General features: G+C 43.9%; 105 protein-coding genes, 1 other RNA gene and 1 pseudogene (2 of these 107 only partly in view). 69 read left to right on the forward strand and 38 right to left on the reverse strand.

Features of this window, described 5'->3' with window-relative positions:
- The 5 genes from DFP75_RS03010 to DFP75_RS03030 all read left to right on the forward strand — a co-directional run.
- A protein-coding gene (locus DFP75_RS03010) for a TonB-dependent siderophore receptor (RefSeq protein WP_110572086.1) crosses the window boundary here: on the forward strand, positions 1-1,888 show its 3' portion. It extends 218 nt beyond the left edge of the window; 1,888 of the gene's 2,106 nt are visible here — the last part of the coding sequence; the start codon falls outside the window, past its left edge; its stop codon occupies positions 1,886-1,888.
- A gap of 95 nt (positions 1,889-1,983) precedes the next feature.
- Positions 1,984-2,829: an ABC transporter ATP-binding protein gene (locus tag DFP75_RS03015; protein ID WP_110572088.1), complete on the forward strand. Its 846-nt coding sequence runs from the start codon at positions 1,984-1,986 to the stop codon at positions 2,827-2,829.
- Positions 2,826-3,866, forward strand: coding sequence for a FecCD family ABC transporter permease (locus tag DFP75_RS03020; RefSeq protein WP_110572090.1), 1,041 nt, complete (start codon positions 2,826-2,828; stop codon positions 3,864-3,866). Before DFP75_RS03015 ends, DFP75_RS03020 begins: the two co-directional genes overlap by 4 nt.
- Position 3,867: 1 nt before the next feature.
- Positions 3,868-4,935 (forward strand): FecCD family ABC transporter permease, encoded by a 1,068-nt coding sequence (locus DFP75_RS03025; RefSeq protein WP_110572092.1) that lies wholly within the window; start codon positions 3,868-3,870, stop codon positions 4,933-4,935.
- Positions 4,936-4,975: 40 nt separating this feature from the next.
- Positions 4,976-5,959, forward strand: coding sequence for an iron-siderophore ABC transporter substrate-binding protein (locus DFP75_RS03030; protein ID WP_181416991.1), 984 nt, complete (start codon positions 4,976-4,978; stop codon positions 5,957-5,959).
- Positions 5,960-6,028: 69 nt separating this feature from the next.
- Here the strand turns inward: DFP75_RS03030 and DFP75_RS03035 are convergent, their stop codons facing one another.
- A complete protein-coding gene (locus DFP75_RS03035) occupies positions 6,029-6,877 on the reverse strand; it encodes an endonuclease I family protein (protein ID WP_110572096.1) in 849 nt (282 codons plus the stop codon).
- 295 nt (positions 6,878-7,172) lie between these two features.
- Here DFP75_RS03035 and DFP75_RS03040 point away from each other — a divergent pair, with 295 nt between their 5' ends.
- A complete protein-coding gene (locus DFP75_RS03040; RefSeq protein WP_110572098.1) occupies positions 7,173-7,808 on the forward strand; it encodes an SDR family oxidoreductase in 636 nt (211 codons plus the stop codon).
- Between the two features lie 273 nt (positions 7,809-8,081).
- Here DFP75_RS03040 and DFP75_RS03045 read toward each other — a convergent pair whose 3' ends face one another.
- Positions 8,082-8,849 (reverse strand): SDR family NAD(P)-dependent oxidoreductase, encoded by a 768-nt coding sequence (locus tag DFP75_RS03045; protein WP_110572100.1) that lies wholly within the window; start codon positions 8,847-8,849, stop codon positions 8,082-8,084.
- A gap of 654 nt (positions 8,850-9,503) precedes the next feature.
- On the opposite strand from DFP75_RS03045, the gene proV reads away from it, so the two are divergent.
- The 3 genes from proV to proX are packed head-to-tail and all read left to right on the forward strand — an operon-like array spanning position 9,504 to position 12,792.
- Entirely contained in the window at positions 9,504-10,700 is a 1,197-nt protein-coding gene (gene proV, locus DFP75_RS03050; protein WP_110572102.1) for a glycine betaine/L-proline ABC transporter ATP-binding protein ProV, read from the forward strand.
- Positions 10,697-11,761, forward strand: coding sequence for a glycine betaine/L-proline ABC transporter permease ProW (gene proW / locus DFP75_RS03055; protein WP_110572104.1), 1,065 nt, complete (start codon positions 10,697-10,699; stop codon positions 11,759-11,761). The genes proV and proW overlap by 4 nt, the downstream gene beginning before the upstream one ends.
- A gap of 44 nt (positions 11,762-11,805) precedes the next feature.
- Positions 11,806-12,792 carry a glycine betaine/L-proline ABC transporter substrate-binding protein ProX gene (gene proX / locus DFP75_RS03060; RefSeq protein WP_110572106.1) on the forward strand — a complete coding sequence of 329 codons (987 nt, stop codon included), beginning with the start codon at positions 11,806-11,808 and terminating at the stop codon, positions 12,790-12,792.
- 269 nt (positions 12,793-13,061) lie between these two features.
- Here the strand turns inward: proX and DFP75_RS03065 are convergent, their stop codons facing one another.
- Positions 13,062-13,277 (reverse strand): DUF1127 domain-containing protein, encoded by a 216-nt coding sequence (locus DFP75_RS03065; protein WP_110572108.1) that lies wholly within the window; start codon positions 13,275-13,277, stop codon positions 13,062-13,064.
- A 446-nt stretch (positions 13,278-13,723) separates the two neighbouring features.
- On the opposite strand from DFP75_RS03065, the gene DFP75_RS03070 reads away from it, so the two are divergent.
- Complete coding sequence (locus DFP75_RS03070) at positions 13,724-14,278, forward strand: YaeQ family protein (protein WP_110572110.1); 555 nt, start codon at positions 13,724-13,726, stop codon at positions 14,276-14,278.
- 37 nt (positions 14,279-14,315) lie between these two features.
- Here the strand turns inward: DFP75_RS03070 and DFP75_RS03075 are convergent, their stop codons facing one another.
- Positions 14,316-15,059, reverse strand: coding sequence for a dienelactone hydrolase family protein (locus DFP75_RS03075; RefSeq protein WP_110572112.1), 744 nt, complete (start codon positions 15,057-15,059; stop codon positions 14,316-14,318).
- A 121-nt stretch (positions 15,060-15,180) separates the two neighbouring features.
- Here DFP75_RS03075 and DFP75_RS03080 point away from each other — a divergent pair, with 121 nt between their 5' ends.
- The 4 genes from DFP75_RS03080 to DFP75_RS03095 all read left to right on the forward strand — a co-directional run bounded on the left by DFP75_RS03080 (position 15,181) and on the right by DFP75_RS03095 (position 19,319).
- Positions 15,181-16,305: a tRNA-queuosine alpha-mannosyltransferase domain-containing protein gene (locus DFP75_RS03080; RefSeq protein ID WP_110572114.1), complete on the forward strand. Its 1,125-nt coding sequence runs from the start codon at positions 15,181-15,183 to the stop codon at positions 16,303-16,305.
- Positions 16,306-16,586: 281 nt separating this feature from the next.
- A complete protein-coding gene (locus DFP75_RS03085; protein ID WP_245926940.1) occupies positions 16,587-17,906 on the forward strand; it encodes a YjiH family protein in 1,320 nt (439 codons plus the stop codon).
- Between the two features lie 156 nt (positions 17,907-18,062).
- Positions 18,063-18,518, forward strand: coding sequence for a carboxymuconolactone decarboxylase family protein (locus DFP75_RS03090; RefSeq protein WP_110572119.1), 456 nt, complete (start codon positions 18,063-18,065; stop codon positions 18,516-18,518).
- A gap of 27 nt (positions 18,519-18,545) precedes the next feature.
- The gene (locus DFP75_RS03095; protein WP_110572121.1) at positions 18,546-19,319 is read left to right on the forward strand and encodes a helix-turn-helix domain-containing protein; all 774 of its coding nucleotides are present in this window, start codon (positions 18,546-18,548) and stop codon (positions 19,317-19,319) included.
- Between the two features lie 140 nt (positions 19,320-19,459).
- On the opposite strand, the gene DFP75_RS03100 is transcribed toward DFP75_RS03095, so the two are convergent.
- The 3 genes from DFP75_RS03100 to DFP75_RS03110 all read right to left on the reverse strand — a co-directional run bounded on the left by DFP75_RS03100 (position 19,460) and on the right by DFP75_RS03110 (position 22,372).
- Positions 19,460-19,993: a glutathione peroxidase gene (locus DFP75_RS03100; protein WP_110572123.1), complete on the reverse strand. Its 534-nt coding sequence runs from the start codon at positions 19,991-19,993 to the stop codon at positions 19,460-19,462.
- Positions 19,994-20,090: 97 nt separating this feature from the next.
- Positions 20,091-21,422 carry an alpha/beta fold hydrolase gene (locus tag DFP75_RS03105; RefSeq protein WP_110572125.1) on the reverse strand — a complete coding sequence of 444 codons (1,332 nt, stop codon included), beginning with the start codon at positions 21,420-21,422 and terminating at the stop codon, positions 20,091-20,093.
- 146 nt (positions 21,423-21,568) lie between these two features.
- Entirely contained in the window at positions 21,569-22,372 is an 804-nt protein-coding gene (locus tag DFP75_RS03110; RefSeq protein WP_110572127.1) for a hypothetical protein, read from the reverse strand.
- A gap of 248 nt (positions 22,373-22,620) precedes the next feature.
- On the opposite strand from DFP75_RS03110, the gene DFP75_RS03115 reads away from it, so the two are divergent.
- Positions 22,621-23,178: a CBS domain-containing protein gene (locus DFP75_RS03115; RefSeq protein WP_110572129.1), complete on the forward strand. Its 558-nt coding sequence runs from the start codon at positions 22,621-22,623 to the stop codon at positions 23,176-23,178.
- Positions 23,179-23,287: 109 nt separating this feature from the next.
- Here DFP75_RS03115 and DFP75_RS03120 read toward each other — a convergent pair whose 3' ends face one another.
- Positions 23,288-24,184, reverse strand: coding sequence for a LysR family transcriptional regulator (locus tag DFP75_RS03120; RefSeq protein WP_110572131.1), 897 nt, complete (start codon positions 24,182-24,184; stop codon positions 23,288-23,290).
- Between the two features lie 82 nt (positions 24,185-24,266).
- Here DFP75_RS03120 and DFP75_RS03125 point away from each other — a divergent pair, with 82 nt between their 5' ends.
- Positions 24,267-25,103, forward strand: a complete 837-nt coding sequence (locus tag DFP75_RS03125) for a phytanoyl-CoA dioxygenase family protein (protein WP_110572133.1) — start codon at positions 24,267-24,269, stop codon at positions 25,101-25,103.
- Between the two features lie 70 nt (positions 25,104-25,173).
- Positions 25,174-26,190, forward strand: coding sequence for a TRAP transporter substrate-binding protein (locus DFP75_RS03130; protein ID WP_110572135.1), 1,017 nt, complete (start codon positions 25,174-25,176; stop codon positions 26,188-26,190).
- Positions 26,191-26,267: 77 nt separating this feature from the next.
- Here DFP75_RS03130 and DFP75_RS03135 read toward each other — a convergent pair whose 3' ends face one another.
- From DFP75_RS03135 to DFP75_RS18765, 7 genes and pseudogenes are all read right to left on the reverse strand, one after another.
- Positions 26,268-27,659 (reverse strand): NAD-dependent succinate-semialdehyde dehydrogenase, encoded by a 1,392-nt coding sequence (locus tag DFP75_RS03135; protein WP_110572137.1) that lies wholly within the window; start codon positions 27,657-27,659, stop codon positions 26,268-26,270.
- Positions 27,660-27,672: 13 nt separating this feature from the next.
- The gene (doeA, locus tag DFP75_RS03140; RefSeq protein ID WP_110572139.1) at positions 27,673-28,956 is read right to left on the reverse strand and encodes an ectoine hydrolase; all 1,284 of its coding nucleotides are present in this window, start codon (positions 28,954-28,956) and stop codon (positions 27,673-27,675) included.
- Complete coding sequence (locus tag DFP75_RS03145) at positions 28,953-30,212, reverse strand: aspartate aminotransferase family protein (RefSeq protein ID WP_110572141.1); 1,260 nt, start codon at positions 30,210-30,212, stop codon at positions 28,953-28,955. The genes doeA and DFP75_RS03145 overlap by 4 nt, the downstream gene beginning before the upstream one ends.
- Before the next feature lie 58 nt (positions 30,213-30,270).
- A complete protein-coding gene (gene doeB2 / locus DFP75_RS03150) occupies positions 30,271-31,440 on the reverse strand; it encodes a N(2)-acetyl-L-2,4-diaminobutanoate deacetylase DoeB2 (protein WP_110572143.1) in 1,170 nt (389 codons plus the stop codon).
- 762 nt (positions 31,441-32,202) lie between these two features.
- Positions 32,203-32,553 (reverse strand): hypothetical protein, encoded by a 351-nt coding sequence (locus tag DFP75_RS03155; RefSeq protein WP_110572145.1) that lies wholly within the window; start codon positions 32,551-32,553, stop codon positions 32,203-32,205.
- 43 nt (positions 32,554-32,596) lie between these two features.
- Entirely contained in the window at positions 32,597-33,067 is a 471-nt protein-coding gene (locus tag DFP75_RS03160) for a DUF2867 domain-containing protein (RefSeq protein ID WP_110572147.1), read from the reverse strand.
- 32 nt (positions 33,068-33,099) lie between these two features.
- Positions 33,100-33,513: pseudogene (locus tag DFP75_RS18765) on the reverse strand (MOSC domain-containing protein); the annotation flags it as partial.
- 51 nt (positions 33,514-33,564) lie between these two features.
- On the opposite strand from DFP75_RS18765, the gene DFP75_RS03170 reads away from it, so the two are divergent.
- Positions 33,565-33,816, forward strand: coding sequence for a helix-turn-helix domain-containing protein (locus DFP75_RS03170; protein WP_281270036.1), 252 nt, complete (start codon positions 33,565-33,567; stop codon positions 33,814-33,816).
- On the opposite strand, the gene DFP75_RS03175 is transcribed toward DFP75_RS03170, so the two are convergent.
- The 5 genes from DFP75_RS03175 to DFP75_RS03195 form a co-directional block, all read right to left on the reverse strand.
- A complete protein-coding gene (locus tag DFP75_RS03175; protein ID WP_110572151.1) occupies positions 33,813-34,316 on the reverse strand; it encodes a hypothetical protein in 504 nt (167 codons plus the stop codon). The genes DFP75_RS03170 and DFP75_RS03175 overlap by 4 nt on opposite strands.
- The gene (locus DFP75_RS03180; RefSeq protein WP_220032610.1) at positions 34,316-35,203 is read right to left on the reverse strand and encodes a hypothetical protein; all 888 of its coding nucleotides are present in this window, start codon (positions 35,201-35,203) and stop codon (positions 34,316-34,318) included. The genes DFP75_RS03175 and DFP75_RS03180 overlap by 1 nt, the downstream gene beginning before the upstream one ends.
- A gap of 109 nt (positions 35,204-35,312) precedes the next feature.
- The gene (locus DFP75_RS03185) at positions 35,313-35,960 is read right to left on the reverse strand and encodes an ATP-binding cassette domain-containing protein (protein WP_110572154.1); all 648 of its coding nucleotides are present in this window, start codon (positions 35,958-35,960) and stop codon (positions 35,313-35,315) included.
- Positions 35,948-37,690 carry an ABC transporter permease gene (locus DFP75_RS03190; RefSeq protein WP_110572156.1) on the reverse strand — a complete coding sequence of 581 codons (1,743 nt, stop codon included), beginning with the start codon at positions 37,688-37,690 and terminating at the stop codon, positions 35,948-35,950. The genes DFP75_RS03185 and DFP75_RS03190 overlap by 13 nt, the downstream gene beginning before the upstream one ends.
- A 232-nt stretch (positions 37,691-37,922) precedes the next feature.
- Positions 37,923-39,137, reverse strand: a complete 1,215-nt coding sequence (locus DFP75_RS03195) for an ABC transporter substrate-binding protein (RefSeq protein ID WP_110572158.1) — start codon at positions 39,135-39,137, stop codon at positions 37,923-37,925.
- Between the two features lie 302 nt (positions 39,138-39,439).
- Here DFP75_RS03195 and DFP75_RS03200 point away from each other — a divergent pair, with 302 nt between their 5' ends.
- Genes DFP75_RS03200 through DFP75_RS03210 form a run of 3 tightly spaced genes read left to right on the forward strand, consistent with a single transcriptional unit; the run spans position 39,440 to position 43,886 of the window.
- On the forward strand, positions 39,440-40,582 hold the full coding sequence (locus tag DFP75_RS03200) for a succinylglutamate desuccinylase/aspartoacylase family protein (protein WP_110572823.1): 1,143 nt from the start codon (positions 39,440-39,442) through the stop codon (positions 40,580-40,582).
- A gap of 30 nt (positions 40,583-40,612) precedes the next feature.
- Positions 40,613-42,919 carry an ATP-dependent helicase gene (locus tag DFP75_RS03205; RefSeq protein WP_245926942.1) on the forward strand — a complete coding sequence of 769 codons (2,307 nt, stop codon included), beginning with the start codon at positions 40,613-40,615 and terminating at the stop codon, positions 42,917-42,919.
- Between the two features lie 10 nt (positions 42,920-42,929).
- Positions 42,930-43,886, forward strand: a complete 957-nt coding sequence (locus DFP75_RS03210) for an isopenicillin N synthase family dioxygenase (protein WP_110572160.1) — start codon at positions 42,930-42,932, stop codon at positions 43,884-43,886.
- A 60-nt stretch (positions 43,887-43,946) separates the two neighbouring features.
- Here the strand turns inward: DFP75_RS03210 and DFP75_RS03215 are convergent, their stop codons facing one another.
- The 4 genes from DFP75_RS03215 to DFP75_RS03230 form a co-directional block, all read right to left on the reverse strand.
- Complete coding sequence (locus DFP75_RS03215) at positions 43,947-44,732, reverse strand: class II glutamine amidotransferase (RefSeq protein ID WP_110572161.1); 786 nt, start codon at positions 44,730-44,732, stop codon at positions 43,947-43,949.
- Positions 44,733-44,810: 78 nt separating this feature from the next.
- Complete coding sequence (locus DFP75_RS03220) at positions 44,811-46,478, reverse strand: methyl-accepting chemotaxis protein (RefSeq protein WP_110572163.1); 1,668 nt, start codon at positions 46,476-46,478, stop codon at positions 44,811-44,813.
- A 326-nt stretch (positions 46,479-46,804) separates the two neighbouring features.
- Positions 46,805-47,209 (reverse strand): phosphoribosyl-AMP cyclohydrolase, encoded by a 405-nt coding sequence (hisI, locus tag DFP75_RS03225; protein ID WP_110572165.1) that lies wholly within the window; start codon positions 47,207-47,209, stop codon positions 46,805-46,807.
- On the reverse strand, positions 47,206-48,087 hold the full coding sequence (locus DFP75_RS03230; RefSeq protein ID WP_110572167.1) for a 6-carboxytetrahydropterin synthase: 882 nt from the start codon (positions 48,085-48,087) through the stop codon (positions 47,206-47,208). Before DFP75_RS03230 ends, hisI begins: the two co-directional genes overlap by 4 nt.
- 222 nt (positions 48,088-48,309) lie before the next feature.
- On the opposite strand from DFP75_RS03230, the gene ffs reads away from it, so the two are divergent.
- Positions 48,310-48,406, forward strand: an RNA gene (gene ffs / locus DFP75_RS03235) — signal recognition particle sRNA small type.
- 429 nt (positions 48,407-48,835) lie between these two features.
- Here ffs and DFP75_RS03245 read toward each other — a convergent pair.
- The 4 genes from DFP75_RS03245 to DFP75_RS18360 all read right to left on the reverse strand — a co-directional run bounded on the left by DFP75_RS03245 (position 48,836) and on the right by DFP75_RS18360 (position 52,004).
- Positions 48,836-49,570: a hypothetical protein gene (locus DFP75_RS03245; RefSeq protein WP_110572171.1), complete on the reverse strand. Its 735-nt coding sequence runs from the start codon at positions 49,568-49,570 to the stop codon at positions 48,836-48,838.
- A gap of 32 nt (positions 49,571-49,602) precedes the next feature.
- Complete coding sequence (locus tag DFP75_RS03250; protein ID WP_220032611.1) at positions 49,603-50,625, reverse strand: GTP pyrophosphokinase; 1,023 nt, start codon at positions 50,623-50,625, stop codon at positions 49,603-49,605.
- Positions 50,580-51,677, reverse strand: coding sequence for a nucleoid-associated protein (locus DFP75_RS03255; RefSeq protein WP_110572173.1), 1,098 nt, complete (start codon positions 51,675-51,677; stop codon positions 50,580-50,582). Before DFP75_RS03255 ends, DFP75_RS03250 begins: the two co-directional genes overlap by 46 nt.
- Positions 51,678-51,860: 183 nt before the next feature.
- Complete coding sequence (locus DFP75_RS18360; protein ID WP_181416992.1) at positions 51,861-52,004, reverse strand: hypothetical protein; 144 nt, start codon at positions 52,002-52,004, stop codon at positions 51,861-51,863.
- A gap of 200 nt (positions 52,005-52,204) precedes the next feature.
- Between DFP75_RS18360 and DFP75_RS03260 the strand changes: the two genes are divergently transcribed.
- Genes DFP75_RS03260 through DFP75_RS03270 form a run of 3 tightly spaced genes read left to right on the forward strand, consistent with a single transcriptional unit; the run spans position 52,205 to position 53,509 of the window.
- On the forward strand, positions 52,205-52,669 hold the full coding sequence (locus tag DFP75_RS03260) for a helix-turn-helix domain-containing protein (protein ID WP_110572175.1): 465 nt from the start codon (positions 52,205-52,207) through the stop codon (positions 52,667-52,669).
- Positions 52,670-52,678: 9 nt separating this feature from the next.
- Positions 52,679-53,233, forward strand: a complete 555-nt coding sequence (locus tag DFP75_RS03265) for a PIN domain-containing protein (protein ID WP_110572176.1) — start codon at positions 52,679-52,681, stop codon at positions 53,231-53,233.
- Positions 53,234-53,281: 48 nt separating this feature from the next.
- Complete coding sequence (locus DFP75_RS03270; RefSeq protein ID WP_245926946.1) at positions 53,282-53,509, forward strand: hypothetical protein; 228 nt, start codon at positions 53,282-53,284, stop codon at positions 53,507-53,509.
- 190 nt (positions 53,510-53,699) lie between these two features.
- Here DFP75_RS03270 and DFP75_RS03275 read toward each other — a convergent pair whose 3' ends face one another.
- Complete coding sequence (locus DFP75_RS03275) at positions 53,700-54,251, reverse strand: stationary phase growth adaptation protein (protein ID WP_110572178.1); 552 nt, start codon at positions 54,249-54,251, stop codon at positions 53,700-53,702.
- A gap of 207 nt (positions 54,252-54,458) precedes the next feature.
- On the opposite strand from DFP75_RS03275, the gene umuD reads away from it, so the two are divergent.
- Together umuD and umuC are read left to right on the forward strand one after the other, a co-directional pair.
- Positions 54,459-54,905 (forward strand): translesion error-prone DNA polymerase V autoproteolytic subunit, encoded by a 447-nt coding sequence (gene umuD, locus DFP75_RS03280; protein ID WP_110572180.1) that lies wholly within the window; start codon positions 54,459-54,461, stop codon positions 54,903-54,905.
- The gene (gene umuC / locus DFP75_RS03285; protein ID WP_110572182.1) at positions 54,906-56,177 is read left to right on the forward strand and encodes a translesion error-prone DNA polymerase V subunit UmuC; all 1,272 of its coding nucleotides are present in this window, start codon (positions 54,906-54,908) and stop codon (positions 56,175-56,177) included.
- 69 nt (positions 56,178-56,246) lie between these two features.
- Here the strand turns inward: umuC and DFP75_RS03290 are convergent, their stop codons facing one another.
- Entirely contained in the window at positions 56,247-56,615 is a 369-nt protein-coding gene (locus tag DFP75_RS03290) for a methionine-R-sulfoxide reductase (RefSeq protein WP_110572184.1), read from the reverse strand.
- 223 nt (positions 56,616-56,838) lie between these two features.
- On the opposite strand from DFP75_RS03290, the gene DFP75_RS03295 reads away from it, so the two are divergent.
- From DFP75_RS03295 to DFP75_RS03310, 4 genes are all read left to right on the forward strand, one after another.
- A complete protein-coding gene (locus DFP75_RS03295; protein ID WP_110572186.1) occupies positions 56,839-57,549 on the forward strand; it encodes a dienelactone hydrolase family protein in 711 nt (236 codons plus the stop codon).
- Between the two features lie 368 nt (positions 57,550-57,917).
- Positions 57,918-59,060 carry an HlyD/EmrA/EmrK family protein gene (locus DFP75_RS03300; protein ID WP_110572188.1) on the forward strand — a complete coding sequence of 381 codons (1,143 nt, stop codon included), beginning with the start codon at positions 57,918-57,920 and terminating at the stop codon, positions 59,058-59,060.
- Positions 59,061-59,063: 3 nt separating this feature from the next.
- On the forward strand, positions 59,064-60,629 hold the full coding sequence (locus tag DFP75_RS03305; RefSeq protein ID WP_245926979.1) for an MFS transporter: 1,566 nt from the start codon (positions 59,064-59,066) through the stop codon (positions 60,627-60,629).
- A 49-nt stretch (positions 60,630-60,678) separates the two neighbouring features.
- Positions 60,679-61,599: a LysR family transcriptional regulator gene (locus DFP75_RS03310; protein WP_110572191.1), complete on the forward strand. Its 921-nt coding sequence runs from the start codon at positions 60,679-60,681 to the stop codon at positions 61,597-61,599.
- A gap of 96 nt (positions 61,600-61,695) precedes the next feature.
- Here the strand turns inward: DFP75_RS03310 and DFP75_RS03315 are convergent, their stop codons facing one another.
- Together DFP75_RS03315 and DFP75_RS03320 are read right to left on the reverse strand one after the other, a co-directional pair.
- Entirely contained in the window at positions 61,696-62,799 is a 1,104-nt protein-coding gene (locus DFP75_RS03315) for an ABC transporter ATP-binding protein (protein ID WP_110572193.1), read from the reverse strand.
- A gap of 18 nt (positions 62,800-62,817) precedes the next feature.
- Complete coding sequence (locus tag DFP75_RS03320) at positions 62,818-63,600, reverse strand: IclR family transcriptional regulator (protein WP_110572195.1); 783 nt, start codon at positions 63,598-63,600, stop codon at positions 62,818-62,820.
- 340 nt (positions 63,601-63,940) lie between these two features.
- Between DFP75_RS03320 and DFP75_RS03325 the strand changes: the two genes are divergently transcribed.
- The 17 genes from DFP75_RS03325 to DFP75_RS03405 all read left to right on the forward strand — a co-directional run bounded on the left by DFP75_RS03325 (position 63,941) and on the right by DFP75_RS03405 (position 86,649).
- Positions 63,941-64,816 carry a carbohydrate ABC transporter permease gene (locus tag DFP75_RS03325; protein WP_110572197.1) on the forward strand — a complete coding sequence of 292 codons (876 nt, stop codon included), beginning with the start codon at positions 63,941-63,943 and terminating at the stop codon, positions 64,814-64,816.
- Entirely contained in the window at positions 64,816-65,667 is an 852-nt protein-coding gene (locus DFP75_RS03330) for a carbohydrate ABC transporter permease (RefSeq protein WP_110572199.1), read from the forward strand. The genes DFP75_RS03325 and DFP75_RS03330 overlap by 1 nt, the downstream gene beginning before the upstream one ends.
- A gap of 6 nt (positions 65,668-65,673) precedes the next feature.
- The gene (locus DFP75_RS03335) at positions 65,674-67,818 is read left to right on the forward strand and encodes an alpha-galactosidase (protein ID WP_110572201.1); all 2,145 of its coding nucleotides are present in this window, start codon (positions 65,674-65,676) and stop codon (positions 67,816-67,818) included.
- Positions 67,819-69,555, forward strand: a complete 1,737-nt coding sequence (locus DFP75_RS03340) for an IlvD/Edd family dehydratase (RefSeq protein WP_110572203.1) — start codon at positions 67,819-67,821, stop codon at positions 69,553-69,555.
- The gene (locus DFP75_RS03345; RefSeq protein ID WP_110572205.1) at positions 69,555-70,328 is read left to right on the forward strand and encodes an SDR family NAD(P)-dependent oxidoreductase; all 774 of its coding nucleotides are present in this window, start codon (positions 69,555-69,557) and stop codon (positions 70,326-70,328) included. Before DFP75_RS03340 ends, DFP75_RS03345 begins: the two co-directional genes overlap by 1 nt.
- On the forward strand, positions 70,328-71,329 hold the full coding sequence (locus tag DFP75_RS03350) for a 2-dehydro-3-deoxygalactonokinase (protein WP_110572207.1): 1,002 nt from the start codon (positions 70,328-70,330) through the stop codon (positions 71,327-71,329). The genes DFP75_RS03345 and DFP75_RS03350 overlap by 1 nt, the downstream gene beginning before the upstream one ends.
- 4 nt (positions 71,330-71,333) lie before the next feature.
- Entirely contained in the window at positions 71,334-71,969 is a 636-nt protein-coding gene (locus tag DFP75_RS03355) for a 2-dehydro-3-deoxy-6-phosphogalactonate aldolase (RefSeq protein WP_110572209.1), read from the forward strand.
- 40 nt (positions 71,970-72,009) lie between these two features.
- Positions 72,010-72,888: an SMP-30/gluconolactonase/LRE family protein gene (locus DFP75_RS03360; protein WP_110572211.1), complete on the forward strand. Its 879-nt coding sequence runs from the start codon at positions 72,010-72,012 to the stop codon at positions 72,886-72,888.
- 3 nt (positions 72,889-72,891) lie between these two features.
- A complete protein-coding gene (locus tag DFP75_RS03365; RefSeq protein ID WP_110572213.1) occupies positions 72,892-74,862 on the forward strand; it encodes a beta-galactosidase in 1,971 nt (656 codons plus the stop codon).
- A 116-nt stretch (positions 74,863-74,978) separates the two neighbouring features.
- Positions 74,979-76,202, forward strand: a complete 1,224-nt coding sequence (locus DFP75_RS03370) for an ABC transporter substrate-binding protein (RefSeq protein ID WP_110572215.1) — start codon at positions 74,979-74,981, stop codon at positions 76,200-76,202.
- A 233-nt stretch (positions 76,203-76,435) separates the two neighbouring features.
- Positions 76,436-77,992 carry an ABC transporter substrate-binding protein gene (locus tag DFP75_RS03375; RefSeq protein WP_245926948.1) on the forward strand — a complete coding sequence of 519 codons (1,557 nt, stop codon included), beginning with the start codon at positions 76,436-76,438 and terminating at the stop codon, positions 77,990-77,992.
- Entirely contained in the window at positions 77,989-78,921 is a 933-nt protein-coding gene (locus tag DFP75_RS03380) for an ABC transporter permease (RefSeq protein WP_110572219.1), read from the forward strand. Before DFP75_RS03375 ends, DFP75_RS03380 begins: the two co-directional genes overlap by 4 nt.
- Positions 78,918-79,703 carry an ABC transporter permease gene (locus tag DFP75_RS03385; RefSeq protein WP_245926949.1) on the forward strand — a complete coding sequence of 262 codons (786 nt, stop codon included), beginning with the start codon at positions 78,918-78,920 and terminating at the stop codon, positions 79,701-79,703. Before DFP75_RS03380 ends, DFP75_RS03385 begins: the two co-directional genes overlap by 4 nt.
- Positions 79,700-81,088 (forward strand): ABC transporter ATP-binding protein, encoded by a 1,389-nt coding sequence (locus DFP75_RS03390; protein ID WP_110572221.1) that lies wholly within the window; start codon positions 79,700-79,702, stop codon positions 81,086-81,088. The genes DFP75_RS03385 and DFP75_RS03390 overlap by 4 nt, the downstream gene beginning before the upstream one ends.
- A 184-nt stretch (positions 81,089-81,272) precedes the next feature.
- On the forward strand, positions 81,273-81,524 hold the full coding sequence (locus DFP75_RS03395) for a hypothetical protein (RefSeq protein ID WP_110572223.1): 252 nt from the start codon (positions 81,273-81,275) through the stop codon (positions 81,522-81,524).
- 107 nt (positions 81,525-81,631) lie between these two features.
- Positions 81,632-85,732, forward strand: a complete 4,101-nt coding sequence (locus tag DFP75_RS03400; RefSeq protein WP_110572225.1) for a response regulator — start codon at positions 81,632-81,634, stop codon at positions 85,730-85,732.
- On the forward strand, positions 85,723-86,649 hold the full coding sequence (locus DFP75_RS03405) for a GGDEF domain-containing response regulator (protein ID WP_110572227.1): 927 nt from the start codon (positions 85,723-85,725) through the stop codon (positions 86,647-86,649). The genes DFP75_RS03400 and DFP75_RS03405 overlap by 10 nt, the downstream gene beginning before the upstream one ends.
- A gap of 88 nt (positions 86,650-86,737) precedes the next feature.
- Here the strand turns inward: DFP75_RS03405 and leuA are convergent, their stop codons facing one another.
- The gene (gene leuA, locus DFP75_RS03410) at positions 86,738-88,411 is read right to left on the reverse strand and encodes a 2-isopropylmalate synthase (RefSeq protein ID WP_110572229.1); all 1,674 of its coding nucleotides are present in this window, start codon (positions 88,409-88,411) and stop codon (positions 86,738-86,740) included.
- Positions 88,412-88,624: 213 nt separating this feature from the next.
- On the opposite strand from leuA, the gene DFP75_RS03415 reads away from it, so the two are divergent.
- Together DFP75_RS03415 and ribA are read left to right on the forward strand one after the other, a co-directional pair.
- Entirely contained in the window at positions 88,625-89,098 is a 474-nt protein-coding gene (locus DFP75_RS03415) for an Lrp/AsnC family transcriptional regulator (protein ID WP_110572231.1), read from the forward strand.
- A 109-nt stretch (positions 89,099-89,207) separates the two neighbouring features.
- Positions 89,208-89,816 (forward strand): GTP cyclohydrolase II, encoded by a 609-nt coding sequence (gene ribA / locus DFP75_RS03420; RefSeq protein WP_110572233.1) that lies wholly within the window; start codon positions 89,208-89,210, stop codon positions 89,814-89,816.
- 87 nt (positions 89,817-89,903) lie between these two features.
- On the opposite strand, the gene DFP75_RS03425 is transcribed toward ribA, so the two are convergent.
- Entirely contained in the window at positions 89,904-91,109 is a 1,206-nt protein-coding gene (locus DFP75_RS03425) for a DEAD/DEAH box helicase (RefSeq protein WP_110572235.1), read from the reverse strand.
- 211 nt (positions 91,110-91,320) lie between these two features.
- Between DFP75_RS03425 and DFP75_RS03430 the strand changes: the two genes are divergently transcribed.
- On the forward strand, positions 91,321-91,881 hold the full coding sequence (locus tag DFP75_RS03430; protein ID WP_110572237.1) for a DUF1415 domain-containing protein: 561 nt from the start codon (positions 91,321-91,323) through the stop codon (positions 91,879-91,881).
- 81 nt (positions 91,882-91,962) lie between these two features.
- Positions 91,963-92,796, forward strand: a complete 834-nt coding sequence (locus tag DFP75_RS03435; RefSeq protein ID WP_110572831.1) for a CvfB family protein — start codon at positions 91,963-91,965, stop codon at positions 92,794-92,796.
- 26 nt (positions 92,797-92,822) lie between these two features.
- On the opposite strand, the gene DFP75_RS03440 is transcribed toward DFP75_RS03435, so the two are convergent.
- Entirely contained in the window at positions 92,823-93,770 is a 948-nt protein-coding gene (locus DFP75_RS03440; protein WP_110572239.1) for a ketopantoate reductase family protein, read from the reverse strand.
- Between the two features lie 83 nt (positions 93,771-93,853).
- Here DFP75_RS03440 and DFP75_RS03445 point away from each other — a divergent pair, with 83 nt between their 5' ends.
- A complete protein-coding gene (locus DFP75_RS03445; protein WP_110572241.1) occupies positions 93,854-94,339 on the forward strand; it encodes a YajQ family cyclic di-GMP-binding protein in 486 nt (161 codons plus the stop codon).
- Between the two features lie 47 nt (positions 94,340-94,386).
- Here the strand turns inward: DFP75_RS03445 and DFP75_RS03450 are convergent, their stop codons facing one another.
- Positions 94,387-94,698, reverse strand: a complete 312-nt coding sequence (locus DFP75_RS03450) for an MGMT family protein (protein WP_245926950.1) — start codon at positions 94,696-94,698, stop codon at positions 94,387-94,389.
- Positions 94,699-94,758: 60 nt separating this feature from the next.
- Between DFP75_RS03450 and DFP75_RS03455 the strand changes: the two genes are divergently transcribed.
- From DFP75_RS03455 to DFP75_RS03525, 15 genes are all read left to right on the forward strand, one after another.
- Positions 94,759-95,229 (forward strand): FxsA family protein, encoded by a 471-nt coding sequence (locus tag DFP75_RS03455; RefSeq protein WP_110572245.1) that lies wholly within the window; start codon positions 94,759-94,761, stop codon positions 95,227-95,229.
- A 126-nt stretch (positions 95,230-95,355) separates the two neighbouring features.
- Positions 95,356-95,646 carry a co-chaperone GroES gene (locus DFP75_RS03460; RefSeq protein WP_024022707.1) on the forward strand — a complete coding sequence of 97 codons (291 nt, stop codon included), beginning with the start codon at positions 95,356-95,358 and terminating at the stop codon, positions 95,644-95,646.
- Positions 95,647-95,708: 62 nt separating this feature from the next.
- Entirely contained in the window at positions 95,709-97,355 is a 1,647-nt protein-coding gene (gene groL / locus DFP75_RS03465; RefSeq protein ID WP_110572247.1) for a chaperonin GroEL, read from the forward strand.
- 112 nt (positions 97,356-97,467) lie between these two features.
- Positions 97,468-98,190: an EAL domain-containing protein gene (locus DFP75_RS03470; protein WP_110572249.1), complete on the forward strand. Its 723-nt coding sequence runs from the start codon at positions 97,468-97,470 to the stop codon at positions 98,188-98,190.
- A 146-nt stretch (positions 98,191-98,336) separates the two neighbouring features.
- Positions 98,337-100,592, forward strand: a complete 2,256-nt coding sequence (locus DFP75_RS03475; protein ID WP_110572251.1) for a motility hub landmark protein FimV — start codon at positions 98,337-98,339, stop codon at positions 100,590-100,592.
- Entirely contained in the window at positions 100,585-101,409 is an 825-nt protein-coding gene (gene truA, locus DFP75_RS03480) for a tRNA pseudouridine(38-40) synthase TruA (protein WP_110572253.1), read from the forward strand. The genes DFP75_RS03475 and truA overlap by 8 nt, the downstream gene beginning before the upstream one ends.
- On the forward strand, positions 101,393-102,010 hold the full coding sequence (locus DFP75_RS03485; protein ID WP_110572255.1) for a phosphoribosylanthranilate isomerase: 618 nt from the start codon (positions 101,393-101,395) through the stop codon (positions 102,008-102,010). The genes truA and DFP75_RS03485 overlap by 17 nt, the downstream gene beginning before the upstream one ends.
- Positions 102,003-103,214, forward strand: coding sequence for a tryptophan synthase subunit beta (gene trpB, locus DFP75_RS03490; RefSeq protein WP_110572257.1), 1,212 nt, complete (start codon positions 102,003-102,005; stop codon positions 103,212-103,214). The genes DFP75_RS03485 and trpB overlap by 8 nt, the downstream gene beginning before the upstream one ends.
- On the forward strand, positions 103,211-104,017 hold the full coding sequence (trpA, locus tag DFP75_RS03495; RefSeq protein WP_110572259.1) for a tryptophan synthase subunit alpha: 807 nt from the start codon (positions 103,211-103,213) through the stop codon (positions 104,015-104,017). The genes trpB and trpA overlap by 4 nt, the downstream gene beginning before the upstream one ends.
- Positions 104,018-104,048: 31 nt before the next feature.
- Positions 104,049-104,912 (forward strand): acetyl-CoA carboxylase, carboxyltransferase subunit beta, encoded by an 864-nt coding sequence (gene accD, locus DFP75_RS03500; protein WP_110572261.1) that lies wholly within the window; start codon positions 104,049-104,051, stop codon positions 104,910-104,912.
- 4 nt (positions 104,913-104,916) lie between these two features.
- Positions 104,917-106,173, forward strand: coding sequence for a bifunctional tetrahydrofolate synthase/dihydrofolate synthase (gene folC / locus DFP75_RS03505; protein WP_110572263.1), 1,257 nt, complete (start codon positions 104,917-104,919; stop codon positions 106,171-106,173).
- 3 nt (positions 106,174-106,176) lie between these two features.
- Positions 106,177-106,755 (forward strand): SPOR domain-containing protein, encoded by a 579-nt coding sequence (locus DFP75_RS03510; RefSeq protein ID WP_245926952.1) that lies wholly within the window; start codon positions 106,177-106,179, stop codon positions 106,753-106,755.
- Between the two features lie 75 nt (positions 106,756-106,830).
- Positions 106,831-107,364, forward strand: coding sequence for a CvpA family protein (locus DFP75_RS03515; protein ID WP_110572266.1), 534 nt, complete (start codon positions 106,831-106,833; stop codon positions 107,362-107,364).
- 77 nt (positions 107,365-107,441) lie between these two features.
- Positions 107,442-108,950, forward strand: a complete 1,509-nt coding sequence (purF, locus tag DFP75_RS03520) for an amidophosphoribosyltransferase (RefSeq protein WP_110572268.1) — start codon at positions 107,442-107,444, stop codon at positions 108,948-108,950.
- Between the two features lie 88 nt (positions 108,951-109,038).
- Positions 109,039-110,211, forward strand: coding sequence for an O-succinylhomoserine sulfhydrylase (locus DFP75_RS03525; RefSeq protein ID WP_110572270.1), 1,173 nt, complete (start codon positions 109,039-109,041; stop codon positions 110,209-110,211).
- A 128-nt stretch (positions 110,212-110,339) separates the two neighbouring features.
- On the opposite strand, the gene DFP75_RS03530 is transcribed toward DFP75_RS03525, so the two are convergent.
- On the reverse strand, positions 110,340-113,513 hold the full coding sequence (locus tag DFP75_RS03530; RefSeq protein WP_110572272.1) for an efflux RND transporter permease subunit: 3,174 nt from the start codon (positions 113,511-113,513) through the stop codon (positions 110,340-110,342).
- A gap of 11 nt (positions 113,514-113,524) precedes the next feature.
- Positions 113,525-114,619, reverse strand: a complete 1,095-nt coding sequence (locus tag DFP75_RS03535; RefSeq protein WP_110572273.1) for an efflux RND transporter periplasmic adaptor subunit — start codon at positions 114,617-114,619, stop codon at positions 113,525-113,527.
- Between the two features lie 253 nt (positions 114,620-114,872).
- Here DFP75_RS03535 and DFP75_RS03540 point away from each other — a divergent pair, with 253 nt between their 5' ends.
- Positions 114,873-115,343, forward strand: partial view of an ATP-binding cassette domain-containing protein gene (locus DFP75_RS03540; protein WP_110572275.1) — the 5' portion only. It continues 1,461 nt past the right edge of the window; the window shows 471 of its 1,932 coding nt (coding positions 1-471); the start codon lies at positions 114,873-114,875; the stop codon falls past the right edge of the window.

Consider the following 115,343-nt stretch of genomic DNA (forward strand, 5'->3'; position numbering starts at 1 on the left):
ATCTGTGGTGTCTGAAGATCAGATGAATGACTTTGACCTAAAAGAAGTAAATTCAGTTCTGAAATACACACCAGGGGTTACGGTAGAAAAGACGGAAACAGATCGTGTGTATTACACGGCACGTGGCTTTGATATTGTTAATTTTCAGCAAGATGGCGTTGGTGTTCCTTTTGCCTTTGGTTTGAATCGCGGTGCTGACAATGCCGCTATGTATGAAAAAATTGAGGTGGTGAAAGGGGCGAACGGTTTAATTACTGGTTTGGCTAACCCTTCAGCAACGGTTAACTATGTGTTGAAACGACCAACGGATGATCCACAGGCATCGGTATCGGCCGCTGCGGGAAGTTGGAATCAACGACGTTTAGAGGCGGATGTATCGGGTCCATTGTCAGGCGACAAAGTGAAAGGACGCTTGGTGGTAACTAAGCAGCAAGGGGATTCTTACCTGGATCGTTACGAAAAGGATTTGTCTGGTATTTATGGAATTCTAGAAGCGGACTTCACGGATCGAACCCGTGCCAGTGTGGGTTTGAGCATTAATGACAGTAATAATGATGGTGTTCTGTATGGTGCACTTCCTTTGTTTTACAGCAATGGTTCAGTAACCAATTATGATCGTTCAACCAGCACTGCGCCAGATTGGGCTTATATGGATGTTCGCAAGACTCGTACTTTTTTTGAGTTGCAACATGATGTGACAGACAATTGGCAAGCCAATATCCATTACAGCCACAACGTGGAAGATACTGAGTGGGAGTTATTATATTTAGCTGGCTCTCCTGACCCAGAGACTCAGCAGGGTTTAAATGGAACAGCGTCTTATTACGAAAGTAAGGTGAAAGAAGACATTGTTGATTTGTATGTGAATGGTACGTTTGAAGGTTGGGGGCAGGAGCATGAAATTGTGGCTGGTGTTAACGTCTCGGATGTTTCTTTAAAAGGTCATTCTGTTTATGCCTCTTCACTGCGTAATACGGCAGTTGGTGGCGATTGGATGAAGGGTATAGCTCGTCCTGAATTTGACACCTACAACCCATCAACAGATTCAACCGACATTGATAAAAAACAGCGTTCTTATTATGTTTCAACACGTTTAAAAGCATCAGATGACTTAGCTTTTTTATTGGGCGCGAGAGCCATTAAGTTGGATCAGAAAGGTGTCAATTATAGTGTGCGTCAAGAAACGTCTGAAACCGAGACGGTTCCTTATATTGGTGCAACCTATGAGGCTGCGGTAGGAACTATGTTGTATGCCAGCTATAGCAAAGTATTTAACCCTCAGGTGTGGGTCGACTCAGACTTTAAACCATTAGGTGCTGCTAAAGGTGTCAGTCGAGAAGTGGGTATCAAACAAGAGTTGAATGATAGTGGTGCGATATTAACATTGGCAAGGTTTGAGTCAGAGCTTAACAATCTTGGTGAGTACGCATCTTATGACTCTGGAACAAATACCAATATTTATCGTGGTATTGATATAGAAAGTGAGGGGTATGAGGTTGAGCTGTCTGGCGAAGTATCAGAAGGGCTTAATATGAGTGCAGGTTATACCGATCTAAGTATCAAGGATAAAGATGGTAAAGACACGCGCACTCATATTCCAACAAAACAGTTTAAATTGGCGGCTGCCTATCAATTGTCAGGCATCGATGGCTTGCGTGTTGGTGGCGGGCTGAATTGGCAAAATGACATCTACTACAACAACACAAAAGTGCAAGGGGAGTACATGTTAGTTGATGTGTTTGCCAGCTATGAGCCAACCGATCATCTAACGTTGGCATTGAACCTAAACAATATTACTAACGAGAAGTACCGTGAAAGTGTGCAAAACGGTCAGTCTTACTATGGCCCAGGCCGTAATGTAATGGCGTCTGTTACTTGGCGTTACTGATTCATGACGTCTCAACAAAGGGGTTGTTATAGTACTTTGTTGTTAATGATTTTCATTTCTATTATTATGATCGAAATTTTTGTTGGGATGGATTCATGAATAGTTCGACAAGAGTGTCGCTGCCATCTAGGTTGGTAGCGACACAACTTGAGGTCGGTTATGGCGATAGACGCGTTCTAAATCAGGTTGATTTTGCCGTGCCAAACGGTCAGCTAACAATTTTGGTCGGGCCAAATGGGTGTGGCAAATCAACTTTGTTAAAGAGTTTGGCACGCATTTTAACCCCTAGCGGGGGCGTGGTGTGTTTGGATGGTCAGGATATTCATCAAAGCCGTACACGAGATGTGGCGAAAAAGTTGGCGTTGTTGCCACAAGATCCTGTCGCGCCAGAGGGAATGACGGTTCGCGAGGTAGTTGCTCAAGGACGCTTTCCGCATCAAAGAATTCTTCAACAGTGGTCAAGAGAAGACGAGCGTGCTGTAGAAGAGGCTATGAGTGTTGCTCAGGTGAATGATTTCGCCCACCGTTCCATTGGCGAATTGTCGGGAGGGCAAAGGCAGCGTTGTTGGATTGCTATGGTATTGGCGCAAGAAACGGATTTGATTTTGCTGGATGAGCCAACCACGTTTTTGGATCTGAAAATTCAAGTGGATGTGATGAATTTGTTGGCTCGTTTAGCCCACGAAAAGCAGCGAACGTTAGTGGTGGTGTTGCATGAGTTAAATTTGGCGGCCGCCTATGCCGATTATTTGGTGATGATGCGTGATGGCGCCGTGTTACATCAGGGTACGCCGGAGGAGATTTTTAGTCCCGATAATCTTTATCAAGTATTTGGCTTGGATGCACAGGTTATTCGTGATCCCCATTCTGATCGTTTGATTTGTGTCCCTACCTTGCCTGATCTAGCTGTGTCTCGGTCTGCGAAATTGGCGGTTGTATGATACGACGGATTCACTCTGCTCATGTCCAGAATCATTATTCAATCAATGCAGTGCTTCGTCATTTACTGACTTTGGCAACGGTATTGGCTGTACTTATCTTTATGTTTACTTGGCATGTTTCGGTTGGCGCCAAGTCTTTGCCACTGGATGCTGTATTTCAAGCTCTGTTTGATGGGCAAGCTGTCACGATGACCCATGTCATAGTATGGGATCTGAGAATGCCGAGAGCACTGACTGCGGCTTTAGTGGGCGGCGGTTTAGGCGTAGCTGGGGCTATGTTGCAAGGGGTCAGTCGTAACCCTTTAGCAGAACCAAGTTTGCTCGGGTTGATGGCTGGGGCGTCTTTTGCTGTTGTAATGGCGGTAAATACCTTCCATTTTTCAGATGTTTTTTGGTTGCCATGGGTGGCCGCAGTAGGGGCATTGATCGCCGCTGTGGTGGTTTGGTTGATTGCTCAATTGGCCCCCGGTGGACTTAATTCGTTGAATCTCATTCTTGCTGGTTCTGCTGTTACCGCCTTTTTAGCGTCATTAGTATCTGTCGTTCTTATTTTAAATCAGGAAACTTTTGAGCAGTTGCGCGTGTGGTTATCTGGTTCCTTATCGGGTCAAAAAACTAACGAACTTAAAGTGGCTATGCCGTTGATGATGGTTGCTTTTCTGTTTGCGCTTTATCTATCTAGTAAGGTAACGGTCTTGGCGATGGGTGATGAGGTAGCGCTTGGTCTTGGTTTAAAGACGGGATGGCTTAAAGTGCAGGTATTGATTTGTGTTGTCGTTTTAACGGCTTGTTCTGTTGCGCTAGCCGGTCCAATTGGTTTTGTCGGTTTAGTCATTCCACATGTGGTTCGATTGTTTGTTGGTGTGGATTATAGGTGGGTCATTCCTTATTCCGCTTTGGTTGGAGCTTGCTATTTACTATTGGTGGACATTATTGCTCGTCTTGCTTTAAGGCCAGAGGAGGTCTCTACCGGCATAGTGACTGCGCTGTTTGGGGCGCCATTATTTGTTTATCTAGTAAGAGCGAGGGCGCGCTGAAATGTCGAACGGAAACCTACCTAAAACTAATGATTTAGTTATTCGGCTATTTAATGAGCGCTTGTCATTACAGGTCTCAAAAAGTGCCTTATTTGTCTTTTTTATGTTGGTTGTATCCAACGTGATTCTTATGGCTCTTAGTCTCACTCAAGGGGCATACGATATGGCGTTGTCTGATGTATGGGAAATGCTAGTTTCGCCATTCTCATCTAGCCAAATGACAGTTGTTGTGTGGGAGTTTCGTATTCCTCGTATCCTTGTAGCGGCTTTAGTTGGGTCTATGTTGGCGCTCTCGGGTGCTTTACTGCAAGGTGTGACACGTAATGGTTTAGCTGATCCAGCATTAATTGGCATTTCTCAAGGGGCTGGGCTGGCTGTTGTTGTGATTAGTATTCTGTATCCCCAAGAAGCATCTGTTTGGCGTCCTTGGGTTGCATTGCTTGGCGCGATATTGGTAGCTGGGGTCATTCAGTTTTTGAGTTGGGGTGAGAAGAATGGAGGCACTATCCGATTTATTTTAATCGGGATTGGGCTTGCTGCTTTTATCAGTTCCATCACCTCGGTGCTGATGACCTATGGACAGATTGATCGTGCAATGTCTGCATTAACTTGGTTAAGCGGAAGTTTGAACCTGGCAAGTTGGGAGCATGTACGCATCTTACTGTTGGCTGTTGTTGTCTTGCTTCCTATCACCTTGATCCTCAGTCGCTCTTTTTCAACCCTGCAAATGGGAGAGTCTACAGCGATTGGGCTTGGTGTTTCGACAAGCGTTTTACGTACTCTATTGATGATACTTGCTGTCGGTTTTGCTGCGTTAGCAACAGCATCGGTTGGCCCACTTGGTTTTGTCGGGCTTATTGCGCCACATGTGGCTCGTCGGGTGGCACACAGTGGTGTTGGTATGCATTTGTTAATCAGTGCAGCTGTCGGGGCCTTCATAGTTACGCTGGCTGATATGTTGGGGCGAAATGCATTTGCTCCCACTCAAATTTCAGCGGGTTTAGTGACTTCGATAATTGGCGTGCCTTTTTTCGTTATGTTGCTCTTACGCGCTAGAGTGAAAGCCTAATACTAATCTTTAACCATTGTCTAATGGATGAGAAATGATCATGAATAAACTGATTTTAACATGTTGTTCAGTCCTTTTGATGGGAACATTATCACTGACTGTTAATGCGAAAGAAACCAATTATCCTTTGACTGTCCAACACAAGTATGGAATCTCTGTTGTTCCAAATAAACCTAAGCGAATTGTCACCTTAGATTGGGCTGGAGCTGATAACGTATTAGCTTTGGGTTATCAGCCTTTAACTTCGAGATATTGGTTTGGTGATTATAAAGATGGTATTTGGCCTTGGGCTCGGACTTTATTAACTTCTGCACCAGAAGTCATTAATGGGGAAATAAACTATGAGCAAATTGCGGCAACCAATCCTGATGTGATTATGGCAGTACGTTCTGGTATTAGTCGTCAGGATTATCAGCAATTGAGTAAAATAGCGCCCGTGATTGCCACTCCAGTAGGTGAAGGCGATTATACAATGCCTTGGGATAAGCGCGCTCGATTGTTAGCTCAGGTTTTAGATGAAAATACTCAAGCACAAAGGCTGATTACAACGATAGAAGCACAAATGTCGGCTGTTAAAAAAGCGCACCCTGATTGGGCTGGCAAAACGTTCGCGATGGCAACCTATTGGAACGGTAGCGTAGGTGTGTATTCTGGTGATGATATGACGGTCAATTTTATTTCTAAAATGGGTTTGACTCTTTCGCCTGATGTGGCGGATTTGACCAGAAAAGGGGAGTTTTATATGACCTTATCTGAAGAAGAATTAGGGGTAATCGATGCGGATGTACTTTTTTGGTATGTGACTGGGGATAATAAAAAACAAATAGAATCATTAGCCTTGCGTCCTTATATGCGGGCTTTTAAGGAAGGGCGAGAAATTATGTTGTCGCCTGATTCTTTAGTAAATGGCGCTTTGTCTTATAGCTCCTTATTGAGTCTTCCTATTGCTATCAATCAAATTGTGCCTTTGATAGAGCAGGCTATTGATGGTGATGTCAACACGGTTGTTCCTTTAGCGAAATAAAAGAGAGACGTTGATTTCCAATATTTTTTAATCTGGAATCAGGTGTTCATGTCATGCTAACGGAAGCTCTTAACACTTACTCGCCCATATCGCGTCCACAAACTCAGGGTGATCGATAAACGGATTTCGATTGCCTTGTAGCTCTTGTACTCGGTCGTTTCGGCGTTTTTCAAAGTCGCTGACAGGGTATTGGTCATTCCATTCTAGCAATGTACATAGGTCGCCTATAGTCGGCTCTCCGCTTTGCTTCTGGTTGCCTTTTACGATGCGTAGGTCTGGCATGTTTTCAGGTGATGTGTCGTCGCCAATTTCGTAGCGGGCGGCCATGTAGAAGACCATGCGGGCGATTTGGCCTTTGGCACGGTCGGTTGGTTCGAAGGATTCGTTGGCTTTGTCTACATAGGTGCCACTGAAGACTTTGCTGCCATCACTTAAAGTGTCGTAGAAAGGGTCGCCGCCTTTGCCGTAACCGTAGTTGCTGTGCGCGCCGTTTATATTACGGTCGGCAGGGCGCAAGTGGTGCAAGTCTGTATAACCGTCTTGGCTTTGTTTTTTGAAACCGCGAGATTTGGGCCATACGTGCTCACGGTCCCAAGAATCGTTATTGGATTTGCCTCTATTTGCTTGGTCAATCCGTCTTACATCATCAAGGTAGAGCATCTGTACTAAGCCACATTTTGGCGCGTCATTTGGGCACGCTGAGTCTGTGTAAACTAAGGCTTCCCATACATCGATGTTCACACCATCGTACCAATCGGTATTGCCGCTTTGTGTGTATTTAAGCGGCTTCTGACCGTCTATTATGGAATGCAGTTTGGCTTTCAATACATCGCCAGTTAAGCCCTCTGTTCCATCGTAATAACCCGCTGAGGCAAAAGTTGACAAGAAGAGTACAAATACAAAAAGGCAGCGGCGCATGACACATTTCCTGAGGACTAACAAAGGCAGGATTGTAGGGGCGTTTGCTGTCAGTAATGCGTTTGGATTTGCAACGATTTGTGAGTAAGTGTATGAGTTCTATGGGTTTTGTGTGATGCCGTTGTTTTTGGCTGTTGTCTTAGGCTGGTTACTGCGAATGTCCAGTAAATATGCAAGCTGGTTGTTTGGGGTTTTTTCCTAGGCTTACGCCACTATAGTTATTAGTAACATCTTATAAGGTTATGGCTGTTTAAAAGCGAGTTCATTTTCCTTGGAAATTCAAAGGAGGCACATTATGAGTAAGACACTAATAATTGGCGCGAGTGGTCAAATAGGTAAGTTGATTACGAAAACGCTTATAGAGACGCAAGAAGATGCTCGTGCTTTGGTACGAGATAAAAGCAAGCTGGATGATCTTAAAGACAGTGAGCTGGAGATTTTCGAAGCAGACCTTGAGAAAGATTTTAGCCGCGCATTTGATGGCATCGATAACGTGATTTTTGTCGCAGGGTCTGGTGCTTCAACTGGGCCAGATAAAACTTTGCTGATCGATCTCTGGGCAGCTAAAAAATCGGTCGATTATGCTCAAAAAGCCAATATTAAAAAGTTCATTATGGTCAGTTCTATTGGTGCGGACGACCCAGATGCCATAGAGTCTGATATCAAGCCCTACTTGGTCGCCAAACACTTGGCAGATCAATATTTGATGGCATCAGGTGTGCCTTATATTATTGTTCGTCCCGGGCCGCTAACGAACGATGCAGGCGAAGGCAAAATCACGATTAAGCGCCCAAGCAGTCGAGAGGAAATGGCCATTCCACGAGCCGATGTGGCTAAGTCGGTTGTCTTTCTTTTAAGTAAAGAGGATTTAAACGATAAGATATTCGAATTATTTAGCGGCACTTATGATGTCGATAATGTGCTTGTTTAGATAACCGAGTGTAGCCATTTGGCTAAATGAAATAGCCACAAAATTGTTTGAAGCCGATGAAAGCGAGTAAATGCTTTTCATCGGCTTTAAATCCTTTCTCCAGCAAAACCCCCTTCCGTTACTACGCTCATTATGGTGTTTGTGAAAGGGGAGTGTGTGGGTGTTAAATCCGTAAAAATCCACCGAAAGTTGGTTATTCAATATTTTTATAACAATTGAATGCGTCCTTCGGCGGGTTTTCTTGTGTTGTTGCTAGCTGGTTAAGCAACAGGGTTAAACAGAAGTCGCACCGCCGCCGCCATCGATACGATAGTAAGAGCCCGTGATAAAGGACGCATCATCAGAGGCTAGGAAATACATTAAGTTGGCTATTTCATCAGCTGTTGCGTAGCGCTTTAATGGTACGGCTGCTTCGAAGGCTTCTCTCGCTTCTTTTTCATGGCCTTTCGCTGAGTTTGTTTCAATGGAGCGCATCATCGCCGTGTCTACGCCAGAAGGCGCCACGGCATTAACTCGAATATTATAAGGCGCAGCTTCAAGTGCAGCGGTTTTGCTTAAACCGATTAACGCGTGCTTGGATGCGACATAGGCACTCATACCTGGTGCGCCTAATAAGCCACCATTTGATGCAGTATTCACAATGACGCCACTTTTTTGCTCTATCATGGTTTTCATTACATGTTTGAGGCCAAGGAAGGCTCCAATCAAGTTTACGTCCATTACTTTTTTGTAGTTTTCGACGGTCTGATCAACAATGTTCGCGAAATCACCATTAATGCCTGCGTTGTTTACAAATACATCAATCTTGCCAAATTCATCCAATGTTTTTTGTACGTAATTCTCGACGTCTTCTTCGTTAGACACATCTGCGCCTATCAGGAGTACCTTGCCATCGATTTCTGCAGAGACTTTTTCTAAGGCTTCTTTTGATAAGTCAACTAATGCGAGGTGCGCTCCAGAGGCAGCGAACTTTTTTGCTGCTGCAATGCCAATGCCACCTGCGGCACCTGTTATGAGGACGACTTTATTTTCAAAACTCATAAACTTCTCCTATTAAAACTAGAATGTATTTATGTGGAAATAGCTTTTTCTACATGTTTGTAGAAATTAACCATAACGAAATTGTTCTAAAGTTGTGTGGTTTAAATAAGTAAAGAATCTGCAAAAAGCGCTTTTATTGACTTCTCTATAGCAAGTTTTATTGGGTGTCAGGAACAGGTGTTTGGTAATAGGATTTGGGTGGTGTTTTGTGTCGTTATAGGGAAGTCGTGTTGATTTCTACAAGCCACTGTTTAGTAATGTGTAGGGTGAGAGATGTTCTTTTGGCATTTAGATGAAACCATTTTGTCGTGTTGCTCAGTGTTGTCACATTAAGAAAATTGCTTACGACTCTAATTTTTTTGGTTTGCTGGGTCATCTATCTGCAAGATTGGCTCGATGCTTTTATTTATTCAAATATCGCTAAATAGTTCATTAATATAGCAATTTTAGGGTTCATTGAGTAGAAAAAGTGCAATTTTAATAGGTGGTTTGTTGGTGTGTTAGGGAGAGCATAGATCGAGCTGTATTTTTGACATGTTAAACAAAATGTAAACATTTAGACTTGTAAGTAATAATTTTTGTCTTTATGCTAAATAAACGTTAAGTCGTTCTTCAACAACGATTTACGATTGTGTTTAACAACAGAGAGCCATTATGGTCACAAAACTCGAAGTTAAAAACCTATACAAAATTTTTGGAGAGCATCCCAAGAAAGCATTGAAGATGCTTGATAAAGGCATAAACAAGGACGAAATTTTTAAAAAGACGGGTCAAACAGTTGGTGTAAAGAATGCCAGTTTGGCTATTAATGAGGGTGAAATATTCGTTGTAATGGGACTTTCGGGTTCTGGTAAATCTACACTTGTTCGCTTATTAAATCGTCTTATTGAACCTACCCAAGGCCAAGTATTAATTGATGGCCATGATATTACTAAAGTGGATGACAAAGAATTACGCGACATTCGCCGCAGTAAAATTAGTATGGTCTTCCAGTCCTTTGCATTAATGCCTCATATGAACGTGCTCGATAATACGGCTTTTGGTCTAGAGCTGTCTGGTATCGATGTGCAAGAGCGTCATGAAAAAGCCCGCAATGCGTTAGCTCAAGTTGGTTTGGAATCTCACGCCAACAGTTACCCAGATGAACTGTCTGGTGGTATGCAGCAGCGTGTTGGTCTTGCTAGGGCATTAACCAATAACCCTGACATTCTGCTTATGGACGAGGCGTTTTCAGCGCTTGATCCACTTATTCGAACTGAGATGCAGGATGAATTGGTGCGTTTGCAATCCGAACATCAGCGCACCGTGGTGTTCATTTCACATGACCTTGATGAAGCCATGCGTATTGGTGATCGAATTGCCATCATGCAAGGTGGTGAAGTTGTGCAGGTCGGTACGCCAGACGATATTCTGCATAACCCAGCTAATGATTATGTTCGTTCGTTTTTCAAAGGCGTTGATGTTAGTAACGTTTTCCACGCCAAAGACATTGTTTCTAAGTCAAGATTGACGCTCATTAAGAAAGACTCCAGTGAGGGTTTACGCAGTGGCTTACAACTATTAAATGAACATGACCGAGATTATGGTTATGTGATTGATAAAAGTAATCGCTTTTTAGGTGTGGTGTCTGCTAACTCACTGCACGATGTGATTAAGAATAAGCAAACTCTTGCTGAAGCCATCATTGATGATATTCAACCGATTGCTGCAGACACGTCTATCGGCGAGATTATTTCGATTGTGGCTCACTCTCCTTGTGCTGTGCCGGTTGTGGATGATCAGCAGAAGTATGTAGGTGTTATCAGTAAAGCGCGTTTACTAGAAACATTGGATAAGGAGGCTTCTGTATGAGTACTGAATCAAATCCTTGGGCAACCGGGTCAGACGACACGGGAGCAGCGGAATCGACAGCCAGTAATCCATGGGGTGGGGCTGCCTCAACTCAAAATTCAGATGCGATGTCTATGTCTGCCAGCGGCACACCGGTAGAGCAGACGGATTTTAGTTTACTTCATCCTTTCCAAGAAGTTTGGATTCCACTTGATAGTTGGATCGAAACGGGTGTGGATTGGGTCGTGACAAACTTTCGACCTTTCTTTACCGCCGTTAAAGCCCCTGTTGATGCGACCTTGACCGCCATCGATAGCACGTTTAATGCAGCGCCGCCGCTGTTGGTTATTGTGTTGTTTGGTTTGATTGCTTGGCAATTGTCTGGACGACGTTTGGCAATAGGTTCAGTCGTTGGCTTGATTACACTTGGTGCTATCGGTGCTTGGCAAGAATCAATGACAACGCTAGCGCTGGTGGTTACTTCGGTGCTGTTTTGTATCGTGCTGGGGATTCCGACGGGCATTGCCATGGCGCGGAGTGATCGCGCAGCCAAAGTGATTCGACCGATTCTGGATATTATGCAGACAACACCTGCCTTCGTGTATCTGGTTCCAATCGTTATGTTGTTCGGTATTGGTAATGTGCCTGGGGTTATTGTGACCATTATCTTTGCTGTCGCCCCTGTTATTCGTTTAACGAACCTTGGTATTCGACAAGTACCCAGCGATTTAATAGAAGCAGCAAACTCGTTTGGTGCAGATAACAAACAAATGTTGTTCAAAGTTCAGTTGCCACTTGCTATGCCAACTATCATGGCGGGCGTTAACCAAACCTTGATGCTTGGTTTGTCTATGGTGGTAATTGCATCGATGATTTCGGTCGGTGGTTTAGGTTTGATGGTATTACGAGGTATTGGCCGTTTAGATATTGGTCTTGCGACGATCGGTGGTATAGGCATTGTTATTCTTGCTGTTATTTTGGATCGCATGACTCAATCTCTTGGACAAGACGCTCGTCAGCGTGGCACACGTCATTGGTATGAAACCGGTCCAATTGGCTTATTGCTCGCTTTTAAAAAATGAAAATCAAAACGGTTACACTAAACTCATTCAAAGGAGATGTTCCAATGAAAAAGGTAGTTACACTCACTTCATTTGCCGCACTGTTTAGCGGTGCTGTTTTAGCCGACGGTCACTTGCCAGGCGAGGGCGTCACAGTCACAGCAGTACAAAGCCCAATCGCAGAAGAAACTTTTCAGACGATCGTTGTTAACAAAGCGTTAGAAAAATTGGGTTACGACGTACAGCCAATCAAAGAAGTAGATTACAGTGCAGGCTACACATCTGTTGCGAATGGTGATGCGCAGTTCCTAGCAGTAAACTGGTATCCACTGCACAATGCTATGTACAAAAATGCGGGTGGTGATGACAAGTTTTATCGTGGCGGCAACTACATAGAAGGGGCTGCTCAAGGTTACCTAATTGATAAGAAAACCGCTGATAAATACAAGATCACCAATATCGCCGATTTCAAAAAGCCTGAAATTGCGGCTTTATTTGATACCAATGGCGATGGCAAAGCTGACTTGACTGGTTGTCAGGCTGGTTGGGGTTGTGAAGGTGTTATTGAGCACCAGCTAGATGCTTTCGACTTGCGTGATAAGATTACTCATAACCAAGGTCAATATGCAGCGATTATTTCCGATACGATCGCACGCTTCAATGAAGGTGAGTCGATCTTTTATTACACTTGGACGCCGTATTGGGTATCTGGCAAGCTGGTTCCTGGTCGCGATGTTGTCTGGTTAGAAGTGCCTTATTCTTCAAACCCAAACAACACAGACACAGCGTTGCCAAATGGCAAAAACTACGGTTTTGATATCAATAGCGAACGAATTGTTGCGAATAAAGCCTTCGCAGAGGCAAACCCAGCAGCGAAAAAATTATTCGATATCATGAAATTACCAATTAATGCGGTAAGTGCTCAGAATATGCTGATTGCCGATGGTGAGGATTCTCAACGTGAGATGGAGATCCATGCGGATAAATGGATCAGTGCTAACCAAGCAAAATTTGACGGTTGGATCGCAGAAGCCAAAAAAGCCGCGAAGTAACCTACTTTGCTAGTCAGGTTTTGATTTCTCTGGATTCTATTGGTGATATAAAATAGACGGCTAGAAGATCAATATCTTAATGATGTTAATACTAAAGGATGCTGTATTTATACAGTGTCCTTTTTTTGTGTCTACAGCTAGGTTTGATTTTAGCTATTGGTTGCTTAGAGTAAAAAAACGCCTTTCATTACTTGGCAATGAAAGGCGTGTTTGGCCATCCGGCCTAGTGGTTTACCGTCACCTCAGAGCCCTCTGAGGTGACGATCTGGTCACCCGTCGCTCGGTTGTTCTCCCGGTGGCATCTGGACTTTCTCGTTGCTTTGACTTTCTAGATCTTGGTTGCCTGCCAAAGGACGAATTTGTCCATTGTCGCGGTAGAAACCAATGTCTTTTAGGTAATGGTCATCAAGCTGACGAAATAGCTGATTAGTACGACGAGCTTCGAAGTATTCTTTAGCGGCGTTGAATAGGGCGATGATACTCATAAGTTTTCTCCAAAATATACGTTTAATAGTGTGTTTTGGCGGAACTTACGGGGTGGTTTCTTATAGAGGTGTGACCGCGTAAATTCCGCGGTCAATGGTGTATTACACAGGCATTGAACGCGTGGACAAAGTTTTACGTACTCGATTATTACAGCGAGCAGCCATGGAGGAAGTAGAATGAATCAGCGTGAAAGTTGTCATTTTGCTTCTCCTTAACTTTGAGGTTTATTGATTGCGTAATGCATTGTGTAATTTGTGCTCTAATGAGCTTTTTAATTGAGCCTTTTTTTGTGACTTATGTCAATCACTTATATTGAAATAGCCTTTTTTTTATTTGACGAAAAAAACAATCACTCGGCAGCGGTATTGTGACGCTTTTTTGCTGTACAATCCGACGCGATTTTCCTGTCTTCTTTTTATAGTGAATAAATGTAGTAAGTGACCTCATGGCGACGAAAGCAACAGTTTATAAAGCATCCGTTCAAGTTTCTGACATGGATAGAAATCATTACCAAAGTTACGAGCTAACTTTGGCGTTACACCCTTCAGAAACAGAAGAGCGCATGATGGTGCGTTTGGCAGCATTCGCCTTGTTGGCGGATGAAAAAGAAGGCGGTGAGCAATTAAGCTTCACTAAAGGGATTAGCACCGAAGATGAGCCAGATTTATGGCAGAAAAACTACTCAGATGAGATTTTGCTGTGGGTCGAACTAGGTCAACCAGACGAGAAACGTTTGCGTAAAGCCTGTGGTCGCGCTCAAAACGTGGTTGTTGTGAATTACAACGACAAGTCTGATATTTGGTGGGAACAAAACAAAGGCAAGAACAGCCGTTTTGATAACATGCGAGTACTGCGCTTCCCTGAAGCTCAGGTTGAAGCCTTAGCGAAAATTTGCACTCGTTCTATGCAACTGAACGTCACGATTCAAGACGGTGAGATGTGGATTTCTGGTGAACTAGGCGAATGCGCTTTAACACCAGTGTGGCGAGGCGAGCAATAAGCTCACCTCCAACCACTGTGTGCGCATAGTGATGTGGTTAGGCTTTATGCAAAGTGCGTTGGAACAGCGCAACGGCTTTGTTGTAACACTCTAAGGCGAGGGCAGGGTCATAACGGTCGCCTTCGTCGCGCATGAAAGCATGCTGACCATTGAATTCATGCCAAGTGAATAGACGGTCGGTATCGATCAATTGCTGGTAAATCTTCTGGCGTCCTTCTGTAGAAACATGCGGGTCTTGTTTGCCCCACACCATGGTGATTTCGCCTTGGATTTCTTTTGTGCGTGTGAAAGAGTCATTGCCTTCAGCACAAGGAATGGTATTGGAATGAATGTCTGTGGCGTACAAGCAAAAAGCCGCTTGGATGCGAGGGTTTAATGCCGCACGATACGCCAAATGGCCACCTAAACAAACGCCCATACTGCCAAATTGACCTGTGCAATAGTCTTGCTGTTCGAAGTATTCCAGCATGGCAACGGTATCGCTGTCGTGCGCTTCTAGAGTTTTAGTGAATTTGTCCGCGTTGCCTTTGTCTTTGCCTTCATCGTCATATCCCAGTACGGTGCCGATAGGGTTAAGTTCATGAAACACTTCAGGGACAATAACCACAAACCCATGGCCTGCCATGATCGCGGCCGAGCGAGCAATTGGCGCGGTTTGCTGGAAAATTTCAGAGTAGAAAAAGATACAAGGAAAGCGGCCAGCCGCTTGAGGGCGATACACAGTGCAGCGCATGGTGCCGGTTGGCGTGTTAATATCTTGATCGTGACGTTGAATGATCATGGTAATCCTTAAAGCGGTTTGTCATTTTCCTACATGATATTCGACCCAACACGGATGAGCCAGCCGCAAAGGGCTCAAACAGACACAAAAGCCAAATTTAACCAATGAGTAGAAAGAAACCGTGCGAATTTTATTGATCAGCGCCTACGAAGCCAGCAGCCACAAAGCCTGGGCAAATACCTTAATGAATGGCTTGGCTCAGCATGAATGGCACTATTTGTCTTTGCCTGCTCGACATTTTGCATGGCGTATTCGCGGCAATGCCATGAGTTTTGCGTTTGATCCACAATTTAAACCTCAGATAGAGCAAGAGTACGATTTGGTCATTGCGACCTCGATGACAGACTGTGTTGGTTTAAAAGCCTTTTGCCCAAACTTACAGAACATTCCTTGGCTGCTGTATTTTCATGAGAACCAATTTGCCTATCCCGCTAGCGACAAGCAACAAGGTCTGATCGAAATGCAAATGGTCACCTTGTACAGTGCCTTGGCAGCGGATCTGTGTGTGTTTAATAGTCAATTCAATAAAGATTCTTTCTTTGGCGGTGCTCGTGCCTTACTAAAAAAACTGCCTGATTATGTTTCGCCAGATTGGTTAAATGACACAGAAACCAACGCCCAAGTGCTGGCGGTGCCTTTAGATATGACAGCGGCAGCGAGCAAACAGTTAGCAGTAGAAGAGGGCGAGAAAAAAGCATCAAAGCCAATGAAATTGGTATGGTCAGCGCGATGGGAATTCGACAAAGGGCCAGATCGATTGTTGGCAATTTTAGAAGAACTGGAGCGTCGTCAACTAGACTACGAAATTGCCATTTTAGGTGAGCAGTTTCGTTCTATTCCAAAAGAATTTGATCAGATTCAAGCTAAGTTTGCACATCGCATCAGGCAGTTTGGCTTTGCGCCAAGCCGAGCGGAATATTTAGGCTTTCTTGCTTCGTCAGATATTGTGCTGTCTACGGCTTTGCATGAATTTCAAGGTCTTGCCGTATTAGAGGCGGTTGCCTTAGGTTGTGTGCCCGTGCTTCCAGATAGGCAAGTTTATCCAGAGCTATTTGGCAATCACCTGAACGAAAAGCTGTACCTTTATCAAAGTGATTTAAAAGACATTCAGAACGAAGCCGAGCGAGCAGTCGACTTGATTCAGCGTATTGTCACGGATGATGTAAAAACCCCGGATGTTAGTCAGTATCAAGTTCAGGTGTTGCTTGAACACTATGAAAAGCTAATAGATACATACCAACACTAGTCTCTATTATGTATAGACAAGTTGTTGTCTTTCTATTCGATTAACAACTTGCTGTGTCCTCAAATCTACAAATGTCGTTTGAATCAAAATAGCGCACAACTCTTTATGTTGCGCTTATTTTGTGCGATATTCCTATGGTTAGTGTTTTCAAAATAAAAATAAATTCACATTAATCTTAAGAAATAAGCGCCAATTTACGCCATGTTTAAATGTATATACATGTTGGTATGTTTGTTGCTTTTCTTCCTTTGATTAATAACCTTCTAGTAGGAAGTCCATATATGAATACTACAGATCCCAAATCAGGAGCCGTGTCTCCACTGTCTCTTCTTAAGCTCATTGCTTATAGCTGCATTGGTATTTTTGTCTTTTTTATTCCGATAAGTATTGGCGGAAAAGAAACCATTCCTTTGGATCACATTGTGTCTTGGCTGCGTAATGACTACGGTCAAATGGCTGAGGTTTACGCTATCTTAGTCGTATTGGCTGGTGGTGCTTATCCGTTTATTTCTGGGAATTGGAAAGCCAGTAAAACTCAAACGGTTTTGTCGATTTTTAAAGTCTTGGGTGTGGTTACAGCGGTAATGGCGTTTTTCTCCGTTGGGCCCGCTTTCTTGTTCGAAAAAGACATGCTGCCTTTCTTGTTTAGTAAATTGGTGGTGCCGGTTGGTTTGATCGTGCCGATTGGGGCGGTGTTTCTGGCGTTTCTGATTGGCTATGGCTTGCTTGAGTTTGCAGGTGTGTTGTTGCAACCGATTATGAAGCCTTTGTTTAAAACGCCGGGGAAATCGGCGATTGATGCGGTTGCCTCGTTTGTAGGCAGTTATTCTATTGGCTTGTTGATTACCAACCGCGTTTATAAGTCTGGTCAATATTCCGCGAAAGAAGCGGCGATTATTGCTACTGGCTTTTCCACTGTGTCTGCGACTTTCATGGTGATTGTGGCGAAAACATTGGGTTTAATGGATGTTTGGAACGTATTTTTCTGGGCAACCTTGTTGATTACCTTTGTGGTAACGGCAATCACTGTACGAATTTTCCCACTTAGCAAAATGGATGACACAGCAGAAAGTCGTGAAGTGGAAAAATTCCAGCATTCTCGTTTCAAACAGGCTGCCTTAGAAGGGCTTGAAGTTGCGAGCAATGCAAATCCACTTGCTCGTAATATCCTGCAAAACATCAAAGAAGGCATGTTAATGGCAATGAGCATTTTGCCTTCTATTATGTCGGTTGGTTTGTGTGGCTTGTTATTGGCGAAGTACACGCCAGTATTTGAATGGATTGGTTACCTGTTTTACCCATTTGCTTGGATCGCCCAATTGCCAGATCCTATGATGGTGGCGACGGCGTCTGCGACAGGTTTGGCAGAAATGTTCTTGCCAGCGCTAATCGCAGCGAAAAGTGTATTCGTTGTGAAATTCGTGGTTGGTGTGGTGTCTATTTCATCCATACTTTTCTTCTCAGCGTCGATTCCTTGTATCTTGTCCACCGAGATTCCACTAAGCATTAAACAAATGTTGATTGTTTGGTATCAGCGTGTGGCCTTGACGATTCTAATCGCTGCCCCAGTCGCTTTTTGGGCAGAGCAGTTTGTTCAGTAAATAGTTCACCGCAATAGCGAAAAAACACACCGAATTGAGTCCCTACACGAATTTGGTGTGTTTTATATTCCCTTTCCAAATGTCGAATTTCTTCAATTAATGCTGATCAGCTATCGTTAGGATTGAGCCTCAAGTTTATTCTTTGGAGAACTCACAATGTTAAAACGCATCAATTATTTTGCCGCAGCACCACAAGTGTTCGAGCTTTTACTAAAGCAAGAAGAAATCTTAGGTAATCAATTTGCAGAAATCCCCAGCCTAGGTAAAACTATCTTGGAGATAGTGAAGCTTCGTGTCTCACAAATAAACCAATGTGCTTTTTGCTTGGATATGCATAGCTCGCAAGCATTTGAAATGGGTGAAACGCATGAGCGAATGATCGCTTTGAATGCGTGGCAAGATTCTCCGCTATTTTCTGAGCAAGAACGTCTTGCCTTAGCTTTTGCAGAACATCTTGTTTCCGGATATTCCATTGATGACGCTTATTATGAAGAAATGTTAGCCAATTTCGGTGAATCTGGACTAACTTATTTAACCATTGCGATAAATGCTATTTCTAGTTGGAACAGAATGGTAAAAGTCTTTAAGCCTGAGGTTGGTAGTTTTCGTTGAATAACACCAGTACGTTAGAGGATTAATATGGTGTCGTCCTTGTTGTTTGATATTCGCTTTCCGCAAGGTCCGCTTTCTCTTTGGGTGCAGGCAATTTGGTCGGCACAAATCCCATTGAATCAACAAGGCGTGACTCGTCGCTTGGTTGCTGATGCTGGTAGTGGAATATTGTTTAATCTTGGAGAGCCAATATTGGTTGATCAAGAGGTTTGGAATGACCCAGTAATGTTTCAATCAACCAATCGGCAGGCGCATATGATTCATTTACCTGCTGGTGCCAATTTAGTTGGTGTCCGTTTTCAGCCTGGAATGGGGTGTTTGTTTCAGACAAAGTTGGCAAAACAAGAAGACGCGACAAGCACACTGCAAACGTCTGAATTTATTCAGTCTTTATTTGTTCGATTAAAAGACTGTTTGAATATTCAAGAGCGCATAGATTTATTGGATAAGGCTTTTTACCAAAGGGTTTCTAGAATGACCGATACTTATGACCCAGTAGTAAAAGCCGTAGAGTTGCTACAGCAATCTTCTCGAGTGGATTTGTCAAATACGCTTTCTCTTAGTCAGCGTCAAATAGAGCGTCAGTTTCAAGATCGTTTGAGTATGTCCCCAAAATACTTCCAGCGGTTGAGAAGGGTTAGAGCGGTTTTGTTGGCTTTAAAAATAGAAAAAAATCATGGCAAACTTGCTGAGCTTGCAATCGAATACGGTTTTTCTGATCAAGCTCACATGACACGTGAATGTCAGTTAATAGCAGGGATTACGCCAAAACGTTTTATGAAGAGCAGGTTGCTAGACTAATGGTTTTGTTTTCAATGGTGTCCATCAGGCTTGCTATGATTCCAGCGTGAAATAACTTAGGTCAATCAGATTTTTATAGCCTAAAAAAAAGAGTCACGTGTTTAACGTGACTCTTTGTGTCTCAAATCGGGCTTGAACGTTTACAGATCTGCTTCGATAGCAGAGACAAGCTCTTCACTTTCAGGTGCCACATCAGGAGAGAAGCGAATCACTTTGCCTTCTTTGGTGATAAGGAATTTTTCAAAGTTCCAAACCACTTCAGGGGCTTTTGTTGCTTCAATTTTATGGCCTGCCAACATGTTAACCATAGCGTCGCGATTTGGCGTAACGGGTGCCGCTTCGATCAAACCTTTGTACAAAGGGTGTTTGTTTTCGCCAGTAACGGTGATTTTACTGAACATTGGGAAGGTCACGTCATAGGTTAGACTGCAGAACTGCTGAATTTCTTCATCAGTACCTGGCTCTTGCCCAGCAAAGTCGTTTGCAGGGAAGCCTAAAATTTCTAAACCTTGGCCATGGTATTTTTTGTACAAAGCTTCAAGGCCTTCGTACTGTGGCGTTAAACCACATTTAGACGCAACGTTCACAACCAAAACGGTTTTGCCTTGGAACGCAGACAGGTCAGTGCTGTTACCTTGGATATTGTTAACAGATAAATCTAATACGTGACTCATAGAAACCTCTCATAAATGATAAAAGCAATGTTAAAAATCCGTTCAAGCATAGCCTTTAATGCTTCGGTAAAATGCGAAGCAATTGCATAAATTTGTATTATGGCTGCGCTGTATTTTGTAAAGGGCCGCCTTGATCCAATAGCAGTTCACGCAATTTACAGAACACCTCTGAAGATTGACGCACGCCATCGTGTTCGTAGCTATTGGTAATCCACACCTGAGTATTAGCGACTTGCTTCGCCGTTTTCAGTGACAGCTCTCGAGGAACATACATGTCGTTGTGATAAACCGCAGCGACAACGGGCACTTTGTTGTTGGCGAGTTTGGCAAGATCATAAAGTGGCGCATAATCTTGATAATCCGCTAGAGCATTCGCCGCGCCAGAAAAAGGGCGCAACGATGCGATTTGCTCGAACATCCAAGGGTAAATCATTTCGCCTGTTAGCATCAAAGGCGAGTGTGACGCATCAAATTCACTAAACTGATCTCGCAACTGTTGGGCTTCCCAACTGGTGCTTTTGTTCGGTTGACCATAAATGCTTTCATGAATGACAGCAAAAAGCGGGCCTTCATGGTAGCTGGTGATGTTCATCACTTGTTCTAAAAAGGCATCGCTTAGGCGGCTCTTATCACTGCCAGCAAAGGCTTCATCAATTAACCAATGGACTTGATCGATGCCCGGTCCCATGCCCAATAGAATGCCAATGCTTTGGAATCGTTCTAGAGTAAGGGGGTCACCATCGGGCAATAGCACTTTGTCGTTGCTTAAGCACTCGGCAATTCTTGCCATGGTTTTTGCGTCTTCTGGGTAGCGGGCATAATAGTCTTGGTTTTTCTCAATCACGCGCTGATAGGTAAGCTGATAAACCTCTTGTGCCGACTCTTCTAGTCCCGCTAAACCGCCTGTCACATAACACGCCGCCAAACCTTCTGGCGCTTGGGATAAATAAGTTAAAGTGATAAAGCCGCCATAGCTTTGTCCTAGTGTCTCAAATAAACGACCGCCATATATCGTCTTACGTAAGTGTTCGCAGTCCGCAACAATGCTGTCGGCACGGAATTTAAGCAGGTAGTCTCGGCCTTCCTCGGCAGACAATTTACGAATCAGGTCGGTATCAATTCGGCTGCTGCGGCCTGTGCCACGTTGATCTATCAGTATAATTCGATGGGTTTTCAGCGCTTCCGCCATCCAAGATGGGGAACCAGGCATTGGACGAGGGGATTTGCCGCCAGGGCCGCCTTGTAAAAATAGCAATAAAGGCAACTCTTCATCGGAGCGGTTTATATCAACCACTTCGCGAGCAAACAGCGTAATCGTTTGGTTGTTTTCAGGGCTTTTGCTAAAGCCAGCCCAATCTAAAGGTACGTCCAACTCGTATTCGGTAATCAGCATGCCTTTCATCTTGTACTGTTTCTGTACTGGGTTCATTCTTACCTCGTTGTTCTGTATAACGATTTGACGGTTTGTATTGTTGGCTACTTTACACTTATGAGAGCGCTAGCTCGAATGTTTTCATTCGTTAGGTTGGTTGAATGCGTGCTTGGATTAGATGGTCGGGTTTATAGCGATTTCCCTTAGTAAATTTGGGTAATGAAATGCTCAGAAGCTTTTTTCGATAGGTTGCTGCTTGCCAGTAAAGAGGAAAGCCCTAGGTTAATAGAGTGAATTTGATCTGAGCTTAACTCGTCTTCAATCTGGAATTCCGTGCAAAGCCAATCTTTATCGTCATGGTCTTTTACGATACGGCGTGAAATCTTGTAATGCTCGATGCGTTGAGCAAGAAAATAATTGCTGACAAGTGTGAAATATTGTTCGGTTTCTTCTGGGCTAATGCCATGGCTGACAAGATATTCCTGTAATGCGGTTTCTTGAGGGCGGTGAGATTTTAAATACGTTTCCATCAGTTTCGCGTCTTTCGCAAACGCTCCCATGCCTTTATACAGATTGCTTAATAAAACAATCACGCTCATGGCGGCCGGTGTGGATGCGAGGTAATCTTCGAGCACCTGAACCGCCATTTTTGGAAAGCCCAGACAGTTAAGGTGAGAGGCGTAGTTAGAGTAAATGGTTGAATTATCTAAATAATTCAGTGTTTCGAAAAACGCCTTGCTGACTTCTTTTTGGTTGCCCAGGGCGACTTGTAAATACATCATTGCAACGTGACTGTAGCCCTTGGACAGCTCGCTTAGGTGACTGATTTTTACTCGAATGTCTCGTTCAACGCTGGCTTTTTCGAACTCAGTTAACGCACTAAATGGCCCCATTTGATAATAAAATTTCTCACATTGAGTCATTACATCGTTCATGAGGTTGTTTGTTGAAAGCTCGGGATGCGTCATCGTTTTCCTACGTTCTCTATCATTTAGCCAATTCACCATGATTTGATCCTAGCAAATATGATGAAAGAACGACTATAGCTAAGGATAAAAAGGCCTAGCTCAAGGGGATTTGGCGTCAGGAACCGACAGAAATAGCACAAAATCGCCCGTAGACGCGTTCCTAAGGCTTGTAATTAATATTTTTAGCACCTATCTATTAGTTTATGCATAATGATTGAGATATGGTTATAGCAGACACCGTTTTTATATTAGATTAATTACAAGACAGAACTTCGGAGCGGCTTTACATGAAAAAACTTGATTTCTATCCAACGACCAACATCGACGAATTGGCTTGGCCTGAAGAAAATTACGACCTTACTATCGACTCGCCTGCATTAGCTTTCTTTACGGATTTTCAAAACATCAAACCTTTGGTTATTGAGTCCACAGCATCTGTGTTGAGAGTGAAAGAGCTCATGCAAAAAGAGCACGTAAGATTGAAACTTGTGGTTGATGAGAAAAAACATTTTATTGGTGTTGTTAGCTCTGATGATTTGATCGAACGAAAGATTGTTCAGAAAGTATCGGAAGGTTTGGAGCGTAATGAAATTGTCGTCGCTGAACTCATGACAGCGAAAAAACATTTAAAAGCATTGGATTGGAAGGATATTTCTAAGGCTAGCATTTCTGATGTGATTAACGCTCTTAAAGATAACGGTGAGCGTCACTGTCTTGTAATTGATCATGAAAATCACAAGATTCGAGGCATTTTCTCAGCCAGTGATATTTCTCGAAGACTGCGTCTAAATATAGATATTCAAGAAAAAACCAGTTTCTCTAAAGTATTTGTTGCTACGCTTTAATCTTCAAACACGACTTGTTCGTGTGACTCTTCTATCGCTCCTTATTGCTTTTTTTTACAGTCAATAAGGGGCTATTTGCCTTCTTCCAGTAACCGAATGCTTCATGTGATCACTCCGAGCAGATATCAATAATTTGGCTTCTAAGCCACTGATGCGCTTGGGAGTGATGAGTGAGTTTGTTCCAGTAAAGACTGAGTTCAAAACTACTTTCAAATGGGCAATTTTTGATAATCATCGGACCTCCAATAATACGGGCAAGCCGTTCAGGTAGGGTGACAATTAGCTCCTTGCCAGCCATTCTTGAAATAAAATTGGAAACACTCGGAAGGCGCAGTGCTATGGTGAGATTCACGCCCTGTAGTTCCGACATGCTCAGATAAAGCGGTTTCCAACCGCCTTCATAACTTATTTCTATGTGCTTCGCCGCGATGTATTCACTTAGTGTCATGTCTTTATCTGCCAAATCGTGTTGCTGCGACATTAAGCAAACATAACGGTCTTTGTATAAAGGACGTTTGTAGAGCGTCTCATAATCGTGGGTAACAGGAGACAGTAATATGTCGCACAATCCCTGCTGAAGTTGTTTATGACCATTCATATTTGACTGGATAAAGTTCAAGTGGATATTCGGTGCGAGCGTGCTTAACCGCTCCACTAAGGTAGGCATAAGCACTTGCAGTTCGTAAAGGTTACAGGAAATCGTAATACTTAAATCGGCCTCGCTCGGCACAAAATCAGTGGGCTGAAACAGTTCGGTCATGCCTTTAAGTAGATTTTCTATGTTCGGCATAATTTGGTGACAGCGGCTGGTGGGAGCAACGCCTCTGCCGGAGCGAACAAAAAGCGGATCCCCAAATGCCAAACGCATCTGTTCGAGCGTGTAGCTTACAGTGGGTTGATTTTGCTGCAATGCCGTGGCCGCTGCGGTTATCGAGCCAAGCTCATATATCAGCTTTATTGTTTTTAGGTTTTTAAGGCTCAGGGAGCCGGAATCAAAATTTTCCATAATGCATATCAGATTTATCAGGTTATTTGATGATATGGCTTAGGCTATATTTTGGTCAACAATAAAAACAAAGGAAAATATTATGAGCCATAGAAACCTTTCTAGTGCTGAAATTGCACAATATCAAAAAGACGGTGTGGTATGCGTACGCAATGCTGTAGATCCTAGTTGGATTGAAAAGCTGGCGGCTTTTGGTCAATACCAAATAGACAATCCAAGCCAGCTGGCGAACGACGCTAACCCCGGTCAGAAAACTGGTCGTATGTTTACCGACCGTTATCTATGGCGTTCGAATGACCTTGTGTATCGCTATGCCAAAGATTCCGGCTGTGCGCGTCTTGCTGCACAGGCAATGCAAAGCAAATCCAGTCGCTTTTATTTTGATCATCTTCTTATCAAAACCACACAATCAAACACCCCAACACCTTGGCACCAAGATGTGCCTTATTGGCCCTTTAGAGGTAAGCAAATTGCGTCTATTTGGTTGGCATTAACGCCAGTGACTCTTGAAGGCAGCGGCTTAGAGTTTGTCAGAGGTTCGAATAATGACAATGTGTTTTATCTGCCGGAGGCATTCGGAACGTCTGACAAAAATGCCAATATCGGTTGGACAGGAAAAGGCGAGGGTGTTCCTTGTCCTGATATAGAAGCCGACCGCGACAGCTTCGACATCATCAGTTACGAACTTCAGCCGGGCGATGCGTTGATTTTTTCGGCTTGGACGCTGCATGGTGCACCGGGTAACAAATCAGCCAGCCAAGACAGGTTGGCGTTTTCGACTCGCTGGTTAGGCGATGACGCCATTTGGGACCCAAGACCAGGTACAGACCCAAGCGTTAATGTCAGTGAGGTCCGAGTTCAACCGGGCCAGTACCCAAATGATAATGCCATCTTTCCTGAGTTCTATTACGAAGAATAAGAGGTGAATAGACAAAAGACGTCTTGAATTTCGGAATGTAAAACAACAATAAAAAAATGAGGAAAATCGAATGTCAAAAATTAAAACAACACTTTTGGGTTTGGCGCTAGGTTGTGTTGCGAGCAGTGCTGTTCTTGCTCAGAGCACAACAACACTCCGAGTGGCGACTTGGGCACCAAACAGTAATCCACAAAATGCGGTGGTTTGGCCGACATGGGCGAAATGGGTAGAAGAGGCAACAGAAGGGCGAGTAGATGTAGAAATCATCAACTACACCGGCCATCCCAAATCCATTTTTTCCGGTGTTGAAGATGGTATTTACGACGTGGGATTTAGTGTGAATGCCTATCTTTCAGGGCGCTTTTTACTGACCAGTATTGCCGAGATCCCTGGCGAAACGATTGATGCGGCTTCCGCTTCCAGTGCCCTTTGGCGCGTTCAACAAGAGTACTTTAAACCTGCCAATGAATACGATGGTTTAACATTGCTGGGGATGTTTGTTCATGCACCGGGTCAGATGCAAACCACTTTTCCGGTTAACCGTTTAGAGGATTTAAAGGGTAAGAAAATCCGGCTTGGTGGCGGCATGGTCAATGAGCTTGCAAAACGCTTAGATGTGACACCTGTTATCGCTCCAGCCAGTAAGTCATATGAAATGCTGCAACAAGGCATTGTAGAAGGGACCTTTTTGCCAACGGGGGAGCAAAAATCGTATCGCTTAGCGGAAGTAACAAGTGATTTAACGCTGTTCCCGAATGGTCTTTATACCACGGTGTTTAGTATTGTGATGAATCCATATACCTTTGATCAGCTCAGTGAACAGGATCAAAAAGCGATTATGAGTGTATCTGGAGAGAAGCTTTCGCGTATGGCGGGTAAAGCTTGGCAAGAAGATGCAACCAAGGGAATTGCCTATGCGCAAGAAAACGGCATAAACGTGGTTACTTTGGATAAAAATGATCCACGAGTCATTGAGATGGGCAAATTGACGAAAGGCATTGATCAAGTTTGGTTAGATTCCGTAGCGGATCGACAGGTCGATGCAAAAGGCGCTTTGGCGGCTTTTCGTAAATACATAAAAGAATAAAGGTTTTGCATTTCGAGTTAGTCTCGTATGAGCTAACTCGAAATGTGTTTTTATGTGTTAACGTGACAAAATCCCGCCTAAGCAATCCAAATCTGCTGTACGTTAACAAACTCCCGTATGCCTTGCGGGCCAAGTTCACGTCCATAACCGGATTTACCAATCCCGCCTGATGGCAATCTTGGGTCACTCTTCACGATGCCATTGACGGCAATTTGACCTGATTCCAGTGTCTCAATCGCTCGATCTATAGTCACTTGATTATTGGTCCAGATGCTGGCACCTAAGCCATATTCGGTATCGTTCGCCAGATCCAGCGCTTGATCAATCGTATCAATCGGCGTCACGCTAAGTACTGGCCCAAAGGTCTCTTCTTCAAACACGGTCATGCCAGGTTTTACATCGACCAATAATGTCGGCGGATAGAAGAAACCTGAGCGAGAAGGTAAATCGCCGCCTGTTAAACAGCGCGCACCGGCATCGATACTTGCCGATACTTGGCGGTGCAGTTGATCCCGTAAATCTTCTCTCGCCAATGGCCCTAGATTATTACTTTCGTCTCTTGGATCGCCACACTTGAGGTTGCTAAAGCGCTCTCTTAGGCCCTCGCAAACTTCGTTATAAATCGATTTTTCGACAAACAGGCGTTTCACGGCGATACAAGATTGCCCTGCATTAATCATGCGCGAGAGCGTGATAATATCGAGGGCTTTTTCCAACTCCGCATCGGCCATCAGAATGCAAGGATCAGAACCCCCCAGTTCTAATACGGCGGGCTTTAATCCCGCAGCGGCTTGCGATGCAATAAATTGTCCCGCCTTGCTAGAGCCTGTGAAAGAGACGGCTTTAACTCTTGGGTGATCGATCATTTTGCTCGCCACCGGATTTGTAACCGCTAAGTTAGCAACTACATTGTCAGGTACGCCCGCTTGATAAAAGCATTCAACCAATTTATTCGCCGTGGCAGGCACATTAGGGTCAGCCTTCAGAACGCAAGTATTCCCCGCCATTAAAGCCGGTGCGAGGAAGCGCAATGCCAACCAAACAGGGGCGTTCCAAGGCAAGATGCCCAAAACCGTACCAAGAGGAGGGTATTGCACATAACTGTGGCTCGCGTCCGATTCTAAGGTTTCCGGTGTCAGAAATGCTTCACCGTTATCCGCGTAATATTCCGCGCACCAAGCGCTTTTCTCGACTTCGGCAATGCCTTCTTTAACGGGTTTGCCCATCTCTAGCGCCATTAGATCGGCCAACTCTTGTTTGTTGTCTCTAAGTGACAGCGCAACGGCTTTTAGTATTGCCGCGCGTTTTTGAAAGCTTTGGGATTTCCAATGGGCAAAACCATTTGCCACTTTATCGATAGCCGCATTTGCCTCATTAAGACTCAAGGCGGAGCAAGAGGGTAGAGCTTGCCCAGTTGTGGGGTTAATGCTTTCAAGCGTTGCGGTTTCTAGTTTGGCTGCTGTTAACATAATCACCTCCTAATTAGCTGGCCGCTTTCTCTGTTTGCTTGGTGTTCGATTTGGATTTTTTGACTTCTTCTTTTGCTGGCAAGGTGCTGGACAGGTCAATCGCTTTCTTTTCCTGAGGCACTGCCACGCCGGAGTCGGGTTTTACCGTAAAGTCACGATCCAAATTAAAGAAAGAGCGACAGCCATCCTCGGTGATTTCAATCGTGTCCGAAATACCGCAGGTCTTATCGCCTTCAATCCCCCACATCCACGGAATCATATGGAAGGTCATGCCAGGTTTTAACACCGCCGAATTGCCTTGTTTCATACTGATAATGTAGCCTTCATCCCAACTTGGTGGAAAAGCGATGCCGATGGAGTAACCGGAGCGAGTAATCAAGCTAGCGCCAACTTGGTTGTCCATGATGATGTTTCGCACCATATTATCCACGTCAGACACTGTCATTCCCGGTTGTACCACGCGATGAATTTCATTGAGAGCACGTTTCATAATTTCTTGGGATTGATACATAGCATCGGACAGTTCGCCAAGAATCACAGTGCGCATCATGGCGGTGTGATAACGGCGATAACAACCGCCCACTTCTAGGAAGACATGTTCACCGGGTAGAATAGTGCGGCCTTCGAAGGTGGCGTGGCCTATCATGGTTCGTGGGCCAGATGTCACGTATGGCATGACTGCTGGCGTTTCACCACCCTCACGAAACATCGCTGCCGCAATTTCTGCACCTATTTCGTTTTCCGTGATGCCGGGACGACAAATTTCAATACCGGCTTTCATGCCAGCCTCTGTCGCCAGTGCCGCACGGCGCATTACCATGATTTCTTCTTGAGATTTGCAGATTCGGCCTTCTTCAACGATACCGAAGCAATCCATCAATTTGGCGTTTTTCAAGGTGGTATGAATACAGTCCTGCTGGTAAGCAGGAAAGAAGTAGCTGTTGCGTTCATAACCAATACGCTTATCCGCCAAACCAAATTCCCGCAACGCATCTACTAGCATTTGGATGGCATCGCCTGTATCTGGATAAGGGCGAGTTTTTTCTATCCAAGTACGAGCAAATACATTTGACTCTTCCAGTGCCCGAGTAATCATAAAAGGTTCTTGTTCAAGCGGAATGACTAACGCCTGAAAGAAGGAGTAACCAGTTGTTTGGTAATCCGTTAAATACGCAATGTTTTCTGGATCGGTGATCACTATCGCATCCAAGCGGCGCTCGGCAATGCGATTACGCAGTTCTCCCAAGCGACGTTGGTATTCAGCAAAGGTAAAAGTCATATCATCACGTTCAATCATGCGGCTTCCTCCATCACGAAACGTACAGCGTCTTTTAAAATATCCAAGCCTTCTATCAAATCTGCGTCAGGAATGGTCAAGGGTGGAATGATCTTCAATACTCGACCGCCGCTGCCGCAAGCGCCCAGCATCAAGCCGTGTTGGAAGCAGCGTTGTACGACTTTCGCCGCGACTTCGCCACTGCCCATGTCCAAGCCAAGAATAAGGCCCTTGCCGCGCAGTTCTTTGGCGCTGTTTTCGCTAACCAATGGCTGTAATGCGTCGCGCACGGTTTTAACTTTTTCTACGACTTCCGACATCAGTTTATCGTCTTCAAAGTAAGTGAGAGCGACCTCACCCGCAACGAAGGATAGGTTCTGTCCACGGAAGGTGCCTGTGTGTTCACCCGGTGACCAATGCTTATCCAAATCGGGATGTACTAAATTCATCGCCATTGGAGTGCCTGCACCGCCTATGCCTTTGGCTAGGGTGATGATGTCAGGGTTGATGCCCATATCATCAAAGCTAAAGTAAGATCCCGTACGACCGCAGCCTACTTGGATATCATCAACGATTAGCACGGAGCCAAATTCTTTGGCTAGTTTTTCCAGCTTCTGCATCCATTCTTTGCTGGCAACGTTGACGCCGCCTTCTGCTTGGATGGTTTCTACCATGAAGGCCGCTGGTGGCTTGATACCGCTAGAAGGATCGCGATACTGATCGGCTAATGCATCTAATGCGGCAAGTGAAGCAGCTTGATCGTGCTCTTGATCAAACAATTCGTGACTGACATGCAGCAAAGGCACACCTGAAGCCTGACGGAAATATTCGTTTGCTGTCGCCGCTAACGCGCCCAGAGTCATACCATGAAAACCTTGGCTAAAGGCGACGATGTTATGGCGGCCAGTCGCGTTACGCGCCAGCTTCATTGCTGCTTCAACAGCGTTGGTGCCTGTCGGTCCCATAAACTGAAGGCGATGAGGCATATTTCTCGGTTTTAGAATCACATCGGTAAACTTCTGCATAAATCGCGCTTTAGCTTGGGTTTGCATGTCCAAGCTGTGCAACACGCCATCTTTTTGCATGTAGTCAATCATGGCTTCTTTCATGTGTGGGTTGTTGTGACCAAAGTTAAGTACGCCTGCGCCTGCGAAGAAATCTATGTATTCCTTACCGTTCTCGTCTGTTTGGCGCGAGTTCTTTGCCGTAACAAAAACCGTTGGGTATGTGCGAGCATAGGCTCGAATATTGGATTCTCGTTGTTCGAAAATAGTCATAACGCCTCCTAGAACTAGGTTTGGTTTTCTTCTGGTTTAATGATTTTTTCTTTGACTGCTATGTTGGTAGTGATTGATCGGTTAGGCCCGCAAGTTGGCAAAACCAACGGCAGACATCAGCAATCAATCGGTCATTGAAATCGTAATGTGGACTATGGCAAGACACGTTGTAGCCTTCGCCATCGTCGCTGCCGATTAGGGCAAACGCACCGGGAATGGCTTGCAGGTAATAACTGAAATCTTCCGATGCCATGATAGGCAAAGCTTGCCCATGATTAAGGGATTGTTCACCGTAAAGTGACTGCCAAAGCTCTCTCGCGTATGTCGCTTGGGCTTTATGATTAATGGTTGCCTGATAGCGCATGTTATGTTCGATCGTGCTTTTCACTCCGTAAGCTGCCGCTGTGTAGGTGGCGACTTCGGAGATCTGCTGGTTGATCTTTTGTCGAGTCTCTTCATCGGGAACACGAATGCTACCGCTTAACGTTGCTGTTTCTGGAATCACCGTTGGCGCGGTTCCGCCGTGAATTTGCGTGACACTGATCACCGCTGTGGCTTGCGGAGCAATACGTCGACTGACGATTTGTTGCAATGCCACGTTCACAGCGCTTGCTGCCAACAATGGATCTGCGCACAACTCTGGTTGGCTGGCGTGACCGCCACGGCCTTTGAATTCCATGCTAAACGTGCCATTGCCACACATCACAATATCGTCAGGGCAAGCGATTGTGCCGTAAGGCAGAGCAGGCCAGTTGTGCCAGCCGTAAATCTCACCAACATTATCCAATGCGCCGTCTTTAATCATTTCACGGGCACCGTGAAAGCCTTCTTCGGCTGGCTGAAAGATGAGTACCACGGGTTGAGGTAACTCTTTTTCAAACTGTTTCAACCAACGAGCCGTTGCCAGCAAGGTGGCTGTGTGCCCGTCGTGACCACAAGCGTGCATGCAGCCTTGGTTCACCGACTGCCATTCTTTGCCTGTTTGCTCGTTAATCGGTAAGGCATCCATATCGCCTCGCAAGGCAATCGCCGCGCCTTTGGCTTCTTTGTTGAGCCAAGCTACGGTTCCTGTGTCAGCACAAGCTCGCCATGGAATGTCTAATTCATCGAGTTGGCTGCGAACCAATGACGCAGTGTTTTTTTCTTGCCAACTAAGTTCTGGATGAGCGTGTAACTGCTTCCGCAATTTTTCAGCGAAGATGATATTGTCTTGCCATAATTTCTGCATGAACGTCTCCCTGAAAAGAACTCTTTTACTCTTAGATAATTTAAAAACTTCATACAGTAGTAATTAAATAACTTGTCACTTGCAAGGCTATAAAATAGAAAAACTGCCAAATAACAGTAGAGAAAGAAGTAAAATTGAGGGAAAACAACCAAAAAAAAATGCTCAAAACAAATAGATAGAAGAAAGTGTAAAAAATATTAAAAAAGTCATAAATTCACATTTCTATCAAGAAAATAAGCGTGTTTTTGTGCTCTAAAAATGCGCGCAAACGCCCTAAAAACAGGCGTTTAGAGAAGAAAATATAAATAGTAAATAGATGTCATCTCTAAAGTTTAGATATGTAATGTTTTATCATTTTAAATATTACATATCTAACTATTAATGCTGTAGTGTTATTTCTTTATTGTTTTACTACGTTATAAAAGAAAAAGGTGGTGTGAGTTAAATTGAAGGCGCGGTAAGTGATAGAAGTGATACTATAAAGGGGCTAAGGTGGAAGAGTTTTTAGATTAATCTCTTCGGGTGTAATCTAGAGTTCCTCGCTGCTTGTGGCGCTAATAATCATAGCCACGATTGTCATTCCCGCGAAGGCGGGAAACCAGTGGGGTTGTCTAAATAGGACTATTTTCGATGACCATAAGTGATTGATTCCCGCCTTCGCGTGAATGACGTATGCACCTTAGTGTTAATCCAATGAAGCACCGATTCCTTGTCCCTTGGGGTGGGGGGATTCGTTCTCTGCATTTTGTATTTCGATTAGCTCTAGCGAACAGTCGACTCATTGGCATGCCAAGTACCATCTTTGCAGTGAATGTCAATGGTAATTAGGGCTTCTCGTTTTTCGTAAATGCCTTTCCACACAAAGCGAAAGCAACCGTCATGATTGCCATTTCGATAGCCTTGTAAAGCACCAAAATACTCGTAACCCACGTTTCGGCCATTTCTGGCTTGCATGTGTTTGATATCTTGTTCAAAGCGTTCCGGAGAGAAATCGACCAGATCTTGCTCTTCGTAATGTTTAACAAACAAATCATAGTTGCTTGTGTCATCGGCTTTCACCATTTCCTTGAGGAACTTTTCTGCGATGGACCTTTCCGCTTTGAGTTCTGGCATAGTGATTTCCCTTTAAAGAGTGACTGATTTAAGTCGTTTGGTTTTAAGTATTTCGTGACAGGTTTAACGACTGAACGCGAGCCAATGCATTTCGAACAATTAACACATGAAAAGGAAGAATAGTTTTAAGATAAATTTTTCCACCAAGATTATGGGGATGAACCCAAGTCGATAAAAATACTCGACCATCTTTAGACATGACAGAGATTCTAAAGTCTAAATGTTTATCATTAAACCCAGCGATCAATTCTTGATCGGTTTCAGACTCAATAGGGAAGAAGCCTGTTTTGTTAGGGCCTTCTGATGTATCGCTTGATAAGCCAAATTTAGAAACAACAGAATTTCGTATACGTACTAATAAACGAGCCCAGCTGGGGAAGTCAGTAACAATCTCAGCTGCTTCGCGAGGAGAGAGATTGGATTGAACAGAGTAACAATCCACGAAGTCTGACTGCTGAATACGGTCAGTGAGGAGGCTAGTGTGAGGAAGTGTTGTTTCTATTACTTTGCCCATAGTGAATCATCCTGTTGATTTTAGGTATTGGCTCATAGTCTATCCGGTTTTTGTATGCGCTCAGAGAGGATATTTCTCCATTCTGGTGCTAACTCGTCAATCATAAGTGCTTTGGAAAATATAGCATGTGTGTCTTGATAATCCTTATCAAAAAGGGCTCTAAACAAGGTTTTAACGCTCACTGAATTAGGGTGTTTACTGATTTTTTTGACCTCATCACCCGTTTGAATTACACCTTCTTTTATGACTCTGAAGTAAACACCAGTGCAATAGCTTTTAGTAAACAGTTTAGGTGCTTTGCTGTTGTTTAAGGCAATACCGAGTTTATAACAGGGCATTCTTGGCTGGCTGACTTCTAAAATGCATTCCCCAATACTAAACTTATCGCCAATCTTTATATCGGACTCGTCTAAAGACGATATTGTAAGGTTCTCACCAAAAGCTCCGAAGGTTAGGCTGTGGTCGTTAAATGCTCCACGCTAATAATCATAGCGATCATGGGCAAAGGTATACACGGCTTTGTGAAGACCTCATCAAGGCTGTGCGCGAAAGAATTTAACCAATCGTTCGCCATGTGGCGACAAAATATCAGATTGGTTTTATCGCTACAGTTACTTGAAAAGAACCTATCTATTCAGAACATCGCCTTGGAGTTAGGTTATCAATCTGACTCCGCCTACATCCATGCCTTTAAAGGGTTGTTTGCCCAAACTCCCAGCCAATATCGTAAAAAGTTTTTGTTGGTTTAGGTTTTGTCTTCAGTAGTGCTACAGTCCTTCTCGTTTTCTACTTTCGTTAAGAAATGAGAAAGCAGCATAAATATTATATTAAATATTTCTAATATAATTGCGAGGGATATTATAATAGATGCAATTTCAAGTGTTGTATAAAATATGTCTCTGTTTGGAATCAGCTCATGTTTAGGGTAGTTTAATAGAGGCACTCCTCTTACTCTTAGATAAGGAAGCAATAAAGAGGCCATCAAGCACATCAATAAAACAAATATATCAGTTTTAAGCTCTCTTAAAAATCCATTTAATGAATTAAAAAATACTCTCTTATTCGTTGAGGACGAAATAGTTATTATTACACTGAAAATTATAGAAATACCACCAATTATTCCACCTAATATAGCTCCTAATATACCGGGTGCGTTACTTTCTAGTATGCGGAATGCTTTTTCATCACCAGAAGAAAAAGCTAGGCTTAGCAAAAAAATAAGACTAAAGAAAAATGCTTTTTTATACATTACTTTTCTTCTTTTGATATATGGTAATCATATTCAGACCTATGGATTTCAAGAATTTGTAATATTTCTTCTGGGCCATAATTTTCCAATTGAAGTTCTGTTATGTTTCCTTCCATGAAAATCATTTTTGCCGTCTTTTCACTTTTTACGTTTGACAATTGCTTGTTATGTCCAGAGAGTCTGCCTCTTAGTCTCCAGTTACCACCACCTTTTCGGCACCAGCTGACTAAGTTTTTCAACCAGCCATCACTTTTTAGGTTCAACTTTGAGTCTTTGTTTTCAAAAATAGTTGTAATTTTATTAGCATTTGTAAGTTCGGATGTTTCATTTAAAGCTTCCTTCATTTCTTTTTCTGTGTTGCCGAATAAGTTTGGTGGAATTAATTCAAAAGTAACAGATTCTACATAATCAAACTTGTCATATTCTTCCCAAAAATTAGAATCAGACTCATTTAAAACTGGTTCAATATCTACTCTTAATCCCATTTCGGCCAACTCAATATTGTTTGATATCGATATGAACGCTTTACATGCAGAATTTGGGGTAGGAAATACATTAGTCTTTTTCTCAACTAAAATGACTTGCTGTTCTCTATCCCAGAACCAAATTAGTGGCGGGTAATCATCTACACTATATTCCTTAAATTCTATATCATGGCCATTAAAATTTTTAGCTTTTGCAACCATGCCTGACATTACGCCAATACTGCGATCTTCGACTATTACTTTTATTGAGTATAATTTTTCTTTTTGCTCATTTTCTGGAGGCCTTTCTTCTGCATGATGAATTGCATCTTCAAATGTATAAATATCTTTTGACATGTTTTGGTTGTCGAAAAGTTGTGGCTCCGAAGCAACTAAAGAAACTCGTAAGGCATAGAAATTCATTTTGACTTCCTTGGTCTTTATTAAAATAATTTTGATGGAATAACTAATATTATAGATGTTGCTAGTTAGATAATTAATCACAAATAATAAAGCGATTTCTTCTTTCGTACTAGTATAAAGTGCTAATCAATATCCCCAATTCCAAACAGTCTCCTTCCATGGCTTTGGCGTCCTCTGGGTCATGTGTAACGAGCAGTGCGGGTATGTTGGCGTGGCGTATTTCGTTTAGTACAAAAGCGCGTACGTCGCGACGCAGGGCTGGGTCGAGTTTGCTGAAGGGTTCGTCGAGCAGTAAGTAGTCGGGTTGAGAAAGTAGGGTGCGGAGCAGGGCAACACGAGCTTGTTGTCCACCGGAGAGTTCTTTCGGTAGTGCGTTGGCTTTGTCGGGAATGCCGAGTTTTTCTAAAGCGTCTTGCGCCATGTCGATTCGTGCAGATTTTTTGATGTCGGCAGGGATGGCAAAGAGTAGGTTTTCTATGATGCTCATGTGAGGGAACAACAAGGGCATTTGTTGTAATAAGCCGACTTTTCGTTCTTGGGTAGACTTTGTGTGCAAGGCTTGGTTGTTTAAAAAGGCTTCGCCAGTGGTGATTAAGTTAGGCGATAAAGAGCCGCTTAAAAAATGCAGAAGGCTGGATTTGCCAATACCGCTTGGCCCCATGATAGACAAGACTTGTCCGCTGGCGATCTCGAAGCTTAAATCTTTAATGAGTGCCTTGCCGTCCAATGACAAAGAAAACGCATTTACACTGAGCACTTGTTATTCCTTCTATTTTTTTTGCTAAATAAAGCGTCTAACGCCAAGCGCCATTTGGTCCAACGTGGTGGAATGAATTGCGCGAGCCAAAACACCATGATGGGAAAGAAAGCTTGTAGCATTGCCATGCTGCCAACTTGCTTTCTGTCGCCTGATGACGCTTGTGCAACGGCTTCTGTGGTTAATGTGCTGTAGCGGCCTTCACCAGCAATCAGTGTCGGTAAATACTGGGCGATACTGACGGAAAAACCAATCGCAAAGGCGGTGAATATAGCGGGTTTTAGCATGGCGATTTTCACTAAGACATAATTGCGCCAAGGACGATGATTGAGTCGATTGGCTTGCAGCAAGTATTCTTCTTCGTAGGCCAAGTAGGGGCCTTTTAGTGTTAAGTAAACATAGGGCAAAACGTACATCAAATGCAGAGCAATAATGGCGCACAAGTCGCCATTTAGGTTCAGATAAATCAGCAGCACGTGCAAACCAAACAGAAAGCCAATCTGTGGCAAAAGAATGGGCACGTAAATCAACCAATCGAACACATGCGGTTTGCTTAAGCTTGAACCTTTACTGCTGTGGCGCTTTGTTTCTAACATGATAAGGCTTATGACGCACGCCATGAGCGTGGCAATCAAAGCAATGGTCAGGGTGTTTACGGTAAGGTCCATTAGTAGCGGTGTCGCTCGTTCGATGTTGTCCCACGTCCATTGACTTGGCAGAGCATCGGGAAAGCGCCAGCGTCGAGTAAGCGACCAAATCGGCAGCAAAGCCAGAGCCACAAAAGCATTCAGTAAGCATAGCAAGCCCAAAGCAACCCCAACTCGAAGTAAGTTGTCCGTTAGGCCAGAGCGTTTACCATTACTTCGTTCAGCTCGGCTTAGTTTGCTGAACGACAAATGCGCCAGTTCCCAACCAGCCAAAACAACCACAATGACAAGCATGAGTGCTATCGCGCCAGCGCTGGCCATTAAACGCATGGATAAATCGGGATCATTGAACCAGCGTAGCAAGGTCACTGCCAACGTAGACGGTGTGTTGGGGCCAATTACCAAAGCCAAATCGACCACGGTCAAACTAAAGGCAATCACAATGAAAATGGGCAAACGGATAATCGGATACAGCTGAGGAATTAACACCTTGCGCCACAAAGTAAAACGGCTGTAACCAAGGGCTTGGCCAACTTGTAAGCTTTCTCGTGCTTTGATGCTTTTCATGGTGGCGAGCATGACAAACAAGAGATAAGGCATTTCTTTTATCACAAGGGCGAGAATCAGTGAAACGCCATAGGGATCTTGTACGGTAATCCAATTGGGCGGGCGATCAAATCCCGTTAGCCAAGGGCTAAATAATCGCACCAACCAACCGGACGGACTCAATAAGAACAACAAGCCAATGGCAATCGCCGCATGAGGAATGGCGAGAATAGGCGAGAGCAGAGCTTCGACTTTACGGAAAAACGGACGTTGATAACCCCAAGCCAATAGCGACAGAGCGAACCAAAGGGCGAGTAACGGCGCGGCGATACCGGTAATTAGCGTGAGTTTTACACTGGCGTAAAACTCACCTTGGGAAAATAGACTACGCCAAGGCGCTAAAGAAAAATTGTACTCCCCAAGGGGGGGGAAATACGCAAACGCAGGAAGCAAAGTGCCGATCAAACCAATGAAAATCGGAAAGATCAGCAATAAGGTGATAATCCCAGTGATCCATTTAGCGTTTTTTGACGGCATCTTGCTTCTTAATATATTTTGGGGCTAATCCTAGCCACTAAAGTTTGTCATTCCCGCGAAGGCGGGAACCCAATGTTTTCGTCTACACAAGGTTATGTTCAACGACCTTTTTTCAACGACCATAAGAGATTGATTCCCGCCTTCGCGGGAACGACGATTAATATGATCGTTTGAACGTCATTTTAGATGACGGATTCATTCCATCGCGGGAATGACACCGTATCTTTAAACCTTATTGCGCGTAACGCTTACGCCACTCTTTTTCCAACGCTTCTACCCAGCTACTGTGTGGCTCTGGTAACGTTTGACCCAGCTCTTCAATGCTCAAGGTCGCGATACCACGTGGTAAGGCGTCAAATTTAGCTTGTTCTGACGCTGGTAGTTTTGCGTAAGACAATACGCTCAAATCGCCCCAAATAGTTGGCGTTTGTTTTTTAATTTGCGCTTCTGGTGACAACATAAAGTTTGCCACGACCTGAGCGCCTGCTTTTGCACCGCTGTTATATGGGATCGCTAAAAAGTGCGTATTACCAATGGTGCCGTTTGTGAAAACGTAAGAGCGTACCGTGTCTGGCAAGTTGCCTTTGTCGATCTGAACTGATGCCGCGGAAATATCGAAACTTAATGCTACATCGATTTCTTGGTCATCGAGCAAGCGCATCATTTCTTGTGAGCTTGATGGAAAGGTTTGACCATTACGCCATGCAACCTTATGAAGCTGATCAAGATATGCCCACAACGGTGCGGTGATCTTGTCGAAATCCACACTGTCTGCTGGTTGAGATAGGGCTTTGCGGTAAGGGGTTAATTCATATAAGGCTTGTTTCAAAAAGGTTGAACCAAGGAATTGCGGTGGTTCTGGGTAGGTGATTCTTCCCGGATTGGCTTTGGCGTAGGTGAGTAAATCGACAATGGACTTGGGCGGGTTACTCAAGGTTGCTGTGTCATGCATAAAGATGACTTGCGCCATCCCCCAAGGAGACTCCATCCCCTCGACCGGCGTGCCGAAGTCTTGGGTTAAACTTTGGCGTGCGTTTTCGTCTACATAATTGATGTAGTTTGGTAAAGATTGGCTAAATGGACCAAATAACAGGTTGTTGTCTTTCATGGCGCGGAAATTTTCGCCATTGATCCAGATAAGGTCGATGGAACCATCGGTGTCTTTGCCAGCGGCTTTTTCCGCCAAGACGCGGTTTACGGCATCGGACGTGTCGGTCAGTTTTACCTGTTTTAACGTGACATCGTATTCTTCTTTTATACGATCCGCTGCCCATTGAATGTAATCGTTAATGTTGTCGGCACCACCCCAAGCATTGAAGTATACAGTTTGGCCTTTGGCTTGTTGGAGTGTGTCTTGCCAGCTTTGTGGTGTGGAATTGGCAACGGCTGAAAAACTTGATAAGGCGAGGGCGGCTGCGATGGATGCCGAGACAAACGATTTTTTCATTCCTTTCTCCTGATGTTTTTGTTTTCAATTTACTCCCTCCCAGCCTCCCCCTTGCCTGGGGGAGGAGCTACGTACAATTTAGCCTCTTCCCTTATTTAGCTTGGGAGGAGTTAGTACATTTTGCCTCCTCTTATGTCTTTGAAGGAGAGGGGCTGGGTGGGGTTGTCGGTATTAGACGCACTTAATACGTAATTTCTTACACTTTTTATATTTAAGGAATTGTTTTTTATTAAGAATCGGATTTAGCGTACCATGTTGTTGGTTCAAATTGGATGAATGTTTTACAGCTTTTTCGAGGTGTTATGTCTTACCAAATTTACTCTCATGTTCTGCCAAGCGCGACGCCTGGTACTCAGCGTGTTTTAAAAGCTCACCATTTTGGTGAAGCCGGTGCGCGCCCTAAAGTCTATTTTCAGGCGGGATTGCATGCGGATGAATGGCCGGGTTTTTTGGTGCTTAACACCTTGCTGAGAAAACTGAAAAAAGCCGATGATGCGGGCTTGATTCAAGGGGAAATAGTCGTTGTGCCTGTTGCTAACCCGATTGGTTTGGCGCAGAACTTCCATGGTTATATTCCTGGTCGCTTTGCGTTTTCAGACGGTGGCGGCAATTTTAATCGTAACTGGCCGCAGTTAGGCGCGAAAGTAGAAAAACGCATCAAAGGTGATGTGACCGGCGACATTGAAAGCAATATAGATCTGGTTCGCCAAGCGATCCATGACGAATTAGCCTTGCTACCGGAAACTACGGAACTGCAAGGCATGAAGAAAACCTTGTTGGCTTTGTCTATGGACGCAGACGAAGTGCTCGATCTGCATTGTTCTGGTGAAGCCAGTATGCACGCTTATGTGGCGCAAGAATTTGAAAGTCACTTTAAGCCGTTGCTGGCGTTATTGGGTGCCAAAGTGGGCTTGTCCGAGTTGGAAACAGGTGCTGCCTCGTTTGATGAAACAAATGTCAGCGTGTGGCGGGATTTAAAAGCCCATTATGCTCATTTGATTCCTTGGGGAAGTCGCTCTTTAACGGTAGAATTGCGCGGCGAAAATGACATATCCAATGAGTTTGCCGAGCAAGATGCACAAGCCTTGTTTGATTACTTGGTGCTGCGAGAGGTGATCGCAGGAAAGGCGCCAGTGATCGACGACAGCGACGTGGAATATTATCCGCTGGATGCCATGGATTTAGTCAAAGCACCGTGTGCTGGCATTGTTTGCTATCACAAAGCCATTGGTGAAGAAGTGGAGTCTGGCGAGGTGATTGGCGAAGTGGTGAACTTGATGGACGACGATGTAGACACGTCTCGTTATCCTCTGATAGCACGCACCAATGGCGTCTTTTTTGCGCGAGTACAACGACGTTTGGTGGTGTGCGGTGAATCTATTGCCAAGATCGCCGGAAGAGAACACCTTGCGTTTCGTGAAATTGGCCACCTATTTGAAGACTAGCGTTTCGAAGATTAACAAGGCAATACTATTTTGACACAAGTTCAGCCCAATACTGAGGTGACTACCTCGTTAACCGATGAGCAAACGCTTGTTGTAAATCATGATCTCGTCACCCCTGCGAAAGTCATCGCTGTGGCGGGGGCAGGGAAAACCACCACCTTAATTTCTCGTATTGAGCATTTGTTAGCGCAGGGTGTGGATCCTTCTCACATCGGCGTGTTTATGTTTAATAAAAGCGCACAGGAGGAATTCTCCGAGCGTTTGAGTAAGCGCCTTATGGCAGCAGGGCATTTACGCTCTCCCAGCGTGATGACCTTTCATGCGTTTGGTATGAAGTTTTGTCGTCGCCTAGAACAGCAAGGTTGGTTGACGAGCGCCAAGTTAATTACTGACGATTTTAGTTTGGTAAAAATGTTGCGCGAGGCGTTACAACGTCTGGTTCGCAATGGCGAGAAAATTGCTATGCTAGACGAGAAAGACTGGCTTGAAGACGTGCTGTTGTTTGTCGATCAAGTGAAAGCGTCTGATCAACCTGCGCAGATTGTTTTTGAAGCCTTGGGTTGGTCGAGCGAACGCAAATTTTTCCCTGCGTTATACGATGAGTTAGAAAAGCTACGCAAACGCAACAACATCCGTTTTTTTGCGGATTTACTCAGTGATCCTTATGAATTAATCAGTCAGTTAGACGAAGCGGAACGCGTTAGAGTGCGTGGCTTGGTGCCAGATTTCCGTTACCTATTAATTGACGAGTTCCAAGATATTAATCCTTGCCAATACGAGCTGCTAAAGCAGCTTTATCCTGCGCCTTGTCAGTGGATGATTGTCGGTGACGTGCAGCAATGCATTTATGAATGGCGCGGCGCCAGCCCAGAGATTATGGCAAGCCAGTTTGACCAAGACTTTGCCAATGTGGCGACGTATCCATTAAGTACGAGCTTTCGTTTTGGCCATGCCGTCGGTTTAATGGCATCGAGTGTGATCAGTGAAAATGACCCTGACGCCTTGGTCATTGGCGCTGGCGAACGCACGCGAGTGTCTTTTGCTCGCGCTCCGAAAACGGGTAAGGCGTTGTTGGGAGAGCTGAAATCTTGGGTTGATGAAGGCCGCGCATTGAGCGATAGCGCGGTGCTGGTGCGCTTGTACAGCGACATGGTGCCTGTGCAATTAGCCCTGATGCACAAAGGCGTGCCGTATCAATTGCACGGTGATTCGCCGTTATTGGAAAACCGCCAGATTCGTATGTTGATGGCGTATCTCGCCGTTATTGCTGGTGGTTTGGAAAGCCCAAGTACCTTTTTTCATCCTGATGACATTGAATATTTGCTTACGACGCCCAGCTTGGGAGGTTCGTTAGCGCAACGCAAAACCTTGATCCAGCAAGCGAAACAGTCGCCACATTTATTGCCGCAAATTATCGAGTCTGTGGCTGATGCGACGGATGGTTGGCGAGCCAAGAAACTCTATGAGCGTGCCGATTGGTTGCGCAGCTTAGGCATTTATCGCACCGATCCGGGGCAAGGCTTAGCGCATACCTTGGAGAAGTTGGGCATTTATCGCTACTTCGAAAGCACCAGCAGTAAAGATATTCAGACCCAAGAAAAGATAGCCACTTGCGATGCTTTCATGGCCTATGTGCGCGGTGTGGGCGGCGATGCTAAATCGATCCTAGAGCAACTTGCTACTTTGAATGAAAAGCAAACGGACGATGTGCATGGCGTGCATTTGATGACGATCCATAAATCGAAAGGCTTGGAGTTCGATCAGGTGTTACTGTCTGGCTTACAGGAAGGGCGTTTCCCGTATTATGACGAAGATTTAAGCGCCATAGACAAACAAGCCGCCAGTGATATGGCGTCGGAGCGACGCCTGTTTTATGTGGCTATTACGCGGGCGAAACAGAAATTAGTTTTGCTTGAGTGCCCAAGTGCCGACGAGCATAAGCGGATGAAGCAGGGCGATATTCCTCGTGTAGCATTGAAGAGCTTGTCCCTGTCGCGCTTTGTGTTCGAAGCGCAGCCTTATGCGGTGAGCCATATTTGCGATGCTTGGTACAGTGAAAACACTGGCACGCCAATTGATACAGAAAAAGGTTCTGTGTTTCAGCGCTATTTGAATGCGGTTGATCCTTCTCCCTCTTTAACTTTCCGTCATCGTGTAGAAGGTAAGGGGCTTTTGCAGCCTGGCGACAAAGTCCGCCATGATCAGTTCGGTCAAGGTGTTGTTGTCCGTCAGGAGCAAGACGCCAAGCAAATGATTTTCGTAGATTTTGGTGAAATGGGTCTGAAACGCTTTAATCCCAAGCACACACAACTGATAAAATTGTCTTCCAGAGCTTAAGGAATATGTAATGTCTATACCGTTGATTGATCTGTCGAAATTGATTCATGAAAGCGAGTCGGTTCGTCAGAGCGAAATTAAAGCCTTAGATAAGGCATGCCGCGAAATTGGCTTCTTCTACTTGACTAATACAGGTATTCCGAAAGAGCTGATGGCCGCACTTATGCGCGAGGCCAAGCGTTTTTTTAACCAACCACAAGAAGTCAAAAACGCCATAGATATTAAAAATAGTATTAATCACCGTGGTTACGGCAATATTGGTGAAGAGCAGCTTGATGAAGTGGGTCATTCGGACTGGAAAGAAACCTTTGATATGGCGTTGGATTTTCCTACAGATCATCCTTTGGCGGTTAAATATCCGACCGCCTATGGCCCAAATCAAAACCCAAGCGATCCTGCTACACTAGAAGTTCTGCAAGAATACTATGTAGAGGCGTTCCAAGTGGCGCAGAAGTTGTTGACCGCGATGGCGCAGGCCTTGTCTTTGGATGACGATTTTTTCACCCAAGGCTTCAAAAATCACGTGACCGTTTTGCGTATGATTCATTATCCGCCACGCCCTGCTAATGATCATGACAATGGTGCGGGTGCTCACACAGACTACGGTTGTGTCACCTTACTATTGCAAGATCAAATAGGTGGCTTACAAGTGAAAAACCGCAAAGGCGAGTGGGTCGATGCCACACCGATCGACAACGCTTTGGTGGTGAATATTGGCGATCTGATGCAACGCTGGACCAATGATGAATACGTTTCAACAGCGCACCGAGTGCGCGCTTCTTTACCAGATGTGCATCGCTATTCGTTCCCATTCTTTGTGGAGCCAGACTACGAAACCAACGTTGAATGCGTACCGAGCTGTGCGACTGCGGATAAACCTGCGAAATACGATTCGATTTTAAGTGGCGATTGGATTCAATCTCGTTTTGATGCGACGTACGCGTATCGTGAAAAAGAGCAAGCTTAATCTGGACGACAAGCCGCGAGAGCCTATTCTGAAAGATAAATATGTTATTAAAAATGACCGCTAAGCGGTCATTTTTAATAAGCCTGACAAGGGTTGGATTTTGTAAACCTGATCTTGTATTTTGGCAATGTGTCCAGCGGGAACTTGCGTCCAGCTGTCGCCAGAATGGTCGAGCGGTTCTGAACCAATAACAATGTGTGTGCCAAATTGTTTGTAGTACAAGCTCGGAGCTTGTTCATCACTGGAAAAACGAATGGCAGTGATTTCTACCCCATCTGAAAACACCGCGGTAAAGCGCAGCGGATCCTGTATGTTTTTTGCTTTCATCATGTCGAGAATTTGCGCCAAGGTTGTCTCAATCGCATGTTCTGGATTTGTTTCTAAGCCATTGGCGATCATTAACAAGAAGATAACCTCTGAATCGGTTGCCCCATGGCGATGATTATAAAGGTGTTCTGGAATCAAGCGATCTAACTGCCAGCGCAACGATTCGTAGCCGCCAATTTGTCCGTTGTGCATGAATAGCCAGTTTTTGTAACTAAACGGATGGCAGTTAGAACGGTTGGTTTCTGTGCCAGTGGACGAGCGGACGTGCGCGAAGAAGAGCCCGCTTTTTATGTGTCGTGCTAAGCTTTTTAAATTGCTGTCACTCCAAGCTGGTAATACTTCATGATAAAGGCCAGGTTCCTCGCGTTCATCGTACCAGCCAAGACCAAAACCGTCTGCATTCACTGTCACTTCCGATTTTCTGGCGCTTAAGCTTTGATGAATTAAAGAATGCTCTTGTTTGAAAAGTAATGACTCAAGGTAAACCGCGTCACCTTGATACGCCATCCAACGACACATGGTTTTCTCCTAGGAATGAAAAGGGGAAGTGATTAACTTCCCCTGAAATCTTAATCTAAAAAGTATACTCCTGTAACACTATACTTTGAAATAACTGATCTTAGCGGAAAGCTGTGTTGCTAATGAGGCCAGCTGTTCTGCAGAGTTGCTTATCGAATGAATCGACTTGGTTGTACGTGACGCAATTTCGGTAATGTTCTCGACGTTGCGGCTGACTTCTGCGGTTACCGATGCTTGCTCTTCTGCGGTTGCTGAAATTCGATCGTTCATATCACGAATCTTAGACACGGATTGGTTGATATGACGTAGGGAATCTTCCTCGTGTTTTACTTGATTAACCGCATCCGTAGAGCGCTGATGGCTCGATGTCATGGCTTTCACAGCAGAGCTGGTGCCACTTTGCAGTAGCGCGATCATTTTCTCGATTTCTTGCGTGGCGTTTTGAGTGTTTTGGGCAAGATGGCGTACTTCATCGGCTACCACAGCAAAACCTCGGCCTTGCTCGCCCGCTCGCGCTGCTTCAATTGCCGCGTTCAAGGCAAGTAGGTTGGTTTGTTCGGCAATGCCTAGGATAGTATTCAGAATGGTGCTGATTTCTTGAGTATTAGACTGTAGATCATTAATCGTATCGGCAGAACTGGCAATTTCGCTCGCCAGCTCCTGAATGCTGGCAATGGTTTTCGTGACTATCGCTGTGCCTTCATTGGCAGCGGTTTCAGCATTGTGGGCGGCTTGGCTTGCGTCTGTGGTGGATTCGGATACGTGAACCGCCGTGGATTGTATTTCTTGTATTGCCTGAGAAATGAAGTTGGTTTCTTCTTGCTGGCGATCCACCATTTCTGAAGATTCATCGGTGATTCGATTCAGATCATTAGCGGCATTTGTCAGCATAGAACTGGATTCCGCTACATCGTGCAGAATACTACTAAGCTGTATCACAAGCTTATCCATTGCTGTTTCTAACAGGCCAATTTCATCCTTACGAGTTCTGGTCACTTGTGATTTGGCTAGATTCCCTGCTGCAATGTCTTCAGCCCGGCGAACGGCGCGAATAAGAGGGCGACAGATACCGTTAACGATAATAATGCTGACGACAATACCAACAGCAATAAGGATAGCGGCAAGTGCGCCACTGGTATAAATGGTTTGATCAAGTTTACTGCTTTGGGCTTGCGCAACGTTATCGCTGTAATTGTTAATCGCGGTAATGATTTCTTCCATTTGCGCATTAACGGTAATCAGACTTTCTTCGGCTTCTTTACGGAATTTATTGGCTTTTAGGGTGTTAAGTTTTTCCCACCAGTTGTAGGTTTCTGTACTAGAGGCTAGGAAAACTTCTTGTTGTTCTTCGAGAGCTTTGATTTGTTCAAATAATCCCTCTAGCCCATCGTGCACAGGCAGAGTGGCAAGGATGCTTTTTACGTTTTCAATACTGATGAGCAACTCGCCAGTATAGGTCTTAAATTTATTTGCGGATTCGGTAACTTGTTCTACGCCATAACCGCCAATCGATTTGGCGATAGATACCTGGAAAAAGCCTCGTTCGAACTCAACCGATTGCTGCAATAAAAGCTGACGGCTTTTTTCTAAGTTTTTAACGAGTTGGAGGCTTTGAGAGGAAAGGCTTTGTAATTCAGAAGAGACAGATTTACTGGTTAAAGCCGAGCTGATACTAATTCCTACAATAACCAGTGAAAACAACGCAATAAGCGATAATATCTTGGTGCGTACAGACAGTTTTAACATAGCGTATCCAATATTAAGAGTGGAAGAGAATGACATTTAGTCAGCAATAGTTGTGCCAATAAAATTACATTAACTTACAGAAATAACGTCTGCTTATAGCTTTCTATGTATTGGTACTTATTTTTCAGTTTTAAGTACTATTTTTGAAAGTGGAGCATCGTGGTGCAGATAGGGTTATTTCTGTGTCATGTCTTAGCCCGTTTTTCTTGTCTGAAATGTGCAAGAAAAGCGGTCTACTCTTAAGATAGCGTGAAAGGGGAGTAAAGGTACAGAGAAAATTGCAATTTATGCACCGCTTCAGTGCATAAATTGCCATGGAGGTTGGTCTATTGTGGAGCGGACTTTATAACCACTTCATTCCCTTCGACAGAAAAGAAGAAGCAGTCGCGACGATTTGTGTGGCAGGCTGGGCCTTTCTGATCTACTTGAATAAGTATCGCATCGCCATCGCAATCAAATGACATAGACACTAATGTTTGGCGGTGCCCCGAGCTTTCGCCTTTGCGCCAGTAAGTTTGGCGTGAACGAGACCAGTAACACACTTGCCCCGTTTCTAATGTTTCACGAATGGATTTCTCATTCATGTAGGCAAGCATTAATACTTCGCCAGTATCGTGCTGCTGCGCAATGGCTGCGATCAAACCATGTTCGTCTGTTTTTAAATTGGTTAATACCGTGTCTAGCGATAACTTTTCGCCTTGAGCGAGGTTCTCGTACTCTTTTAAGCTCATACTCTTGCCTTTACTTTTTCTGAAATCGCGCCCTTGCCAATACCTTCAAAGCCGTGGGCTTCAATGTGTGTGCCTGGGTTTTCTTCTGCCAAGACATCAGCAATGTGTGCGGAAAGTGACTCAACCGTGGTATCGCAATCCAACATGTAAACCTGATTACTGTCTATTTTTAGCTCAAACAAACCTTGCTGGCTGGTATAACTGAAACAGTGATAGCTCACGTCGTTTTCGGTGACTTGGTTTATCAAGTCTTCTTGTGTGCCTAAATAGATGTCTTCCCAACGTGTTGCCCAATCGTGTTCCATTGCCGCATTACGTTCGCCATTGGCGTAAATTTCAACCGTAGAGCGATGACCGTGAGCAATACGTTGGCAGTTACCAGCGTGTTTTTTCAAGCCATGGCTGTATTGATATTGCGCGCCAGAAATGTGTTCTGGTGAAAAACGCACGCTTACCGCTTCTAACTCAGCAGGAAGTAGGTTCAATATTTGTGCTTCAACCCACTTGGCAACGGCGTCTGGTGTGACTTCTGTCATGGGTAAAACGCAAATGGCCTGAGCTGGCGCATCGCATTGAAATACGCGTTTGTCGCCAGCGGCTTCTTTACTGTGATCAAAATGAAAAGAAACACGATCACCAGCCAATGGCGTAAGAGTAGATCCGTTGTGCTCGGCAGGAATCGCCAGCATGTGATCTATATTGTCATCCAGCCATTTCTTGATTTGTTTTTTCACGATACTGAAATCACAAATCATGCTTTCATCGTTTAACTTGCCGGTCAGTACAATGTCGGTTTGCCAGCTTTCACCCAACAAGCCACGCTTGGCGTCAAAGTAGGAAAAATCCACGTGGGTTAGGTTTTTTACAAATAGCTTCAACTCGCTACTCCTATGATTCTTAATGGCGCGTATCTTACCGTAAATGTAACCCGCGTTATAGGCTGAGACTAAAAAGCGCAAGCACGGGACAAGAGATGGAAAGGGCGCTTGATAAGCAAAAAGATTTAAGTATTTGAAAATACATAAGAAAGGCGGTTGATATTTCGTATTGGCTGCGTATAATTGCGCCCCAAGGTCAACAGGCCTCCTTTATGGTGTCTCTGCTGGTCCCCTCGCAACGATAAACCGTTAATCTGGTCAGGTCCGGAAGGAAGCAGCCACAGCGGTGGACTTGTGTGCCGAGGTGCGGCTGGTAGAGATGCCACCTTAATCTCTCCAACGTTCTACATTTTCCTTTTTTACTTCAATACTTATTTCATTCCTTACCGTTTCTACAAAACTTTTTTGATGCATTATTACGCCTTTTGTTGCTGTCACACCGACTTGAAGCTACCTTACTCCTCACTGCTGAACCTAAACAATATCACTTGTAGGGCACGATAAGCGAAGCGCAATCTGCCGCACAAACCATTTTTCGTCTGACCCTGATAGATTGAACGCACCATAGAGCGTTGGTGCCAAAACCTCTGCGATGACGTTGTCATCAAGTTCACCAGCCACGATATACGTAAACTCGCCCGCGGCAGCTAGCAAGACAAGAAGAGCAGGGATCGACTGGACAAACGCTACATGCACACCCATTCCAGAGAATAGATGCGCAAAGCGTTGGGGGAGTGGGGAAGAATGGTTAACTAATGATTTTATAAGCTTCTTTATCTTGTTTTCCCCATACATCTTTAAATCTATCTATTAAATTGTCAAATGATATTGAAACAAAATAGCTCTTATCTTCAACTATACCATTATTTGATACAGTGTATGTTATCTCAATTTCTTTATTGTTATTGTTTTTTATGAAATTTGCATTATCAACAGGACTTTTGAATTCACTATTTAGTAATGATTTTATTGTTAGTGATTTAGAAGTATTTGAATTAAGTGTGAAATCTTTGCTTTCAATGTTTGTTTCGCTGTCAGTAATTGATAATGGGTTCACGAGTTTTACATTTTTATTATCTGAAAATGCGTTTATTTTAAAATTTAAAAACGCTGCGCTATTGTTGGTGCGGTTATCGATGTGTAACTTTATTGTTATGTTGGCATTTCTGAAAATCAATCCTGTTCCTGATGAGAAGGTTATAGCAGAATGAATCGTATGTATTCTTATTTCTTTACTATCTTCTATGCTTTTTAAATCTTTATTTTTAATTGTCAAATCTTCGATTTTTTGGTTTTGTTCTTTCCATCTTTGATGAGCAGCATAATAAAAAGATATCAAAATGCAGGTTGTAGCAATAATTGATAATACTTTTCCGTTTGCAGGTGGAATGAAGTTGGATAGTATGATCAATAAGAAACTTATTAGTCCAAATATTGCGTTTGATTTTTCGTATATGTCTTTTATAAAGTTAATGTGTTGCATTTTGTTTTTTCTCTTGATTTTTTAAAATAGAGTTATTCATTTATTAGGCTTGCTCCTAGATCAGCTGCTATCTCATCAAGATCTTTTCTAGAAATTGGCCATTCCCGATCTGCATCATTTGGTTTTTTTAAAATAAGGTAAATTATAAATAAGATTGTACTTTGTCTATAGAGCGAATTTTTAGGTAGTAGGCTGGTTATGAGTTGGGCTAGGCTCTGTTTTCTTTGGAAAAGCTTTTCTATTCTTCTCATAAGCTCATCATCAATAAGGTATTCATAAGCATCCCATATTATAGCGGATGACTTTTCAAATGTTGGGTGTATACCTATTAGTAAAAAATATAGCGAGTCCAGTTTTTCTTTTATGTTAAACTCTTTGAACTTAGAGTTGTTCAGCTCTATTGATACCGATCTGAAGAAGTCATCAGTTGTCTCAATAAGCGCCATGCTTTTAGCTACAGTTCTGTAGACAGAAGGCTTTACTTTCTTTGTTGCTTTGTAAATTTGATCGTGCGTTAACTCAGCATGAGCATGTTGTAAAAGTGTTCTAACTTGCACTTCACATGGCGTATTGGTTGTAATAGTCACGTCTTCTAGTTGAATGTCTACCTTTGGTCTAAGTATGTAATGAACAGACTGATATCCAAAAGCAAGAGGACTCTCTTCTTTCTCTTGCTCAAAGTGTTTGCATTCATCATAGCTCCATTGATTAGAGCTTTTGATGATATTGCAAATGTCATTAATATCCTCAAGCAGTAAGACGATAAAACGAATACCAACTTTATCTTCAATATCATGATAAGGGTCGCTATAACCCTTGTTACGATGGAACGCTTTATCAATAATTGATTTATCATCTTTTAAACGATATTTAACTGGAACCTTCAAAAAAGAATTTAGGTCCTTTCCAATATCAAAAAGCTGTGTTTGAACTTCATTCTGAATAAAGTTACCCCAAGCTTCATATATAGGCTTGTCATTTATCCATTTTTTTAAAAACTCATCTTCATTCATTCTTGGTTTGTTATTTTTTCTTTCACTATTATTTGAGTCCATTCTGGTATATTACCTCTTTCATCAGGTGTACCTTTAATGCTTTCAAACGATATTTTTTCTTTAAATACTTCAGGCGAAGCTGTTAGTTTTATGTTGCTATTAAAGGACAGTTTTCTTAGTTTAAGGCTTTTCTTTATGTGCTCTACATCTTTTGTGAAATTCTCTCTTGGCAACCCATTGTCTTCTAGGCTTTCAATGAGGTCTTCTCTAATGTCTTCATTTAAATAGTCATTAGAGAAGTCTACAGGACTAATTATAGGTGACGTATTGACTTTAATGTAGCTGATTAAAGCGTTTATATAATCATTTTTTTCTTCTTCATCTATTTCTAATTCACTTATAAACTTCTTTGTTAGCTCAAAGAAAAGCTTTGTTCTTCTCGCACTTGTATCTGGGTAGGTAAATCCTAAAAATCCGTTGTAAAAATAGTAAGCAGCCGCTTTGCCTTCGGCTTGGCTTATTTGATAATCAGATACCCATACTTCCCAGCTTCTGTTTAAATCTTCGTTATCAGGCTGAAAATTTCTTTTTTGTAGAAATGCGGCTGTTTTATAAAGTCGAGCGCTGGGAGTAAGCAATACATCCTCAATGTAGTTTAATGATATTTTATTGGTATCAGGATCAACTAGTTTTTGATAAGCATTGTGTGTTTCTGCTTTTATGATTCCAAGGAACGGTGTGTCTGGAAAATTACAAGTGCCTGTAAATACAACGACGATACCGCCAGGATAAGATGCTTTTTTTTGTGCCTTATCAAGTAGTTTTGCAATCTCAAATGAGGAATTTATAAACGCCTCATTATCTTCGTTTATTGCTCTATCGACCAACCTACTTAAGCTTGTTGCATCTTGCCTTTCTATGATCATTTCAACTGCTTTGGTGTTTTCCCCAAGTGCGTCACTAACTCGGCTCCTGAAATTTGACATGGCACTATCGTCAAATTCGGTATATGCAGTACTTTTCGACGGAGCTTGTTGGATTTGGAGCTCTTTATTTTTTTTAAAAATTTGGTGGATGATAATCTGGTTAATCTTGGCGTTAAGAAACTGCATAAATCTTCTCTGTGAGTACGCTGACAAGCTAAGAGAAGGGGAGGATTTAGTATTGCTTCACCTTCCTTGGTTGTCGCGAAATTGTCATTGATTAAGTTGTTAATTCGATACTATGTGACCTGTCACGCTTTGTCAGCCCTTTTCTTGACGTTTTCCTTACTTTTCATGTGGTAAGTTTTGGGATCAGAAAAATTGATTGTAAACGACGCAGCTAAACCCTTTTTTATAGCGGAAAGCATCGCTGTCGTACCCGCCACCGACATCATAGCCATGATCCAAACCATCTGAACTACCAATAACTCGCCAGAATCCAAACCAATCCCGCATGGATCGATCAAATCATCGAATGCGTTAAAAGCGCTATGCCCGTCTTTGTTGTTTTTTCGAATGTATAAAGTCTAGATCAAAAACACTTAAGTGAAATAACTGAAAAAAATGGATGTTTTCAGATATTTCATTTATGTTTGGGGTTACTGAGGCTAGCTTTTAGTTTGCCTTGATAGTGTTAAGGGTGAGAGGTTACTCGAATGATGAAAACCAATTTAAATGTTGAGCCGGATACCAGTGCAATAATCAAAGCGCAGCAGTACCTGAAGCTGCATCAAGCGGATCTTGATAAGTTAAAAATTGATGTGTTACTTAAAAATGGTCAAAAAGCTGAATTTGAATTGCCCAAATTGACGCTTGATGCACTTGTTCAAGTGTTAGGTCAATTGGCTAAGGATGGTGATGATCAGTTGTTTGAACAGCAGGTTGACTTGGAGAAAATGGTTAGTCCTGCTGTGGCTGCTAAATTTCTTGGAATGTCACGACCAAAAGTAACAGGTTATATTTTGGCTGGGCAAATTCCATCTATGAAGGTAGGCACTCATCATCGTGTAAAAATGGCAGATGTCTTGTTATTTAAGGAGAAGCTTTCTAGTGCTAAGGGGTCAAGAGAAGAGACTCTTAGTTTAATTGCCAACTTTGAGCAAGAGTCAGATTCTATGTAAGGGGTTGTTATGGATGATAAAATTTTGCTGGATGCAAATACCCTATATTCACAACCATTGAGGATGATGCTGCTTAATTTGATGCAGTTAGATGGGTGTACTACTCAGTTTTTTTGGACTGATAAGATAGATGCAGAATGGTCTAATGCTTTAATTCGTAGGCATCCCGAAAGCAAAGACGTCATTATTAAGCAGGTAAATTCGATTAAGGCATCCTTTTTCGATCGCTATGTTTTAGGTTACGAGCCATTAATAAATCAGCTTGACCTTCCTGATCCAGATGATCGTCATGTTCTTGCTGCTGCAGTAAAAACGGGTTGTAATATTATTGCGACAGATAACATTAAAGACTTTCCGGCAAAATTATTGGCTGAGTATGGTATCAGAGCGATGACAAGAGACGAGTTGATGTGTTTCTTGTTCACTAATGAAAAAGATAGTGTCATGAAAGCTTTAGATAATTTTGCACGTGTACATAAAGACCCGGAGCTTACAGTCGAAGACTTGCTAATAAAGCTTGATCGTTCAGTGCCAAGTTTTACACACTTAGTAAGAGAGTCCTGACTTCACAATCCTGTATAGCTTTAAAAATACCACCTTCGGGTGGTTTTTTTGAATTTGGGGGCAGATGAAAAATTGATTGTAAACGACGCAGCTAAACCCTTTTTTATAGCGGAAAGCATCGCTGTCGTACCCGCCACCGACATCACGGCCATGAGCCAAACTATCCGAAACTACCAGCAACAAGTCGCCAGAATCCAAACCAACTCCGCATGGGTCGACCAAACCATCGAACGCGTCAAAAACGCCACAGGCCGACACTTCGGAGAGGGTGGTTGATAAATCAAGTTTACATGTATAAACTACAGATATTGACAGAGATGTCATATGGATGCAGCAGAGTGAGTCACATCACACATCCGGCTACCGTAAAAGGTCGAGGGCAACCCGGTAAAGGCTTTCTGAATATCGAGCATAGGCTCAAAGTTTGAATCAATGCTCGACGGAACCCGCTTTTAGGCGGGTTTTGTTATTTATGGGGTTTGGGAAGCGGCTTTCCTAATTTAAGATTCTTCGCAATGTTGAAAAAATTCACCTTATCCAGCTTGGGCATCACGTCTTCAGGGTAAGCACTGGTAATATGTATCCTCATTAACTTTTTCTCTCGGTACATCTTAAAGGGCACGAAATAGATGATTTGCCCTTTTTCCTCTGTGTTGATGGTGACAGAGGCGTAGCTTCCATAACCTGCGTGTCCTATGCGGGTTTTCTTGTCTCCAAATGCATCAACAATTTGTCTCAAATACTTTTTTGATAATTCATATCGAACAAAGCAAAACGGCCTGCTTTCTTTTAGGGTGTGGTACATCAGATCTGCTTTTTCCGCTTCTGTTTGATGAGGATAGTCTTTTGCGAAGCAGTGGAACGAGTAGGAAACCATAAAAGTGTAGGTTTCTTTTTTCCCGTTTATGATATCGGAGTAAGTCGCTTCATGGGCATCAAGGTGACTAAGATCGTATGTTTGACCGTTTGAATCGATAAATGGCCTCCACTTATCTACCTCGTCAATTTTTCTCCGCATTCCTCGTCCCAATTTTTCAAGAGTAAAGCCGAGTAATATACCTTTGAACAGTTATGAATTCCATGTTGACGAAACAGAGCTGTATTAGATCCCCGCCTCATTTCTGGTCGCAAAAGCCGGAAATCCAGCCTCTTACAAAATTTCACTTGGCGATTGATGCTACTTAAAACTATACTGTATATCCATACAGTATTTTGGTGTTTTATTATGCGTGTGACTTATCTTGGTGTGTCTGAGTCGGCGGCGTTTATCGCGGCCAATAGCGTGCGGATTCCTTTGTATGTGGACTCTGTGTCGGCGGGGTTTCCTTCGCCTGCTCAGGATTTTGTTGAAAAATCGTTGGATTTAAATGAGTTGTGCGTGAGCCATCCGCATGCGACGTTTTTTGTTCGTGCCCAGGGGGATTCGATGATAGAGGCGGGGATTCATTCTGGCGATGTCTTGGTGGTGGATCGTTCGTTGACGGCGCGTCATGGGGATATTGTGATTGCCTGTATTCATGGGGAGATGACGGTGAAGGCGTTGGAGCTTAAGCCCAATGTGTTACTTCGCCCGAAGAATAAAGCCTATAAAGCCATTCATATCACAGAGGAATCTGAATTAGAGATTTTTGGTGTGGTCACGGGCGTGGTTCGTAAGTACGAGCGCCATTAAATGCGAACTGTCTTTGCCTTGGTTGATTGCAACAACTTTTACGCCAGCTGTGAAAAGTTGTTTCGTCCTGATTTAAAGCATGCGCCTGTTGCGGTGTTGTCGAATAACGATGGCTGTATTGTCGCGCGTTCCAAAGAGGTAAAGGCGCTGGGTATCAAGATGGGCGTGCCGATGTTTCAGGTGCAGGATGAGATAAGAAAACACGGCATTGTGTGCTTTTCATCCAACTATGCTTTGTATGCGGATATGTCGAATCGGGTGATGACGATCTTGGAGGAAGAGGCACCACGCCTGGAAGTGTATTCTATCGATGAAGCTTTCATGGATTTAACAGGTGTTGATCACGTTACGGATTTGCTGGCATTTGGCAAGCATGTAAAAGCCAAGGTCGATCAATGGACGGGCATCACTGTTGGTATTGGTATCGCGCCAACTAAGACGTTAGCGAAGTTGGCAAACCATGCTGCGAAGAAATACCCAGCAACGGGTTCGGTAGTGGATTTGATGGACGCCAACAGACAAAAGCGTTTGTTGGCGTTGTTGGATGTGGGTGACGTTTGGGGTGTTGGTCGTCGCACCACGGCGAAGCTAAAGGCGAGAGGCATTCATACTGCGTTGGATCTTGCTAATGCTGATCTGAAATCCATTCGTAGCGAATTTTCAGTGGTGTTGGAGCGAACGATTCGTGAGTTAAATGGTGTGTCGTGTTTGGATTTAGAACTGGTTAGGCCAACCAAACAACAAATCATTTGCAGTCGCTCTTTTGGTCATAAGGTGACGGATAAGCAAGAGCTTCGGGAAGCCATATCCAAGTACACAACGCGCGCTGCCGAGAAGTTGCGTGGGGAAAAACGCCTTTGTCGTTTAGTCAGTGTGTTCATTCGCACCAGTCCGTTTATTCCAAACGAACCTCAGTATTCGAAAACGCTTTCTGCTGAACTTCCTAATCCAACCGATGACACGCGGGATTTATTAGAAGTCGCTGGCGTGCTGTTTGCGCGACTCTGGCGTGATGGTTTTCGCTATATGAAAGCAGGCGTAATGCTTACCGACTTTTACGAGCACGATGCTTTTCAGCAAGATTTATTCCGAGCGGACAGCACGAAAAGCAACTCAAAAGCACTCATGAGTGTGGTGGATAAAATTAACCATAGTGGCCTCGGCAACGTATTTTTCGCCTCGCAAGGTGTGTTGCCTCAGTGGGCGATGAAACGAGAACATCTGTCGCCAAGGTATACGACTAAATGGGATGAACTGCCCAAGGTTTGGTGAGTAGTGAAGATATAAACAGTAAAACCGCCAAGGGGGCGGTTTTATTGCTTTAGAGCTTAAACTGGTTAATTAGTCTTTGCTGACAAACTTCATGGAGATGGAGTTGACGCAGTGGCGAATGTTTTTTTCGGTGAGTCTTTCGCCTTCAAATACATGGCCTAGGTGTCCGTCGCAATTGGCGCAGACGATTTCGATACGACGGCCGTCGGCATCGGGTACGCGTTTTACGGCGTTTGGTATTTCATCGTCAAAGCTCGGCCAGCCGCAGTGCGATAGGAACTTATGTTCTGACGTGTATAGAGGCGCGTCGCATTGGCGGCAGACATATAATCCGTTTGTCATTGTGTCGGTGTATTCGCCAGTAAACGGGCGTTCTGTGCCTTTATCAAGGATGACACTGGCTTCTACAGGCGTAAGCTTGTTGTATGGTTTACTCATAAGACTTGTTCTCCTGTCGCTATGGGCGTTGTTAGCATAAATTATGTCATGCCTTATCGTTTTAGAGTAAGACAATAAATTGCACATCAAGTTCGTGAGTGTAAAAGGATTGTTGTTCTGTCGATTCAATGTTGGCGAGATATCGAGTAATTGCATTGATTTCATTGGGTTTGGCTGGTTACACTGGATAAACATCATTTATAGATTTTTAAAGGGGTTGCTTATGAGCCAGACATTTGAGTCGATATTTAAAGACAATGTTAAGCGTATGCATTACCAAGTCGATGGGCTGAGTTCAGATAAAAGTCACATTCAGGTAATTATTTGGCCTACATTTTCTGGTTTGACGGACTTTGAAAAAGGTGTGGCAGACCGTATTGCGTCAATGGGGTTTTCTGCAACCGCATTGGATTTGTACGGCATGGGGCAGAATCCAGTCGAAATGGATGAGAAAAAGGCGAAAATGGGGGCCTTGTTGGCTGAAGCAGACCCTTTGCATGGTTTGCAAAAGGAGCTAACTGAATCCGCTTGTGATGCTATTCACGGCAAAACTATTGTGCATGTTGGTTTTTGTTTGGGTGGTCGTTTGGCGTTAGAGGCCGGTTTGCATCTGGCGGACAGTGCTGGCGCGGCGAGTTTTCATGGCTTGATGAGTTTTTTCCGTGCTCAATCGGAAGAAAAGGCCAACACCAAAACGAAAATCATGGTGCTGAATGGTTATGAAGATCCTCTAGTTAATGAATCTGAAGCTCAAGAAGCGAAACGTTACTGGGCAGGTTTGGGGATGGATTTTCAGTACATAGATTTTGCTAGCACTATGCATTCGTTCATGTTGCCAAGTGCGGACAGTCCAGAGCATGGCAGCCAGTATAATCCATTGACCGCGCAGCGCGGTTATCAATATTTGGAACACTTTTTAGAAGAATTTGTTTAAGTAATACCAATTCAAGCAGACAGGGAGAACCCAGTCTGTGTCTGCTTGAGTCGTCTCTTATCTCTTGTTATTCCTCTCGATCATGCTTTTCCTGTCTGGTTTGTGCTCTCGCTGTCAAAACGTATAAAAAATAATGATAAAACATTTTGAGAAAACAGCGCGTTTTTGCTTTTTGCAACGACTTTTCGCTCTCAAAATGTCGATCTTTTCATAAGTTCTTGGTAAAAAATAAGGAAAAATAACTTTGATATTATTGTCTTAATTATAGGACGATGAGTCCCATTTTTTGATATTGCCCTCTTTATTTTATCGCCTTATCCTTGCCCGATTCAGATCCCTTCAGGTTATTTCGAGAGTATAAAAGAGCAATGACAGAGATAGATAAGCATTCATTAAAAAAGAAAAACACGATTGTCTTACTGGCGATTAGTGTCGTGGTAGTTTGTGTTGGTATCTATATTTGGTGGTTAAAAATAGGACGGTTTTACGAAACAACAGAAGATGCTTATGTGTCCGGCAATATTGTAAATGTTATGTCTCAAGTGTCTGGCACCGTCACGGACATCATGGCTGATAATACTAGCTTGGTGAGCGAGTCTGATCAGTTAGTAAGAATAAATCCGGTCGATGCTCAGTTGGCCTTGCAGCAGGCCGAAGCGAGTCTTGCGAGTACCATACGGTCTGTGCGCAATAGTTTTGCTTCTTTGGAAGAGCAGGAGGCCAATGTCCGATTGGCTAAAATTTCATTGGATAAGGCGCAACAAGATTATCAGCGTCGCGTGAATTTAAAGAAGAATAACTTAATTTCTAATGAAGATTTAAGCCATTATGAAAGCGCTTTAACGAGTGCGAAAGCGTCTTATAATCTTGCTTTAAAATCATACGATACGAATAAAACGAAGGTCGATAATACAACGGTGCTGACGCATCCCGATGTGTTAAAAGCCGAATCTGTTTTAAAAGCGGCTTGGTTAACGCTGAATCGCACTTCGGTGCTTGCCCCTGCCAGCGGTTATGTTGCTCAACGTAGCGTGCAAGTGGGTCAGCATGTGGCACCAGGCACCACCTTGATGTCTGTTATTCCATTAAAAAATGTCTGGGTAACCGCGAATTTCAAAGAAACACAGCTTGGCCATATTCGCGCTGGGCAGCCTGTTACCTTAACGTCTGATATTTATGGTTCTAGTGTGACTTACCACGGCAAAGTAAAAGGGATAGAACCTGGAACAGGCAGTGCGTTCTCTTTGCTGCCCGCGTCTAACGCGACAGGCAACTGGATTAAGACGGTGCAAAGGGTGCCAGTTCGTATAGTGATAAACCCAGATGAGCTGCAGGAGCATCCGCTTCGCCCTGGTTTGTCTATGAGCGTAAACGTGGATACTCATAACGCAGGTGCACCAGTATTAACGTCGCTCGCTGACGTTCAGACTCCTTGGCGCACTCGTGTGTTTGATCACAATGATGAAGGCGTCAATGTGATTATTCAAAAGATCATTAAAGAAAGTTTGTAAGTGATGATCAGTAAAATTAGTCGTCACAAATATGTGCCAGCGCCATCCCATGAATGGCTAATGCTGGCGACCATATTCTTGCTCATGCTGCTGAACTTTTTGCAGACGGGGATGATTGTGTTTGCCGCTGCGCCTTTGATGGGGGAGTTGGGTGTTTCTCCACAAGAATACAGTTTGGCAACTGCGTCGTATGCTTGTGTCGCTGTGGTCACCATTTCGAAGCAGCGTTGGTTAGTTGAGCGAGTGGGGTGGAAGTACTACATATTAGGTTCTTTGTTGGTCTTCTTTATAGGTTGTGTGGTTGGGTTTTACTGCCGAAGCTTTGATGGCTTTTTGATTGGCTATGTGATTATGGGCTTTGGTGGTGCGGCTTTCATGACAGGGGCTAGGGTCATTATTAATTTATTTCCCCCTAGTTTGATTCGCTTAACGGGGATTAAGGCGTACGCTTATGGATTGACCATAGGCTCTGCTCTTGCGCCTTTTTTGGCGGCGCATTTATTTATGTCCAGTTCTTGGCATTATTTATTTGTCATTTTGATGGTGGTGAGTTTGCTGAGTGCGGTTACCGCGTCTTTTTGTTTGCCTGGCATACCTGCGAAAGAAGATATTCGTAGCCAAAGCCACCCCTATATCTTAATGGCCTTAGCCGCGGGCTCTTTTTTCATGTTGTATGGCTTTCAACACGGTAATTACGCTTTTTTTAGCAACAGTGTGCTGGTGGGCGTCTTTCTATTGTTGGGTTTGAGTAGCCTGTATTATTTTTTACGCAGTATGGTTCGTCACCATGAAAATCGACCGTTACTGTCGATGAAGTCGCTGTTTGATAGCAAGCTGTACCGGAATGGCGTGACTGTGTTTTTTGTCTGTTATTTGATAATGGGATCAAACAGTTACTTGATACCACAGATTATGCAGAAAGGGCTTGGGTATGGTTGGAGTACGATTGGCAATTGGTATGCTCTTGGGCAGGTAGCGGGTGTGATTGGTTTGTACGTTAGTATGCTGATTATGCCGAAGCGGCCACACGGCAAAAAATTCTATGTGACGGGCTTTTTGTGTTTGATGGCGTATGGCTTTTTTATGATGAGGTTAACGCCAACAACCAACTTACAGACTTATGTCGCGCCTGCGTTATTTCTTTTTGTGTTTTTTACGGTGTGTGTGCAAGGTACCGTGGCAGCGAAAGCGTTTACCGAGCTTCAGCATGATGAAACAGTCTTTTCTCACGCCCAACAAGTAAAAAACATGGTGTCACAATTGAGTGTGGCGTTAGGGATCACTTTAGGAAGTATTGGTCTGCAATGGCGTACAACAGTTCATTATGATGTTTTAAACCAGCATGTTGCGTCAAACGATCCTGTCTTTATAAGAGTACTGAGCCAGATTAGTAGTGTGTACAGCACTCACATGAGTGGCGATTTAGCCAGTAAGGCCGGCTTTGCATGGATTGCCAATGAAGTACAAAAAAACGCTGTGGTATTAGCGGGGATTGATTATTTCTCTTTGTTATTTGTTGTAGGTATTGTTGGTGTGATTGTTATGGGGTGTCAAAAACGCCTAAACTAGAGCGATGTAACGCTTACTTATTGGCTCTCTAAGGGTAATTAGTCGATTTATGGATTTTAACGATATTTATTATTTTTACCTGACTGCTGAACATGGCGGTTACACTGCTGCTGAGCGAGTGTCAGGTATTACAAAATCGCTTTTAAGTCGCCGAGTTGCGCAGCTAGAAGACAAGCTGGGTATCCAATTGATTCAGCGAAATAGTCGGCGTTTTTCTCTCACAGACGCTGGCCGACAATTATATGAAGGCGCCATTAATATGGTGGCAGAGGGGCAGTCTGCTTACGAATCTGTGGCGTTATTGCAGTCGGTTCCTTCGGGTGTGGTGCGGGTGAGCTGTCCGGTTTTATTGGCCCAGCACCATTTTTCGGTGTTTTTACCTGAGTTTATGAAGCAGTATCCCAAGGTTTCAGTGTATTTGGATGTAACGGATAGAGACGTTCAGGTATTGGAAGAACGCATTGATATCGCGCTACGAACAAGGGGAGCCATCGTAAATGGGGCGGGTATGGTGGCGAAGAAATTGGGCACCAGTAGAATGATTTTGGTAGCCAGTCCGCAGTTCATCGAAGAATTTGGTATGCCGACTCATCCAGATCAGCTTGCTAAAATGCCCACCTTGACAGAAGTCTTTGGTAAACAAGAGTCTGTCCATCAGTGGGAATTGCTCGGACCGAACAGCAGTATTTGTTTAGTGCAGCATCATCCAAGGTTGGTGTGTCTGAATCGTGGGTTGTTGCTTAGTTCGGCTGTGCAGGGTGTTGGTGTCGGACTGATGCCGGAAATTGTGGCGAGTGAAGACTTGGCAGCGGGAAATCTAGTGCGCGTATTGCCTGATTGGACAACCAAGGTCAGTATCGTACAGGCGGTCTATTCTAATAGGAAAACCATGACGCCAGCATTAAGGGTGTTTTTAGAAAGTCTTATGCAATATTTTGCGGAAGTGGTGAGCCCTAATCCGTTTGATTAGCTTACATTCTCTCTTTCTCTTTCTCTTTCTCTTGCAGATGAAAAAAATAGCCCTTACAAGGGCTATTTTTTTACTCTTTGTTCTTATCGTTTTTTCTTATCGTTCTGGCACAGGGCGGTTAACCAAGGCTTCACCGCGACTGTTAAATAAGTAGCAGTCTTCTTTTTTGATGCCGACGGTGACGCTTTCGCCGTTGCGAGTTAAGTTGGCGCCACTCACTTCTATGGTTAATTTATTGCCTTCAAATTGGCCGTAAAGATAGGTTAGGCCACCGAGGTGTTCCGCTACGTCGATATCAAGGCTAAGTGTTAGGTCAGCGTCTTGGGTGTTTTCTTTAACATGCTCTGGGCGGATGCCAAACTTAACCTTTTCATTGACCGAAACTTTTGTGCAATCGACTTCTAGTTCAACGGTTTGATTGGCGATTTCAATAACGGCAATGTCTTTGTTGTCTATGCTGACGACTTTGCCTTCTAAGAAGTTCATTTTAGGTGAGCCAATAAACCCAGCAACAAATTCGTTAGCAGGGTTGTGGTAAAGCTCAAGAGGGGATCCCACTTGTTCTACATTACCAGCGCGCAACACGACGATTTTATCTGCCAATGTCATGGCTTCGACTTGGTCGTGAGTCACATAAATCATGGTGGCTTTGAGTTTGTTATGTAGCTGCGCGATTTGGATACGCATGTCGACACGAAGTTCGGCGTCTAGATTAGAAAGCGGTTCGTCAAACAGGAAGACTTCTGGTTGACGAACGATTGCGCGGCCAATGGCAACACGTTGGCGCTGTCCGCCTGATAGTTGTTTGGGTTTGCGATCGAGTAATTCATTCAGTTGAAGAATGTTGGCTGCATCGCTTACTTGGGCTTTGATTTTTTCTGGGGCTACGCCATTCATGCGTAAACCAAAGCTCATATTTTCTTCCACTGTCATGTGTGGGTAGAGCGCATAGGATTGAAATACCATGGCGACACCTCGATCTGCAGGTGCCACGCTGTTCATGTTGATGCCATTGATTTCTAACTTGCCATCGGTAATGTCTTCTAACCCTGCTATTAAACGCAAAAGAGTTGATTTACCGCAGCCAGATGGACCCACGAAGACCACAAATTCACCGTCTTGAAGGTCTAAATTGACGCCATGAATTGTTTCAATGTCATGAAACCGTTTGATGACGTTTGTTAGTTTTATCGTCGCCATAATAGGGCTTTCCTATGCTTAATTAGAGGCCATGGCCCCCATTCGGGTGGATACTTTCATACAGGCTTCTTTCACCAGTGTTTGAAAGTGTTGAAAACGCGCGTCGTCTACTCGAAATTTTGGAGCGGTAATACTTAGCGCGGCGATGGGTTCGTTTCTGTGATTCAAAATAACAGAGGCGGCGCATTGAATGCCTTCCTCATGTTCTTCCAAATCTAGGGAGACTTTGCTTTCACGAATCTTAATAAGATCGTCTCTTAGCATTTGTTCGTTAATTAAGGTGGTGTCTGTGTGTTTGGTAAAGCTTTGCTCTTTAATAGCAGCGACCAATTGGTCTTCGCTAAGAAACGCCAGCATGGCTTTGCCAACACCGGTGCAATAAGCAGGGCCTTTTTTGCCCACGGCGGAGAATAGACGCAAGCTTTTCTGGCTTTCCAGTTTATCGATGTAGATCACATCCCCTCGATCAAGTACGGCAAGGTGAATGGTTTCGCCTGTTTCATCCCATAAATACTTAATTTGGTCTGCGGCAATGTCACGTATATCGATTTTTGCCCACGCTTGATGGGCAAGCTCTAGTAGTCCATAGCCAGGGTGATAAAGCTGGGTGAATTCGTCAAAACGAACCAAGCCCTTTTCTGTTAGGGACATTAAAATTCGGTGAGCGGTGGCTTTTGGCAGGTCTGTTTTTTCAACCAAATCTGCAAAGCGTAATGGCACTTCTGCAACACATACTTCCTGTAGCAGGTTGAGTGCTTTGTCTAAAGATGAGCCTCCGCTCTTTGATTCTTGTTCTGCCATATTGGGTTTCCTTAATCTTTTTGAGGTATTTATACGACTAGGTTTTGCACTATTTTATTAAAAAATAGACTGAAAATATCCATTTATAACCAATGAGTCGTGCCTTCAATCTGTTTGGTGCTCGTTCTAGCGGCGCTAATTTAATCGTATAAATCACTCTTGTTCTTATTCTTGTAAGGTAAATTTCACTTCAAAAAACCAAGTCTCAAAAATGTTCTAAATTGAGTATTGCAAAAAATGGAACTTTATTCCATTATTTTATTCATCGAGTTGTTTGAAGTAAAATTCAAGTAGCAAGTAGGCGATTTATAAATTAATAAAAATAAGAGGTGTGTGCGCCATGCAGAAATTGCATAGCAGGCAGCAGCAATGGATGCCGGTTTTGTTCTTAGCGCCAGCAGTCATTTTGTTTGTGGTCTACGTGATCTTTCCGATTCTTCAGAGTATTTGGCTGAGCTTCTATGAATGGGACGGGATTGGAGAAAAAACGTTCGTAGGCTTTAGTAACTACTTGGAGCTGTTTGATGATTATCAGTTTTGGGTAGCATTAAAAAACAATATCTACTGGATGGTTTTCTTCATGTTAGCGCCGCCTATTGGCTTGGGTATTGCGTTATTTCTAAATCAAAAAATCATGGGCATACGTTTAGTTAAGTCTATGTTTTTCTTTCCTTTTGTCATCTCTCAAGTTGTTGTTGGCTTGGTTTTCTCTTGGTTCTATGATCCATCATTTGGTCTTTTTAATAAGGCGATTGGGCTGTTCGGAATGGAACCTGTGGCGGTGTTATCCGATGAGAATTGGGTGACATTTGGCATCATAGTCGCGGGTCTTTGGCCGCAAATCGCTTATTGCATGATCTTGTATCTCACAGGCTTAAATAACCTTAATCCGGATCAAATCGAAGCTGCACGTTTAGACGGTGCCCATGGTTGGAAAATGCTGCGTCATGTCATTTTGCCTCAATTACGACCTGCTACTTTTATTGCGGTGGTGGTGACGGTAATTGGTGCCTTACGAAGCTTCGACCTTGTGGCGACAATGACAAGTGGTGGTCCATTTGGTACATCCAGTGTGCTTGCATACTTCATGTATGAGCAGTCCATCTTTAACTATCGTGCCGGTTATGGTGCAGCGATTGCGACAGTGCTGTTCTTGATTATGGATATTTATATCGCCTACTTCTTGTGGCGCATGCTGAAGAGTGAGAAAGCCTAATGTTTCCAACTCCTATAGAAAAAAGATCATTACCTTTTAATTTAAGCTATCGAGCAGCGGTATGGATTGCTTTGGCACTTTGGCTATTGCCCCTTGTGGCTGTGTTGTTAACTTCAGCGCGTTCAACTGCCGATATTAATGCCGGCAATTACTGGGGAATTCCTTCCGAATGGATGTTGTTCGAAAACTACATGACGGTGTTTTCTGAAACGCCCATGTTGCGTTATTTGTTGAACTCTATCTTTATTACTTTGCCTGCTGTTTTTGGGGCGGTTGCTTTGTCTACCTTGGCGGGTTATGCGTTAGCCAAGTTTAAGTTTCGCGGTAATGTTGCTCTTTTTGCGGCGTTTATCGCGGGTAACTTTGTTCCTTTTCAAATTCTTATGATTCCAGTGCGCGATCTAACGATCAGCATGGGACTGTATGACACAGCGTCAGGTTTGATTCTCTTTCATATTGCTTTTCAAACCGGCTTTTGTACCTTGTTTATGCGTAACTTCATTGTTGGCTTGCCGGATGAACTGATTGAAGCGGCGCGCGTGGAAGGGGTGAGTGAGTGGCAGATCTTCTGGCATATTGTGTTGCCTTTGGTTCGTCCTGCTTTAGCAGCGTTGTCTGTTCTGATTTTTACCTTTATTTGGAATGACTATTTCTGGGCTTTGGTACTGGTACAAAGTGATGAAGTGCGCCCAATTACGGCGGGTATTAGCGCATTAAAAGGACAGTGGATGGCGTCTTGGCAGCTGATTGCTGCGGGATCTATTGTGGCGGCATTGCCACCCGTTATTTTGTTCTTTGCTATGCAGCGTCATTTTATTGCGGGCTTAACATTAGGTGCTACGAAAGGATAATCACTCATGTCTGATGTGAAGAACGTGACTTTTTATCGCCAAGACCAGCAACAGAAAACCTTGGTGATAGCGTGTCCGGTACAGGGTTCTCCTGAACTGCTGTATTTTGGCGACGTTTTACCTGCAGCGACTGATTTGGGCTATGTGTATTTGTCGCAACAAGCGGCCATACCGCAAGGCATGATGGACAAGCCAACGCCAATGTCGCTGATTCCTGAAGCGGGGCGAGGCTGGTTGCAAACACCAGCGGTAGAAGCCAGCGCGCAAGACCGTCCAACGTGGGCGGCATGCTGGACTTTGCTGGATGTGACAGAGCAGCAAGATGGCTTTGTCATTCGCTTAGAAGACAAGGTTGCACAATTATCTGTTGCGTTAGAAATTGGTTTGTTGCCGTCTGGGGTATTACGCCAGCAGTTAACATTGACCAATCAAGGTGAATCGAATGTGACCGTACAGCGTTTGGCGTGTACCTTGCCCGTTGTTACTCAGTTTACAGAGCGTATGGGCTTTTATGGCCGTTGGTGCCAAGAATTTCAGCAAGAGCGTAGCGATTGGCAGTCCACTTGGTTACAAGAGAATCGTAACGGGCGCAATTCTCAGGCGAACTTTCCTGCGGTGATTGTTGGCGAGCAGGGCTTTGGTGAGCAGCAAGGCGAGCTGGTCGGTGCGCATTTGGCGTGGAGCGGTAATCACAGATTAAAAGCCGATTACACCGCGGAAGGTCACCGTTATTTACAAGCTGAAGTCTTGTATTTGCCAGGTGAAATTGTACTTGCTGGCAACGACTCTATTTCGACACCAGAATTGTTAGCGGCACACAGCGCTTCAGGCCTGAACGCCATGAGCCAGCAATTTCATCAGGAAGCGCGAGATCGCCTGAAGTTAACCAAGCCTCGTCCTGTCCATCTCAATACTTGGGAAGCCTTTTATTTTGATCACGATATGACCAAGCTGAAAGCGCTGGCGAAAGCAGCCGCTGATGTTGGTGTTGAACGTTACATTCTTGATGATGGTTGGTTCCGTGGTCGTGATAATGATAAGGCCGCTTTGGGCGATTGGTTCGTTGATGACATAAAGTACCCAGATGGCTTGATGCCATTGATTCGTTATGTGAAAGACGATCTAGGCATGGAGTTTGGTTTGTGGTTTGAGCCTGAAATGGTCAATCCAGATTCCGATTTATTTCGTGCTCACCCTGATTGGGCGTTGCAATTGCCGCAGTACGAGCCAGCGCTTGCGCGTAATCAATTAGTGTTGAACCTAGCCAAACCAGAAGCTTATCAATACATTCGTGAGCGCTTGTTTGCTTTGTTTACGGAATATCCGATTGACTATGTGAAATGGGACATGAACCGAGACTACACGCAGCCAAGTGGTGACATTGCGCCACAGGCCCGTGTGCAAGTAGAGGCTTTGTACCGTTTACTGAGCGAGCTTAATCAGTCGTTTCCAGCGATGGAAATTGAGAGTTGCTCGTCTGGTGGTGCGCGAGTGGACTTCGGTATTTTGAATTTTACCAAGCGTTTCTGGGCGTCCGATTGTAACGATGCTTTGGAGCGTCAAACGATCCAGCGCGGCTTCAGTTATTTTTTACCTCCAGAAGTCATGGGTTCTCATATCGGCCCAGATAAGAGCCATACGACAAGCCGAATCCATGATGTGGCGTTTCGAGCTGGAACAGCGATGTTAGGGCATTTAGGTATTGAATGGAATTTGCTGGATGCAAACGCTGAGCAAAAAGCCACTATTGCCAAATGGTTATCTCATTACAAACAGTATCGAAGTGTCTTGCACGAAGGTAATAACTGGCGTTTGCCAAGCGCCGATGGTCGAGCGCAAACCCAATGGGCATTGAGCCAAGACAGAATGCAAGGTTTGGCCGTTTATAGTCAGTTAAGCATGCCAAAGCAAGCGCAAACCTTGCCGATTTGTTTACCCAATTTACTGCCAGAGCAGCTCTATCGAGTCTCGGTTCTGGAGCACAGTCCATTGCCAGGTCATCTGATGAAAGCTTTGCCTGCGTGGTGGCAACAAGATCTTATTTTGAATGGTGCGAGTTTGAGTCAAGTTGGGCTGAGATTGCCTATTTTTGATCCAGAATCTCTAGTATTGATAGCGATTCAAGCCGTACCTGCAGCGGAGAAGCACTGAATGAGCGATACAAATAACAAAGATAAAAAACCATTACGCAGTCAGCAATGGTACGGTAAGTTAGATAAAGATGGATTTATTCATCGCAGCTGGATGAAGAACCAAGGTTTACCTGATCACAGTTTTGATGGTCGTCCAATTATTGGAATCTGCAACTCATGGAGTGAATTGACGCCATGTAACGCACATCTTCGTGAATTGGCTGAATACGTAAAACGTGGCGTATGGGAAGCGGGCGGTGTGCCGCTTGAGTTTCCTGTGATGTCGTTAGGCGAAACCCAAATGAAGCCGACTGCGATGCTGTTTCGCAACCTGATGAGTATGGACGTTGAAGAATCCATGCGCGCGTACGGAATGGACGGTGTTGTGTTATTGGGTGGTTGTGACAAAACCACGCCAGCGCAATTAATGGGCGCTTGTTCGGTGGATTTGCCGACGATTGTAGTGTCCTCCGGCCCTATGTTGAATGGTAAATATCGCGGTAAAGATATTGGCTCTGGTACGGACGTATGGAAATTCAGTGAAGCGGTTCGCGGTGGCAAAATGAGCCTAGACGCTTTCATGCGAGCGGAGTCTGGCATGTCTCGTTCTCGTGGTACTTGTATGACCATGGGCACAGCATCGACTATGTCTTGTTTGGTGGAAGCCTTGGGCATGTCTCTTCCTGAAAACGGCACTTTGCCAGCGGTCGATGCTCGTCGTCAGGCGTTGGCTCACATGACCGGTGCTCGCATTGTTGAGATGGTCAAAGAAGATCTAAAACCTTCTGATATTTTGACTAAGACAGCGTTTGAAAATGCCATTCGCGCCAATGCGGCGATTGGTGGTTCTACGAACGCAGTAGTGCATCTATTGGCGATTGCAGGTCGTGTGGGTGTGGATTTGACGCTAGAAGATTGGGATCGTATTGGTGCGGAAATTCCATGTCTTGTTGATTTGATGCCATCCGGTCGATTCTTGATGGAAGACTTCCATTACGCCGGCGGTTTCCCTGCGCTAATTCAGCGTTTAAGCCATTTGTTTGATATGAACGCTAACACCGTTTGTGGCGCTACTTTGGGTGAGATTACCGAAGGGGCTGAATGTTTCAACGAAGAAGTGATTCGTCCAATTGATCAGCCTTTGCGAGCGAATGCGGGGATTGCGGTGTTGCGTGGTAACTTGTCGCCACTTGGGGCGATTATTAAACCGAGCGCTGCCACACCGGCTTTGTTGCAACACACGGGTAAAGCCGTGGTGTTTGAAAACATCGAAGACTACAAAGCTCGTATCGATACGCCAGAACTAGAAGTCGACAAAGATTCAATTCTGGTGCTGAAAGGCTGTGGTCCAAAAGGGTATCCGGGTATGCCTGAAGTGGGCAATATGGCGTTGCCAAGTAAATTATTAGAACAAGGCATTACTGACATGGTTCGTATTAGTGATGCACGCATGAGCGGAACGGCATTCGGTACTGTGGTGTTGCATGTGGCTCCTGAATCGACCGTCGGTGGACCGTTGGCCTTGGTGCAAAACGGTGATGAAATCACCCTTGATGTTGAAGGACGTGGTTTGCATTTGCATATTTCCGATGAAGAAATGGCAGCTCGTCAAGCCGCATGGCAGCCAGAAGAAAGTGATTACAATCGTGGATATGCTAAGTTGTACATTGATCATGTTATGCAGGCTGATCAAGGTGCGGATTTAGACTTCTTGGTTGGCAAGAGTGGATCGAAAGTCAGTAGGGAGTCTCATTAATGACCAATAATAAAAATAAAACGGTTTATCCTAGTTTAAAAGGGCGTCACGCGTTAGTAAGTGGTGGCGCATCCGGCATAGGTGAAGCCTTGGTGCGAGCCTTGGCTCAGCAAGGTTGCTTGGTCAGCTTTTTCGATATCGATCAAACAGCCGGTGATAGTCTTGCCAAAGAGCTAAACGATCAGGGATTAAGCGCGAACTTTAATCTGGTTGATTTAACAGAAATAGATACGCTTCAAAAAGTGATTACTGAGCGCATGGCTGAATGGGGTGCGATCCGTATTCTCGTTAATAATGCGGCCAACGATCATCGTCATACTTTACAAGACTTGACCTCTGATGCGTTTGATCAATGCATGTCGGTCAATTTAAAGCATCATTTCTTTGCGGCTCAAGCGGTTGCGCCTGCCATGGCTGAAGCGGGTGGCGGTAGCATTATTAACATGAGCTCCAACTCTTGGATGCTAGGGCTGGCAGGTTATCCTGGTTACGTAACAGCTAAAGCGGGTATTTCAGGCTTAACCAAAGGCTTGGCTCGTGAGCTTGGTGGGCAGAAAATTCGTGTAAATACGGTGCTACCCGGTTGGGTCATGACAGAAAAGCAAAAGCGTTTATGGCTAACGCCAGAGGCGGAAGCAGAACTCATGACGCAGCAAGCGCTGAAAGAAAAAATTGAACCTGAAGATGTGGCGGATTTGGTGTTGTTTTTGGGCGCTGATGACAGCCGAATGATCTCTGGGCAAAGTTTGGTTGTGGACGGAGGGCGCTTGTAATGACTCAATTTAATCCTGTTTCACAACCCGTTGGTGGCAAAGCGAGCTTTATTGCTATTGATTGGGGAACCACCAATTTACGCGCCTTTTTGATGAATCAGGATGGTCATATCCAAGCCCAGCGAGACAGTGACCAAGGTATGTTGAAGCTTGGTTCGGCTGAATTTGAACGTGTCTTATCGGATTTGCTAGACGATTGGCTAACACCTGATTTGCCGATTTATATGGCAGGCATGGTGGGGAGTCGAGGAGGTTGGCAAGAAGTGCCTTACCAGCATTGTCCGATTAAATTAGACGATTTAGCTGAGCATCTTTTTTGGTTATCGACCTCGTTACCTAATAAGGTGGCGATTGTGCCAGGATTGCAAGGTACAGGCATTTCCGGTTTGCTTGATGTGATGCGCGGCGAAGAAACGCAATTGCTAGGAGCACTTGATTGGCTAGAAGAAAAAGGTCGCGGTGATGAATCTCCGATCTTTTGTTTGCCTGGTACCCATTGTAAATGGGCGCAAATTACTGAGGGTAAGGTAACGCAGTTTTCTACTTCTATCACTGGAGAGTTGTTTGCGCGCTTGAACGATGAATCGAGTTTGGTAAAAGGCTTGCCTAAATCAGATCAGCTTAACGAAGCCGCCTTTAAAAAAGGGGTGTTAGCGAGCCAGCAAACGGGCGGTATTTTGCATCATTTGTTCAGTGCTCGCAGTCGTTTTGTGTGTGGCGAATTGGCCGCAGACGAAGTGCGAGATTATTTGTCTGGTGTGGTGATTGGCCATGATGTGAATGACATCTTGGTGGCGTTAGAGGCCGCATCGCTAGAAACGAAAACTTGTCCAGTAGTGATTGTTGGCAGTCAGGCGTTGAGCGCAAGATATGCCTTAGCCTTGTCTTCGCGTGATCTTACTTCTGAATTTCTGGCCGCCAACGAAGCGAGTATTCGTGGTTTAAAGCGCTTGGCGAATCGTCAGGCTAAGTCGGAAGATAATCCGGCAAAGGGAGCATAATGATATGAAACATTCTTTTGATGCATTGATGCAAGAGTTTCCAATGGTTGCCATTTTGCGTGGGATAACACCAGCTGAAGTGGTTGAGCATGCTCAAGTTTTGATTGATGCCGGTTTTCGCCTAATTGAAGTGCCACTCAATTCGCCTGATGCGTTTACCAGTATTCGTTCTCTTCAGGAAAAGTTTGGTGATCAAGTGTTAATTGGTGCCGGTACGGTTTTGACCATGGCGCAGTTAACCGAGCTGGTTGATACTGGGGCGAAATTAATGGTGTGTCCACACACCGATGTTGAATTGATTAAGGCTGCAAAAGTAGCGGGCTTGTATGCTATGCCGGGCTTTTTTACGGCGAGTGAAGCCTTTGCGGCATTGCACGCAGGCGCAGATGCGGTGAAGCTGTTTCCTGCCGAAGCCTTGCCAACCATTAATGTAGTGAAAGCCTTGGGTGCGGTGATTCCCGCCGAGACTTGGTTGTGTCCAGTGGGCGGTGTCACGCCTGCCAATGTCGAGGACTATTTAAATGTCGGTGCTCGTGGGTTTGGTTTAGGTTCGGCTTTGTATAAAAAGGGTCAATCGGTCGCAGTCACTAAAACGAATGCAGATGCTTTTGTGGCGGCTTGGAAGGCTTATCAAAAATAGCTCTCTTTAACTATAAAGTAGAGATAGGAGAATAAAAATAATGAAGCAAATTAGTACTCAGCGACATCAATTAGCGGAAGGGCCTTTTTGGAGTCAGTCAGAACAAGCTTTGTATTGGGTTGATATTCCAGCCTGCCAAGTATGGCGTTGGCATCAAGAGTCAAATGAATACCAACATTGGACTTTGCCGAAAAAAGTGTCAGCAGTATTTACCACGCAAAGTGATCGTCTGTTGGTGGCTTTGGCGGATTCTGTCGCGTATTTAGATAAATCTACAGGGGAGTTAGAGCACCTGTGCGATCTAGATACCGATATTCCTGGGAACCGCAGTAACGATGCCAAATGTGATCCAAATGGTGTGTTATGGCTTGGCACAATGGACGATGCAGAGGAACAAGCATCGGGGCGTCTATGGAAAATCACGCCAGAAGGTAAAAGAACATTGCTGCTTGAAGGGGTTGGTATTTCAAACACCTTGGCATGGGATGAAGCGCGCGGTCGTTTTTATTTTGGTGATTCAATGACACGCAAAGTGCATGCTTTTCCATACCCAGAATTTTATGACGTGCGCAGCCAAAAACCATTTTTCGAAGTGAAAGAGGGCATCGGTGCGGATGGTTCTTGTATCGATGCCGAAGCCTGTATTTGGAATGCGAATTGGGATGGTTCTCGTATTGTACGCTACAGCCCAGAAGGTGAGGTTTTGCAGACGATTGAGCTGCCGTTCTCTAAGCCGACAAGCTGTGTGTTTGGTGGTGCTGATGGCAATACTTTGTTTATTACATCGGCGAGTGTCGCCACAAGTGAAAGCGAATTAGCAGAAAAGCCGTTGTCTGGTCATGTTGTTGCTATCGATTTGAAAGCCACATTGGGTCTTGATATCACAGGTGAACCAAGTCAGCCATTTGCTGGAGCGTAGAATATGAAGTTAGGTGTTTGTTATTACCCAGAGCATTGGCCAAAAACTCGTTGGCGAGAAGATGCAGAGCATATGCAGCGTATTGGAATTGAATACGTTCGGATAGGCGAATTCAGTTGGAGCACAATTGAACCGACTCCGGGCGAGCTGCATTGGGAATGGTTAGATGAATCCTTAGAAATTCTTCATTCGCATGGTTTAAAAGTCATTTTAGGAACGCCAACTGCAACGCCACCAAAATGGTTGGTAGATCGTCATCCTTCTATGTTGGCAAAAGACGAGCAGGGCCGTGTGCGTAATTTTGGTTCTCGTCGACATTATACGTTTGCCAGCCTTGAATACCGTGAAGAATGTCGTCGCATAGTTACTATGATGGCAGAGCGTTATGGCCAACATCCAGCCGTAGCGTCTTGGCAAACTGACAATGAATTCGGCTGTCATGACACGATTCTAAGTTATGCAGATGCCGATCTTGCGGCTTTTCGGGTTTGGTTGGCAGAGAAATACGGCACGATTGAGGCGTTGAATACGGCGTGGGGCAATGTGTTCTGGAGCATGGATTATCGCTCTTTTGACGAAATTGAATTGCCAAATTTAACCGTGACAGAAGCCAATCCTTCTCATCGTTTGGATTTTCAGCGTTGTTGTTCTGATCAAGTGGTCGCGTTTAATAAGCTGCAAGTGGATATTTTACGCGAGCACTCTGCAGGGCGTGATTTGGTCCATAACTACATGGGCTTTTTTACCGCTTTCGATCACCACAAAGTTGGGCAAGATCTGGATGTGGCGAGTTGGGATACTTACCCATTGGGCTTTTTAGACCAAGAAGCCATTTATACCCAAGAAGAAAAACATCAGTATTTACGTGTTGGTCATCCTGATTTTGGTGCTTTCCATCATGATTTATATCGCGGTTGTGGTAAAGGTCGTTTGTGGATTATGGAACAGCAACCAGGGCCGGTGAACTGGGCGCCACATAATCCAACGCCTGCTGATGGTGCGGTGCGTTTATGGACATGGGAGGCTTTTTCCCATGGCGCTGAATTGGTTTCTTACTTCCGCTGGCGTCAGGCACCATTTGGTCAAGAGCAAATGCACGCCGGTTTGTTACGCCCAGATGCGGAAGAAGCCGAAGCGGCAAAAGAAGCGACTTTGGTTGCGAATGAAGTGAAAGCATTGGCTGAAAAATTAGGGTTAGATGCTGATGAACTGATGTCCTTGCCAAGCGCTGGCAAAGTCGCTCTGATGTTTGATTACGACGCCTGTTGGTCATTGGATATTCAGCCACAGTCACGCGCGTATCGTTATTTATTCTGGTGCTATCGTGTCTATGAAGCGTTGCGCGAAATCGGACTTTCAGTCGATATTATTCCAAGTGATGGACCATTAGACGCTTATGAGCTTCTCGTTTTACCTGCTCAAGCTCATATCACGCCACAGTTGCAAGAAAGACTAAATGCTTACCAAGGCGTGTTATTAGCGGGGCCAAGAACAGGCAGTAAAACGGACAGTTATCAAATTCCAGACAATCTTGCGCCGGGGCCATTAGCGGAATTATTGCCGTTAACGGTCGAACGTGTAGACGCTTTGCCTGAGCATACTCAGCCAGCCGTTTCTGGGCGCTGGGGAGCCGGTAGCGTGAAACATTGGCATGAGCAGATCAAGACAGATTTGCCTTGTTTGCTAAGTGATCGTGGCGGCAATCCTGTGTTGATGGGCGAGGGACGACATTTTTATTTGGGCTCTTGTCTGGATAATAGCTTGTTGAAAGCCAGCTTGGCGAAGCTAGCAGACGTTGCTTCTCTGCCTACTTGTTATTTGCCAGAAGGCGTGAGAATTCGTGAGCGCGGTAATGTCATTTTTGTCTTTAATTATTCTTCGCAATCGGTGGTTTTTGAACCAGACAATGCTGAGTTGGTTTTGGGTAATAGAACGCTAAATGGTGCAGATGTTTCCATTTGGAAGAAAAAGTAAATTCTTTGCCAGGGAATAAAGTGGAACTTTGTTTCGTTTATTGATTTTTGCGCTTTTATGGTCAATACTGAAACTTGGTTCCATTTAATAAAAAAATAAAAAGAGGGCTTTAATAAATGAAAAAATTACAATCTTTATTGGTAGGGGCAATGGCATTGAGTGCTGTCTCTATCGCCAACGCGGGTACTTTGGTGATCAACTCCGATCAAGCGGACCCAGCGCCGAAAAAAGCGTTTACTGAAATCGTGCAGAAGTTTGAGAAAGAAAACCCTGACGTGACAGTGAAGTACAACTTGTACGACAAAGAAGGTTATAAAACCGCCATTCGAAATTGGTTGTCGACGACACCACCTGATATTGTTTTCTGGTACGCGGGTAACCGTATGAAAGCCTTTGTTGACCGCGGCTTATTTGAAGACGTGAGTGACATCTGGAAAAACCAAGACCTCAAAGCCAATATGCCATCTGCCACTTCAGCGATGACTATTAAAGATAAGCAATGGGGCGTTCCTTATACTTATTATCAGTGGGGTATTTACTACCGCAAAGATATCTTTGATAAGTTAGGTTTGAGTGAGCCAAAAACGTGGGATGAATTTTTAGCGGTAAACGCGAAATTAAAAGCCAATGATATTGCGCCAATCGCGATTGGTACCAAGTATCTTTGGACTGCTGCGGGTTGGTTTGACTATTTGAATATGCGTACCAACGGTTTGGATTTTCACATCGATTTGATGGATGGCAAAATTCCTTACACTGATCCACGCGTTCGTAAAACGTTTGAACACTGGAAAGAGTTAATTGATAAGGGCTATTTCCTAGAAAATCATGCTTCTTATTCTTGGCAAGAAGCGCAGCCGTTTATGTATAACGGTAAAGCGGCTATGTATTTGATTGGTAACTTCATTGTACCTAACTTCCCTAAAGAGCTAGATGGGAAAATGGGCTTTTTCCAATTCCCACAAATAGATAGCAATGTGCCGATGGCCGAAGATGCGCCAATGGACACTATTCATATTCCAGCAAAAGCGGCGAACAAGAAAGACGCGCGTAAATTCCTAGAATTTATGGCTCGCCCAGACAACCAAACTTTGGTGAACGCTGCATTGTTGCAAATTCCTCCACATAAGAAAGCGAGTGCGCCAGATGACTTCTTCTTGAATAAAGGGGTTGAAATGCTAAGCAATGCTTCTGGTACAGCGCAGTTTTATGACCGTGATACGGATCCAAGCATGGCTCAAGAGGGTATGAAGGGTTTCCAAGAGTTCATGGTAAAACCTGAGCGTTTGGATGCGATTTTGAAACGTTTAGAGCGTGTTAGAAAGCGCGTTTTCAAATAGCAGCGAGTTTGCTTAAAGGCCACAATCCGCCTTTGAAAGCATCCTACAGTTAGTATAAAACCAGTTCAATTAACGTTGAGCTGGTTTTTTTTGGCTTATAAATTAATGAGGTACGATTTTATTTTCTGGTTGTTTAAATTTTGTACGTTAATGAAAGCAATTCTCAAATGATTGCTAAATTCTTCCATTATGTTATATCATAACTTTTTATTATCGTTGTGGAAAATACGGATATGAAAGTAATGCCTTTTTATAAAAAAATACTAATGTGTGCCTCCATAGTGGTTGGGTTGTTGGCACTAACAGCTTGTTCGGGGCCGACATCTTCTAACACAGTGTCAGTTAGCGGGGCTTTTGAATTCACCAGTCTAGATCCTTCAAAGAACGGTTATGTATTCAGTCGTATGCAAGTTTTGGAAACATTATTAGATGTGAATGAAAAAGGTTTGCTTGTTCCTGCTTTGGCAAAGGAATGGCGAGTAAGTGATGACGCGAGAACTTGGACGTTCGATTTACGCGACGACGTGTATTTTCACGATGGTAGTTTGATGAATGCCGAGGCGGTTGTTAATAGTCTGTTGATTGCTCAGTCCAAGCATGGCGCGTTGAAAAAAGCGCCGATCGACAGTATTACCACCGCGGGTGATCATTCTGTGGTTATTTCATTATCGCGTCCTTACACTTTGCTGGGGGCGGTGTTAGCGAATTATGCCAACAGCATTTTATCTCCTTCTGCGTATGGAAAGGATAAGGAAGTTGTGGCGTTATCGGGTACTGGTCCATACAAAGTCTTTCAGTTTGCTCCGCCACATAAACTGGTGGTTGAAAAGTTTGATGATTACTGGGGGAAAAAAGCCAGTATTCCTTACGCTAGCTACTTAACGGGTCACCGTGCTGAAAGTCGTGTGTTGCAAGCTAAAAGTGGTCAAGCAGATATTGTGTTTGGCTTAGACCCAGCTAGTCTGCCGTCGTTACAACGATTAGACACTTTGACTCTACATTCGAACCCTATTCCTAGAACCATTGTTTTGAAGCTAAACAGCGGCCATCGCTTTTTAGATGATGTACGAGCACGCAAAGCTTTGAGTTTGGCGGTTGATAGACAGGGCATTGCCAAAAGTGTTTTGCGTATTCCAGGTTCAGAAACGGAGCAAATATTGCCGGCATCTATGTCTAATTGGTATTTGCAGAATGTTACTCCTGAAACTGAAGCGGCAGCTGGCACTCCTGAATCCTTGTTGGCATCTTTAGGTTGGAAGAAAAACGCGCAAGGAATGTTAGAGAGAAATGGTGAACCGTTTGAATTAACACTTATAACTTACGCAGACCGACCAGAATTAACTACGGTAGCGACGGCAATCCAAGCTCAGTGGGAAGCTATTGGTGTGTCTACAAAAGTAGAGGTTACGAATTCCAGTGCGATCGCAATGGGTCATCAAGATGGCTCTTTAGAGGTGGCGTTGATGGCTCGAAATTATGGTTTTATTGCCGATCCTCTGGGTGTGATGTTGTCTGATTTTGGTTCCAATGGCGGTGGCGATTGGGGAGCAATGAATTGGAATAATAGCGAATTTAGTGCCGACTTAATGACCCTAGAACACACCTCCGACCCAGTCAAATACAAAGAAATTGCTCAGCGCAGTGCGCAGATAATTTATGACGAACGTCCGATGATTCCTGTTTCTGCTTATGTTCAGCAAACGTCTGTTAATACACGGATTAAAGGTTTTCGTTTTGATCCTTTTGAGCGCAGCTTTTATTTGAATGAAATGGAGTTTGTAAAACCATGAAGGCAATGTTGCTAAGACGGGTGCTTCAACTGATTACTGTGGTGTGGGGCGTTGGTACGTTAACGTTTATTTTGATGCGCTCATTGCCTGGTGATATGGCTTATCGCATAGCGGCCAGCCGATATGGGCAAGACAATGTAAACTCAGAAGCGGCAGCGTTAGTGCGCGCAGAGTTACAGTTAGATCAAAGCCCGTGGGTCGCCTATTGGCACTGGTTAACGGATCTTTTGCAATTCAAGTTAGGTGATTCATTAGTAAGTGGATTGCCAGTGATGGATTCTGTTCAGCATATGTTAGGGCATTCATTGTTGTTGGCTCTTTCTGGTTTGTTATTGTCGGTCTTGATCGCTGTGCCACTGGGATTGCTCAGTGCATGGCGTGGTAACCCTTTAGACTCTGTTTTTATGGGGCTCTCTAGTGTGATTCGCGCTATGCCTGTTTTTGTGGTTGGTGTGTTACTGCTTTTGCTGTTTGCTTTGAATTGGCGGCTGTTTCCAGTAGCGGGTTTTGGGACGCCTGCACATCTCGTGTTGCCTGCTTTCACCTTGGCTATTAGCTTGGCTGCCGTGTCGAATCGTGTGGTGAGGGACTCGGCTAAGCAGACTTTTCAAGCTGCTTTCTATCGTTTTTCTCGGGTAAAGGGCTTGTCTGAATGGCAAACCTTTCGACAGCATGGTGTTCGTAATATTGCTGTGCCTGTGGTGGCGTTCTTTGGTATCCAATTGGTGAGTATGATCGAAGGGATTGTGATGATCGAGTCTTTGTTCTCTTGGCCTGGAATCGGCCATGGTTTGGCTCATGCTATTTTTGCTCGTGACATTCCGGTGATCCAAGGATCTGCTTTGGTCATGGGGATATTGTTTGTTTTGCTGAACACTCTGGTGGACATGATTTGTTTATGGATTGATCCAAGAGGAGTGAAAGCATGATGAGCATGAAAAAATCACAATGGGTTGGTTTGGCAATCTTATTCGCTCTGTTGGTGTTTTCATTGGGGGGAATGGCTTTTTCTCCTTATAGTATTTCCCAGCAAGATTTAAACGCCGTTATGGAGCCGCCTTCTGCGACTCATTGGCTGGGCACAGACCATTTTGGTCGAAGTATGTTTACGCGTATGGCCCATGCTGTTGGGTTGTCTTTCGCGTTGAGTCTGTTGTGTATGTTTACTTCCTCGCTGGTTGGAACAGCATTTGGTGTCTGGTCTGTTTGGGGTGGGAAGAAAGTCGATGTCGCCATGGGCATTGTTGTGAATATTCTTCTGGCGTTACCAGGTTTAGTGGTGGTGTTGCTGTTTGCCGCAATCGCGCCGGGCTCTTTTTTGGTGCTGTATTTGGCAATTTCTTTGGTGCAGTGGGTGGAATACTATCGCGTTGTTCGCGCTGTGACTCAAGGCGTAATACAAAGCCCTGCAAGGCAGTCGTCTCAGATGATGGGTTTTGGCCGCTGGTATCAATTTAAGCGTCATATTTGGCCGGCTATTTCGCCTTCGGTATTTACACTGGCTGCATTTGGTGGCGCAAATGCTATTTTGACCATGGCCTCTTTGGGCTTTGTTTATGTTGGTATTCAGCCTCCGTTGGCTGAACTTGGCTTGATGACGGTTGAATTATTTCCTTTTTACAGTGAAGCGCCTTGGTTACTCGCTCAGCCCTTGTTAGTGATTGCCTTGATGGTGTTTGCATTTCATTTATTGGCAGGGAAACGAGCATGAGCGTATTACTGAAATTAACCAATGTGGCTGTTTATGTGGACGATACTTGTTTATTAGAGCCAATATCTTTGGCGTTAAAGCAAGGCGAGCCACTGACTATTCTGGGGCAAACTGGGTCTGGTAAGAGTCTATTGGCGCAGGCCATTATGGGACTATTGCCGGATGGTTTGACGGTGTCGGGTGAGATCGAAACCTTTGGCAAAGTGATGACGCTTGAAGAACGACAAGCTTTGTGGGGGCGCGAAATGGTTATGCTGCCGCAAGAGCCTTGGCATTCACTGGACCCTTTGATGAAAGGGGTCGATCAAGTTAAAGAAGTTTATCGTTTTGTCCGTGGCAATAGCCCTGAAAAGGCACTTGCGATGGCGGAAGAGGATCTCGCGCAAGTTGGTTTGGCTGGCAATGGCCATAAACGTCCAGACGAACTGTCGGGAGGCATGGCGCAGCGCCTTGCGATTACGGCGGCCACGGCGGGCGGTGCTCATGTTATCTTGGCGGATGAGCCAACCAAAGGGCTTGATGTGTCTCGACGTGATGGCATTGTTCGTTTGCTGCAAACTCGCGCAAAGATGGGCTGTTTGTTGACGATCACGCACGATGTGGAGGTGGCTCGTCAATTAGGTGGCTTGCTGTTGGTGATGAAGGAAGGTCGCTTGGTAGAAAAAGGAGAGGCGGCTAGCATCCTTGATTTTCCACAAGACGCTTACACTCAAGAACTGATTGCTGCTGAGCCAAGCGCTTGGTCGGACATCACTGCGCCAATTCGACAAGCAAACGCGAAGGATCTTATTGTTGCAAACGAGCTAGTGCTAGAGCGAGGAGGACGCGTCCTATTTGATCGTTTGTCTTTTACTATCAAGCAGGGGGAAGTGGTTGGTATCGTGGGTGATAGTGGCTGCGGTAAGTCTTCGCTTGGGGATGCTTTGCTGGGCTTACTGTCTATTTCATCTGGCAGTATTGTTCGTAGCGATAGCACCGCTAAGCCGTTCCAATGGCTGAAGCTATATCAAGATCCACCTTCAGCGTTTTCTTCCAGTGTGTCGCTCGGTCAGCTGTTGGATGATTTGGTGGCGTTGCATCGTATTGATGAAAGCCGTATTCCTCCTTTAATGGCTAAATTGAAACTACCAGCAGGGATTTTAGAACGTAATTGTTTGTCGGTATCCGGTGGTGAATTACAACGCTTTGCCATATTACGCGCCTTGTTGCTTGATCCTGTTTTTCTGTTCGCAGATGAGCCGACATCACGTCTAGACCCGATTACGGCTAAGGAGGTAACGCAGTTATTGGTCGAGTTAGCCACTGAGGCGAATTGCGCTGTGTTGTTAGTGAGTCATGACCCTGACCTTATTCAGCGAACTTGTCATCAAGTTATTGCCTTATAAGTTAGGTTAAGGATCTGTGGTATTAGGTAAGTGTGTTCAAATGCACTTGCTTAATATCTGCAGGTTACTTCTATTTAACATTGAAACTGCTAAATACACTGGCTTAAGGGTGAGTTTAGGTTTCACTTTTGTGTTGTCTATGATCTAATTTTTCTAATTAAATGGCTTTATTTAGGAAAATTTTATGTCGTTCAAAAAAACTTTCTCTGTTGCTTTTGTTGGTGTTGCTGCAGCTGTTGCATCGACTGGCGCTTTTGCGTTTGAAGACTATTGCACGCCCAAACTGGATATTTATTTGAGCAATGTTCAGAAGACTGTGGATTCTGAGCATGTGTCAGATCGCCAAAAAGACGTAGCTCAGAAAATCTTAGATAAAGTGAAAGCAAGCCGAAATACTACTAAGGATTGTGTTCTTATCGATAAATTACTCCCTTAACTTATGACTTCGATGCAGCAAAACTTTTATTTTCTGTTATGTTTTATATAAAGCCTAGAATGATCGAATATATAGAGGCTTTTTGGTTTGTATTTAGGGGGAAATAAATGGATCCATTGCAAGCTTCTCTGAAAGTCGCTCGGTCTCTATTGGGGATGTCTTGTTCTGGTTTGCTGTTTGAAGATGGCCGTGTTGTTATTTCAGGTGACGGACACGGTGTCGATTTTACTGATACCTCATTTCACAGCCAAGAGTTAAATTCTTCTCGGCAACTCCACATACAGCAGCGTGCTGCCACGTCGCCTTTTTTGTCTCGTTACTTTCAGGTGTCCAGTTACCTTTCTGAATTTATCCCGCTTTACAGGGCGCGTTTGTTTTTTTTAGACGTGGTCCCGTGTTCGACAGACATATCTGAAGTGAATGCGCATATTGATGATTTAGTGGATGTCATTTCTGGGTTATTGGCGTCAGATCTTAGTCAATCATCAAGTGAATCTCCTGAGTTCATGAAAGACGAAGCGCTGTTAAGTTTAAGCAATAATGTGCCAGTTTATCTGGCCTTGCTCGATTGCGAATTACGCTATCAGTTCGTTAATGAAGCTTACGCCCAGCGTTTCAACTCGTCGCGTGATGCTTGTTTAGGGAAATATGTAAAAGACTTGGTTCCTGCTGAGGTTTACACGAAGATTGAACCTAAATTGAGAGAGGCGCTGCAAGGTTCAACCGTAGAATTTCATTATGAAGTTGACTATTCGAAGTGTGGTGGTGAGGTTAGATTTAATAAGTCGTCATATATTCCTCGAATAGAGCAAGGGCAAGTGGTTGGAATTTATGTGTGTGTGCAAGATGTTACCCGTCAAAGGCGAACTCTTAAAACACTACACCATTTGCATGAGGTTGCTACTAATGCAGAGCTATCATTGGATGATAAGTTACAAGAAATCCTCGAAATTGGTACTGAGCAATTTGCCCTCCCAATTGGTTTGATTAGCTCTATCACAGGAGACGTCTATGAGGTGAAATATTGTCAGACGCCAAATGGCGAGGTGCTTCAAGGAGAGCGGTTTGATTTAGCTGACACTTATTGTGTGCATGCGTTAGGCAGTAATGTACCAACCTCTTATTTCCATACGGCAATAAGTGACATCAAAGAGCATCCTTGTTATGTGATTTTTGGTTTAGAAGCTTATATCGGCATGGTTGTGCGTGTCGGTGGTAAGTGTTGGGGAGTATTAAGCTTTTCGAGTCCGGATCCCAAAAAATATCCATTCAGCGAAGATGATAATGAAGTCATGAAATTGTTGGCTCAATGGATTGGGAACGAAATGACGTTGGAACAGGATAGGGCCATACAGGCTCAGTACGAGAGAGAACTGCGAGAGCAAAAAATATTCTTTGAGACCCTTTTTGTGAACGCACCAGAAGCCATCGTTATGGTTGGGGCTGATCGAACAATTAAAATGATTAACCCGGCTTTCACAGAACTCTTTGGTTATGAGCTTAATGAGGTGAAAGGAGAAAGCACTCGGATGCTTTATGCTGAAGAGCGTGATTTTTTAAATCAAGGCAAAGCGTATTCTAAAGACGTTGAAGATGTTTTAAACCGTTACCGCGTTAGCTATAAACACAAGCGGGGTAAGATTTTTCATGCTGAAACAATTGGCAACATGATCAAGAACCTTGATGGTAGCCTTGGTGGGTATATTGCACATGTGCGTGACGTAACAGAACGATTAGAGGTTGAAAGGCAAATGATCAACACTAACCTTCGCCTCTCTGTTGCGGCGGACGCGGCTGGTATTGGTGTTTGGGAATTTGATCTGCAGAGTAACAAATTACATTGGGATGAATGGATGTATCGTTTATACGGTACGTCAAAGTCGGCTGATGTGACACCTTTGGATGTTTGGGACGAGTGTGTGATCCCAGAAGATAAGGTCAGGCTAAGTGAGGTTTTTAGTAACTTAGATCGAAACGGTCATTTTACGGCACAAGAGTCCGATTATATTTCAAAGACTTTAGATTTTGATTTCAAAATTATCAGAAAGGATGGTCAAACCCGATACCTTAAGTCTAACGCGATTCTTGTGTTAGACAAGCAAGGTCATGCGTCTCATCTTGTTGGTGTGAATATGGATATCACTTCACGTAAAGAAACGGAAGTGCTGCTGCGGGATGCAAGTAAGCAAGCTGTTGCGGCAAGTAAGGCGAAAAGTGATTTTCTTGCCACAATGAGCCATGAAATCAGAACGCCACTAAATGGCGTATTAGGTATGGCCGAGTTGTTGTCTGGTACAGCTCTGAATCCTGAGCAAACCGAGCAATTGAAAGTGTTGCGCGAATCAGGCGAGGGGTTATTAACGCTAATTAATGATTTGTTGGATTTCTCTAAGATAGAAGCGGGCCATTTGTCGATTGAGCGAGTGGACTTTAATCTAGAGAAAAGCATTTACGATGTTGTTCGCATGCTGGTGGTCAAAGCCGAAGAGAAGGGCATTGATTTGCTTGTCGAGTTTGATGAAAGCTGTCCTAGATTTTTAGTAGGCGATGTATTTCGTATTAAGCAGATCCTTATTAACCTGATTAGTAACGCCATTAAGTTTACCAGTGTTGGTCATGTGCTGGTGACGGTTAAAGGCACGGTAGATAAAAAAGGCATCGCAGCCCTGACAATGAGTGTGTCCGATACAGGTGTTGGTATTGATAAAAATGTTCAGCCGTTATTGTTTAATGCTTTCGTGCAGGCAGATAGTTCGACTACGCGTAAATTTGGTGGCACAGGACTTGGATTGGCTATTACAAAGCAGCTGATCGATTTAATGAATGGCAGTATAGCTTTGGTCAGTGAACCAGATGTTGGTTCTACTTTTACTGTGACTGTGTCTTTGCCTGAAAGCCATGCTATTTCTCATATTGAGGCCATTATCAATGAAGACTTATTGATTGGTAAGAAAACATTAATTGTCGATGACAATGAGACGAATTTAACCATTTTGAAAAATCAGCTCCGCTCTTGTGATATTTACGCGGATGCTGAGAGTAAAACGGAAAAAGCCCTGCATAGAGTGATCCAAGCCTTAGACGACGGGGTACCGTATCAGATAGTGGTAACGGATTATATGATGCCCGATATAGACGGTTTGATGCTTACTCGACGTATTCGAGAAGTCACCGGATCCAATCATCAGCCGATTATTTTAATGACTACGTCGGCAGGACTGCTTACCAGTGAGGTGCTTTCCGATGCGGGTGTTAATATCAATGTCGCGAAACCCATGACAGGCGTGATGCTGAAAAAGAGCCTTATTGCGGCTTTGTCTACGCACTTTATTGGGCGTCAATACTCGTATTTAGATGCAAAAGAGCATTCTGCTGAAGATGAATCAACGGTCATAGATCAAGTTGAACATCAAAAGCGCGGACTGATCTTAGTTGTGGAGGATATGAAGGCGAATATGGCTGTTGCGAAAGGCATATTGGAGCGCATTGGGTTTGATGTTGTTGGTGCTGAGAATGGTGCGGTTGGTATTGAAATGTGGGAAGCGCATTATCCAGATCTGATTTTTATGGATCTGCATATGCCAGTTATGGATGGGCTTACTTCTATGCGGCATATTAGGCAGGCTGAAAAAAGTGCGGGCCGTACACGCGTTCCTATTCTGGCGTTGACTGCGGATATCATGCCCGAGACTTTGTCCGAGGTGTTTCGATCAGGCGGAAATGGTTTGCTACCTAAGCCATTCAAACAAAAAGAGTTTATTAGTATGTTAGATAAATGGTTGCCAGCGAATCAATCACAGCACGCAGATGAGGAACCGCCTGTGCTGTCTGCTGGTTCCGCTTTTACCGTGCAATCTGATGTCATTATTAATGAAGTCGCTCTAGGCGAATTGAAAATGATATTGGGGGACGATTTTGTATTATTGGTAGAGGCATTTTACGCTGATGCAGACAGTATCCTTGGCTCGTTTGAGGAAATACTTAAACAAGATGGTGATATCGATTGTGAGCACATTTCTCGGCTTGCACATAGCTTGAAATCCATTAGCCAAAATGTCGGGGCCATGACGATGTCTTCTATGGCGGCGCAACTTGAAAAAGAAGGTCGTGAGGGTGAAATACCTGAGCTGCATACGAAGTTGCAAGAGTTGTTGGCGATGTACCACGAAGTGAAAAATAAACTGCAGGATATACTGTCATGCCAATGAAAGTATTAATAGTTGATGACACAAATACAGATCGCTTGTTGCTTAAGTTGCATCTAGCGAAACTTGGCTACCGAACGATAGAGGCCAGCAACGGTAAAGAGGCTATAGAGCAATTTACGGCACATTCAGATGATTTGGATTTGATCTTAATGGATGTGCAAATGCCTTATTTAAACGGTTTTGATGCAGTGCGTTCTATTCGTGAAATACAAGAGCAGCAAAAACAGGAATGGCTTCCTGTCATTTTTTTAAGTGCCAGTGCGGAAGACGATGATGTAGAAGATGGTATCTTAGCGGGTGGCGATGACTATCTAATTAAGCCCATTAGCCAGAAAATATTATCCGCTAAAATGTTGGCCATGCAACGTATTGCAGATATGAGACGGCGTTTGGTTGAGTCCAATCTAGTTCTTGAAGAATTGGCCTCTACCGATCATTTAACAGGGGTTGCAAACCGTCGTGCCTTTGAGGTCATGTTAGAGCGAGAAATGTCCTTTACACGTCGATATGGTATGCCTATGGCGTGTGCGATATTTGACCTTGATAAATTTAAAACAATCAATGATACCTATGGTCATGATGCAGGAGATGCTGTGCTTGTGGAAGTTGTGCGACGCATCAATAAAAATCTAAGGGATGGCGATGTCATTGGCCGCTTAGGTGGGGAAGAATTTGGTATGATCTTGCCTAAAATGCATGAGGAAGAGATGTTATCGGCCTTTGATCGTTACCGTACAATCGTTGCAGAGCATCCTGTAGTGCACGAAGGTGTTGAGATTCCGGTTACGGCTAGTATCGGTGTGGCGCAATACACTGGGGATAATGGTGATAAGCTGACGTTGCTAAAGCGTGCTGACGAATGTTTGTACGAAGCAAAAGAGACTGGTCGCAATAAGGTTGTCTATCATTCAGAATAGAGCGACTGATGGGTTTGTTATCGTGTAAATATAAAAAAAGCTGACAATAAAATTGTCAGCTTTTTTGTTTTTACTTCTAGCTCAAAAATTAAGCAACGGCAGAATCTTTGTTTTCAGTGATTTTTTGGTTCACGGTTGCCAATAATGCCTGGATGGATGCGGACACGATATCATTGTCGATGGCAACACCGTTGAAACGGTCGCCGTCTATATTTGCTTGAACATAGGCGATAGCTTGTGAATCACTGCCTACTGTCAACGCATGCTCCTGGTACTGGATAATATCCACTCGCATATTGAAGTGTTTGCCTAGCGCTTCGCTGAAGGCAGACAACGCACCATTACCATCGCCAGTAATCTTGATTGAGCTATTATTGCCTACCAATTCTGCATGAACGGTATCAACCTCATCTTTTGCAAGATCGTATTTGCCCAATTTGTATGGTGTCGTTCCGGTCATGAAGCTGTTTTCGAACAAGTCTTTCATGGATTGCGCGTTCACCACACCGCCGTCTTTTTCAGCAAACTGCTGAACAATTGGGCTGAATTCTACTTGCAACCAGCGAGGCAAAGCTAAGCCGTATTCTTGTTCAAGAGTATAAGCAACACCGCCTTTACCTGATTGGCTGTTCACACGAATAACTTCTTGGTAGCTACGACCTACATCGCGAGGATCGATTGGCAAGTATGCCACGTCCCACGGTTTGTCGTCTGTCTGATTCGCCAAACATTTCTTAATGGCATCTTGATGAGAGCCAGAGAAAGCGGTGAACACCAATTCGCCTGCGTATGGGTGACGCGGGTGAACTTGTAGCAAGGTGCAAGCTTGAACCACACTTATGATGCGGTCCATATCGCCTAACGCCAACTCTGGATCAATACCTTGGCTGTAAATGTTCATCGCCATAGTAACGATGTCCATGTTGCCTGTGCGCTCGCCGTTACCTAGCAATGTGCCTTCAATACGGTCTGCACCAGCCATTACGCCTAATTCTGCTGCCGCTACGCCACAACCACGGTCGTTGTGTGTGTGCAAGCTGACAATCATGCTGTCGCGCTTCTTAACATTACGGCAGAAATATTCAATTTGGTCTGCGTAGCGGTTAGGAGTGGATACTTCTACCGTAGCAGGCAAGTTAATAATAATTTTGTTGTCTGGTGTTGGTTGCCAAACTTCAGCAACCGCATCTACGACTTCTACTGCGTAGTCGATTTCTGTGCCAGTGAAGCTTTCAGGAGAGTATTGGAATACCCACTCTGTTTCTGGGTGCTTAGCGGCATGTTCTTTTACGCATTTTGCGCCATTAACCGCGATCTGTTTAACGCCTTCCATATCCATGCGGAATACTTGCTCGCGCTGTGTTGTAGACGTTGAGTTGTAAACATGGACAATGGCTTTTTTCGCGCCTTTTAGAGATTCGTAAGTACGCTCAATCAATTCTGGACGTGCTTGAGTCAATACTTGGATGTAGACATCGTCTGGCACTTGGTCTTCTTCGATCAACCAGCGGACAAAGTCAAAATCCAATTGAGAGGCGGCAGGAAAACCTACTTCGATCTCTTTAAAGCCAACATCTACTAGTAGGGCAAAAAATTGTTTCTTTTGTTCCACAGTCATTGGTTCAACCAAGGCTTGGTTGCCATCACGCAGGTCAACACTAGACCAAATAGGGGCTTTAGTGATTTCTTTATCAGGCCAAGTACGGTTTGTAATAGCGACTGGCTTGAATGGCGTGTACTTTGTATGGTCAAAAGACGACATGATCTTGTCCTTATTAATAGGAGGTCGATAAACCTCGTTGTTATTTGTGCGTCTTGAGTAGACGCTTTCTTTTGCTAGCGTTCTTTATTTCTTCAGTTTGTATAGTGTAAACAAAAAAGATGAGTAAAAGATTGCGTTTTTTATAGAATTTTCAATTCAAATGGCATTATATTGCGTAATGAAGAAAAAAATTAGCAATTTGGAGCTGTGATTATGGGTTTTGATAAAATCGACTTGAGTATATTGCGAGAGTTACAGCAAGATTCTAGCTTAACCAACCAAGAGTTAGCCGATCGGGTTGGTTTGTCTGCCTCACCTTGCTTACGAAGAGTTAAAGCGCTGGAAGACATTGGGGTGATAGATCGTAAGGTGACCATTTTAAAAAAGTCGAGTTTGGGGTTGAAGTTGACCGCTTTTTTGCAAATAAGTATGGATCGACATACACCGGATCGATTTAGTGTGTTCGAAGAGCAGGTGGATGTTTTTCCAGAAGTACGCAACTGTAACTTGGTGACTGGGCAGAATTGCGATTACTTATTGGAAGTCGTGGTAGAGGATATGGAAAAGTATCATGATTTTTTATTAGGAAAGTTAACACGCATTCCTGGCGTGACTGGTGTACAGTCTAGTTTTTTGTTGCGTAGTGTAAAAGAGAGTACCGCTTTGCCTTTGGATCACCTGATTTAAAAGGTTATTTCCTTATTTGGCATTGATATTTTTGCTTTCGACCAAATTAATGGGCGTTATACTTGTACAATGTGCATAAAGTAAAAAAATCCCTAGTAGAGAAGATGTGATGAGCGATTTGACAATTAAGCGTCGAGTGATGATTCCCGTGAGGGCTGGCGACGTGATGGCGGAGTTTATTTCCTTTGATGGTGATGACTCAGGCAAAGAACATATAGGGATATTTTTTGAAGGAACACAGGGAAAAGAAGCCAATAGTATTCCGTTGGTTCGTCTACATTCAGAGTGTTTAACGGGTGATGTCTTTGGTTCAGGGCGCTGTGACTGTGGCGAACAATTAGACGAGGCCATTGATCTGATTAATGAGCAGGGCGGATATATTCTTTATTTACGCCAAGAAGGTCGCGGTATTGGTTTATATGCAAAGCTAGAAGCGTATGCATTACAAGATAAGGGCTACGATACTTACCAAGCTAATGAAATGTTACATTTGCCAGATGATGGTCGCGATTTTGGTATTGCGGCGGAAATGTTGAAAGCATTAGGTGTGGATGAAGTTCGTTTATTGACCAATAACCCAGATAAAGCACAACAACTTATCGAGCACGGTATTTCCGTTGCTGAGTTAGTGCCAACTAAAGTGCATGTAAATCAGCATAATCGTTTGTATTTAGAAACCAAAGCGAAACGCAAGCTCCATACGTTGAAGTTTGATTGATTGTGATTGTTGGTAATACTTAAAAGCAAAATAAAGAAAGGCACTTTTAAAGTGCCTTTCTTTATTTTAGAGGACGTTATACCCGCTTTATTTTTTACTTGGTGCTGGTTTCTTCTTTTTCTTCTTGCTGCTTGGTGAGCGGGCTTTTGTTTTTGGTTCCAACCCTTCGATTCGACCAAACTTGATATTGGCCTGCATAAAGCGTTGGATCTTCTCGATCATGGGTAGGTCGTTAATGTCGATTAACGAGATGCAATCGCCAGGCGCGCCTTCACGTGAAGCTCGGCCTGCGCGGTGAATATAGGAATCCGCTTTGCGTGGTAGGCGAAGGTTAATTACTGTGTTGATTTCAGGAAGATCGATACCACGAGAGGCCACGTCTGTTGCTACCAATACCTGTAAGCGGCCACGTTTCATTTGTTTCATGTGTTCGCTGCGGTCACCTTGCTTCATTTCTCCGTGCAAACCGTCACACATTAAGCCCATTTTGCGAATGCGCTGAACCCAAATATCTACGTGCTCTCGGTTGGAAACAAATAATACCGCTTGTTGAACGCGTTCTTGTGTTAATAAATGCTTTAGTATGGCTTCTTTGTGTTCTTCGCTATCTACGCGGTAGGCCAATTGGCGAATTTGGCTTGGTACTGTGCGTGAAGATTCGCCAAGACGAATCTGTTCGGTTTCGCTGTTTAACAGCGCGCTAGCAAAGCGACCCATTTTCTCGCCTTCAAGGGTGGCGGAAAACATAAGTGTTTGATGTTCTTTTGGTAACTCTTTGGCGATGTGGTTAATGGCATTAACAAAACCCATATCCAGCATACGGTCAGCTTCGTCGATAACGAAGTAAGAAACATCGGTTAGGTCTAACCATTGTTTGTCGTCGAGTTCGACCAGACGGCCAGGGGTGGCAATTAATATATCGCATGGTTCGCTGAGCTGTTGCTGCTGCATGCCATAAGGCGTCCCACCAATGATAAGTTGAGACTGAATGCGTGTGTGCTGAGTCAGCTGTTCAACCACATTGAAAATTTGGCGTGCTAGTTCTCGGCTTGGCGCTAAAATCAGCACTTTGGGTGCGGTAGTGGATTGTTCGTCGCGGTCAAGAATATGCTGAACAGCCGGTGCACAAAATGCGATGGTTTTGCCTGTGCCTGTTGGTGCGGTTGCAAGCAAGTCAGAACCATCTAAAGCGATTGGGATGGCTTGTTCTTGGATTTCTGTTGGGGTTTCAAAACCAAGATCACTAATAGCTTGTTCTATGGTGAAATCCAGATCTAATTCAGCAAATGACATGTAAACTCTCTGTAGCGGGATAAGTGGTACGGCCAAGTATGAATATCATAATAAATTTGGGCGTATGACCACTATAATGGACTGTAATGTAAGTCATGATACCTTGTTTTATGAGGATTCGAAATCGAAACATCAGATGATAATTGGATAAGTTAGACCCTTTGTACGCTTTGTTCTAAAATACTCATAAATATTTATAAGAAGACACGTTATGCTGTTATCAGATGAGTTGGTTACTGCCCAAACAATGACATGGGTAAAAGAGTTTATTGTAGGGTTGAATGTTTGTCCTTTTGCGAAACGTGAAGTGGAAAGAGACAGCGTGCGTTGCGTGGTGTTGCGATCGAAAAAAATGGATGTGGCGTTAGAGGAGTTAATGGCTGAAATTCAGTGGTTAGACGAACATCCTGAGACAGAAACAACTTTATTGATTTTTCCGACCTTATTTAAGGATTTTCATCGTTATTTAGACTTTGTTGAAACGGCGGAAAACCTTATGTTTGATCAAGGTTGTGAGGGTGTGTATCAGCTCGCAACTTTTCACCCTGATTATTGTTTTGCAGGCACTGAACCAGATGATGTATCCAATTACACCAATCGTTCGCCTTACCCTATGCTGCATCTTTTAAGAGAAGCGAGTGTTGATAAGGCGATTGAGTTTTATGGTGATACTGCTGAGATACCGAATCAAAATATTGAAAAAATGGAAGAGCTTGGGAAGTCTAAATTAGACGGTATATTTGCTGGTTGTATGAAAGCAGATAATGACTAACTTATAACATTCAAATTGAACTGTATTGCGCTTATTGATGAAGTGCGTATAGTGCGAAAAAAATTGCTTGCCGGAGAACTCATGGCTACACAAATTGGGCGCTTAAATACATTAAGAGTCGTTAAAGAAAAAGATTTTGGTGTGTATTTAGATGCCGACCAATTAGGCGAAATTTTACTTCCTAAACGTTACGTGCCAAAAGGTGTGACGGTGGGAGACGAAGTGGAAGTATTTGTCTATTTGGATTCAGACGATAAATTAATTTCCACCACTGAATTTCCTAAGGCGCAGGTGGGGGAGTTTGCTGCATTAACGTCAATAGCAGTCAACCAAGTGGGGGCGTTTTTTGATTGGGGCTTGCCAAAAGATTTGTTGGTGCCTTTTAGTCAGCAGAAGAATCGCGTAGAAGAAGGTGAAACACATTTGTTGTTCATCTACTTGGACCAAACAACCAATCGCATTGTGGCGACAACCAAAGTGGATGCCTTGCTGAATCGTGAGGAAGCGCCTTATCGAGTGGGAGATAAAGTTTCCATCATCATTGGTGACAAGACAAATATTGGTTTTAAGTGTGTGATCGATAACCGTTTCTGGGGTGTTTTATTCTTCGAAGATGCATTTAGACAACTGCGCAAAGGTGAAAAGACCGTTGGCTTTATTAAGCAAATGCGAGAAGACGGCAAAATCGACTTAAGCTTGCAAGAAGTTGGCTACAAGAAAGTGCGTAATATATTAGACGATATTCTTGATTATTTGGATGCTCATGGTGGCGAGTCACCATTGACCGATAAAGCCTCTCCAGAAGCCATCTATGCGGTATTTAAAGTCAGTAAGGCGACCTATAAAAAAGCTTTGGGTGCGCTTTATAAAGAAAAGAAAATTCTTCTTACGAAAGAAAAAATCACTAAAATCTAATCTTGTGTGAATCAGTAAAAAAGCTGCTAAGAGAGACTTAGCAGCTTTTTTCTCACCTCTTCACGCTGTTCTGCGTGGGCAACGCCATCAAAAAGCAGTCGCTGTACGGGCAACTCTATTGGACTGTTATCAAGTAAAAAGCCAGAAATAAAGTTGTTTTCAGTTTGTCGCTGTAGTCGGATGTCTTCATGCATGGAGGACCGATTTAAGCGGGTGAGTTGGGCGATGGTGTTTACTCTGTTCTTTAGGTTATCTCGGGTGAGGTGTTGGCTTTCTTGTAAGTAGCTAAACTTAGGATGGGTAAAAACGCTGGACAATTCTGAGAGAGTGGCGTCGATCAGTGGCTTGTATTCATCATTCAATATATCGCCGTTATGGATGTTGAAAATAGCGGTAATAGGATTAATAACTGCGTTAACGGCGAGTTTTTCAATCATTCGTTGGTGGATGTTAGTTACCGTCATTCCTTCCAGTGGAAAGTCTTTGGCTGGTGTCGTTGGACGCCATTGGCCGAAGTAGGTGTCACCCAGTCCCGTGTGCTTAATGTGGTTTGCTTCTATTTTGAGTACGCCTTCGCTGGTGGTGCCAGCCCAAAGGGTTTGTGTTTCTAGTAGTTTGTTTTGAAGTTCTTCTTGTGCCCCTATGCCATTACAAAGGCAAGCAATATCGGCATCGTTTGTAATGTGTGCTTCTACTTGGGTGAAAGCATTTTTGAGGTCAAAAGACTTAGTGCAGATTAGCACTTTATCGTATTGGTCGGTTAGCTCTTCAGCAGTAAAGCTTTTGATTTTATGTTTGGTTGTGCAAACCTGCTGTTGACCTTCTTCGTCAGTAAGCGATTCCAAGGTGATTTTCTTCCCGGGGCTCTCTGATCGATACACTAGATGGACTTTATTGCCGAGTTTTTCTAGCTTACAAGCCCAAAAAAGGCCGATAGCGCCAGCGCCGATGACTAACCAAGGCGTGTTCTTCATAATAGGTTTCCATTAGGTGTTTTATTTCAATCCCTGTTATTATCGCTCCAAATTACCTTATTGAAAATGCAAAGGAGCAGAAAATGCCATCATTTGACGTAGTATCTGAGTTGGATTGGCACGAAGTCAGCAACGCAGTCGATCAGGCTAACAGAGAAATTACAACGCGTTATGACTTTAAAGGCGTGAAAGCGCACTACGAAATTAAAGACAAGAAAAACGTTGTCATGGAAGCAGAGGCTGAGCCTCAACTTCGCCAGATGTCCGATATTCTAAATCAAAAATTGGTTGGCCGTGGCATTGATTTGAAAAGTTTGGAAAAAGAAGATGTTGTAAAAGGCAATATGCGAGCATCTCAAGCCGTGAAAATGAAAGAAGGGCTTGAAACAGATGAAGCAAAACGGATCGTGAAAATGATCAAAGACAGCAAGATAAAAGTTCAGGCTCAGATTCAAGGCGACCAATTACGCGTCACGGGCAAAAAACGAGATGATTTACAGCAAGTAATGGCGTTATTGCGTGGTGCGGATTTAGCACAGCCGGTTCAATTTACCAATTTTAGAGATTAAGCCTACTCTACAAGGAGCGTTACTAAATATTGAGTGACGCTCCTCACTCACTTGCCTTCATTTAGGGTTAGTTTGTTGCCAACGATAACCCAGCCTTCCTTTTCTAATTTTTCCTTTTGCCTCAAATAGCCATCTGTATTTTCTGCAAAGCTAATTCGACGTTGAGCATTTACAACGCGGTGCCAAGGCAGCTTAGTGTCTTTGGGAAGTTTTTTCATTAATTGTCCTACTTGTCGCCCATAACCAGGAAAGCCTGCTTGCTTAGCCAATTCACCATAGGATATGCAGCTTCCGAAGGGTACTTCACTTAAAATAAGAAGTACTTGCGATTTAAAGTGCTTCATTGCTTGATTAATCAAAGGAGCGCCCATAGATAGATACTAGAAAACGAATTTGAGTATGACATAAAGAAGGTGAATATGAGATTTGCGCTATTACTTTTTATTTTAGTGCCCATTGTGGAAATGACCGTGCTTATTCAGGTCGGTGGAAAAATTGGCGCATTGGCTACAGTAGGTTTGGTGTTCCTTACAGCAATTATAGGTGTCACTTTAATTCGTAAGCAAGGTTTAGAGACATCATTAAAAGCGCAGGAAAAAATGCGTCGTGGCGAACTTCCTGCCACAGAAGTGGCAGAAGGTGTTATGTTGGTTTTCGCTGGCCTGTGCTTGTTGATTCCTGGTTTTGTAACCGATGCGATTGGTGCCTTGTTATTAGTGCCGCCATTAAGAAAGTTATTCGCAGCAGGTTTGATTGTTAAGTTTGTTAGCTCTTTGATGGCTCGCGGCACACAGTGGCGTGATGGTCAACGATATGGCCCAAAAGATGATGGGGATATCATTGAAGGAGAATATGCTAATGAAGATAACGACTTAATAGATAAAAAATAATTTTTTGTTTGGGTTGAAATACGAATTACTAGCCGTATATAAAACTTCGATAGAGATTCTTGCTTCAAAGCAAGAGCAGTCCTGCCAGGGGAGTCCTGGTATTGTTTTAATTGGAGAAAATGATTGATGAATATTCGTCCTTTGCACGATCGTGTCGTTGTTCGCCGTAAAGAAGAAGAGACAACAACCGCATCTGGTATCGTTCTGCCTGGATCTGCGACAGAAAAGCCTACACAAGGCGAGGTTTTGGCTGTTGGCACTGGCCGTATTCAATCTAATGGTGACGTGCAAGCGTTGGCTGTTAGCGTTGGTGACACTGTGTTGTTTGGTCAATACTCAGGTCAAACAGTGAAAATCAATGGTGAAGAGCTACTTATCATGAAAGAAGATGAAATTTACGGTGTTGTTGAAGCCTAATTTATCTTTGTAGTTCATATTCGATTTGTAACACTTAAAACAAGTTAAAAGGTAGTAAGAAAATGTCAGCTAAAGAAGTTAAATTTGGAGACAGTGCACGTCAGCAAATGCTGAAAGGTGTTAACGTTCTTGCAGATGCAGTTAAAGTAACCTTGGGGCCAAAAGGTCGTAACGTTGTTATCGAGAAATCTTTCGGTGCGCCACTTGTTACAAAAGATGGTGTAACAGTGGCAAAAGAAATTGAGCTTGATAACAAGTTTGAGAACATGGGCGCACAAATGGTGAAAGAAGTTGCTTCTCAAGCCAATGATGTTGCTGGTGACGGTACTACAACTGCGACTGTTCTTGCTCAAGCAATTGTTTCTGAAGGTTTGAAGGCGGTTGCTGCTGGTCGTAACCCAATGGATCTTAAACGTGGTATCGATCAAGCTGCGGCAGCTGTTGTAAAAGAAATTGCTGCACAAGCTACACCTTGCACAGATACTCGCGCAATCGAGCAGGTTGGTACTATTTCTGCTAACTCTGATTCTTCTGTTGGTAAAATCATTGCAGAAGCAATGGAGCGTGTTGGTAAAGAAGGCGTTATCACAGTAGAAGAGGGCTCTGGTTTTGAAGATGAGCTAGCTGTGGTTGAGGGTATGCAATTTGATCGTGGCTACCTATCTCCATACTTCATCAACAACCAAGAAACAATGAGTGCGGAACTTGAAAACCCATTCATTCTTCTTGTTGATAAGAAAATCTCTAACATCCGTGACTTGCTACCAGTATTGGAAGGCGTTGCAAAAGCATCTCGTCCATTATTGATCATTGCGGAAGACGTTGAAGGCGAAGCCCTAGCGACTTTGGTTGTGAACACTATGCGCGGTATCGTAAAAGTTGCTGCTGCTAAAGCGCCTGGTTTTGGTGATCGTCGTAAAGCGATGCTAGAAGATATTGCTATTCTAACTGGCGCTACCGTTATTTCTGAAGAAGTGGGTATGACGCTAGAAGGTGCTACTCTTGAGCAACTAGGTACAGCTAAGCGCGTTACTCTAACGAAAGAAAGCACAACTATTGTTGATGGTGCAGGTCAAGCGGCTAACATCACAAGTCGTGTAGAGCAAATTCGTGCAGAAATGGCAAACTCTTCTTCTGACTACGACAAAGAAAAACTTCAAGAGCGCGTTGCTAAATTGGCTGGCGGTGTTGCAGTTATCAAAATTGGCGCTGCAACTGAAGTGGCAATGAAAGAGAAGAAAGCACGTGTAGACGATGCGCTTCATGCAACTCGTGCAGCTGTTGAAGAAGGCGTTGTTGCTGGTGGTGGTGTTGCACTGGTACGTGCTCTTACTAAGATTGTTGACCTTAAAGGCGATAACGAAGATCAAAGTGTTGGTATCACACTAGCTCTTCGTGCAATGGAAGCGCCAATGCGTCAGATCGTTACTAACGCTGGTGCAGAAGCTTCTGTCGTTGTTGATAAAGTGAAAAAAGGTGAAGGTAACTTCGGTTACAATGCCGCAACTGGCGAATACGGTGACATGTTGGAAATGGGTATCCTAGATCCAGCTAAAGTGACTCGTTCTGCACTTCAAGCAGCGGCCTCTGTTGCTGGTCTTATGATCACTACTGAAGCAATGATTGCTGATTTGCCAAAAGATGACGCTGGTAGCATGCCTGATATGGGTGGCATGGGCGGAATGGGTGGCATGGGCGGAATGATGTAATTCCTCTCTAACTCATTGAGATAAAAGAAAACCTCGCTATTTGGCGAGGTTTTTTTTTATAATAAGTCTTTATATTAGTGAGTGTCATTCTCATTTATTTAAGGCTGTTAAAATGGATTTTTTATCACAAAAAATGCTGTTAGAGTTGGTTGAGTCTAAGCGGTTTGGTGTTGAGTATCAGCCGATTGTGGAACTGAAAACGAGAGATGTATTTGCTTATGAAGCCCTGTCTAGGTTTCGCTCTGTAGCGGGTGAATTTATTCGGCCTGATCATGTTTATGCTGCATTGCATGATAATCCGCTGCTGCTGTTTCAGGTTGAGTTGGCTCAAAAAAAGATTCAGCTAGATCGCCTCTGCAATTCAGAGAAAATTTTTGTTAATTTAGATCAGGATGCGTTTTATGCCTGCGGGCAGGATGCAGAAAATAACGCTTTTGTTGAACTTATTCAGTTGTCTGGTCGTGATCGGGTAGTGGTCGAGTTGATAGAAAACTCTGAAATAAGCGATGCATTAATGAGTTTGTCTATGATTGAATTGTTTAATGGGCTGGGTGTTCGTACTGCGTTAGATGATTTGTGTAATCCAAAATCCATGTTGTCTGTTGCTGTCTTGCAGTTAGTTGAGTGGATAAAGTTGGATAAATGTGTGCTAGATAATAGATTAGATGCTAATTTTATGGTGTTTGTGTCTAAGATAATTGATTTTGCTCATGCTACTGGTAAGCAGGTTATTCTTGAGGGCGTAGAGAGAGAAGAAGATTTAGCCTTTGCTCAACAGATCGGTGCAGACTTTGTTCAAGGTTTTTATTTTAGAGATCAATTTTTAAGTTATTAGCTGTAAAAAACTATTGCTTTTGTATTTTTCTTCTTTCACTGGTGTTAAGTGCAAACCATTGATTCTAAAGCTATTGATAAATAGTCACCTGTGTAAGATACTTGGTTAGATATTTATGTCCACTTTTTGTAAATAAAGGGAAGCTTATGCTCAGAAAAACCCTCGTTAGTATTGCTGTATCAGGCGCGCTATATGTGTCCAGCAGTTACGCATTGGAACTGGGTGAGTTAACCTCTCAATCAAATTTGGGCGAACCTTATCGCGGGAGAATAGAGCTTTCCGATGTAGGTGCTTTAACCGACAATGATATTTTGATTCGTCTTGGCAGTGAAAGTGAATTTCGCCAAGCGGGTTTTGCCCCAACGAGTGTATTATCTCAGCTTAAGTTTGATGTGATTCGCGAAAATGGGCAACTAGCCGTTTCTGTTTCTTCAGACCAAGCTTTGAAAGTGGATGAGTTGCATTTCGTGTTGGCGGCACGTTGGCCAAGCGGACAGCTGGTACGAGAATATCAAACGCCACTAAATCAGTCAGCATTGGTGAATAAGTCGCAAAATGACGTGGTTCAATCGACCGTAGTGTCTTCCCAACAAACTGGTTCTTCCTCTTCCGTGTTTCGTCAAGCAACACTCGCTGCTCAGAAAATGTCTTCTAAAGGTCAGCTAAATGTGGCTAAGGGGAATACTCTGTGGTCGATTGCTGGGCAAAATCGACCAACCAATCAGCTAACTATTTATCAGACAATGATGGCGATACAAGCCCTCAACAAAGATGCGTTTTATTCTAATAACATTAACCTTCTAAAAGAAGGCGCTATTTTACGCTTGCCAACACAAGAGCAGATCGCTCTTTTCAATAAGTCTATTTCAGAAGAAGAGTTTCAGCGTCAGCACAATGCTTGGATGGCATTAAAAGGCTCCCAATCTGGTGCTTCTGTGAATCAAGCTCAATTAAATACACAAGCGAAAGCAAAAGCCGCGGCTGATAAAGCTGGAGCGGCTGGTGATAAGTTAACGTTAGCATCCGGCCAAAGTTTATTGCCAGAGAATGCGGCTAGCTCAAATACAGGTCAAAGCTCTAGTGCGGCAATGAGTGCTTTGCAGAATGAGTTGTCAGCCTCAAAAGAGATGCTCGACAAAGAGCAAAGAGAGAAAGCGGAACTTTCTAGTCAGCTTGGTGATTTGAATAAGCAGCTGGAAACGTTGGAAAAGCTTATTAGTTTGAAAGACAAGCAAATGGCCGAACTGCAGCAGCAGTTTGCTAGTGCTCAGCAAGCGCTACAAGAGCAAAAGAATACAGTTGATCAATTGTTAGAAGCCGATCAGATACGTAGAGAGAAAGAGCAAGCGGAAGCGGATTCCTTTGTAAATAAAGTATTTGGCAATCCTATTGTTGTATCTATCGGTGCGGTGGTTCTATTGCTGATTGGTCTCTTGATCGGTTTGGTTATGCGTCGTTCTGGAAAAAAACAGGAGGAACAAGACCTATCAAAAAAGGATGAGTTTGATCTTTCCCCTGCGGCAGCAGTTGCACCCGTCGCAGCAGTAGCAGCAGCGGAACAGGTTTTAGCGGATGAACCTGAATCTGAACCTGTTGAAGAGACGAAAGAAGAAGACCCTTTCGCCTTCGATTTTGATAGTCCAGACGACGATGAAGAAGATGATTTGGCGGACTTCGGTTCGTTCGGTGAAGATGTTGCTTCGACAGAACCATCATTTGATGCGTTTGAGGATGAAGCTGATTCAGCTGAAGATGAGTTTGAAAGTGCGCTTCAAGATGATACTGAAGAAAGTCTTGATGACATGTTTGATTCCTTTGGTGGCGATGATGCTGTAACTGACACTTTTCCAGAATTAGAAGATACCGATGACTTGGATGAGTTAGAAGCATTTGTTGAAGAAGATGATATTCCAACCGTAACCCCAGAAGCGTTGGATACGGATGCTGAAATTGATGAAATAGATACTGAAGTTGATGAAGTTGATGAAGTTGATAGTGAAGAAGAATCCTTTGTATCAAGTTTATTAAATGATGTTGATGAAGAAGAGCAAGAAGATGTCGATGAATCTGCTGTCTTTAGTGAATCTCCAAGCGATACATTAGCTAACTCCATTGAAGAGTCGTTAGCAGAAGCTCAACAAGAAGAAGAAATGGAAGTTCCTTCGTTTGGTGAGGCTGAAGCCGCACAAGACGAAGAAGTAAGCGATGAGGAAGAAGAGTTTGACTTCTTTGATGCTAGTGGGGATGAAGCCGCCACTAAATTAGATTTAGCAAGAGCCTATATGGATATGGGTGATGAAGAGGGCGCGCGGGTGATCCTTGAAGACGTTATTGATTCTGGCAATGAAAAACAAATTGCGGAAGCGCAGAATATGATGGAGCGAATGTTCCCAAGTGACTAAAAAAGTAGTATTGGTTATTGAGTATAACGGCTCTGAATACAAGGGCTGGCAAGCACAAAAATTTGGTGTTCCAAGTGTTCAGGAGAATTTAGAAAAAGCGTTAAGTGTTGTTGCTAATCACCCTGTGCAAGTGGTTTGCGCAGGGCGAACAGATTCTGGTGTTCATGCAAGTGCGCAAGTTGTTCACTTCGAAACAGATGCTGAGCGAAATGAGCGGGCATGGACGTTAGGTGTTAATACCTATTTGCCCTCAGATATTACGGTTGTCGCAGCGAGCTATGTATCTGACGACTTCCATGCTCGCTTTAGTGCATTAAGTCGTCGTTATCGTTATGTGATTTATTCTTCTCCTTTTTGCCCTGCAATTTTGGCAAAAGGCGTGACTTGGACGTACAAAACACTTGATGTTGATGCGATGAGAGAAGCCGCTAAAGTGTTCCTTGGTACTCATGATTTCTCTTCCTTTCGTGCTATTGGCTGCCAAGCCAATACGCCTATCCGCACCATTCTTAATTTTGACGTACAAAAGCTTGGCCAGTATATTGTTTTAGATGTTAGAGCTAATGCGTTTTTGCATCATATGATTCGAAATTTTGCTGGTGTCTTAATGTCTATAGGCGCGGGGGAAAAGCCCGTGTCTTGGGCAAAACAGATTTTGGATGCGAAAGACCGTACTAAAGGTGGTATTACGGCACCACCAACAGGTTTGTATTTTGTCGATGCTCAATATCCAGATGTTTTCAACGTACCTAAACTGCATTTAGGTCCTCATTTTTTACCCTATGTAGACGAGCCTAACTATGAATTGCCGAGTTAAAATCTGTGGGATAACCAACCTTGAAGATGCAATGATGGCTTGTAATCATGGGGCGGATGCTCTTGGTTTTGTTTTTTATGAAAAAAGCCCAAGGTATGTGTCCCCAGAAATGGCAAATTCTATTGTTAAACAATTGCCTCCTTTTGTTACGCCCGTTGCTTTATTTGTTGATGCTGACTCATCGCTTATTGAGTCAGTGGTTGGAGCGAATTCACGTTGGATGATTCAATTTCATGGTAATGAATCTGAGTCTGAGTGCCGTCGCTATGATCGTCCTTATATGAAAGCGTTGCGAGTTCAGCAGGGCGATAATATTGTCGCTCTAGTTGATCAATACCCAAGCGCCACAGCAATGCTGCTAGATGCTTATAAAGCAGGTGTGCCAGGAGGTACTGGCGAAGTATTTGATTGGTCTCTAATTCCGGCCGATTTGTCGAAGCCCATTGTGCTTGCCGGTGGTTTAACCCCAGAGAATATTAAACAAGCGATAAATCAGGTTGCTCCTTATGCTGTTGATGTAAGTGGTGGCGTTGAATTGTCAAAAGGCATCAAGAGTGAGCCGAGAGTTCAAGAGTTTATTCGTGGAGCAAAGAGTGAATAGCAACGATATTAATCTAGATTTACCAGATTCCCATGGCCGTTTTGGTTCCTATGGCGGCATTTTTGTTTCTGAAACATTGATGTCAGCTTTGGACGATTTGGCCAAAATGTATGAACGCCTCTCTAAAGACAGTGAATTTCAAGCGGCGTTTGACTATGACTTGGCCCATTATGTTGGTCGTCCATCACCGCTTTATTTTGCTGAGCGCCTTACTAAGAAAGCAGGTGGGGCTAAGATTTACTTAAAGCGTGAAGATTTGAATCACACTGGCGCTCATAAGATAAATAATACGATAGGCCAAGCTTTGCTGGCGAAGCACATGGGCAAGCCAAATATTATTGCGGAAACTGGGGCGGGGCAGCACGGTGTTGCTTCAGCGACAGTGGCGGCTCGTTTGGGTTTAAAATGTAAGGTGTTTATGGGGGCGGAAGATATTCGTCGTCAATCACTGAATGTTTACCGTATGAAGTTGCTTGGTGCCGAGGTTATCTCTGTCGATTCGGGTACGAAAACGCTGAAAGACGCGCTGAATGAAGCGATGCGCTATTGGGTTGGCAATGTGGACGATACTTTTTACATCATTGGTACGGCTGCAGGTCCTCATCCATACCCAAAATTGGTTCGCGATTTTCAGGCTGTTATTGGTCGTGAGACCAAAGCACAATGCTTGGATCATGAAGGTCGATTGCCTGATGCTGTTGTGGCCTGTGTTGGTGGTGGTTCAAACGCCATTGGTATGTTTCATCCATTCATAAAAGATGAAAATGTTGCTATGTACGGTGTTGAGGCTGGCGGTGATGGTATTGAAACGGGTCGTCACGCTGCCCCTCTAAGTGCTGGTCGTCCTGGTGTGTTGCATGGTAACCGTACTTATGTGATGGCGGATGATGACGGCCAGATTATTGGTACCCATTCCATTTCTGCGGGTTTGGATTATCCGGGTGTGGGTCCTGAGCATGCTTGGTTGAAAGACATTGGTCGAGCTAATTATGTCGCAATTAATGATGATGAGGCGATGCAAGGCTTCAGGGATTTAACCCGTCTAGAGGGTATTATGCCTGCGCTTGAGTCAAGTCATGCTGTTGCATATGGTATGAAACTCGCTGCGACGATGGAGAAAGATAAGATTGTCGTTATCAATCTTTCTGGTCGTGGTGATAAAGATATTCTTACTGTAGCTGAGCTGGATGGGATTGATGTATGAGCCGCATTAAACAATGTTTTGAAAATTTAGAAAAATCTGGTAAAAAGGCGCTCATTCCGTATATTACCGCTGGCGATCCTTCGCCTGAGTATTCTGTCGCTTTAATGGATGCTTTGGTAGACGGCGGCGCTGATGTGATTGAAATAGGTATGCCTTTTTCTGATCCTATGGCTGACGGTCCAGTTATTCAGTTAGCTTGTGAGAGAAGTTTGGCGGCGGGTACAAGTGTTAAAAAAGTATTGCAAATTATTGCCGACTTTAGAAAGAAGAATACTCACACTCCGGTTGTTTTGATGGGCTATTTGAACCCAATTGAGTTCTTTGGGTATCAAGCTTTTTCAAATGCTGCAAAAGAAGCGGGTGTTGATGGCGTTTTATTAGTAGATCTGACTCCAGAAGAGGCGACAGATGTAGTAGAATGCTTCCGAGAGAATGAGATTGATCTTATTTATCTGCTGTCACCGACTACGACACCAGAGCGCGCTAAGAAAATTTGTGATTTAGCGACCGGTTATGTTTATTACGTTTCTGTTAAAGGTGTGACAGGCTCTGCTGAGTTAGATGTAGACAGTGTAAAAAAGCATGTTGATTCATTACGTGCTATTACGACTTTGCCGATTGGTGTTGGCTTCGGTATTCGTGATGCGAAAACAGCAGCGTTAGTCAGTCAATGTGCTGATGGGGTCATTGTAGGTAGTGTGTTGGTTAACGCCATTGCCGAAAATAAAGATCATCAAAAAGAATATATAGCTGGCGCTTTAAAAGATATTTTATTACCAATGCGTAATGAAATGGACGCTTAAGCGGCAGCCAACGAGAGATATGGAGAATTAAATGAGTAGCTGGTTAGATAAATTTGTCCCTTCCATTGTGCGCAGCGAATCAAAGCGCAGCACAGGTTCTGTGCCTGAAGGTCTTTGGAAGAAGTGTCCAAAATGTGAAAACGTTTTATATCGTCCCGAGCTAGAAAAGAATTTAGATGTTTGTCCTAAGTGCGAGCATCATCTTCGTGTAAGTGCACGTCGTCGTTTGGATATCTTTTTGGACAAAGAAGGTCGTCATGAAATCGGCGCACATCTTGAGCCTGAAGATAAATTGAAGTTTAAAGATTCAAAACGCTATAAAGACCGTATCGCGGATGCACAAAAAGCAACTGGTGAGAAAGATGCTTTGGTTGCTATGCAGGGTGTCTTGAACGGTATGCCTGTTGTTGCTGTAGCATTTGAATTTAGCTTCTTGGGCGGCTCTATGGGGGCCATTGTAGGTGAACGATTTATCCAAGCGGTAAATGTTTGTTTAGAAAAACGTATTCCTCTTATTTGCTTCTCGGCAAGTGGCGGCGCACGTATGCAAGAAGCTTTGATTTCTTTGATGCAGATGGCTAAAACAAGTGCTGGCCTTGAGCGTTTGAAGCAAGAAGGTATTCCATACATCTCTGTGATGACAGACCCTGTATTCGGTGGTGTATCTGCTTCTTTGGCTATGCTAGGTGATTTAAACGTTGCTGAGCCAAATGCATTGATCGGTTTTGCTGGTCCTCGTGTAATTGAGCAAACGGTACGTGAAAAACTACCAGAAGGCTTCCAGCGTAGTGAGTTCCTGCTTGATAAAGGCGCTCTTGATATGATTATTAAGCGTGATGAAATGCGCGATCGCTTGTTCAATATCTTATCTCTGCTTACCAATAAGGTTGCTTAATTAGATGACGCACACGTCATTAGCGAGTTGGCTTTCATACATTGAAAGCCAACATCCCTCTGAGATAGAGCTAGGTCTAGAACGAGGGAATGCTGTATTAGCTCGATTAAATTTATCTAGACCTAAGGTCAATGTAATTACCGTGGCTGGCACTAATGGCAAAGGCTCGACTTGTGCCATGCTGACACAGTATTTATGTAGTCAAAATTATTCTGTTGGTACTTATACCTCTCCTCATTTCCTTCGATTCAATGAGCGTGTTGCTCTTAATAACTCTCCTTGTGATGACGATATTTTGTGTCGCGCATTTGAAGCTGTAGAAGCGGCACGTGACGGCATAACGCTTACCTATTTTGAATTTAGTACTCTGGCAGCTTTGTGGATTTTTGATCAAAGCGAATTGGATTATTGGGTTCTAGAAGTTGGTTTGGGTGGGCGATTGGATTCTGTCAATATGATCGATGCTGACGTTGCTGTTGTGACTTCTATCGCGTTGGATCACGTCGATTGGCTTGGTGATAATTTGGATGTTATTGCTCGAGAGAAAACAGGTATCGCCCGAAAAGACAAATTATTGGTCAGTGGTGTGGTGAATCCTCCTGAGACCATTGCTAGCACCGCGTTAGAAATTGGCGCTAGGCTACATCAAAAGGGCGTGGATTTTACCTTTGACAGTAATGAGCATGAATGGTCATGGGTCGGAGCTGGTATTCAGTATGCGCATTTACCGATTCCTACATTGCCTTTGCAGAATGCTGCTACTGTTCTCGCTGTCTTAGTGTATATGGGATTTGCCCCATCTCAGGAAGATCTTGAGACACTATTTAGTACAGCAGAGCTAACTGGGCGTTTTCAGAAAGTAGCTTCTTCACCTGACGTTTATATTGATGTCGCACATAATCCGGAAGCGGCTTTGGAGCTGGCGCAGCGCATAAAACATTTGCCTGCCAAGCCGATTGCAGTTTGCGGTATGTTAAAAGATAAAGATATTAACAGTGTGATGACTTACCTTGCGGACAGTTTTTCAGGTTGGTTTTGTAGTGACTTGCCTGGTCCAAGGGGAGCAAAAGCCAATGAGCTTATTGAGTGCATTGTACAGCAGTCCGAGAGTAAAACTTTTAGCGTTAATGCTTTCACCTCGGTACAAGATGCCTATATGGCAGCGTTAAATCAGGCAAAGCAAAAAGATTGCCCCGTTGTTGTCTTTGGCTCCTTTGTAACCGTCTCAGAATATTTGGCGATCGGTCAATTGGAAAAGTGATTTATGATAGATAGAACCATTACGTACAGGCTGATTGGTGCAGGGATTATGGTGTTGTCCGCTTCTATTATATTGCCATTAATCCTAGATGGAGAACGTCCTGAAGAATTGGATATGCAGGTTCAGGTGACATCGCCACCTGCATTTTCTCCTATTGAAATTGCACCGGCTCAACCTGTTGACAGCCTACCCGTTACATCCATGCAAGATTCTGCAAGCGATTCTGACGAAATTGAATTAATACCTGTGCCAAAACCAGCAAAGGATGTTTCTCAGGTCAGCTCAATAGAGCCTGAAGAGCCAGCATCGTCTGCGAAAGCGCCTGTCGAGAAACGTACTCCTACAGTGGTTGCTGATCGTTGGACATTGCAAATTGCTACGTTCAAGAGCAAAGACAATGCAACGCGCTTAGTAGAAAAGCTCAAGGCTGCTAAGTACGATGCCTACAGTCTGACAACCAATTCGCTTTATAAAGTGTATGTTGGTCCAGAGCTTAAGCGTGAAGTCTCCGATAAACTGCGAGATGAAATTAAAAAAGAGTTTAGTTTGAGCGGGATTGTTGTGAAATATTCGGTGAATTAAGCTGATAATGTATTTCGCAGTGTTTGGAATCAGTTAGGCGTCTGTTAAACTCCGCAGCGATTTTTAGAGGTTTTCATGGAGCAGGTAAGTTCTTTATCGACTGTTGATTGGTTGATTATTGCAGTAGTGGTTCTTTCTACTCTTTTAAGTTTGAAAAGAGGGTTTGTTAAAGAAGTTTTATCCTTGCTGACTTGGGTTGTTGCCTTTGTTGTGTCGGTGAAATTCTCAGATCAAATGCAATCTCTATTAATTGATCAAGTTCAAAATGATCAGATTCGATATATCGTTTCTTTTGTTTCGCTTTTTATCGCTTCGTTGATTGTAGGGGCGCTAGTCAGCTTTTTGCTCAGCTCCTTAATTCAGGTAACGGGCTTGTCTAGCACCGACAGAGTGCTAGGAATGTTGTTTGGCTTTGCTCGTGGTGGCTTAGTCGTTGTGGCTTTTGTTGCGTTATTGAGCTTAAGTCCTGCAATAGAGAAAACGGAATTTTGGAAAACATCTCAATTGATCCCTCAATTGGGGCAATTGAATAACTGGACACGTGATATGTTAGGCAAGAGCTCGGATCTAATGGATTCGTCTCTCATTGATCGTGCCCTTGGCAATTAGTTGTTATCAGTAGCAGCAAAAAAATAGATAGAAACTTGCGGCGTTTGCCGCAATTCCCCAACACGAGGATATAGAACATGTGTGGTATCGTTGGTGTCGTAGGCACATCCATGGTCAATCAAGCCATTTTTGATGCATTAACCCTTCTTCAACATCGCGGGCAAGATGCAGCAGGCATGGTCACAAGCCATAATGGACGTTTGTGCTTACGCAAAGACAATGGTCCGGTGAGTGAAGTATTTCGCACTCGTCATATGAAAAAACTACACGGTAATATCGGCATTGGTCATGCTCGTTACCCAACAGCGGGTACTTCTAGTTCAGCAGAAGCCCAACCTTTTTATGTTAATTCTCCATATGGTATTTCGCTTGCTCACAACGGCAATTTAACGAATACCGAAAAGCTTAAGCAAGAAGTGTTCGAGTCGGACTTGCGACATGTAAATACCACGTCTGACTCAGAAGTGCTGTTGAATGTTCTTGCCCATGAATTGCACTTGGAAAACAAGCTAATCCCAACACCTGAAGATATTTTTAATGCACTTGAGCGTGTTTACAATCGCATCGAAGGCGGCTACGCAGTTGTTGCCTTGATTACTGGCTACGGCATTTTAGCCTTTCGTGATCCTGATGGTATTCGTCCATTAATTTACGGCTCTCGTAAAACTGAGTCAGGCGTAGAGTACATGGTGGCGTCTGAGAGCGTTGCTTTGGATGCAGCAGGCTTTAAGGTAGAGCGTGATATTCAACCAGGCGAAGCGATTTTCTTTGATGTGAATCACAACGTACATGTGCGCCAATGTACAGAGAAAAGGGTAGCCCGCCCTTGTTTGTTCGAGTATGTGTACTTTGCTCGTCCAGATACTGTTATTGATAGCATTTCTGTCTATAAAGCACGCATGAACATGGGTGATCGTCTGGCCGCGAAAATTGAGCGTGAGTGGAAAGATCATGACATTGACGTGGTGATTCCAATTCCAGATACCAGTCGTACAGCAGCGTTACAAATAGCACAAACACTAAATATCCCATTCCGTGAAGGATTAGTGAAAAATCGCTATATTGGCCGTACTTTTATAATGCCGGGTCAATCGGTACGTAAGAAGTCAGTTCGCCAAAAACTGAACCCAGTACCTTTCGAATTTAAAGACAAAACGGTATTGCTGGTTGATGACTCTATTGTTCGTGGAACAACGAGTAAAGAAATTATCGAGATGGCGCGTGAAGCGGGTGCCAAGAAGGTATATATCGCATCTGCAGCACCAGAAGTTCGTTATCCGAACGTGTATGGTATTGACATGCCTGCGGTGACAGAGCTGATTGCTAATGGTCGTAATGTAGATGAAATTTGCGAATTAATTGGTGCTGATAAACTGATCTTCCAAGATTTGGAAGACTTAATTGAAGCATGCATTGATGACAAACATTCAGATGTTCGTGAATTCGATACTTCTGTGTTTGATGGCAAATACATTGCCGGCAATATTGATGGCGCTTATCTTGCTCGTCTTGAAAGCGTACGAAATGATTCCCAGAAGTCTTCTCTTGAAGTCGCGTCTGGTAGTGACATGATGCACCCTATGTAGCAAAATCATGAGATAGTGACTTACGAAACAAAGCCAGGTCACGCCTGGCTTTGTTGTTTTTAGCTAAGGCAATTTTGGAGAGACACGAATGTCGGAATACAATGATGCGACGAAAGCGATTCATGCAGGCGCTCGTCAAACGCAAGAACAAGAGAATAGCGAAGCCATTTTCATGACCTCAAGCTTTGCTTATTCTAGTGCCGAAGAAGCGGCAGGTAAGTTTTCTGGCGAAGAAGATGGTAACGTTTATTCTCGTTTTACCAATCCAACGGTAGAGCTTTTTGAAAAACGCCTTGCGGCCTTAGAGAAGGGCGAAGCGGCGATTGCAACCAGTTCAGGCATGGCCGCCCTGATGACTCTAGCCTACAGCTTGTTAAGCGCTGGTGATCGAGTTGTTTGTTCACGTAATATTTTTGGCTCTACGGTGAAGTTTTTTAATACCTATACCGTGAAGTTTGGTGTTGAAGTCGTCTACGTGGATGCAACAGATTATAACGCTTGGGAAGAAGCGATTAATGACAAAACTCGCTTATGTTATTTCGAAACGCCTTCAAACCCATTATACGAAGTTGTTGATGTGGCAAAAGTTGCTGAATTGGCTCACGCTAAAGGTGCTTTATTGTGCGTTGATACTGTATTGGCGACACCTGCCTTGCAAAATCCATTAACGCAAGGTGCTGATATCGTCATGCAATCTGCGACCAAGTTTATTGATGGTCAAGGTCGTTGCCTTGGCGGTGCTTTGATTGCAAGTAAAGACATTGTGGATGTTTTCACTGCGTTTATGCGCAGTGCTGGTCCATGCATGAGCCCATTTAATGCGTGGGTGTTGCTCAATGGTCTTGAAACCTTGTCGCTAAGAATGACAGCGCATTCATCAAATGCATTGAAATTGGCGCAGTTCTTAGAGGCTCACCCTAAAGTATTGAAGGTGAATTACGGCGGTTTACCAAGTCATAAATACCATGAGCTTGCTAAGAAGCAGCAAAAAGATTTTGGTGGTTTGCTGTCTTTCGAAGTTGAGGGTGGTCGCAAAGCGGCTTGGGCGTTCATCAATGCTACTAAGTTGATGTCTATTACAGGCAATCTGGGCGACACCAAAACTCTCGTTACGCATCCAGCAACAACCACGCATGGCCGCTTAACCGACGAAGAGAAGGCGAAAGCAGGTATTGCAGAAGGTCTGGTTCGTGTATCTGTTGGCTTAGAGGATATCGACGATATTATTGCTGATGTCGAGAGTGCGTTGGCACAGCTATAAGCCTTGCGGTATTTTTTGGCGCCACATTGAGTAATGTGAGTGCTCAAAAAAGCGGACTTAGATATTCTCTAAGTCCGCTTTTTTTATGGCTACTAACAAAATACGTTGTAACGTCATGGCAATAATTGCTACGACTCGTCAACCTTATCTATTGTTTCCTCATCTGTTTTTTCTGCCGTTTGCGCATTAAGTGCTTCGAGCTGTTTACGTTCTTTGCGTCTATAACCCAATACTAATAAACAAGGAGTGAGTATAAGTGTTAACGGCGTGGCGAAGGTTAATCCGCCTGCTATAGCAGTCGATAGTTGTGTCCACCACTGTGCAGAAGGTGCGCCGATACTGAAGGTTTGATGGATTAAATCAATATTTAACTGAAATACCATAGGCACCAGGCCAAGGATCGTGGTGATGGTTGTCAGCATCACAGGCCTTAAGCGTTGAACACCCGTGCGAATTGCGGCTTCACGAACCAGCATGCCTTGCTTACGTAAACCGTTGAATGTATCAATAAGCACAATGTTGTTATTGACGACAATGCCCGCTAAGGCAATCACACCAACACCACTCATGACGATACCAAAGGGCTGGCCTTTTACCATCAAGCCAATCAAAACCCCCATGGTAGAGAAAATTACCGCACTTAGAATCAATAAGCATTGGAAGAAGTTATTGAATTGGGTTACCAGAATAATCGCCATAATAAAGAAGGCAACGCCAAAGGCTTTTAACAAAAAGACCATGGATTTTTGCTGCTCTTCCGTATTACCTCGGAATTCATAACGAACTGACTTGTCTATTTTCGCCGCATCGATTTTTGCTTTAATGGCTTTAATAACTTCATCAATTACCAAGCCATCTTTCACATCCGCATCAATTTTAACGGTTTTCTTGCCATCCGTTCGATTTATCACGCCTTGCTTGGGTGCCGCATAGCGAGTAATAAAGTTACTGGCTGGAATGCTGCCTTGATTCGTTGGTATCTGTAGCTGATCTAGCTGATCAAGGTTTCGTTGGTTCACTGGATAGCGCAGCACAATATCGATTTTGTCATCAGCACCATCGGGTAGAAAGTCGCTTAATGTAATGCCTGTTGTGACTAACTTAATGACATTGCCTAGGCTGGTTACATCAACGCCGTAGCGGCTTGCTTCAGCGCGGTTAATGTCAATACGCCATTCAATACCGGGTAATGATCGGTCGTCACTCACGGTTAGAATCTCATCTCGTAGTAACAGCTGTTTGCTGATTTCATCGGCTGCAATATTGAGCGCTTCCGTATAATTTGAACTTAGCTGCAATTGGATATCGGCGCCAGATTGAGGTCCACCTTGCTCTTTTTTGGCACTCACTTCTATGCCAGGGATTTGTTTGGTTTTTTCCCTGATTCTATCGAGGATGACATTTGCTGAATCTCGCTTGTACCACTCGATAAACTCCATCGTAATAGTGCCAATACTGTCTGGCGCCACATTGTTTCCTGGTGTTGCATAAGAAGTAGCCACCACACTTTTCAATTCACGAGTGCCAATAATCCTTTGTTCGACTAATTGAACAAGCTTGTCCTTTTCTTCAAGAGAGAGGTCTCCACGAGCGCGAATATCCAAGTTGGCCGTTTCTGGTTCAATATCTGGAAAGAACTCGATGCCTTTACCAAATTTTCCATAGCTAATGAAAATGCTGATCAGCAAAGCGATGGTAAACATTAATACCCAAATAGGCTTTTCGACTAAACGAGTCAGTACTCGACCGTATAGTCCAGTTGCGCCTGTCAGCTCTCTAAGATCGCCTGTTTCAGTAATGCGTAGGGCATGCATTGTTTTATCGCTGTAAGCGCCTTTTTTGCCAATAATTGAGCCAATAGTGGGAATCACAATAAGCGCCATGACAAGAGAGGAGGCCAGCGTTGCTATGATGGTAATTGGCATAAAGCGCATAAACTCACCAGCGATATCTGGCCAAAACAATAGCGGCATGAAAACCGCTAACGTGGTAGCGGTGGATGCAGTAATTGGCCATGCCATGCGTTTAGCGGCTTCACTGTAGGCTTGTCGTTTAGATGCGCCTTCGGAAAGTTTCCGGTCTGCATACTCGGTTACCACAATAGCACCGTCTACCAGCATGCCGACACTGAGTATTAACGCAAACAACACCACCATATTAATGGTGAAACCTTGTAGGTTTAAGATCAAAATTCCGGCTAGGAATGCTCCAGGAATGGCTAGACCAACTAAAATGGAGCTGCGTATACCAAGAGCCCAAACAATAACAATCATCACCAGCAAGGTGGCTGCTAGGACATTGTTAAAGAGATCATTAAGCGAGGTTTCGATTTCAGTTGATTTGTCACCTGTGAGATTATAATTCACACCACTTGGCCATTGCTGACTTTCTGTTTCAACAACGTTTTTGACTGCTTCTATGGTATTTATAATATTGGCGCCAACGCGTTTAGAGACAGCTAAAGTGATGCTACGCTTGCCTTCAACCCGCGCATAACTGGTGGGATCTTCGAACGTCAGTTCTCCTGTCGCAATGTCGCCTAACAAAACGACTTGATCGCCATCGGCTTTAATTGGCAAATTAAGTATGTCTTCCTTGGTTTTTAACAGCCCAGGGACTTTTAGAGAGAAGCGACCTGCGCCGGTGTCTAAATTGCCCGCGGCCACCAAACGGTTATTATTAGAAACAAAGTTTGCAACATCACTCAGGGATAGGTTATACGATTCAAGCTGTTCAGGGCGAATGATAATTTGTGCTTGTTGATCTCTATCTCCACTAATGTTTGCTTCTAATACACCATCAACCGCTTCAATTGCGTCTTGTAAGTTTTTGGCTGTGCGGCTAAGAGTAGCGAAATCCACATTCCCGGATAAATTGACCCGTAAAACAGGGAAGGTGGAAAGGTTAATTTCGGTGACGGTTGGTTCATCGGCATCACTGGGTAGTTCGCTCTTTGCTCGGTCAACTTTATCCTTGGTATCGCTGATCGCTTGATCAATGTCTACGCCAGATAGGAACTCCACAATGATAGAAGCATGACCTTCTGAAGCCGTAGATTTCAATTCTTTCAGGCCGTCTAAACCTTTTAATTCTTTCTCTAAAGGGTGAACCAATAAGCTATCGGCGTCTTCTGGCGATATGCCCTCTAATGATACCGATACATAGGCCATTGGAATGGTGATGTCGGGATCGCTTTCTTTGGCAATTTCGATATAAGACACTGTGCCCATTATTAATATGAGCAAAAAAAACATCATCACGGTTCGGGAGCGTGCTAAAGCAGCCTCGATTATTGCTTGCATAATAGACCTCCCTAGTTTTGGTAGTGTGCGTCAACAAGATCACCGGCTGAGACAAAGCCTTGTCCAACAGTGATGATATTGACATTATCAGGTAGGCCTACAACCCAAACATGATCACGCTCCGATTTCACAATATCGACAGGCGTGATGGTAACGGTGTTATCAATGCTAATGGTTTTGATGGCAGTACGCCCTGTGTCGTCGAGCGTTAATAGAGCAGGAGACAATGCATGTGCTTTTTGCTCATCAATGATGAAATCAACCGATGCTGTGAGTCCTGCTGGGATGGTATTGTTTGGATTGTCTACGAGCAGCTCAACACTAATGGTTCGACTGGTTTCGTTGGCCGTTGCACTAATGTATGTGACGAAACCGTCCGCCTCATAACCAGATTCGAAGCGAATGTTCCCAGGCGTACCGATTTTAACTAGATGGACTTTATTTTGTGGGATATCCACTTTCACTTTGATTGGATTAATAGAGACAAGTGAGCCAATAGTGACGCCAGTAGCCAGAATTTGCCCGACCTGCACATCAAGCGTGTTGAGAATACCTGAAAAGGGCGCAACAAGGTTGGCATTTTCTAAGTCAATTAATAACGAAGTTTTGGTGGCTTTTGCAGACGCTAGATCTGTCTCTGCTTGGGCAAGATTAACCTTAGATGATAGGTTGGTGGTATTGAGTTTTTTAACACCATCTAGCTCAAATTGACGCTGTTTAACGAGTAAGTCAGCTTGCTCAATTTGCATTTTTAATGTTCGTGTATCGATCTGCATGATCGATTGACCTTTTTCAACAAGCTGACCTTTTTCTATTGGTAGCATAATGATTTTGCCTTGGTAGCTATTAACGAGATTTAACGTTTCTCCCGCCATCGTTTTACCACTTAATGGCAGGTGTATCTCAATGCGTTTTGGCGATAAGGTTTTGGCTTGTACTGGATAGGCTTGCTTAATTTCAGCAGCTTGAGAAGAAACTGTGCTTTCACTAGGTTGAGCGTCAGGGTTGCTTACGGTAATGCCATTGCCACCTACGAGCATCCAACCCACTGTCGCTGTCGCCACGACCACTGCTGTTATTGGTCCTAACTTATTTTTTAACGCCATCCAATACTCCGTTATTTGAAAAATCATTATTAAGCGACTTTAGTATAGGCTCAAACAAGAATGAATAAAGGGGTTTTATGAAATCTCTTTGCTAATAGTTTTACAGATAGCAGCTGTTTGGAGAAAAGCAAAAAATGCTTTTTTAAAATAAGAATCCTTTTCTTTTTATCAATTGATAGCGTCTATTTGCTGAACCTTCGCTTAGAAGGATGATACTATACCGCCACAAAATTTTTACTTTATATGGATAGATATGAGTCTATTGTCGTTAGAACAGATTAGTGTCGCTTTCGGTCATAATCCACTGTTGTCAAAGATTAGTTTTTCAGCAGAGGCTGGAGAGCGTGTTGCAATTATTGGTCGTAATGGTGCAGGCAAATCCACATTATTAAAAGTCATCTCTGGTGAGCAAGTACCTGATGAAGGTGTGGTACGCATTGAAGGCGGAATGAAGGTTGCTCAGCTTCCTCAAGAATTGCCTGATGCAAATGAAAAAACGGTACGTGAAGTTGTGAGTGAAGGGGCTGGTGAAGCACATTCCTTAATGACTCGTTACTTTAAGTTATTAGAAGATTTTGAAAATGATCACTCAAATGAGCTAAGTGATATCCAAACTGAATTGGATCGAATTCAGGGCTGGGACCTAGAGCAACGAGTGAATCATATGGTTCAACGTTTGGCTTTGCCTGCTGACAAGTTGATGTCGGAACTGTCTGGTGGTTGG

The organism is Marinomonas alcarazii (assembly GCF_003208215.1).
GTDB lineage: Bacteria > Pseudomonadota > Gammaproteobacteria > Pseudomonadales > Marinomonadaceae > Marinomonas > Marinomonas alcarazii.

Excerpts from the sequence above, each read along its gene's own strand:
- DFP75_RS03290 (WP_110572184.1), bottom strand. The coding sequence starts at position 56,615 with ATGAGTAAACCATACAACAAGCTTACGCCTGTAGAAGCCAGTGTCATC.
- accD (WP_110572261.1), top strand. The coding sequence starts at position 104,049 with ATGAGTAGCTGGTTAGATAAATTTGTCCCTTCCATTGTGCGCAGCGAA.
- hisI (WP_110572165.1), bottom strand. The coding sequence starts at position 47,209 with ATGAGCTTAAAAGAGTACGAGAACCTCGCTCAAGGCGAAAAGTTATCG.
- DFP75_RS03030 (WP_181416991.1), top strand. The coding sequence starts at position 4,976 with ATGAATAAACTGATTTTAACATGTTGTTCAGTCCTTTTGATGGGAACA.
- DFP75_RS03255 (WP_110572173.1), bottom strand. The coding sequence starts at position 51,677 with ATGCAGTTTCTTAACGCCAAGATTAACCAGATTATCATCCACCAAATT.
- DFP75_RS03485 (WP_110572255.1), top strand. The coding sequence starts at position 101,393 with ATGAATTGCCGAGTTAAAATCTGTGGGATAACCAACCTTGAAGATGCA.
- DFP75_RS03345 (WP_110572205.1), top strand. The coding sequence starts at position 69,555 with ATGACCAATAATAAAAATAAAACGGTTTATCCTAGTTTAAAAGGGCGT.
- DFP75_RS03360 (WP_110572211.1), top strand. The coding sequence starts at position 72,010 with ATGAAGCAAATTAGTACTCAGCGACATCAATTAGCGGAAGGGCCTTTT.
- DFP75_RS03470 (WP_110572249.1), top strand. The coding sequence starts at position 97,468 with ATGGATTTTTTATCACAAAAAATGCTGTTAGAGTTGGTTGAGTCTAAG.
- DFP75_RS03135 (WP_110572137.1), bottom strand. The coding sequence starts at position 27,659 with ATGTTAACAGCAGCCAAACTAGAAACCGCAACGCTTGAAAGCATTAAC.
- DFP75_RS03130 (WP_110572135.1), top strand. The coding sequence starts at position 25,174 with ATGTCAAAAATTAAAACAACACTTTTGGGTTTGGCGCTAGGTTGTGTT.
- DFP75_RS03100 (WP_110572123.1), bottom strand. The coding sequence starts at position 19,993 with ATGAGTCACGTATTAGATTTATCTGTTAACAATATCCAAGGTAACAGC.
- DFP75_RS03320 (WP_110572195.1), bottom strand. The coding sequence starts at position 63,600 with ATGGCAGAACAAGAATCAAAGAGCGGAGGCTCATCTTTAGACAAAGCA.
- DFP75_RS03155 (WP_110572145.1), bottom strand. The coding sequence starts at position 32,553 with ATGCCAGAACTCAAAGCGGAAAGGTCCATCGCAGAAAAGTTCCTCAAG.
- proW (WP_110572104.1), top strand. The coding sequence starts at position 10,697 with ATGAGTACTGAATCAAATCCTTGGGCAACCGGGTCAGACGACACGGGA.
- DFP75_RS03075 (WP_110572112.1), bottom strand. The coding sequence starts at position 15,059 with ATGATCATTCAACGTCACGATCAAGATATTAACACGCCAACCGGCACC.
- DFP75_RS03525 (WP_110572270.1), top strand. The coding sequence starts at position 109,039 with ATGTCGGAATACAATGATGCGACGAAAGCGATTCATGCAGGCGCTCGT.
- DFP75_RS03265 (WP_110572176.1), top strand. The coding sequence starts at position 52,679 with ATGGATGATAAAATTTTGCTGGATGCAAATACCCTATATTCACAACCA.
- DFP75_RS03475 (WP_110572251.1), top strand. The coding sequence starts at position 98,337 with ATGCTCAGAAAAACCCTCGTTAGTATTGCTGTATCAGGCGCGCTATAT.
- DFP75_RS03065 (WP_110572108.1), bottom strand. The coding sequence starts at position 13,277 with ATGAGTATCATCGCCCTATTCAACGCCGCTAAAGAATACTTCGAAGCT.
- DFP75_RS03340 (WP_110572203.1), top strand. The coding sequence starts at position 67,819 with ATGAGCGATACAAATAACAAAGATAAAAAACCATTACGCAGTCAGCAA.
- DFP75_RS03535 (WP_110572273.1), bottom strand. The coding sequence starts at position 114,619 with ATGGCGTTAAAAAATAAGTTAGGACCAATAACAGCAGTGGTCGTGGCG.
- DFP75_RS03110 (WP_110572127.1), bottom strand. The coding sequence starts at position 22,372 with ATGGTGAATTGGCTAAATGATAGAGAACGTAGGAAAACGATGACGCAT.
- DFP75_RS03145 (WP_110572141.1), bottom strand. The coding sequence starts at position 30,212 with ATGACTATTTTCGAACAACGAGAATCCAATATTCGAGCCTATGCTCGC.
- DFP75_RS03295 (WP_110572186.1), top strand. The coding sequence starts at position 56,839 with ATGAGCCAGACATTTGAGTCGATATTTAAAGACAATGTTAAGCGTATG.
- DFP75_RS03430 (WP_110572237.1), top strand. The coding sequence starts at position 91,321 with ATGCTGTTATCAGATGAGTTGGTTACTGCCCAAACAATGACATGGGTA.
- DFP75_RS03260 (WP_110572175.1), top strand. The coding sequence starts at position 52,205 with ATGATGAAAACCAATTTAAATGTTGAGCCGGATACCAGTGCAATAATC.
- DFP75_RS03435 (WP_110572831.1), top strand. The coding sequence starts at position 91,963 with ATGGCTACACAAATTGGGCGCTTAAATACATTAAGAGTCGTTAAAGAA.
- DFP75_RS03245 (WP_110572171.1), bottom strand. The coding sequence starts at position 49,570 with ATGCAACACATTAACTTTATAAAAGACATATACGAAAAATCAAACGCA.
- DFP75_RS03455 (WP_110572245.1), top strand. The coding sequence starts at position 94,759 with ATGAGATTTGCGCTATTACTTTTTATTTTAGTGCCCATTGTGGAAATG.
- DFP75_RS03330 (WP_110572199.1), top strand. The coding sequence starts at position 64,816 with ATGTTTCCAACTCCTATAGAAAAAAGATCATTACCTTTTAATTTAAGC.
- DFP75_RS03170 (WP_281270036.1), top strand. The coding sequence starts at position 33,565 with ATGGGCAAAGGTATACACGGCTTTGTGAAGACCTCATCAAGGCTGTGC.
- DFP75_RS03160 (WP_110572147.1), bottom strand. The coding sequence starts at position 33,067 with ATGGGCAAAGTAATAGAAACAACACTTCCTCACACTAGCCTCCTCACT.
- DFP75_RS03530 (WP_110572272.1), bottom strand. The coding sequence starts at position 113,513 with ATGCAAGCAATAATCGAGGCTGCTTTAGCACGCTCCCGAACCGTGATG.
- trpA (WP_110572259.1), top strand. The coding sequence starts at position 103,211 with ATGAGCCGCATTAAACAATGTTTTGAAAATTTAGAAAAATCTGGTAAA.
- DFP75_RS03090 (WP_110572119.1), top strand. The coding sequence starts at position 18,063 with ATGTTAAAACGCATCAATTATTTTGCCGCAGCACCACAAGTGTTCGAG.
- DFP75_RS03325 (WP_110572197.1), top strand. The coding sequence starts at position 63,941 with ATGCAGAAATTGCATAGCAGGCAGCAGCAATGGATGCCGGTTTTGTTC.
- DFP75_RS03040 (WP_110572098.1), top strand. The coding sequence starts at position 7,173 with ATGAGTAAGACACTAATAATTGGCGCGAGTGGTCAAATAGGTAAGTTG.
- DFP75_RS03020 (WP_110572090.1), top strand. The coding sequence starts at position 2,826 with ATGATACGACGGATTCACTCTGCTCATGTCCAGAATCATTATTCAATC.
- proX (WP_110572106.1), top strand. The coding sequence starts at position 11,806 with ATGAAAAAGGTAGTTACACTCACTTCATTTGCCGCACTGTTTAGCGGT.
- DFP75_RS03035 (WP_110572096.1), bottom strand. The coding sequence starts at position 6,877 with ATGCGCCGCTGCCTTTTTGTATTTGTACTCTTCTTGTCAACTTTTGCC.
- DFP75_RS03120 (WP_110572131.1), bottom strand. The coding sequence starts at position 24,184 with ATGGAAAATTTTGATTCCGGCTCCCTGAGCCTTAAAAACCTAAAAACA.
- purF (WP_110572268.1), top strand. The coding sequence starts at position 107,442 with ATGTGTGGTATCGTTGGTGTCGTAGGCACATCCATGGTCAATCAAGCC.
- DFP75_RS03070 (WP_110572110.1), top strand. The coding sequence starts at position 13,724 with ATGGCGACGAAAGCAACAGTTTATAAAGCATCCGTTCAAGTTTCTGAC.
- DFP75_RS03085 (WP_245926940.1), top strand. The coding sequence starts at position 16,587 with ATGAATACTACAGATCCCAAATCAGGAGCCGTGTCTCCACTGTCTCTT.
- DFP75_RS03440 (WP_110572239.1), bottom strand. The coding sequence starts at position 93,770 with ATGAAGAACACGCCTTGGTTAGTCATCGGCGCTGGCGCTATCGGCCTT.
- DFP75_RS03370 (WP_110572215.1), top strand. The coding sequence starts at position 74,979 with ATGAAAAAATTACAATCTTTATTGGTAGGGGCAATGGCATTGAGTGCT.
- DFP75_RS03445 (WP_110572241.1), top strand. The coding sequence starts at position 93,854 with ATGCCATCATTTGACGTAGTATCTGAGTTGGATTGGCACGAAGTCAGC.
- leuA (WP_110572229.1), bottom strand. The coding sequence starts at position 88,411 with ATGTCGTCTTTTGACCATACAAAGTACACGCCATTCAAGCCAGTCGCT.
- DFP75_RS03395 (WP_110572223.1), top strand. The coding sequence starts at position 81,273 with ATGTCGTTCAAAAAAACTTTCTCTGTTGCTTTTGTTGGTGTTGCTGCA.
- ribA (WP_110572233.1), top strand. The coding sequence starts at position 89,208 with ATGAGCGATTTGACAATTAAGCGTCGAGTGATGATTCCCGTGAGGGCT.
- DFP75_RS03310 (WP_110572191.1), top strand. The coding sequence starts at position 60,679 with ATGGATTTTAACGATATTTATTATTTTTACCTGACTGCTGAACATGGC.
- DFP75_RS03300 (WP_110572188.1), top strand. The coding sequence starts at position 57,918 with ATGACAGAGATAGATAAGCATTCATTAAAAAAGAAAAACACGATTGTC.
- DFP75_RS03250 (WP_220032611.1), bottom strand. The coding sequence starts at position 50,625 with ATGGACTCAAATAATAGTGAAAGAAAAAATAACAAACCAAGAATGAAT.
- DFP75_RS03105 (WP_110572125.1), bottom strand. The coding sequence starts at position 21,422 with ATGAACCCAGTACAGAAACAGTACAAGATGAAAGGCATGCTGATTACC.
- folC (WP_110572263.1), top strand. The coding sequence starts at position 104,917 with ATGACGCACACGTCATTAGCGAGTTGGCTTTCATACATTGAAAGCCAA.
- DFP75_RS03335 (WP_110572201.1), top strand. The coding sequence starts at position 65,674 with ATGTCTGATGTGAAGAACGTGACTTTTTATCGCCAAGACCAGCAACAG.
- DFP75_RS03190 (WP_110572156.1), bottom strand. The coding sequence starts at position 37,690 with ATGCCGTCAAAAAACGCTAAATGGATCACTGGGATTATCACCTTATTG.
- DFP75_RS03510 (WP_245926952.1), top strand. The coding sequence starts at position 106,177 with ATGATAGATAGAACCATTACGTACAGGCTGATTGGTGCAGGGATTATG.
- DFP75_RS03210 (WP_110572160.1), top strand. The coding sequence starts at position 42,930 with ATGTCTATACCGTTGATTGATCTGTCGAAATTGATTCATGAAAGCGAG.
- DFP75_RS03460 (WP_024022707.1), top strand. The coding sequence starts at position 95,356 with ATGAATATTCGTCCTTTGCACGATCGTGTCGTTGTTCGCCGTAAAGAA.
- DFP75_RS03405 (WP_110572227.1), top strand. The coding sequence starts at position 85,723 with ATGCCAATGAAAGTATTAATAGTTGATGACACAAATACAGATCGCTTG.
- DFP75_RS03015 (WP_110572088.1), top strand. The coding sequence starts at position 1,984 with ATGAATAGTTCGACAAGAGTGTCGCTGCCATCTAGGTTGGTAGCGACA.
- DFP75_RS03180 (WP_220032610.1), bottom strand. The coding sequence starts at position 35,203 with ATGAATTTCTATGCCTTACGAGTTTCTTTAGTTGCTTCGGAGCCACAA.
- DFP75_RS03390 (WP_110572221.1), top strand. The coding sequence starts at position 79,700 with ATGAGCGTATTACTGAAATTAACCAATGTGGCTGTTTATGTGGACGAT.
- doeA (WP_110572139.1), bottom strand. The coding sequence starts at position 28,956 with ATGATTGAACGTGATGATATGACTTTTACCTTTGCTGAATACCAACGT.
- DFP75_RS03095 (WP_110572121.1), top strand. The coding sequence starts at position 18,546 with ATGGTGTCGTCCTTGTTGTTTGATATTCGCTTTCCGCAAGGTCCGCTT.
- doeB2 (WP_110572143.1), bottom strand. The coding sequence starts at position 31,440 with ATGCAGAAATTATGGCAAGACAATATCATCTTCGCTGAAAAATTGCGG.
- DFP75_RS03195 (WP_110572158.1), bottom strand. The coding sequence starts at position 39,137 with ATGAAAAAATCGTTTGTCTCGGCATCCATCGCAGCCGCCCTCGCCTTA.
- DFP75_RS03200 (WP_110572823.1), top strand. The coding sequence starts at position 39,440 with ATGTCTTACCAAATTTACTCTCATGTTCTGCCAAGCGCGACGCCTGGT.
- DFP75_RS03415 (WP_110572231.1), top strand. The coding sequence starts at position 88,625 with ATGGGTTTTGATAAAATCGACTTGAGTATATTGCGAGAGTTACAGCAA.
- DFP75_RS03315 (WP_110572193.1), bottom strand. The coding sequence starts at position 62,799 with ATGGCGACGATAAAACTAACAAACGTCATCAAACGGTTTCATGACATT.
- DFP75_RS03355 (WP_110572209.1), top strand. The coding sequence starts at position 71,334 with ATGAAACATTCTTTTGATGCATTGATGCAAGAGTTTCCAATGGTTGCC.
- DFP75_RS03350 (WP_110572207.1), top strand. The coding sequence starts at position 70,328 with ATGACTCAATTTAATCCTGTTTCACAACCCGTTGGTGGCAAAGCGAGC.
- DFP75_RS03425 (WP_110572235.1), bottom strand. The coding sequence starts at position 91,109 with ATGTCATTTGCTGAATTAGATCTGGATTTCACCATAGAACAAGCTATT.
- DFP75_RS03380 (WP_110572219.1), top strand. The coding sequence starts at position 77,989 with ATGAAGGCAATGTTGCTAAGACGGGTGCTTCAACTGATTACTGTGGTG.
- DFP75_RS03175 (WP_110572151.1), bottom strand. The coding sequence starts at position 34,316 with ATGTATAAAAAAGCATTTTTCTTTAGTCTTATTTTTTTGCTAAGCCTA.
- DFP75_RS03400 (WP_110572225.1), top strand. The coding sequence starts at position 81,632 with ATGGATCCATTGCAAGCTTCTCTGAAAGTCGCTCGGTCTCTATTGGGG.
- DFP75_RS03385 (WP_245926949.1), top strand. The coding sequence starts at position 78,918 with ATGATGAGCATGAAAAAATCACAATGGGTTGGTTTGGCAATCTTATTC.
- DFP75_RS03375 (WP_245926948.1), top strand. The coding sequence starts at position 76,436 with ATGAAAGTAATGCCTTTTTATAAAAAAATACTAATGTGTGCCTCCATA.
- DFP75_RS03365 (WP_110572213.1), top strand. The coding sequence starts at position 72,892 with ATGAAGTTAGGTGTTTGTTATTACCCAGAGCATTGGCCAAAAACTCGT.
- umuD (WP_110572180.1), top strand. The coding sequence starts at position 54,459 with ATGCGTGTGACTTATCTTGGTGTGTCTGAGTCGGCGGCGTTTATCGCG.
- DFP75_RS03275 (WP_110572178.1), bottom strand. The coding sequence starts at position 54,251 with ATGCGGAGAAAAATTGACGAGGTAGATAAGTGGAGGCCATTTATCGAT.
- DFP75_RS03515 (WP_110572266.1), top strand. The coding sequence starts at position 106,831 with ATGGAGCAGGTAAGTTCTTTATCGACTGTTGATTGGTTGATTATTGCA.
- DFP75_RS03115 (WP_110572129.1), top strand. The coding sequence starts at position 22,621 with ATGAAAAAACTTGATTTCTATCCAACGACCAACATCGACGAATTGGCT.
- DFP75_RS03045 (WP_110572100.1), bottom strand. The coding sequence starts at position 8,849 with ATGAGTTTTGAAAATAAAGTCGTCCTCATAACAGGTGCCGCAGGTGGC.
- DFP75_RS03025 (WP_110572092.1), top strand. The coding sequence starts at position 3,868 with ATGTCGAACGGAAACCTACCTAAAACTAATGATTTAGTTATTCGGCTA.
- DFP75_RS18360 (WP_181416992.1), bottom strand. The coding sequence starts at position 52,004 with ATGCGGGATTGGTTTGGATTCTGGCGAGTTATTGGTAGTTCAGATGGT.
- proV (WP_110572102.1), top strand. The coding sequence starts at position 9,504 with ATGGTCACAAAACTCGAAGTTAAAAACCTATACAAAATTTTTGGAGAG.
- DFP75_RS03305 (WP_245926979.1), top strand. The coding sequence starts at position 59,064 with ATGATCAGTAAAATTAGTCGTCACAAATATGTGCCAGCGCCATCCCAT.
- DFP75_RS03220 (WP_110572163.1), bottom strand. The coding sequence starts at position 46,478 with ATGTTAAAACTGTCTGTACGCACCAAGATATTATCGCTTATTGCGTTG.
- umuC (WP_110572182.1), top strand. The coding sequence starts at position 54,906 with ATGCGAACTGTCTTTGCCTTGGTTGATTGCAACAACTTTTACGCCAGC.
- groL (WP_110572247.1), top strand. The coding sequence starts at position 95,709 with ATGTCAGCTAAAGAAGTTAAATTTGGAGACAGTGCACGTCAGCAAATG.
- DFP75_RS03125 (WP_110572133.1), top strand. The coding sequence starts at position 24,267 with ATGAGCCATAGAAACCTTTCTAGTGCTGAAATTGCACAATATCAAAAA.
- DFP75_RS03215 (WP_110572161.1), bottom strand. The coding sequence starts at position 44,732 with ATGTGTCGTTGGATGGCGTATCAAGGTGACGCGGTTTACCTTGAGTCA.